Genomic DNA, 109,314 nt, shown 5'->3' on the forward strand with positions numbered 1-109,314 from the left:
GAGCATCCGCTGGTGGGCGAGGTGCGCGGTGTCGGCATGCTCGGCGCCATCGAGTTGGTGCGGGGCAAGGTGACGCGCACGCGCACGCGCTTCGCCGGCGAGGTGGGCGTGGGCATGGTCTGCCGCGGTCATTGCTTCGACAATGGTCTGATCATGCGCGCCGTGGGCGACACCATGATCATCGCGCCGCCGCTGGTGATCAGCCGTGCGGAGATCGACGAACTGGTGGAAAAAGCACGCAAGTGCCTGGACCTGACCTGGGAACAGGTTCGTAGCTCTGTGTGAGCAGTCGCGAAGGACGATGAGCAAAACCAAACCCCGCCACCGGTAACGGTGGCGGGGTTAGTTTTTTCAGCCGCTTACTCGAGGCCGTTCTTCAGTGCCTGGGCGGCCTGATCCATGGCGTTGCGCACCGCCGGCACCCCGGCCAGCACGTTGAGCAGGCCATAGTCGTGGATCATGCCGTTGTAGCGCACGGCGGTCACCGCCACGCCGGCGGCGTTGAGGCGGCGGGCGTAGGCTTCGCCTTCGTCGCGCAGCACGTCCATCTCGGCGGTCTGCACCAGTGCCGGCGGCAGGCCTTTGAGCTGCTCCAGGCTGGCCCGCAGCGGCGAGGCATGGATCTCGTTGCGCTGCTTCGGGTCGGTGGTGTAGTTGTCCCAGAACCATTCCATCATGCCGCGGGTCAGGAAGTGGCCTTCGGCGAACTGGTTGTAGGAGGCGTTGTTGAAGTTGGCGTCGGTCACCGGCCACAGCAGCAGCTGGAAGCGCAGCTTCGGCGTGCCAGCCTCCTTGGCCTTGAGCGCCACCACCGCCGCCATGTTGCCGCCGACGCTGTTGCCGGCCACGGCCAGACGGGAGCCGTCGACGCCGATCTGGCTGCCGTTGTCGGCGACCCACTGGGTGGCGGCGTAGGCCTGGTTGATCGCGGTCGGGTACTTGGCTTCCGGCGACGGGGTGTAGTCGACATAGACCGCCGCAGCGCCGGAGCCTACCACCAGGTCGCGGATCAGGCGCTCATGGGTCGGGTAGTCGCCCAGCACCCAGCCGCCGCCGTGAAAGAACATGAAGCCCGGCAGCACGCCGCGAGCACCTTCGGGACGCACCACCTTGAGGGTGATCGACTGGCCGTTGGCCTGGATCACCTTGGTGTCCACCACGATGCCGGACAGGTCCACCTTGGCACTGGCCTGGGCGCCCACCAGCACGGCGCGGGCATCCTTCGGCGAGAGGGTTTCCAGCGGTTGGCCGCCGCCGGCAGCCAGGGCCTCGAGGAAGCCCTGAGTGTTGTGTTCCACACCGGGGCTGCCGGCGGCGAAGCTACTGCTAACGGCCAGGGCAAGCAGCCCGGCGGTCAGGGTACGCGAGATGTTCATGGTCAAACTCCTGTCGATAGGGGCTGCAAGGATCAGTTCTGGTTGCTGCAAATGCTGGACAGCTGCTCGTAGGTGAGCACTTCCACTTCACCGGCGCTGTTGCGGTAAGTCATCTTCGCGGTGACCACTTCGCACCAGGGGCTGGCGGGTACGCCGATGGCAATCGGCATGGCGATATTCAGTGGCAAGCCGCAGCGATACGGGGTGGCTGCGGTGTTTCCTCTTGGGCCCGCTGACGGCCAGGCCGTCAGCGTTCGCCTCAGTGTGTCAGACGATGGTCAAGGTGACGTCGATGTTGCCGCGGGTGGCATTGGAGTAGGGGCAGACGATGTGCGCGCGGTCCACCAGGGTCTGCGCCGCTTCGCGGTCCAGGCCCGGCAGGCTGATGCGCAGCTCCACCTCGATGCCGAAGCCGGTGGGGATCGGGCCGATGCCCACGGTGCCTTCGATAAAGGAGTCGGCCGGGATGCTCAGCTTGTCGCGGGCGGCGACGAACTTCAGGGCGCCGAGGAAGCAGGCCGAATAGCCGGCGGCGAACAGTTGTTCCGGGTTGGTGCCGTTGCCGCCGGCGCCGCCGAGTTCCTTCGGCGTGGTCAGGGCGATGTCCAGTACGCCGTCGGAGGAGACGGCGCGGCCTTCACGGCCGCCGAAGGCTTCAGCGGTAGCACGGTAGAGAACGTTTTCGATGGTCATGGCGGTATTCCTCTTGAGATGCGATGGGGGGGTGCGTAGGTATTCGTCGATCAGCCTTCGTGGCTGACCAGCCATTCGGGGTACAGGCCCTTGCCGTTCTGGCTGGCTTGACCATTGTCGGCCAGAACCGGGGCGGAAAGAATCAGCGTGGCGGTCAGTGCGATCAGGGTTTTCATCGGTTTCTCCAGGGCTTCGGTGGGTAGCGGGTGGAGACGACAGCGAAGTCTCCGTGGAATATTTCGCGCTAATGTTTTGTGCGCAAGTCATTTCCATGGAGCGAACTGTAGTCCGCATACATTTTGCGCGCAAGATAATTTTTTGAGTATTTCGCTATAACCCTGGAACTTCAGAGCATAAGCAGGCGTGACGGGGGATAGAGCCGATGGAAGGGCTCGGGCGGGGGCGTGCGGACCTCGGATGGACCTTGAGGTGGCGGCCGCTCAATCGCTGCCGGTGCGATGGGCGGCATGAGCGCCTGGTTTAGAGCGATTGCTGCAGGTGACTGCGCAGTTCCACCAGATCCGCTTTGAGCGAGGCGAGCTTCTCCAGGCTCAGGCCGGAGGCCTTGAGGATGCAGGCCGGCAGCGCCTTGGCCTGCTCGTGCAGGGCGCGGCCCCGGTCGGTGAGGTAGAGCTGCACCACGCGTTCGTCCTGGCTGCTGCGTACCCGCTGCAGCAGGCCCTCGCTTTCCAGGCGCTTGAGCAGGGGGGTGAGCGAGCCGGGGTCGGTGAGCATGCGTGCGCTGATCTCGCCGACGGTGATGCCGTCGTTCTCCCACAGCACCAGCATGGCCAGGTACTGCGGGTAGGTCAGTCCCAGTGCCTGCAGCAGCGGCTTGTAGGTCTTGGTCATCAGCAGCGAGGTGGAATAGAGGGCGAAGCACAGCTGGTTGTCCAGCAGCAGCTCGGCGCAGGGCTGCACTTGGGTGGTCATGGCGGTGGCCTGTGAGGGGGTAAGTGTGCTTAAAGCTAGCGCGCCAATGATCTTTGCGCCAGAGGAAGGTGCGGGCGTCACCCGCACCTCGACCAGGCTAGCCGCAGGATACGCGGGTGATGACGCGCTGGTCGTCGACGTTGAGATTGAGGCGCTGGCCGTTGTATTCCAGGGTCACCACGCTGCCGGGGGTGAGCACGCGGGCGGTGCTGGCGCCGGCCTGCTGGCGGGCCTGTTCGAGCAGTTCGGGGGTGGCCACCTGGCCCTGCAGGTGTTCCACTGCCGAAGAGGTGCAGCCCTGGCTGGGGTCGGCGGGCTTGGCCGGCGGTTTGTCGGCGGTGCTGCAGCCGGCGGCGAGCAGGGCGGTGGCGAGAATCAGGCTGAAACGGGTTTTGAGAGTCAACGCTGTGGGCTCCTTTTCCATAGGGATTATTGCGCGCCTTCGAGGCGCGCCAGACGTTCTTCGAGGGCGGCGATGCGCGCTTCCAGTTCGACCAGGCGTTCGTCGTTAGGTGCCGAGGTCTCGCTACGCGAACTGGGGCGGCTGGCCAGCAGGCTTTCCAGGTCGGTCGGCTCGCCCAGCAGGTGCATATAGCGATCCTCGCGCTGGCCGCTCTGACGCGGCAGCAGCACCACCAGGCCGCGGCCGATCAGGCGCTCCAGCTGGTGCTGGACTTCGGCGACGTCGTCGAAGTCGTGCATGCGGTTGCTGCGTGTCAGCAGTTCGCTCAGGGTCTGCGGGCCGCGCAGCAGCAGCAGGCCGAGCAGCACGGTCTGCGGCTTGACCAGCTCCAGCTGCTTGTCGCAGCGCTGCTCCCAGCGGTCGGCGCGGCTGCCCATGACCAGGCGCACCAGCTCGCGGCCTTCCAGGCTGCGCAGGTAACGGCCGACTTCGCCGGTTTCCAGGTTCATCAGCGGCTCGCGGCTGGTCTTCTGGTTGCAGGCCAGTTGCAGGGCATTGAGGGTCAGCGGGTAGCTTTCCGGGGTGGTCAGCTGCTTTTCGATCAGGCAGCCGAGCAGGCGCACTTCGATGGCGTGCAACGGGGTGTCGCCGACCAGGGGGGAGGGGGTATGGGACATGGGTGGATCCTGCCGCGGGGAAATAGCCTCTAGCCTAGCGGTATCCGCCCTCAGCCGACAGGCTCCAGTGTGCCTTGCAGCAGATTCAGGCTGGCGTCCAGCACCTGCTGGCGGGCTTCGCCGCCGGCCAGCATGCGCGCCAGCAGCACGGCGCCGAGGCATTGGGCGAGGATGGCCCAGGCCAGTTGCGGGTCGCCTAAGATCTCGGCCCAGGCCTGCTGCAGTTGCACTATCCAGTCCTGGACGCGTTGGCGTACGGCCAGGTCGGCGCGGGCGATCTCGGCGCCGAGGGCGGGCAGGGCGCAGCCCTGCTGCGGCTGTTCGACGTGGGCCAGGCTGAGGTAGGCGGCCAGGCAGCGCTTGAGCTTGTCGCGCCCGCCATCGCCGGCGCCGAGGCGGGCCAGGCTGTTGCTCAGCTCGCGTTCGAGCAGCGCGGCGAACAGGGCGTCCTTGGAGTCGAAATGGCTGTAGAAGGCCGCGCCGCTGAGGCCGATGGCCTTCATCAGGGCGTCCACGCCGGTGGTGGCGAAGCCGCCCTGCTTGGCGATGGCGCCGCTGCTGGCGAGCAGTTTCTCGCGGGTTTCGGCCTTGTGTTCGGCGGAGTAGCGCATGGGAGCTCCGGAGGAATGTCGCTTGACCTGGCGCGAAGCCTAGCATAACGTCCGTTCACCTAACGACCGTTTAGTTAGCGAGGTAGGCCATGAGTGACGTACACAACAAGAAAGTCGCACTGGTTATCGGCGCCGGCGATGCCACCGGCGGCGCCATCGCCCGGCGTTTCGCCCGTGAAGGCTATGTCGCCTGCGTCACCCGGCGCAGCCTGGACAAGTTGCAGCCGCTGCTCGAGCAGATTCGCGCCGAGGGCGGCCAGGCCCATGGTTTCGCCTCCGATGCGCGCCAGGAAGAGCAGGTGGCCGAACTGGTCGAGCACATCGAACGGGAGATCGGCCCGATCGAGGCGATGGTCTTCAACATCGGCGCCAACGTGCCCTGCAGCATCCTCGAGGAGACCGCGCGCAAGTACTTCAAGATCTGGGAAATGGCCTGCTTCGCCGGGTTCCTCACCAGCCAGGCGGTGGCCAAGCGCATGGTCGCCCGCGGCCGCGGCACCATCCTGTTCACCGGCGCCACCGCCGGTCTGCGCGGCGCCGCCGGGTTTGCCGCCTTCGCCGGCGCCAAGCACGGCATCCGCGCCCTGGCGCAGAGCATGGCGCGCGAGCTGGGGCCGCTGAACGTGCATGTCGCCCATGTGGTGGTGGACGGCGCGATCGACACCGCCTTTATCCGCGACAGCTTCCCCGAGCTCTATGCCAAGAAGGACCAGGACGGCATCCTCGATCCCGAGCATATCGCCGACAGCTACTGGTACCTGCACAGCCAGCCGCGCGACGCCTGGACCTTCGAGCTGGACCTGCGGCCCTGGATCGAGCGCTGGTAATTGCCCCATAACCACAAGCGAGTGACCGCCATGAGCAAGAGCGTGGAATTCTTCTTCGACCTGGGCAGCCCGGCCTCCTACCTGGCCCATACCCAACTGCCCGCCATCTGCCGCGACAGCGGCGCCGCGCTGGTCTACCGGCCGATGCTGCTGGGCGGCGTGTTCCAGGCCACCGGCAACGCCTCGCCGGCGCTGATCCCGGCCAAGGGCTGCTACATGCTGCGCGACCTGGCGCGCTTCGCCGAGCGCTACGGCGTGGCGATGCGCTTCAACCCGCATTTCCCGCTCAATACCCTGAGCCTGATGCGCCTGGTCGTCGCCATCCAGCTGTATCAGCCCGAGCGCTTGGCGGCGGGCCTGCAGGCGCTGTTCCAGGCGATCTGGGTGGATGGCGCGAACCTCGGCGATCCGGCGAAGGTGGCCGAAGTACTGACCGCGGCCGGCTTCGACGCCGAGGCGCTGCAGGCGCAGATCGCCGAACAAGAGGTGAAGGACGCGCTCAAGGCGACCACCGAGGAGGCGGTCAAGCGCGGCGTGTTCGGCGCGCCGACCTGCTTCGTCGGCGGCGAGATGTTCTTCGGCCAGGATCGCCTGGATTTCGTGCGCGAGGCGCTCGCGCGCTGAGGCTCTGGCACAATGGCCGGCGTTACCGCCGATCATTGTGCGAGACCCCGATGAACCCCGAAGCGCTGAAACTCCTGGTGACCCGCCGCATGCCCTACGGCAAGTACAAGGATCGGCTGATCGCCGACCTGCCCGGGCACTACCTCAACTGGTTCGCCCGCGCCGGCTTTCCCAAGGGCGAACTGGGCCAGCTGCTGGCGCTGATGCAGGAGATCGACCACAACGGCCTCAAGCCGCTGCTCGATCCGCTGCGGCGGGATGCATAGCCCGGATGCCACCGGGGAAAGCCTTGCGCTCTGCCGCGGATTTCATCCGGGCTACGGGCTGCGGTGCACCCAGGGTCAATGCCAGCTGCGGCCGTGGTCGAGCTTCTGGTCCACCAGCCATTTGCCGTGGGCGATGGAGGCGCGCTGCGCCTTATTCAGGTCGTCCATGAAGGCATAGTCCACCGGCAGGGTCTGGCGCTTGCTGGTGTGGCCGTCGGGGTCGGTGATCTGGCAGCCGCCGGCCCAGGGCGTGGGCAGGCCTGGGTGTTCCATCACCGTGGCGCGAATGATGTGGTCGCGGTGGGTGCAGGTCATGGTGCTCATGGGCTTATCCTCATGGCGAGGCGCCGCCCCGGGCGTCGACGCTGGCCCGAGGGTTCCAGCCGGGGGCCGGAATCGGCGCCGCGTGGATGAGTGTTGCGTCGGTTTCCCCACCATAGCCCAGATGGCGCAGCGCCGGGCGTTACCCGACAAAACGCACGGGGCCGGCATGGGCCGGCCCCGCGGTGGCGCTTTTTACTCGGTCGCCTCGCGCACCTTGGCTGCCCCCTTGGGCTTGGGCGCGAAGCGCGCGGCCAGGCGCATCGAGACGGTCACCAGGCGTTGGTACAGCGCCGGCATGCTGCGCTGCATCCAGTCCAGCACATGGGCGTCGGCGCCGATCAGGATGCGCCGCTTGTTGGCCAGCACGCCGCCCACTATGACCTTGGCCGCCTGTTCCGGCGTGGTGCGCAGCAACTGATCGTTGAACTGCTGGCGCGCCTGCTCGGCGGCTTGCCCTGTTACCTTGGTCAGGCTGTCGTTCATCCGCGCGGTCTTGGCGATATTGGTGCGAATGCCGCCGGGGTGCACGCAGCTGGCGGACACGCCGCAAGCGTCCATGTCCAGCTCCTGGCGCAGGGATTCGGTGAAGCCGCGCACGGCGAACTTGCTGGCGTTGTAGGCGCTCATGCCGGGCTGGGAGAACAGGCCGAACACGCTGGAGACGTTGACCACATGGCCGGCGCCGCTCGCCTTGAGGTGGGGCAGGAAGGCCTTGGTGCCGTTGACCACGCCCCAGAAGTTGATGTTCATGATCCACTCGTAGTCTGCGTAATCGTTGCCTTCCACGGTGCCGCCCTGCGCCACGCCGGCGTTGTTGAAGATGGCATTGACCCGGCCGAACTCGGCCACCACCTGCTCGGCCCAGGCCTGCATGGCGGCGCGGTCGGCCACGTCCAGGCGGGCTGCGCTGACGGTGACGCCAAGCTTGCGCGCCTGCTCCGCGGTTTCCGTGAGGCCCTCGAGATTGACGTCGGACAGCGCCAGGTGGCAGCCCTGGCGGGCCAGGTGGTAGGCGAGGGCGCGGCCGATGCCGGAGCCGGCGCCGGTGATGGCGGCTACTTTGTTTTCGAAGGATTTCATGCGGTGGCCTCCTGCACGTCGAGGATGAGGGCGTTGCTCTGCGCCGGGTGTACGGCGTCCTTGCGGCTGAAGTGGTAGGCCGCCGAGTCGAAGTGGCGCGTCAGCATGCGAAAGCGCCAGGTGAAACCGGGCCATACCGTGCAGTTGCGCCCGCTGACCGGGTGCAGGTACCAGCTCATGCAGCCGCCGGCGTTCCACACCGTGCCGCCGAGGGTGCCCTGGATCCTCCGGTTGAAGGCATCCTGCGCCTCGCGCTTGGGTTCCAGGCTCTGCAGGCGGCCGTCCTCGACCTGCTTGAGGGCGCCGAGCACGTAGGCGATCTGCGACTCGATCATATAGACCATGGAGTTGTGGCCCAGCCCGGTGTTCGGTCCCATGAGGAAGAACAGGTTGGGGAAGCCGGCGGTCATGGTGCCCTTGTAGGCTTCCGGGCCCATCGGCCAGGTGTCGAGCAGGTCGACGCCGCCGCGGCCGAACACCGTGCCGCGCGGCAGCGGGTCGCTGGGGGTGAAGCCGGTGCCGAAGATGATGGCGTCGACCTCGCGTTCCTGGCCATCGGCGGTGCGCACGCCGTGCGGCAGGATTTCGGCGATGCCGTCGGTGATCACCGCGACGTTCGGCTGCACCAGCGCCGGGTAGTAGTCGTTGGAGATCAGCACGCGCTTGCAGCCCATGGTGTAGTCCGGGGTGACCTTGGCGCGCAGCACCGGGTCCTTGATCTGCCTGTTGATGTACAGCTTGGCGATGCCCTGGGCCAGGCGCAGCAGGCGCGGGGCGAAGGCGAAGGCGATCACCCGGCTTTCGAGGATGCCGTACAGGGCGCCGCGCCAGAGCTTCTGCGCCAGCGGGAAACGCCGGAAGCGGGCGCGCTCGCCGTCGCGAATGGCGCGGTCGGGCTTGGGCATGATCCAGGGCGCGGTGCGCTGATAAAGGTCGAGGCGCTCGACCTGCTTCTGGATCTGCGGCACGAACTGGATGGCCGAGGCGCCGGTGCCGATCACCGCCACGCGTTTGCCGGTGAGGTCGTAGTCGTGGTTCCACTGCTGCGAGTGAAAGACCTCGCCGGTGAAGTGCTCCAGGCCCTTGAGCTTGGGAATCGACGGCGTCGACAGCGCGCCCATGCCGGAGACCACGAACTGCGCGCTGTAACGGTTGCCGGCGCGGTCCTGCAGGTGCCACAGCTCGGCCTGTTCGTCCCAGCGGATCTGCACCACCTCGGTGCCGAGCAGGGTCTTGTCCTGCAGGCGGTACTTCTCCCAGCAGCCTTCCAGGTATTGCTTGATCTCCGGCTGCTTGGCGAACATCCGCGTCCAGTTCGGATTGGGCTCGAAGGAGAAGGAGTACAGGTGCGATTGCACGTCGCAGCCGCAGCCCGGGTAGTTGTTGACCCGCCAGGTGCCGCCGACGCCCGCCTCTTTCTCGAACAGGAGGAAATCCTGCTCGCCCTTTTGCTTGAGGCGGATCGCCATGCCGAGGCCGGAGAAGCCGCTGCCGAGGATGGCGATCTTGCACTGGCGGGCAGCGGTAGGGGGTGACACGGGCGCATTCATGGGCGAACTCCTGCTTGTCGTTCTTGTTGAGGTCTACAGCTGTATACCTGGGTAGACAGATGTATACTCGCGGCGCGCCAGCGGACCAACAAGCCAACTTTCGGTAGGGGTGAGGATGCACAGCGACGAAACGCAGCTACGCGACAAGGTCGGCGAAGCCCCCGGCAAGCGCCTGCTGATGGAGGCGGCGTTACGTCTCACCTCAACCAGCCGCAGCCTCAGCAGCCTGGGCCTGCGCGAGCTGGCGCGCGAGGCCGGGCTCAACCCCAATACCTTCTACCGGCATTTTCGCGACATCGACGATCTCGGCCTGAGCGTGATCGGCGAGATCACCCAGCTGCTGCGCCAGCCATTGCGCGACCTGCGCCGCGAGGCCGCGCAGCGCGCGGTCAAGGACGAGGGGCCGGTGCTGCCCAAGCTGCTGGGCATCGACCTCGGCCGCGGTCGGCGCGTCTGCCACGAGACGGTGCAGCTGTTCTTCAACTTCGTCGCCGAGCACCCCGAGGCCTTCATCATCGGCGTGCGCGAACTGCACGGCGCTTCGCCCGTATTGCGCGAGGCACTGCGCCAGGTGATGGACGATTTCGCCGACGATATGGCCGAGGACATCCTCGAGTTCAAGCTGTTGCCGGGTATCGTCAGCGCGGCAGCGGTGCGCCAGGTGTCCGGACTGATAAGCCGCAGCCTGTTCGAGCAGTCGCTGGACTATATCGGCCAGCCGCAGCGGCGTGCGGCGATCCGCGCGCTGGCCGAGGAGCAGATCGTCATGCTGTTCACCGGCGCCAGCGTGCTGCAGAGCCTGGGGCAGCTGCGTCTGGGCTGAGGGTCGTCCGAGGCGCTTGGCCAGGACCGGATTTATCCGCGAATTTCGCGGCTCAAGCCGCTCCCACAGTGCCTGCTCCGGGGCGCACAGGCGAATGAAAAAGGGCGGCCAGGGCCGCCCGAGGGGACATCAGTTGGCGAAGCCGAGGCGCTGGCGCCAGCGGCTTTCCAGTTGCGCGGTGTCGTGATCCTTGGGGTGGAAGCCGGGGCGGTAGTAGTCCAGGTAGGGGCCGATCAGCTTGGTGAAGAAGCCGTTGCGCGGGCCGAACAGCGTCTTCAGGCCGAAACCCCAGCTGCGCCAATTGAACAGCTGGCCGTCCTTGCGCAGCAGGTGCACCTGGAACCAGCCGATCACGCCGAGGAAGATCAGGGTGGTCAGCATCATCACCAGGGTGCGGGTGAAATAGCCGCCGTAGACCTTCTGGTACACGTCGTAGCAGACCGCCTTGTGCTCGTTCTCCTCGATGGCGTGCCACATCCACAGCTGGTACAGCTTGGGGTCGTTCATCTGGGTGGTGAGGTCTTCGCGCTTGAGCAGCTGCTCGGCCATGGTCGCGGTGAAGTGCTCCAGGGCGCAGGTGGCGGCCAGACGCTGCTTCTTGGTGCTGACCTTGGTGACCCACTCCAGCAGCACCTTGATGCGCAGCTCCAGGCGCTCCAGGTCGATATCGTGCTCATTGGCGTAGTCGTTGTAGGCCGCGTGCTCCTTGGAGTGCATGGCCTCCTGGCCGATGAAGGCGCTGATGTCCTTCTTCAACTGCGGTTCGCTGACCTGGTCGCGCACCGCCCGCACGCTGTCGACGAAGAACTTCTCGCCGTAGGGGAACAGCGACGACAGGTTGTTCATGAACTGGCTCATGAAGGGATCGTCGTAGAACCAGTACTTGGGCGTCTCGGAGAAGCTGAAGTCCATGCGGCGAACCGGGAAGCTGGATTTCGGCTGGGGCAGGGTGGCGCTGGCGCTCATCGTTCGAGTCCTCTTCTGGGGAGCCGGTGCTCCCGGTTGTTGTGCGGCTCTGGGCGACACGAGCAATCGTGTCATTGAACGATGTAACTATCGGGCGCAGGCGCGCCGGACGCCGCCAACTTAAGGCGGGTCGTGTCGGACAAGCGCGAGGGACTGAAGGGGCCAGGGCGGGGCAATCCGCCCTGGTCGAGGCGAGCGAGGGGTTAGCGGCTCTGGCGGCGCAGCTCGGCGATTTCGCCGCGTAGCGCCCTGAGCTCGTCGAGGATGGCCTGCTCGCGGGCCTCCGCGGCCTGTTCCTCGGCGCTGGGCTCGTGGGTGCTCTGCATGGCGTTGACGATCACCGCGATGAACAGGTTGAGCATCATGAAGGTGGCGATGAGGATGTAGGGCACGAAGAACAGCCAGGCCAGCGGATAGGCCTCCATCACCGGACGCACGATGCCCATCGACCAGCTCTCCAGGGTCATCACCTGGAACAGGGTGTAGAGGCTGGCGCCGATGTTACCGAACCACTCGGGGAAGCTCTGGCCGAACAGCTGGGTGGCCATTACCGCGGCGACGTAGAAGATCAGCCCCATCAGCATGACGATGCTGCCCATGCCCGGCAGCGAGGCGAGCAGCGCCTGCACCACCTTGCGCATGCTCGGGTTGATCGAGATCAGGCGCAGCACGCGCAACACGCGCAGGGCGCGCAGCACGGCGAAGGGGCCGCTGGCCGGTACCAGGGCGATGCCCACCACCAGGCAGTCGAACACCGCCCAGGGATCGCGCAGCAGGCCGGGGCCGCGGGCGGCGAAGCGCAGCGCCAGCTCGATGACGAAGCAGGCGAGGATGATGGCGTCCAGGGTCAGCAGCGGCCGGCCCCAGTCGGCCATGATCGCCGGCGAGGTCTGCAGGCCGAGAATGGCGGCGTTGATCACGATCAGCAGGGTGACCAGGCGCTGCACGGCCAGGCCGTCCATCAGCTGGCCCAGGCGCTGGCGCCAGTCGGCGGGGGATTGCTTCAGTTCGAGTTCGTTCATGATTACTTCAGTGGATATCGGTGGTCCGGATGCCGTCCGGGATGGGGCGCACGCCTGTCCCGGATGGCATCCGGGCTACGCGGCAACTGCTCAACGATCGTCGAGGGCGAAGGCGGTCAGGCAGAAGGTGGGGATGCCGATGTCCTGCAGCTTCTGCGAGCCGCCCAGTTCCGGCAGGTCGATGATCGCCGCGGCTTCATGGATGCTGGCGCCCATGCGTCGCACCAGCTTGGCGGCGGCCAGCAGGGTGCCGCCGGTGGCGATCAGGTCATCGAAGATCAGCACCGAGTCGCCCTCGCAGAGGCTGTCGGCATGCACCTCGAGGAAGGCTTCGCCGTATTCGGTCTGGTAGCCCTCGCTGAGCACGTCGGCCGGCAGCTTGCCCTGCTTGCGGAACAGCACCAGCGGCTTGTTCAGTTCGTAGGCGATGATCGAGCCGATCAGGAAGCCGCGCGCGTCCATGGCGCCGATATGGCTGAACTCGGCCTCCACGTAACGCTGGATGAAACTGTCGGCGACCATGCGCAGGGCGCGCGGCGACTGGAACAGCGGGGTGATGTCGCGGAAGATCACCCCCGGCTTGGGAAAGTCCGGCACCGGGCGGATCAGGGTCTTGATGCTGAATTCGTCGAAAATCATCGCGGGTTCCTGAAAGGCGCTGCGCCCACGACTCGCGGGCGAGCTCAGACGTCGAGGTTGCCGCCGGCCAGGGCGCACAGCTCGATGGGGTCGAGAATATGCACTTCCTTGCCTTCGGCTTCGAGCAGCTTGTTCTGTTGGAAGCGGGTAAATACGCGAGACACCGTCTCCACCGCAAGGCCCAAATAGTTACCAATTTCGTTGCGCGACATGGCCAGGCGGAACTGGTTGGCGGAGAAGCCGCGGGCACGGAAACGCGCGGAGAGGTTGACCAGGAAGGTGGCGATGCGTTCGTCGGCGGTCTTCTTCGACAGCAACAGCATCATCTGCTGATCGTCGCGGATCTCCCGGCTCATGACGCGCATCAGCTGGCGGCGCAGCTGCGGCAGCTGCAGGGCCAGGTCGTCGAGGCGCTCGAAGGGGATCTCGCACACCGAGGTGGTCTCCAGCGCCTGGGCCGAGACCGGGTAGCGCTCGCCGTCGACGCCGGACAGGCCGACCAGCTCGCTGGGCAGGTGAAAACCGGTGATCTGCTCCTCGCCGGCGTCGCTCAGGCTGAAGGTCTTCAGCGCGCCGGAGCGCACGGCGAATACCGAGCCGAAGGCGTCGCCCTGGCGGAACAGGAATTCGCCCTTCTTCAGCGGGCGGCCGCGCTTGACGATCTCGTCCAGCGCGTCCATGTCTTCCAGGTTAAGCGAGATCGGCAGGCACAGGCTGGCCAGGCTGCAATCCTTGCAATGGGCTTGATGCTGCGCACGCAGCTTGATGCTCTCGGACATCGTTGGGCTTCCCGGGTAAACACGCAATGTTCGTAAGGGTACAGCAGGGGGCGGATGCCGGCCAGTCGTAGCAAGGTCTGACCATCCGCTCAAGTTCGTCGCCAGGCGGCCGACCCAGACAGTGGAACCTTAGTTCAACGCAGGGAGCAGCGCGATGCGCATCGAATCCGGCGCTCCGCTGGCCAATCTGGTCCGCGGCGTGCAGCGACAAAATAGCGCAGGCGAGCGCAGTCCCGAGGAGGTGCGCGAGGGCCTGCGCATCAGTCTCTCCGAGCTGGGCAGGAGCCTGTCGGCCAAGGCCGGCAAGAACCAGGACATCGACGACAGCGGGCTGCCCGACAGCATCAAGCAGCTGCTGAAGATGATCCGCGAGCTGAAGGCGCAGATCGCCGAGAAGCAGGCGCAGATCGAGGCGATCATGAGCGATCAGAGTCTCGATGCGGAAACCAAGCGCCAGCAGCTTGAAGGGCTGCAGACCGAGCTGGCGTCGCTCAACAGCGCCTTGACTGCGGCCAATGCCAACCTGATCAAGCTGATGCGCGACAACGGCCTCAGCGACGAGCAGATGATGACCGCCGCCAGCCTGGCGATGGCCGAGCCCTGATCGCCGGCAAGCCGGCTGCTAACCGGTCAGATCACCCGTGAAAAGCGCTGGCGCACCTGGTCGTTGAGGTAGCGGTCGAACAGCATGCACAGCGAACGTACCAGCAGGCGGCCGGCGGGCAACACTTCGAGGCGTTCGGCGTCGAGTCGGATCAGGCCGTCGCGGGCCAGTTGCTGCAGCTCGGGCCAGAGCGCGGCGAAGTAGTCGCGAAAGACCAGGCCGTGGGCCTGCTCGATGGCGGCAAAATCCAGCTGGAAATGACAGATCAGCTGCTGGATCACCGCGCGGCGCACGCGGTCGTCGGCGTTGCAGTGCAGGCCGCGGCTGGTGGCCAGTTGGCCGTTGCCGAGGCTCTGCTGGTAGCTGGCGATGTCGCTGTCGTTCTGGCTGTAAAGGTCGCCGATCTGGCTGATGGCCGACACCCCCAGGCCGATCAGGTCGCAATGACCGTGGGTGGTGTAGCCCTGGAAGTTGCGCTGCAGGGTGCCTTCCTCCTGGGCCACGGCCAGCTCGTCGTCGGGCAGGGCGAAGTGGTCCATGCCGATGTACCGATACCCGGCGCGGGTCAGCTGCTCGATGCTGGCCTGCAGCATCTCCAGTTTCTGCGCCGGGCTGGGCAGGTCGTCGGCGCTGATGCGCCGCTGCGGCATGAAGCGCTCGGGTAGATGGGCGTAGTTGAACAGCGACAGGCGGTCGGGCTGCAGGGCGATCACCTCGGCGACGGTACGGGCGAAGCGCTCGGGGGTCTGCTTGGGCAGGCCGTAGATCAGGTCGATGTTCACCGAGCGGAACTGCAGGGTGCGCGCCGCCTCGACTATGGCGCGGGTCTCCTCCAGGGTCTGCAGGCGGTTGACCGCGCGCTGCACCTCGGGGTCGAGGTCCTGCACGCCGAGGCTGACGCGGTTGAAGCCCAGCTCGCGCAGCAGACCCATGGTCGACCAGTCGGCCTCGCGCGGGTCGATCTCGATGCTGTAGTCGCCGGAGTCGTCGTCGAGCAGATTGAAGTGCTGACGCAGGTGCTGCATCAGCCGGCGCAGTTCGTCGTGATTGAGGAAGGTCGGGGTGCCGCCGCCGAAGTGCAGCTGCTCGATCACCTGGCCCCGGTCCAGGTAGCGGCTGATGATCTCGATCTCGCGTTCAAGCTTCTCCAGATAGGGCAGGGCGCGACCGCGGTCCTTGGTGATCACCTTGTTGCAGGCGCAGTAGTAGCAGATGTGCGCGCAGAACGGGATGTGCAGGTACAGCGACAGCGGGCGCTTGCCCTTGCGGCTGTCGCGCAGGGCGTGCAGCAGGTCGAAGGGGCCGATGTCGTCGTGGAACTGCACGGCGGTCGGATAGGAGGTGTAGCGCGGGCCGGCCAGATCGTAGCGGCGGATCAGGTCGGCGTCCCACTGGATGGCGTCGAGCATGGAAAAAATCCTGGAAAGGCAGTGGGGCCAGTCTAGGGAGTGCGGCGGCGGCGGCTGTTGATCTGAGTCAGGTCGCGGTGCGTTTGCCTGGCGCGCGCGTTACATGTGCCGGCGCAGCTGTAGGTTGGCGCTGAGCGCAGCGAAGCCCAACGGGGGGCAGCGGGCGGCGGCGTTGGATATGGCGTCTCAGTGCCCCATCAGCCAGTGCTGGTGCGGGCCGGGCAGGGTCCAGAGGCCGAACAGTATGACCAGCAGGCCGCCGGCCATGCGAATGCCGCGCTGGCGCAGCAGGGCGGTGACGCGTTCGGCGGCGAGGCCAGTGGCCAGCAGCACCGGCCAGGTGCCCAGGCCGAAAGCCAGCATCAGCACGGCACTGTCGACCGCGTTGCCCTGGCTGGAGGCCCACAGCAGGGTGCTGTAGACCAGCCCGCAGGGCAGCCAGCCCCACAGCCCGCCCAGCACCAGGGCGCGCGGCAGGCTGGTAACCGGCATAAAGCGCCGGGTCAGCGGTTGAATGTGGCGCCACAGGCCGCGGCCGAGCGCCTCGATACGGGTCAGGCCGCTCCACCAGCCGGCCAGGTACAGGCCCATGGCGATCAGCAGCAAGGCCGCCAGGGTGCGCATCACCACTTCGCCGGCGCTGCCGGCAATGGCCCAGCCGGCCAGACCGAGGAGCAGGCCGGCGGCGGCATAACTGAGGATGCGACCGAGGTTGTAGGCCAGCAGCAGGCGCAGGCGGCGGCCGCGCTGCTCGGCCGGGATGGCCAGGGTCAGCGCGCCCATCAGGCCGCCGCACATGCCCAGGCAGTGACCGCCACCGAGCAGGCCGAGAATCAGCGCGGACACCAGCAGCGGCGCCAGCTCAAGCATCGGGCTTGTCCTGCTTGCTCTGCTCTTCGGCCTGTTCGACCCCCGCCTTGTGCAGCGGGTCTTCGTCGTCGAACAGAATGCTGTGCGCCGGGCCGTCGAGGTCGTCGTACTGGCCGCTGTCCACCGCCCAGAAGAACAGCCAGATGGCGAAGCCGACCAGGGCGATGGCGACGGGAATCAGGATGTAGAGGGCGGACATGCTGTCTCCATGGTGGGCATCTGGGTAGGCGCGAGCGCTGCTCGCGAACCGCTTGGTCGCGAGTAGCGCTCGCACCTAGGTGTTCGGGGGGCGGCTCAGGCGCAGCGCATTGAGCACCACCAGCAGCGAGCTGAGCGACATGCCCACCGCGGCCCAGATCGGCGTGATCCAGCCGAGGGCGGCGAAGGGCAGGACCAGGCCATTGTACAGGGTGGCCCAGGTTAGGTTCTCGACGATGATGCGCCGCGTGCGCTTGGCCAGGGTCAGGCCCTGCACCAGGCTGCCCAGGCGGTTGGACAGCAGCACCGCATCGGCGCTGGTCTTGGCCAGGTCCGAGGCCGAGCCCATGGCCACGCTGATGTCGGCGGCGGCCAGCACCGGCACGTCGTTGACCCCGTCGCCGAGCATCAGCACGCGGCGACCGGCGCCGTGCAGCTGCTTGAGCACCGCCAGCTTGGCATCCGGGGTCAGGCCGCCGCGGGCATCCTCGATGCCCAGCTGGCGAGCCACCTCGCCAACCATCGGCGAGCTGTCGCCGGACAGCAGGTGGATCTGCCAGCCACGGGTGCGAGCGGCGGCGATCAGCTCGGGCGCATCCTCGCGCAGGCGGTCGTCGAGCACGAACCAGGCCAGCGGCCCTTGTTCATCGCCTAGCAGCAGCCATTGGCCGTGCTCGCCGGCAATCGACGGCACGGTTTGGCCGCTCAGGGCGCAGACGAAGCTGGCCTCGCCGATGCGCAGCAGACGGCCGTCGACGCGGCCCTGCAGGCCCTGGCCAGGATGGCTGTCGACCGACTCGGCGGCGCGCGGTGCCTGGCCGAAGGCGCGGGCGATGGGGTGCTCGGAGCGGTTCTCCAGGGCCGCGGCCAGCGCCAGGCAGGCGTCCTGGTCCAGCTCGCGCAGCGGCTGGATGGCCCTGAGCGTCAGACGGCCCTCGGTCAGGGTGCCGGTCTTGTCGAGCACCAGGGTGTCGATCTGGTTCAGGCCTTCTAGCACATGGCCGCGCGTCAGCAGCATGCCCAGCTTGTGCAGGGTGCCGGTGGCGGTGGTCAGCGCAGTCGGGGTGGCCAGGGCCAGGGCGCAGGGGCAGGTGGCCACGAGCAGGGCGAGCACGACCCAGAAGGCGCGGCTGGAGTCGATCTCCCACCAGGCGAAACCGACCACGGCGGCAGCGATCAGGATGAACAGCAGGAACCATTGCGACACGCGGTCGGCGATTTCCGCCAGGCGTGGTTTTTCGCTCTGAGCCCTATCCAGCAAACGCACGATGGCCGAAAGGCGCGTGGCATCGCCCAGCGCCTGCACTTCGACGGTCAGCGGGCCTTCGACGTTCAGCGTGCCAGCGGTAACGCTGTCGCCGATGCCGCGTGGCAGCGGCAGGTACTCGCCGGTGAGCAGCGATTCGTCGACACTGGATTGGCCGGCGAGGATGCGCCCGTCGGCGGGAATCAGCGAGCCGGGTTGCACCAGCACCTGCTCACCTTCGCGCAGCTCGCTGAGCAGGATGCGCTGGCTCTGGCCGTCGTCGCTCAGGCGCAGGCAGGAGGCCGGCAGCAGCTTGACCAACTGCGCCGTAGCGGCGGCTGTGCGTTCTCGTGCACGGCGCTCCAGGTAGCGTCCGGCGAGCAAGAACAGGGCGAACATGCCCACGGCGTCGAAATACAGTTCGCCCTGGCCGGTGATGGTTGACCAGATGCCGGCCACGTAGGCACCGCCGATGGCCAGCGAGACCGACACGTCCATGGTCAGATGGCGGGTACGCAGGTCGCGCAGGGCACCGCGGAAGAACTGACCGCAGCAGTAGAAGACGATGGGCGTGGTGAGAAACAGGCTGGTCCAGCGCAGTATCTTGTCCAGCTCCGGCGACAGGTCGATGTTGAATTCCGGCCAGGTGGCCATGGTCGCCATCATCACCTGCATCCACAGCAACCCGGCCACGCCCAGCTCGCGCATGCGTCGACGGTTTTCCGCGGCCATGCGCTCGGCGGCCTCGTCGGCGCGCCAGGGGTGGGCGGCGTAACCGATGCGGCGCAGTTCGGCGAGCAGCTTGCTCAGCGCGATCTGGCTGTCCTGCCAGCGCACCTGCAAGCGGTGATTGGACAGATTCAGGTGCGCTTCGGCGACACCCGGCACGCCGCGCAGATGCTTCTCGATCAGCCAGCCACAGGCGGCGCAACTGATGCCTTCGATCAGCAGCTGGGTTTCGCTCAGTTCGCCCTCGTGCTGGACGAAGGGCTGCTGCACATCGCTGCGGTCATACAGCGCCAGTTCATCCGGCAGGGCGGCGGGTAGTGCCTGCGGGTTGGCCGCGTTCTCGCTGCGATGGCTGTAGTAATGCTCCAGGCCGCCAGCGACGATGGCTTCGGCCACGGCCTGGCAGCCGGGGCAACACATTTCGCGGGTCTGGCCGAGTACGTCGGCACGGAACTGGCTGCCGGTAGGCACCGGCAGGCCACAGTGATAGCAGGGAGTGGGGGTGGGCATCGGCTGGGTCAGTAGGAGGGGTTGTCACCGATCATGATGGTCTGGCCGCCGCTGATGTTCTCTTCCTCGAACAGACGCCAGTTCTGGCTGCCTTCCTGGCCGAGCAACTCGACGAAGCGGCGACCGCTGACTTCATCGACCATCTGCCCACGGTACTGGCCGTCAGCGGCCGGCTGCAGGATCACGCGGCGGTCGCGCTCCGGCTGGGTCGGCGAGATCAGGTTGAGCACGATCTGCTGCGGTCTGCTGTTGCCCTCCAACGACAGGGTGGCGACGCCGGTGGTGTTGTCCAGCACCAGCTCGCCATGCAATTGCAGGCGCTCGGCCAATTTTTCGCGCTCCAGCGACTGGTTGATGCCCTTGCCGACATCGTAATAGTCGTCGGAGATCAGCCCTGGCGGATTCTTCGTGGCGATGGTGAGCAGGGTCAGGCCCTGCACTACCGAGTAGCCCAGCAGGAACAGGATGAACCAGGGCCAGAACTGCTTGTACCAGGGTTTGACTGGCGATGGGGTTTGCTCGGTCATGCGTTTTCCGTTGTCAGCGGACGCTTGGGCCGATGAAGCGGCTGTCGGCGTCGTTCTTGATACTGGGGTCGTCTGCCGATTGTACGTGGAAGACGATGTTGTTGGCGCTCGACGGCAGCTTCTCCGGTGCGATGGACAGCTCGACCGGGAAGGAATACACCTCGCCAGCCAGGGCCCGCACTTCGCGCTTGCCTTCGTAGACCAGGCCGTCGAGGCCGTCGGCAGTGATCACGTAGGTCATGTCGCGCTGCGCCTTGTTCATGATCTTCAGGGTGTAGACGTTCTCGATATGGCCGCGCTCGTTCTCACGGAACAGCACGCGGTCCTTGAGTACATCCAGCTCCACCAGCGGGCGATTGGCCACGGCCCAGGCGAACAGGCCGATCATCGCCAGCAGCGCGACGGCGTAGCCTATCAGCCGCGGGCGCAGCAGGTGGGTCTTGTGCCCGGAAAGATTGTGTTCGGTTGTGTAGCTGATCAGCCCCTTGGGGTAGTTCATCTTCTCCATGATGCTGTCGCAGGCGTCGATGCAGGCGGCGCAGCCGATGCACTCGATCTGCAGGCCGTCGCGGATGTCGATGCCGGTGGGGCAGACCTGCACGCACATCTTGCAGTCGATGCAGTCGCCCAGGCCCTGGGCCTTGTAGTCGGCGTCCTTCTTGCGCGGGCCGCGGCTCTCGCCGCGGCGCGGGTCGTAGGAAACGATCAGGGTGTCCTGGTCGAACATCACGCTCTGGAAGCGCGCATAGGGGCACATGTAGATGCACACCTGCTCGCGCAGGTAGCCAGCGTTGCCGTAGGTGGCGAGGGTGAAGAAGCCGGTCCAGAAATAGGCCCAGCCGCTGGCTTCACCGGTGAAGATCTCGATCACCAGTTCGCGAATCGGCGTGAAATAGCCGACGAAGGTGATCGCGGTGAGCAGCGAGACGCCAACCCAGATACCGTGCTTGGCCGCCTTGCGCCCGAGTTTCGCGCCGCTCATGGGCTGCTTGTCCAGCTTCATGCGCTGGTTGCGGTCACCCTCGGTGACCTTCTCGGCCCACATGAATACCCAGGTGAACACGCTCTGCGGGCAGGTGTAGCCGCACCAGACGCGACCGGCGAACACGGTGATGAAGAACAGGCCGAAGGCGCAGATGATCAGCAGCCAGGACAGCAGCATGAAGTCCTGCGGCCAGTAAGTGGCGCCGAAGATGTGGAACTTGCGCTCCGGCAGATTCCACCACACGGCCTGGCGACCTTCCCAGTTCAGCCACACGGTGCCGAAGAACAGCAGGAAGAGCAGGGCGCCGCCAGCGAGTCGCAGATTACGAAACAGGCCAGTGAACGCGCGGGTGTAGATCTTCTCGCGGCTGGCGTAGAGATCGACGCTGGCATTCTTGGCAGAAGGAGGGGTGACGTCCTGGACGGGAATCTGTTCGCTCATCAATGCATACCAAAGCGGTTGGTTGGCAGCCCGGGCCGATACATGCCGGTCAGGGTCAATTCACGGTAGCTATATGGTACGCCTGAAAGACAACGCCCGGGTGCGACCAGCGGTCGCGACCCGGGCGTTCATTGACCCTTGTCAAAAGAGTCGTGCTGCGATTACTGCTCTTGTGCCTTGTGCGACAGGCTGTACACGTAGGCAGCCAGCAGGTGCACCTTGTCATTGCCGAGGAATTCTTCCTGGGCCGGCATGTTGCCGTGACGGCCGTAGCGAATGCTCTGCTGCAGTTGCGCGTAGCTGCTGCCGTAGATGAAGGCTGCCGGGTTGGTCAGGTTGGGCGCGCCCATGGCTGCGGTACCCTTGCCGTCTGCACCATGGCAGGCGAAGCAGGTACCGGCGAAGACCTTCTGGCCCGCTTCGATATCGGCTTCCACGCCTTCCGGCAGCTCACGACCGGCCAGCTCGGTGAGGACGTAGGCGGCAACGTTGCGCACGCCGTCTTCGCCGATGGCCGGGCCCTGGGCCGGCATGGCGCCCTGGCGGCCAGCGAGGATGGTGGTCTTGATGGTTTCCGGCTCGCCGCCCCAGCGCCATTCGCTGTCGGTCAGGTTGGGGAAACCGTAGCTGCCCTTGGCGTCGGAGCCGTGGCAGACCGAGCAGTTGGAGGCGAACAGGCGACCGCCCATTTTCAGGGCTTGTTCGTCCTTGGCCACTTCCTCGATCGGCATGGCGGCGTATTTGGCGAACAGCGGGCCGTATTGCTCGTCGGCACGCGCCATTTCCTTTTCCCACTGGTGCACGCCGGTCCAGCCAGTGTGACGCATGGAGCCGTCGGCGATCTGTACGCCAGCAGCGAAGGGGGTCTGCTTGTCGCTGTCGACGTAGTCGTAGCCCGGCAGCACGCCTTTCCAGTTGCCCAGGCCCGGATACAGGGCCAGGTAGCCCAGGGCGAAGACGATGGTGGCGACGAACAGCATGAACCACCACTTGGGCAGCGGGTTGTCATACTCCTCGATGCCGTCGAAGGCATGGCCGACGGTTTCCTCGGTGGTCTCCTGGCGCTGGCCCTTGCGGGTGCCGAAGATCAGCCAGGTCAGGGCGAAGATGGTGCCCAGAGACAGAATGGTTACGTACCAACTCCAGAACGTGGTCATTGGTTATTGCTCCTGGAAGAGTCTTGGTCGCGCTTGGACTCGGGCTCGTCGGCGAAGGGCAGGTTGGCAGCCTCGTCGAAGCTGGACTTGCGCTTGCTGCTGTAGGCCCAGAGCACCACGCCGATGAAGGCGATGAACACCACCGCCGTGCCGATGCCGCGAATCATCCCGATGTCCATAGCGTTTTACCGTTTGTTCTTGATGGAAGTGCCGAGAACCTGCAGGTACGAGACCAGCGCGTCCATTTCGGTCTTGCCTTTCACCGCATCCTTGGCGCCGGCGATGTCCTCGTCGCTGTAGGGGATGCCGAAGCCACGCATGACTTCCATCTTCTTCGCGGTGTCGCGGCCGTCGAGCTTGTTCTCCACCAGCCAGGGGTAGGCGGGCATCTTCGACTCGGGCACGACGTTGCGCGGGTTGTACAGGTGGGCGCGGTGCCACTCGTCCGAGTAGCGGCCGCCGACGCGGGCCAGGTCCGGGCCGGTACGCTTGGAGCCCCACAGGAAGGGGTGATCCCAAACGCTTTCGCCAGCGACGGAGTAGTGGCCGTAGCGCTCGGTCTCGGCGCGGAACGGACGGATCATCTGCGAGTGGCAGCCGACGCAGCCTTCCTTGATGTAGATATCGCGACCTTCCAGCTGCAGCGCGGTGTAGGGCTTGAGGCCCTCCACCGGCTCGTTGGTGACGTCCTGGAAGAACAGCGGGACGATCTGGGTCAGGCCGCCGATGCTGACGGCGATCACCATCAGCAGCGCCATCAGGCCGATATTCTTCTCGATGATTTCGTGTTTCATCAGTGAGCGCTCCCCGCGGTGAACTGCGCAGCCGCTTCGTATTCAGCCGGCTTGGCGGCACGCACGGTGCGGTAGGTGTTGTAGGCCATCAACAGCATGCCGGTGACGAAGAAGGCGCCGCCGATCATGCGCACGATGTAGCCGGGGTGGCTGGCTTCCAGCGCTTCGACGAAGGAGTAGGTGAGGGTGCCGTCCTCGTTCACCGCGCGCCACATCAGGCCCTGGGTGATGCCGTTGACCCACATCGAGGCGATGTACAGCACGGTGCCGATGGTGGCGAGCCAGAAGTGGGCGTTGATCAGGCCGACGCTGTGCATCTGCTCGCGGCCGAACACCTTCGGGATCAGGTGATAGAGCGAGCCGATGGAGATCATCGCGACCCAGCCGAGCGCGCCGGCGTGGACGTGGCCGATGGTCCAGTCGGTGTAGTGCGACAGGGCGTTGACGGTCTTGATCGCCATCATCGGGCCTTCGAAGGTCGACATGCCGTAGAACGCCAGGGAAACGACCAGGAAGCGCAGGATCGGGTCGGTGCGCAGCTTATGCCAGGCGCCGGACAGGCTCATCATGCCGTTGATCATGCCGCCCCAGCTCGGTGCTAGCAGAATCACCGACATGGCCATGCCCAGGGACTGGGCCCAGTCCGGCAGCGCGGTGTAGTGCAGGTGGTGCGGACCGGCCCAGATGTACAGGGTGATCAGCGCCCAGAAGTGCACGATGGACAGGCGGTAGGAGTAGATCGGACGCTCGGCCTGCTTGGGTACGAAGTAGTACATCATGCCGAGGAAGCCGGTGGTCAGGAAGAAGCCCACGGCGTTGTGGCCGTACCACCACTGGATCATCGCGTCGGTGGCGCCGGCGTACATGGAGTACGACTTGAACAGGCTGACCGGCATTTCCATGCTGTTGACGATGTGCAGCATGGCGGTGACCAGGATGAAGGCGCCGAAGAACCAGTTGCCCACATAGATGTGCTTGGTCCGACGCTTGACGATGGTGCCGAAGAACACCACCAGGTAGGTCACCCAGACCACGCCCAGGAGGATGTCGATCGGCCACTCCAGCTCGGCGTATTCCTTGGAGCTGGTGTAGCCCATGGGCAGGGTGATCACGGCGAGCACGATCACCGCTTGCCAACCCCAGAAGGTGAAGGCAGCCAGACCGTCGGAGATCAGGCGCGCCTGGCAGGTGCGCTGAACCACGTAGTACGAGGTGGCGAACAGTGCGCATCCGCCGAAGGCGAAGATCACCGCGTTGGTGTGCAGCGGGCGCAGACGGCCGAAGCTGGTCCACGGAAGGTTCAGGTTGAGTTCCGGCCACACGAGTTGTGCGGCGATGAACACACCTAGACCCATCCCAATGACCCCCCAGATCACCGTCATAATGGCGAACTGGCGGACCACCTTATAGTTATAAGCAGTCTGACTGATTGCTGTGCTCATGCTAGGGGTTCCACGGTTAATGGAGTTTTATGGGGCAAAAATCGGCGGCAAGTATGGAGAAAGCAGGTAGCCATTGCAACGCAACATACCGACGCGATTAGGGTTTCAGAGCCTTTCGCGTGCCTTGGCCGGGGCCTCGGTAGTGGCGTTGGCAGACTTTTGCGCAACCAGTTTGCGCGGCGCTAAGAAGGGATCGCCTTGGAGTTGTGGCAGATGGCGACTGAAAGGCAGCTTAGCCCAGTTCAAGGGAATTGCCGGGCTATTGGTCGGCGGGTGCGACACTGGGTCGCAGACATATAAAGGAAGGGCCGGCGACCCGCTTGCGGTCGCCGGCAGGCTGAGGGTTACTCGGCGTCGCCCTGGCTCAGCTTGAGCACGTAGGCGGCCAGCAGGTGGGCCTTGTCGTTGCCGAGGAAGTCTTCCTGGGCGGGCATGTTGCCGCTGCGGCCGTAGCGGATGGTCTGCTGCAGTTGGGCGAAGCTGCTGCCGTAGATAAAGGCGCCGGGCTGACGCAGGTTGGGCGCGCCCATCAGCGCCATGCCGCTGCCGTCCTGGCCATGGCACGCCGAGCAGGTGCTGGCGAAGATCTGCTGGCCGGCGGCGATGTCGGCCTGCGCATCGTCCGGCAGCTCGCGGCCGCCCAGCTCGCTGAGGACGTAGGCGGCGACGTTGCGCACGCCGTCCTCGCCGATGGCCGGACCTTGCGCCGGCATCATGCCGATGCGGCCCTTGAGGATGCTGGTCTTGATCGTCTCCGCCGCGCCGCCCCAGCGCCAGCTGCCGTCGGCCAGGTTGGGGAAGCCGTAGCTGCCCTTGGCGTCGGAGCCGTGGCAGACCGAGCAGTTGGAGGCGAACAGGCGGCCGCCCATCTTCAGCGCCTGCTCGTCCTTGGCTACTTCCTCGATGGGCATGGAGGCGAACTTGGCGAAGATCGGCCCGTACTCCTCGTCGGCGCGGTCCATCTCGCGCTGCCACTGGGCGACCTGGGTCCAGCCGCCTTCGTAGCCCGGCAGCCAGCCCCTGAAGTTGCCCAGGCCGGGGTAGAGCAGCAGGTAGGCGATGGAGAACAGCAGGGTGCCGAGGAACAGCATGAACCACCACTTGGGCAGCGGGTTGTCGTACTCCTCGATGCCGTCGAAGGCATGGCCCATGGTATGCTCGGTGGGGTTCTTGTGCACCTCGCTCTTGCGGGTGGCGAAGATCAGCCAGAACAGGGCGACCAGGGTGCCGATGGTCAGCAGGGTGATGTACCAGCTCCAGAAGGGGGTCATGCGTCAGTCCTCGAAACGGCGGGCTTGGCTTCGTCGGCGAAGGGCAGGTTGGCCGCAGCGGCGAAGGCGTCGCGGCGTTTGCCGCTGTAGGCCCAGAGGGTCACGGCGGTGAAGGCGATCAGTACCAGGGCGGTGCCCAGACCGCGCAGGGTGCCGACATCGATCAGCTCGAACATGGCGCTCACCTCTTGTTCTTCACGGCGGTGCCGAGCACCTGGAGATAGGCGACCAGGGCGTCCATCTCGCTCTTGCCCTTCACTGCCTCGCCAGCGCCGGCGATATCCGCGTCGCTGTAGGGCACGCCGAGGGTGCGCAGGGCGCTCATCTTCTTGGCGGTGTCCTGGCCGTCGAGCTTGTTCTCCACCAGCCAGGGGTAGGACGGCATCTTCGACTCGGGCACGACGTTGCGCGGGTTGTACAGGTGCGCGCGGTGCCACTCGTCCGAGTAGCGGCCGCCGACCCGTGCCAGATCCGGGCCGGTGCGCTTGGAGCCCCACAGGAAGGGGTGGTCCCAGGCGCTTTCGCCAGCGACGGAGTAGTGGCCGTAGCGCTCGGTCTCGGCGCGGAACGGACGGATCATCTGCGAGTGGCAGCCGACGCAGCCTTCCTTGATGTAGATATCGCGACCTTCCAGCTGCAGCGCGGTGTAGGGCTTGAGGCCCTCCACCGGCTCGTTGGTGACGTCCTGGAAGAACAGCGGGACGATCTGCGTCAGGCCGCCGATGCTCACCGCGAGGATCATCACCAGGGCCATCAGGCCGATGTTTTTCTCGAGAATCTCGTGTTTCATCAGTGCGCTCCTTCAACCGAGAACTGCGCGGCGGCTTGCACCTCGGCCGGTTTTGCCGCGCGTACGGTCAGCCAGGTGTTCCAGGCCATCAGCAGCATGCCGACGAAGAAGATGGCGCCGCCGATCACCCGCACCACGAAGCCGGGGTGGCTGGCTTCCAGTGCCTCGACGAAGGAGTAGGTGAGGGTGCCGTCCTCGTTCACCGCGCGCCACATCAGGCCCTGGGTGATGCCGTTGACCCACATCGAGGCGATGTACAGCACGGTGCCGATGGTGGCCAGCCAGAAGTGGGCGTTGATCAGGGCGACGCTGTGCATCTGCTCGCGGCCGAACACCTTGGGAATCAGGTGATAGAGCGAGCCGATCGACACCATGGCGACCCAGCCGAGCGCGCCGGCGTGGACGTGGCCGATGGTCCAGTCGGTGTAGTGCGACAGGGCGTTGACGGTCTTGATCGCCATCATCGGGCCCTCGAAGGTGCTCATGCCGTAGAACGCCAGCGACACCACCAGAAAGCGCAGGATCGGGTCGGTGCGCAGCTTATGCCAGGCCCCGGAGAGGGTCATCATGCCGTTGATCATGCCGCCCCAGCTCGGCGCCAGGAGGATCAGCGACATCACCATGCCGAGGCTCTGCGCCCAGTCCGGCAGGGCGGTGTAGTGCAGGTGGTGCGGGCCGGCCCAGATGTACACCGCGATCAGCGCCCAGAAGTGGACGATGGACAGGCGGTAGGAGTAGACCGGGCGTTCGGCCTGCTTGGGCACGAAGTAGTACATCATCCCGAGGAAGCCGGCAGTGAGGAAGAAGCCCACGGCATTGTGGCCGTACCACCACTGGATCATCGCGTCGGTGGCGCCGGCGTACAGCGAGTAGGACTTGGTCAGGGTCACCGGGATCTCCAGGTTGTTGACCACGTGCAGGATCGCCACGGTGAGGATGAAACCGCCGAAGAACCAGTTGCCCACGTAGATGTGGCTGACCTTGCGCTTGACGATGGTGCCGAAGAAGACGATGGCGTAGGCGACCCAGACCACCGTGATGAGGAGGTCGATCGGCCATTCCAGTTCGGCGTATTCCTTGGAGCTGGTCCAGCCCAGCGGCAGGCTGATGGCGGCCAGGACGATCACCAGTTGCCAGCCCCAGAAGGTGAAGGCGGCCAGCTTGGGCGCGAACAGCGCGGCCTGGCTGGTGCGCTGTACCGCGTAGTAGCTGGTGGCGAACAGCGCGCAGCCGCCGAAGGCGAAGATCACCGCGTTGGTGTGCAGCGGCCGCAGGCGGCCGAAGCTGGTCCACGGCAGGTTCAGGTTGAGGTCGGGCCAGGCCAGCTGGGCGGCGATGAAAACGCCGAGTCCCATGCCGACGATGCCCCAAACCACCGTCATAATGGCGAACTGGCGAACCACCCTGTAGTTGTAGGCGGAACGGGTTGTTGTGTTCATGTCTGGGTTTCCATCCACGGTTATGGCAGAGCGGCCGATAACCCTGGCGTGCGCAGGCATGAGCAAGCCACGACCGCCACGGATATCGACGCGAGGCAAGCATGAGCAAAGGGCCATCCGGGTTTATTGACGCCGATCAATGCGCGCAGGGGCTGCCCTGGCTGTGGGACAGGCCGGCGGGCGAGGCGCGCGCGACGCTGATCCTCGCCCACGGCGCCGGGGCACCGATGGACAGCGAGTTCATGCAGCAGATGGCCAGAGGCCTTGTCGCGCGCGGCATTGCAGTAGTGCGCTTCGAGTTCGCCTACATGGCCGCGCGGCGTGTGGACGGCAAGCAACGCCCGCCCAATCCACAGGCGCAACTGCTGCAGCAATGGCGCGATGTGCATGCCCGGGTGCGCCAACAGGTCGCAGGGCCGCTGGCCATCGGCGGTAAGTCGATGGGCGGGCGCATGGCCAGTCTGCTGGCCGACGAACTGGGCGCTGACGCCCTGGTCTGCCTGGGCTATCCCTTCTACGCCGCCGGCAAGCCGGAAAAACCGCGGGTCGCGCACCTGGCCGAGCTGCGCACCAAGACGCTGATCGTGCAGGGCGAGCGCGACGCCCTGGGCAATCGTGAGGCGGTGGCCGGCTATGCCCTGGCGCCGGCGATCCGCCTGCACTGGCTGACGGCAGCCGACCACGACCTCAAGCCGCTGAAAAGCTCGGGCTGCAGTCATGAGCAGCACCTGGCCGACGCGGCGCAGGCGGTGGCGGACTTTCTTGCCGGGGCGTCGCAGCCGCGGCTTTAGTTGCGAAAGAGGCGGCCTGGTGGAGCGCCGCGCGTACCAGCCATAGCGGCTACCCGGGCAAAAAAAACCGCCCATACGGGCGGTGCAGAACATCGGTCGAAGACTTCGACCAGGAGAGAGGGCGTGCGCTGCTGGCCTTGCGTGGCCTGGCGCAAGTCGCCTGGGCCGAACCGCCGCAGTCAATCGGCTCCGGCTCGGCGGCGACAACTGCCGGCGAGTATGGGCAGTGCGCCGGCTGCGGGGAAATCGCTTCTGCCTATCTGCCTCATAGACAAGGCAGCTGCCACCTAACGGGGCGGCGTGCGACCCGTGGGTCACGGCGTTGCACCTCGTTGGTGCGCGGGGCTCGGGTTTTTTTGTCAAGCCATTGAAATAAAAGGAATTACTTCGCTGGCTCGGGCCTTGCAAAGCTCCCTGCAAGTCCGGGTGACAAGGAGTACGGCATGGCCCGCACCTTTTATGACGAGATGTACGACGCGAGCGGCGCAGTCCGCCCGCACTACCGTGAATTTGCCCGCTGGCTGGCAGAGACGCCGGACGAACTGCTGGCCCAGCGCCGCCGCGAAGCCGACCTGCTGTTCCACCGCGCCGGCATCACCTTCACCCTCTATGGCGACGATCAGGGCACCGAGCGCCTGATCCCCTTCGACATCGTCCCGCGCAGCATTCCGATGAGCGAATGGCGCATGGTCGAGCGCGGCTGCATCCAGCGCGTGCAGGCGCTCAACCTGTTCCTCGCCGACCTCTACCACGACCAGCGCATCATCAAGGCCGGCATCATCCCGGCCGAGCAGGTGCTGGCCAACGAGGGCTATCAGATGGCCATGCAGGGCCTCGACCTGCACCGCGACATCTACGCGCACATCGCCGGGGTCGACCTGGTGCGCGACGGCGACGGCAGCTACTACGTGCTGGAAGACAACCTGCGCACCCCCAGCGGCGTCAGCTACATGCTCGAAGACCGCAAGATGATGATGCGCCTGTTCCCCGAGCTGTTCGCCGCGCAGCGCGTGGCGCCGGTGGACCACTACCCGAACCTGCTGCTCGACACCCTGAAGAGCTCCAGTGCGCTGGACAACCCCACGGTGGTGGTGCTGACCCCGGGGCGCTTCAACAGCGCCTACTTCGAGCACGCCTTCCTCGCCCGCGAGATGGGCGTGGAGTTGGTGGAGGGCGCCGACCTGTTCGTCCGCGACGACAAGGTGTACATGCGCACCACCGCCGGTGCCCGCCAGGTCGACGTGATCTACCGCCGCCTCGACGACGCCTTCCTCGACCCGCTGGCCTTCAACCCCGACTCCATGCTCGGCGTGCCCGGCCTGCTGGCCGCCTACCGCTCGCGCAACGTGGTGCTGGCCAACGCCATCGGCACCGGGGTGGCGGACGACAAGTCGGTCTACCCCTTCGTCGGCGACATGATCCGCTTCTACCTGGACGAGGAGCCCATCCTGAACAACGTGCCGACCTGGCAGTGCCGCAAGCCGGAGGAACTGTCCCACGTGCTGGCCCACCTGCCCGAGCTGGTGGTCAAGGAAACCCAGGGCTCCGGCGGCTACGGCATGCTGGTCGGGCCGGCGGCGAGCAAGGCCGAGATCGAGGCCTTCCGCGCGCGGCTGATGGCCAAGCCCGAGGCCTATATCGCCCAGCCGACGCTGAGCCTGTCGACCTGCCCGACCTTCGTCGAGCGCGGCATCGCCCCGCGCCATATCGACCTGCGCCCCTTCGTCCTGTCCGGGCGCGAAACCCGTCTGGTGCCCGGTGGCCTGACCCGCGTGGCGCTGCGCGAAGGCTCGCTGGTGGTCAACTCGTCGCAGGGCGGCGGGACCAAGGACACCTGGGTGGTGGAGGACTGAACATGCTGTCGAGAACTGCCTCCGATCTGTACTGGATGTCGCGCTACCTGGAGCGCGCCGAGAACCTCGCGCGCATGCTCGACGTCAGCTACTCGCTGTCGCTGATGCCGCAGGACGGCCGCGGCGACGGCCTCGATGAACTGGCCATGCCGCTGCTGATCACCGGCACCCTGGACGCCTACCTGGAATGTCACGGCCCGCTGCACGCCGAGCGCATGCTGCACTTCTTCGCCCTCGACGCGAGCAACCCGGCGAGCATCTACTGCTGCCTGCAGGCCGCGCGGGCCAACGCCCACGCGGTGCGCGGGCGGATCACCGCGGACATGTGGGAGAACATCAACGCCACCTGGCTGGAGGTGCGCGGCATCGCCGAGCAGGGCCTGGGCCGCTACGGCATCAGCCGCTTCTGCGAGTGGGTCAAGGAGCGCTCGCACCTGTTCCGCGGCGCCACCTTCGGCACCATCATGCGCGGCGAGGCCTACCGCTTCATCCGCCTGGGCACCTTCATCGAACGCGCCGACAACACCCTGCGCCTGCTCGATGCGCGCTACGAGATGCTCGGCGAGGAGATCGACGAGCTGGAAGAACGCACCGCGCGCAGCTACTACCAGTGGAATGCGCTGCTGCGTGCGCTGTCGTCGTCCGAGGCCTTCGCCGAGATCTACCGCGGCTCGCCGCGCACGCGCAAGGTCGCCGAACTGCTGCTGCTGCGCCCCGAGGTGCCGCGGTCGCTGCGCGCCTGCATGGAGGAACTCAACCTGATGCTCGCCGGCCTGCCCGGCGACAACGGCCGCTCGGCGCAGCGCCTGGCCGCCGAGCTGGATGCGCGGCTGCGCTACACCGGCATCGACGAAGTGCTCGGCGAAGGCCTGCACGCCTGGCTCACCGACTTCATCCTGTTGGTGCGCCAGCTGGGCAACACCATCCACACGTCCTACCTGGAGGTCGCATGAGACTCTCGATCAGCCACGACACCACCTACCGCTACGACGACCAGGTGCGCGCGAGCATCCAGTACCTGCGCCTGACCCCGCACGACAGCGAGCGCCAGCAGGTGCTCAGCTGGCAGCTCGACCTGCCGCGCCCGGTGCGTGCGCAGCTCGACCCCTACGGCAATATCCTCCATGTGCTGACCCTCGACGAGCCGCACGAGGCCATCGTCATCGGCGCCCGTGGCCAGGTCGATATCGACGAGGCGCGCGAGGCCGAACACGAACGCCAGTCGGCGCTGCCGTTCCTGCGTTTCACTCGCCTGACCGAGGCCGACGACGCCCTGCGCGAGTTCGCCAGCCAGCAGAGCAAGGCGCGCAGCGACCGCAACGCGCTGATCGAGCTGATGCACGCGCTCAACGCCCATATCGCCTACCAGCCGGGGATCACCGCGGTCGACACCAGCGCCGCCGAAGCCTTCGCCGGGCGCCGCGGCGTGTGCCAGGACCACACCCACGCCTTCCTCGCCTGCGCGCGCAGCCTGGGCGTGCCGGCGCGCTACGTGTCCGGCTACCTGTACACCGACAACGCCGCGCACCTGGCCAGCCACGCCTGGGCCGAAGCCTGGCTGGACGGCGCCTGGTACAGCTTCGACGTGACCAACTGCCTGGCCAAGCCGGAGCGCCACCTCAAGCTGGCGGTCGGCCTGGATTACCTCGACGCCTGCCCGGTACGCGGCATGCGCCGCGGCGGTGGCGGCGAGCAGATGCACGCCCTGGTGCAGGTGGCGCCGCTGCTGCAGGTGCAGCAGCAGTAGCCGCGTTGCGCGCTGGCTCGCCCCTACGACCAAAGTGCCGGTCGGGCCGGGCGAAAGCAGCATTGCCGGCGCCTCGCGCCGGGGCGACTCTGGGCGCGGACTGCCCCGAGTAGCTGCGATGCATGGCGTTTCACCTTCTTTCTCCGCCGGCCGCCACCGCCTGCGCCTGCGCAATGGCGCCACGCTGGACGTGGCGCAGCAGCCCTGGGCCGAGCGGGCCGGCATCTGCCTGCGGGTGGCGGCGGGCAGTCACGACGAGCCGGTCGCCTATCCGGGGCTGGCGCATTTTCTCGAGCACCTGCTGTTTCTCGGCAGCCGCGACTACGGCCCCGAACAGGGGCTGATGGCCTATGCCCAGGGCTGCGGCGGCCAGGTCAACGCCTCGACCCAGGCGCGCCATACCGATTTCCTCTGCGAGCTGCCGGCCGAGCGCCTGCAGCCGGCGCTGGCGCGCCTGTTCGACATGCTGTGCCGGCCGCTGCTGGACAGCGCCGCGCAGCTGCGCGAGCGCGAAGTGCTGCAGGCCGAATACCAGGCGCGCAGCACCGACGCCGACAGCCGCATCGAGCACGCCCTGGGCCAGGCGCTGGCGGCGGGGCACCGCTGCGGCGACTTCCTCGCCGGTGATCGCGCCAGCCTGGCTGTCGAGCAGGCCGCCTTTCAGCAGGCGCTGCACGGCTATCACCGGCGTCATTACCAGGCCGGCAACATGCGCCTGACGCTGGTCGGGCCGCAGTCGCCGGAAGACTTGCTGGCCATCGGTGAGGCCCTGCTGGCGCAGTTGCCCGCTGCCGACTCGCCGACCATCGGCGAATCCCCGCCGCCCATGCTGCCGCTGCGGGCGCCGCGCCTGGGTCTGCAGCAGCGCGCCGCAGCGCTGCACCTGGGCTTTGCCGTGCAACTGAGCGAACCCGGCCTGGCGTCGGCGCTGGCGCTGCTGCTGGACGTGCTGCAGGACCCGGCGCCTGGCGGGCTGCTCGCCGGCCTGCGCCAGGCGCGGCTGTGCCGGCAGTTGCGGGCGCGAGTGCTGTACTGCCACGCCGGGCAGTGCCTGCTGCGCCTGGACTGCACCGCAGCGGAGCGGGGCGCCGCGCTGATCGCCGAACTGCTGGGCTGGCTGCGCCAGGTGCGGGGCGACCCCGCCTGGCCGGTGCGTCTGGCCGACTGGCGTCAGGCCCAGGCCTTGCGCCAGTTCGGCATGGGGCCGCTGGCCTTGGCGCGCAGCCTGCAGGACGCCGAAGCGGAGCTGGACGACGCCCGCCTGCTGCACACCCTGAGCGCCTTGCTCGCCCAGCTGGCCGGCGGCACTGGGCTGATCGAGCTGGCGTGCGACAACCAGGCGCGACCGCCGTGGCCGGCCACCGGCCTGGCGTTGCCGCTGGCCGCATTGCCGGCGCGCGAGCTGCCTGCAGCGCAGCTGAGCGTGGGGCTGGCACCGGTCGAATCGCTGCTGGCGCTGCCCGAGGCGGCCTCGCCCAGCCTGCCGCTCGCGCGCTTGCGTCACCATCCCGGCGCGGCCGCTGGCGGGCCGGCGGCGCTGCATTGGTGCGGCGAGGTGGCCGGGCAGCATGGGCCTGGCGAGCTGCAGGCCCTGCTGCAGGCACGCATCGCCGATCTGCAACGTGGCTGCGAACGCCTGGGCATCGCCCTGCAGCTTGAGGTACAGCCAGGCGGCTGGAGCCTGGCGCTGCAGGGCGCCGCGGCCTTGCTGCCGGCTTGCAGCGCGCGGCTGTTGCCGCTGTTGCTGGCGCCGCCAACCGAGGCGGCCGAACCGGCCACCAGCGGCCTGCTGCTGCGCCAGTTGCTGCAGCGCTTGCCGCAGCTGGGCGGCGGCGACAGTGACGGCGGTCTGCAGGGGCTGAGCGTGGGCCTGGGGCCGGGCGAGCGGGCGCAGCTCGACGCGCTGTTCGCCGTGGTCGAACCCTTGCCCGCCGGGCAACCGCTAGCAGCGCGAAACCACGAGCTGCTGTGGCGCGAGGTGGAGCAGCCGGGCAGCGAGGCGGCGCTGGTGCTGCTGTGCCCATTGCCGGATGCCGATGCCGGCCGCGAGGCGGCCTGGCGCCTGCTCGGGCAGCTGTTGCAGGGGGCCTTCTACCGCCGCCTGCGCGGCGAGCTGCAACTGGGCTATGCGCTGTTTGCCGGCTATCGCCAGGTGCAGGGCGAGCGCGCGCTGCTGTTCGCCCTGCAGTCGCCGGTGTGCGAGGCGGCCGGCATCTTTGAGCATATCCACGCCTTTCTCGATCAGCAGCGCCAGCGTCTCGCCGCGCTGTCGGTGGCGGAGTTCGCCCGCTGCCGCGACGAGCTGGCGCAGGCCCTGCGCCCGCCCAAGAGCAACCTGGCCCGCGCCGAACAGTTGTGGCAGCTGCAGCTGGCCGGGCTGAGCGAGGCGCACCCGCAACGGGTGCGCCAGGCGCTGGCCGAGTTGACGCCGGACGAGCTGCAGGCGGCTTATGCGCAGTTGTTGCAAAGCGGCCACTGGCGCGTACTGGCCAGTGGACCAGGGCCGCACGTCTAAGCGTGCATTTCTTGGCTATGCCCCTGCTAGCCGTTACTAGGGCTCCAAGGAAGGCTCGGGGGCCTGTGGGCCGGGCGGCGATCCGCTTTAGCCCACGCCAACCACCGGTGGTGGGCTAAAGCCCACCCTACGGGCCTTTGCACCCACTCCCAACACTTAACGCAGAAATAGCCTTTTTCTTTCCCCTTCTTTTCGATGGTCTTCGCGGCGCGCGGCGCACCTTAGGGTTTGCCGCCGGTAGTCGGTGCGCCTCGCGCTTCTACGCCCAAGGATTGTCCCGGTACTACGACCTTTCGCCCGCTACCGGTAGCGGGTCGGTCGCGGGCCGCCCGGGGCAAGTCGGGCAGGGCGCGCCAAAGCAGCGGGCAAACGCTGCCAAGGCAGCGTATGGCCGCTCCCGGCGCCTTTCGATAATCGCCTCCGACCTGACTGCCCTGGCGGTCGCCACTCAAGCGGAGAGCGTTATGCACAACAAGAAGATCGCCAACCCCCGGTTTCTGCCCCTTGCCTTGACTGCGGCCGTCGCCCTGGCCGGTGCCCAGCAGGCCGCCGCCGAGATCGTCCTGTACGACCAGGACGACACCACCTTCTCCACCGACGGCTACATCAACGCCTTCTACGTCAACAGCGACGTGGATCGCGAAGGCGAGCAGTTCGACCGCCGCCAGTCGCGGGTGAAGATGGGCTTTCTGCCCAACTGGATCGGCTTCAACTTCGGCAAGCAGATCGACGATCTCAAGCTCGGCGGGCGTTCCTCGTTCTGGGTGACCATCAACGACAGCGAGCAGAACGGCACCGACACCGCCATCGACGTGCGCCAGTTCTACGGCACCGTGGCCAACCCGGAGTGGGGCGAGGTGCTGGTGGGCAAGGACTTCGGCCTGTTCTCGCGCTCCAACATCTTCCTCGACGAACTGCTGGCCGGTTACGGCAACGTCTCCGATACCCTCGGCCTGGTCGACGGCACCGGGGTGTCCTTCGGCAACATTGGTACCGGCTATCCGTACCCGTTCCCCACCTCGCAGATCACCTACCGCAACAACCACCTGGCCGAGGGCCTGCGCCTGGCGGTCGGCATCATGGACCCGGTGGACACCAACGACGACAGCGCCGTGGGCAAGGCCTACCAGGAAGAGCCGCGTTTCGAATCGGAGGTCAGCTACCAGTTCGACCTGGGTGGTTCGACCATCTACACCTGGGTCAACGGCGCCTACCAGACCTCGGAAAACACCGACGACAGCGTCGATACCGTGACCTCCAAGGGCCTCGGCTACGGCGTGCAGGCCAAGTTCGGCGGCCTCTCGCTGACCGGCTCGGGCTTCCAGGCCAAGGGCATCAACCCCTTCTTCACCAACAACCTGGGCGAGCCGACCCTGCGCGACATCGACAGCGACGGCTACCTGCTGCAGGGCTCCTACACCTGGGGCAAGAACCGCGTGGCACTGTCCTACGGCAAGACCGAGGACGACGGCAACGGCCTGGGCGTGGCGGCCGACTACGAGACCCGCGGTCTGGCCTACTTCCGCACCATCAACGACAACCTCAAGCTGGTCGCCGAGTACAACCAGTACGAGATCGATGCCGCCGAGGGCAGCGGTCTGAACGAGGACACCGACACCTTCGCCGTGGGCGCCGTGCTCAGCTGGTAAACACCGTTGCACAGGGCCGGGCAGGGGGCGACCGCTGCCCGGTCTTTTTTTGCCTGCGCTTCGTAAGATGCGCCGTGCGCACCAGGTTCCCGGTTACCGCTGCTGCGCCCGGCCTGGCGGCCCCGCGACACCCTACCTAGGAAGGCCCGACCCAGTACTCAAGTAGCATGGGGCAGCCATCCTCCGCTTCGTAGAATTTCCCCCTATCCAGCAGGTGTATTGGGGCGTCTTATGGCCTTGGAACAGTCGGAAGGCGTGCTCAGCGCCGTTTCCAGCGCAAAGGATGTGGAGCAGGCCGCCCAGGAGCTGGCGCGCCAGCTGATCCATCCCTACCTCGGCTTCGTGCTGTTCTTCTGCTCGGCCGAGTACGACCTCGAAGCCCTCGGCCGGGCCCTGGAGCAGCACTTCGGCGGTGTCAGCCTGGTCGGCTGCACCAGCGCCGGCGAGATCACCCCGCAGGGCTACGGCCGCGGCTGCGTGGTGGCGCTGGGCTTCGACCTGCGCTGCTTCTCCATCGCCAGCGCGCTGATCGACGAGATGGAGCGCTTCAACCTGCTCGATGCGCAGCAGCTGGTCGACGGCCTGGTGCGCGACTGCCGAAGCAACGAGCTGGCCTCGATCAAGGGCCACAGCTTCGCCCTGACCCTGCTCGACGGTCTGTCCAGCCGCGAGGAGCTGGTGCTCGGCGCGCTCAGTGCGGCGCTGGGCAGCATCCCGCACTTCGGCGGCTCGGCCGGCGACGACAACCACCTGACCCACACCCACGTCTACCACGGTGGGCGCTTTCACAGCGGCGCCGCGGTGGTGGTGCTGTTCAACACCTGGCTCGACTTCGAGGTGTTCAGCACCCACCACATCCAGCCCAGCGGCGAGAAACTGGTGGTGACCCGCGCCGACAGCGCCAGCCGGCGGGTCTACGAGCTCAACGCCGCGCCGGCAGCGCAGGAATACGCCGAGCTGATCGGCGTGCCGCTCGACGCCCTGGACCACCGGGTGTTCGCCGCCTATCCGCTGGCGGTGCGCATCAGCGATCACTACTACGTGCGCTCGATCCAGCAGGTGCACGACGACCTCAGCCTGAGCTTCTACTGCGCGGTGGAGAACGGCATCGTCCTCACCGCCATGCGCCCCGGGCCGCTGCTGCCGAATCTCGAGCAGCTGTTCGCCGGCCTCGAGCAGCGCCTCGGTCCGCTGCTGCTGACCATCGGCTGCGACTGTTTCCTGCGCCGCCTGGAGATCGAGAACGACGGCGGCAGCCTGCCGGTGTCGGCCTTTCTGCGTCGGCAGCGGGTGATCGGCTTCAACTCCTACGGAGAGCAGTTCAATGGCATGCACATCAATCAGACCTTCACCGGAGTCGCCATTGGCCGCCCTGGTCGCGGCTGATGGCGCCGAGCTGCAGGTGCGCCTGGCCGCGCTGGAAGGCGAGAACGCCAAGCTCAGGCGGATCAACGCCGCGCTGATCGAGCGGGTGGAGTCGATCCACTCGCGTGGTGACGATGCCTACGCCGCCTTCCAGCACTCGGTGGTACTGGCCGAGCAGGTGCGCGAGCGCACCGACGCGCTGAACCAGGCGATGGCCGAACTGAAATCCAGCAACCAGCTGCTCAGCGACGCGCGGCTGCGCGCCGAGACCGCCCACCAGCACCTGATCGACGCCATCGAGAGCATCTCCGACGCCTTCGTGCTGTTCGACGACCGCCAGCGCATCGTGCTGTTCAACAGCCGCTTCAAGGCGCTATGGGCGCGCAGCCGGGCGCGCATCGGCACCGGTACTCGGCTGGAGGAGATCAGGCGCCTGAGTCGCAGCACCGGCCTGGTGGTGGAGGCGCAGCTGGGCAAGGAGGGCGAGCCGAGCCTGTTCCGCCTGCAGGATGGGCGCTGGGTGCAGGTCAGCGAGCGGCCGACCCGCGAGGGCGGGCTGGTGATCCTCTACACCGACATCACCGAGGTCAAGCAGAGCGAGGCGCTGCGCCGCGAACAGGCCCTGGCGCAGAAATCGCGGCTGCTGCAGCGCGCGGTGGACAACCTGTCCCAGGGCATGGCCATGGTCAACGCCGAGGGCGCGCTGGAGCTGTGGAACCACCGCTTCCTCGAACTCTGCGGCCTGGCGCCGATCAGCGCGCATCGGCCCTTCGCCGAGGTGATGGCCGAAAGCGAGCTGGAGCCGCTGACCCCGGCCAGCCGCGATATCGCCGGCAAGCCGCTGCGCCAGGTGGAGGTGCGTCTGTTCGACGGGCGCATGCTCGAGGTGCGCACCCATCCGCTGCCCACCGGCGGCTTCGTCAACACCTTCACCGACATCACCGAGCGCCACCGCCAGGCCCAGGCGCTGAGCGACAGCGAGCGCTGGATCCGCCTGATCACCGACCACGTGCCGGCGCTGATCGCCTACCTGTCGGCCGACCTGGTCTACGAGTTCACCAACAAGGTCTACGAGGAGTGGTACTGCTGGCCGCGCGGCGCCATGCTCGGCCAGAGCCTGCGCGAGGTGCACAGCGAGGAACATTGCCGGCGCCTGGAACCCTACGTCGAGCGGGCGCTGTCCGGCGAGAGCGTGACCTTCGAGTTCGCCGAAACCAACCACAGCGGCCAGGAGCGCTACATGCTGCGTTCCTACGTGCCCAACCGCCAGGCCAGCGGCGAGGTGGTGGGGATCTTCGTGCTGATCCGCGACATCACCGAGCGCCGGCGCACCGCCGAGGCGCTGCACCAGGCCTACCAGCACCTGGAGCAGCGCGTGCGCGAGCGCACCGCCGAGCTGACCACGGTCAACGAGCAGCTGCGCCGCGAGATCGACGAACGCACGCAGATGGCGGCGCGCCTGCGCGAGGCCAAGGGCGAGGCCGAACAGGCCAACCTGTCCAAGACCAAGTTCCTCGCCGCGGTCAGCCACGACCTGCTGCAGCCGCTCAACGCCGCGCGGCTGTTCACCAGCGCGCTGCTGGAGAAGGACGACCTGTCCGGCTGCGCGCCGCTGGTGCGCAACGTCAGCAACTCGCTGGAGGACGTCGAGAGCCTGCTCGGCACCCTGGTGGACATTTCCAAGCTCGACGCCGGGGTGATCAAGCCGGACATCGCGCCGTTCGCCGTCAGCGAGCTGCTGGAGAACCTCGCCGCCGAATACCACCAGATCGCCCGCAGCGAGGGCCTGCGCCTGGACTACCTGCCCAGCTCGGCGCTGGTACGCAGCGACGTGCAGTTGCTGGCGCGGATTCTGCGCAATTTCCTCAGCAACGCCATCCGCTACACCGCCAGCGGGCGCATCCTGCTCGGCTGCCGGCGGCGCGGCAACAGCCTGTCGATCGAGGTCTGGGACAGTGGCATCGGCATCGCACCGGACAAGCTCGGCGAGATCTTCCAGGAGTTCAAGCGCGGCGACACGGTGCAGCGCAAGCAGGACCGCGGCCTCGGCCTGGGCCTGGCCATAGTCGACAAGATCGCGCGCATGCTCGGCCACCGCATCCGCGTGGCCTCGCAGCCGGGCAGGGGCTCGATGTTCGCCGTCGAGGTGCCGCTGACTCGCCTGGCGCCCAAGGCGCGGGCGCTGCACGACAGCCCGGACCAGCTGCTCGAGCGCCTCTCCGGAGCGCGGGTGTGGGTGCTGGATAACGACGCGGCGATCTGCGCCGGCATGCGCACCCTGCTCGAAGGCTGGGGCTGCCGGGTGGTCACGGCGTTGTCGGAGGAAGACCTGGCGCGCCAGGTGGACAACTACCACGCCGAGGCCGACCTGCTGATCGCCGACTACCACCTCGACGACGAACGCAATGGCGTCGACGCGGTGGCGCAGATCAACGCCCGGCGCAGCGCTGCGCTACCGGCGCTGATGATCACCGCCAACTACAGCAACGAGCTCAAGCAGCAGATGCGCGAGCTGGGCCACAGCCTGCTGCACAAGCCGGTACGGCCGATGAAGCTGAAGGCGGCGATGAGTCATCTGCTCGAACGCGGCGGCTTGGGCGCCTAGGAGCAGGCGCTTCGCCCGTGGCCCGGATGCAATCCGGGGATACACTCAAGTCAGGCCAGCCGTCCCGGATTGCATCCGGGCTGCTGATAGAGAAAGACAATGTCGCCAGCCCCTGTAGGAGCGGATTCATCCGCGAAATTCGCGGCTGAAACGGTGCGCCCCCGGCCGCGCCATAAAAACGCCGGATCGGAGCATCGACACATAGCGGGGCATAGCCAACAAAAAGCCCGGCATCAGGCCGGGCTCGGATAAAGCGGGACGGCCTCAGATCAGATGCTGCTTGTCCAGCTCGATGGCCGCGTCCAAGGTCTCCAGCAGCGCCTTGCGCACTTTCAGCTTGGTGTTGCGGTGCGCGGTCATGTTGATCTTCTTCATCTGCTGCGCCACGGCGTTGGCAACGGCCATCAGCTCGCCGACCGGCACCACCTTGTCGAGGAAACCGGCGTCCACCGCGCCCTGCGGATCGAACATCTCGCCGTTGATCACCGAGCGGTGGAAAGCCGACTTGCGCAGGCGGTCGCGCGCCAGTTCGATGCCGACGTGGTGCATGGTCATGCCGATCTGTACCTCGTTCAGGCCGATATTGAACGGCCCCTCGACGCCGATGCGGTAGTCGGCCGACAGCAGGATGAAGGCGCCCTTGGCCACCGCATGGCCCGGGCAGGCGACGATGATCGGGTAGGGGTGGGCGAGCATGCGCCGCGCCAGGGTCGAGCCGGCCGCCACCAGGTTGATCGCGTTCTGCGGGCCGGAGGTCATCACCTTGAGGTCGTAGCCACCGGAGAGGATGCCCGGCTGGCCGGTGACGATGACGATGGCGCGATCCTGCTCGGCGCGGTCCAGCGCGGCATTGAAGGCGGCGATCACGTCGGGGGAGATGGCGTTGACCTTGCCGTTGCTCAGGGTCAGGGTGGCGATGCCGTCTTCGAGTTGGTAGCTGATCAGGTCGCTCATGGCAGTTTCCTTATTAAGGCCGCGGGGCTGAATGTGGGCAGAAGGTACTCAGCCGCACCGCTGCGGTAAAGCGCCGCGGCTGACCGGCGGGTCAGCGATTTCGCCTATTGCCGCGATGGCCGATGGCAATTGGTCGAGGGTTAGGGGCGGTAACTAGAGTGGGCGGCGAATCGAAGGAGTCACCCATGAATCTGTTGTCGTCCATCCTCTGCGTCGCCGCGGCGCTCGTCCTGCTGCTGGTCTCGGTGCTGATCGGCGAGCGCCCGCAGCTGCACAACCCGCTCGGCGTGCTGGCCCTGTTCTCCGTCGGCCTGTTCATCTCCCTGGGTTTTCTGCTGTTCGGCCACATGCGCTTCGACGAGCTGCTCGGCGAGCGCCGCGGCGAAGACCCGTCCTGCTCTTAAGCGCATGAATCTTCTGAAAAAAAATTTGCCATCGAGAAAACATTCGACTACATTAGCGCGCCTCGACGGGCTACACGCAAAAACGTCGAGATCCGGTGAAGTGTCCGAGTGGTTGAAGGAGCACGCCTGGAAAGTGTGTATACGGGAAACCGTATCAAGAGTTCGAATCTCTTCTTCACCGCCACTTTCAAAAAGCCCAGCCTTGCGCTGGGCTTTTTCGTTTTCGCCTGGTCAGCCTTTACGGCGCCTGCGCTCGGCAGGCGCCGCTCGCTAGCGGCTTCGGGCGTGCTGGCCTGCGCATCGCGAGCGCTCCCGAGGCCGGTCAAATCCAGAGCGCCGCAGTCTCTCTATTTCCGGTACTCCGCCGTCTATCCGCGTGCCAGAGTGGTGCGTGTGACGCGGGGCAATTTGTATGGTTTGTAAATACGCTTAACTGGCAAATAACAGTAAATATCATGAACTGCGATTCCGGCTGGCGGCAGCGGAGCGCTGTCGAGGTTCCCGGCGTTCGTGGCACCTGCTGGGCGGTCCTTTCTCTTTTGCGGAGAGATACGCCCAGGCAGCCGTGCTTCAAACTCAGCCCGTTGACTCTGGCCATGCTGATGGCCGGCGCCCCCTACGCCCTGGCCGCGGATGCGCCCGTCGTGCTGGCTCTCTATCAAGCGGACATCTGAGCGGCCGGCCGCGATCCATTGGCAATAACCATGGTGACTATCGAAAGCACTGATTTCCGCGCGGCCGGCCAGGCGCCTAAGGTGGACTCAACGCAGATTCAGTTGGAGGTCGTTATGTCCCGTATCGATGTGGTGTCCCTGGTCGGCAGCGCCGTACCCGCCGAACTCAGGTCCGACGGCCATATGGCGTGCTGGCTGCTGATGGTCGACGGCCAGCCCAAGGCCGGCCCCTTCGCCTCGCGCGAGGCCGCGCTGGCCTGCCAGGCGGTGTGGCTGCTGAGCACCGCCGCGCGCGACGAGGGCGCCGCGCTGCTGGCCTGATCCCATGGTTTTCCTGCGCGTGCTCCCGCGCTCCCCTTGGCCCGCCTCTGGCGGGCTTTTTCTTGTTCGCGAGGTACACTGGCGGCCTTTTTCCGAGGGGCGCATGCGTGGCGAAGTGGGACATTTTCTGCAGCGTGGTGGATAACTACGGCGATATCGGGGTGACCTGGCGTCTGGCGCGTCAGCTGGCCGCCGAGCACGGCCATGCGGTGCGCCTGTGGGTGGACGAGCTGGCCGCCTTCGCGCGCCTGTGCCCCGAGGCCAGCACCACGGCCGCCCGCCAGCAGCTGGCCGGCGTCGAGCTGTGTCACTGGAGTGCGCCCTGGCCCGTGGTGGAGCCGGCCGAGGTGGTGATCGAGGCCTTCGCCTGCCACCTGCCGCCCACCTATATAGAGGCGATGGCCGCCAGCGGGGCGCGGCGGCTGTGGCTGAACCTGGAATACCTCAGCGCCGAGGACTGGGTGGCCGGCTGCCATGGCTTGCCGTCGCCGCAGCCGGGCGGCTTGCAGAAATTCTTCTTCTTTCCCGGCTTCGTCGCTGGCACCGGCGGCCTGCTGCGCGAGGGCGATCTGCTGGCGCGGCGGCGCGCCTTCCAGGCTGATGCAGCGGCGCAGCAGGTCTTTCTCCAGCGTCTCGGCGTGACGCGCCAGGCCGGCGCGCGGCTGATCTCGCTGTTCGCCTACGAGAACCCGGGGCTGGCGGACTGGCTGCAGGCGCTGGCGGACGAGCGCCAGGCCAGTCAGCTGCTGGTGCCGCAGGGCAAGATCCTCGGCGACCTGCAGGCCTGGCTCGGCGAGGACGGGCTGGTCCCCGGCGACCGCCGGCAGCGCGGCAGCCTGCAGATCCAGGTGTTGCCGTTCATGGCGCAGGACGACTACGACCGCTTGCTCTGGTGCTGCGACCTCAATGCGGTGCGCGGCGAGGATTCCTTCGTCCGCGCGCAGTGGGCCGGGCGACCGCTGCTCTGGCACATCTATCAGCAGGAGGAGGGCGCCCACTGGGACAAGCTGGAAGCTTTTCTGGCGCTGTACGGCGCCGAACTGTCGCCCGCGGCGGCCGCAGCCCTGGGCGAATTGTGCCGCGCCTGGAACGCCGGCAAGGGCATGGGCGAGGCCTGGGACAGGCTGTTGCCGGTCTGGCCGGAGCTGGCGGCGCACGCCGAGCGCTGGTGCGTTGAGCAGGCCGCTCGGCCGGACCTTGCCACGGCGCTGGAACAGTTTTACCGAAATTGGCTATCATACGCGGCCTAGATTTCTGTACCTCCCGCATATTTCGGATATTCGTATGAAAACCGCACAAGAAATGAAGCCCAACAGCGTGGCCCTGATCGACGGCCAGCCGTGGCTGATCCAGAAGGCCGAGTTCACCAAGTCCGGCCGTAACAGCGCCATCGTCAAGATGAAGCTGAAGAACCTGCTCAACGGCTCCAAGACCGAGACCGTGTACAAGGCCGACGACAAGATGGAGCCGGTGATCCTCGAGCGCAAGGAAGTGACCCTGTCCTACATCAGCGGTGAGGACTACGTGTTCATGGATCCGGAGTACAACTCCTACGAATTGCGCGCCGAAGACCTGGAAAGCGTCCTGCCGTTCATCGAAGAAGGTATGACCGACGTCTGCGAAGCCGTGTTCTTCGAAGGCAAGGTGATCTCCGTCGACCTGCCGACCACCATCGTGCGTCAGGTGGTGTACACCGAGAACGCCGCCCGTGGCGACACCTCCGGCAAGGTGATGAAGCCGGCCAAGCTGCGCAACGGCACCGAGATCAAGGTCGCCGAGTTCGTCGGCATCGACGACTGGATCGAGATCGACACCCGTGACGGTTCCTACAAGGGCCGCACCCAGGCGCCGCAAGCCTAAGCCTGCGCGTCAGACAAAACCCGGCCTTGCGCCGGGTTTTTTGTGCCCGGGATTCGGGCTCTGCCGCCGGCAAGGCTCCTCCCACGTATTCCCCGTGCTATTGCTGCGGCGTCGCCAGGCCGGCCTGCAGGGCCTGGTCCCAGGGCGGCGGGAAGCCGAAGCGCTGCTTGAGAAAGCTCAGCAGCAGGCGCGTGCGCGGGCTGGCTTCGCGTTCCAGGCGCAGGGCGTAGATGCTCACCGGCTCTGCCGGCGGCAGGCCGGTCTCGCAGAACAGCGGCAGCAGTTCGCCGCGCTGCAGGTGCTCGCTGCTCAGCCAGGTCGGCAGGTGGGCGATGCCCAGGCCGGCGAGGGCGCTGAACAGCAGGGTTTCGGCGTTGTTGGTGGTCAGGCGCAGGCGCTTGGGCTTGCACAGCTGCAGCTTGCCGTCCGCCTCGAAGCGCCAGGCGTAGGGCGGCGCCAGGCTGTCCCAGTCGAGGCCGTCGTGCTGCTCCAGCTCCAGCGGGCTGCGCGGAATGCCGCGGCGGCGCAGGTAGTCCGGGCTGGCGCAGAGGATGCGGGTCATCGAGGCCAGCGGCGTGGCGACCAGGCGACTGTCCGGCAGCGGGCCGATGCGCACGACTATGTCCACTTCGCCGAGGTGTTCGCCGTGCAGGTCGGTGAAGCTGTCGATCAGGCGCAGCTGCACGTCCAGCCCGGGGTTGGCGCCGAGAAACTCGGCGATGGCCGGGGCCAGGTGGCGGCGGCCGAAGGGCGAGGGCGCGTCGATGCGGATCAGCCCCTCCGGCGCGCTGCTCAGCGACACCGCCTCGGCGCGCGCCAGGTGCAGTTCGGCGAGGATGCGCCGGGCGCGTTCGGCGAAGGCCAGGCCGGCCGGAGTGACGCGTACCGCGTGGGTGCTGCGGCTGAACAGGCTGCTGCCGAGGCCGCGCTCCAGGGCGTCGATGCGCCGCGCCACCGCCGAGGGCGTCAGCGGGTGGCGGCGCGCGGCGGCGGAGAAGCTGCCGGCCTCCAGCACGTCGAGAAAGAGTTGCAGCTGGTCGGTCAGGGCATCGGGGTTCATGGCGACTCTGTTGTGCGTGATAAGCGCAGCCATTGTGCGCGGCTATGCGTTTCCGCGCCAGCCGCCCCTGATTAGCATGCGCCCATTGCCTGGAGGTGCCATGAATCTGCTCGATCTATCGCTGAATCTGTTGCTGGGCCTGAGTCTGGGCACCCTGGGCGGGCTGTTCGGCATCGGCGGCGGGCTGATCGCCATTCCGGTGCTCGGCGTGCTGTTCGGCCTGGATCAGCAACTGGCCCAGGGCACAGCCCTGGTGATGGTGGTGCCCAACGTGATGCTGGCGCTGTGGCGCTACCACCAGCGCAACCGCATCGATCCGCGCCACGCACTGCTGCTCGGCGGCTCCAGCCTGCTCTGCGCCTGGCTGGCTTCGCTCTACGCGGTGGGGCTGGAGGCGCGCACCATGCGCTGGGCCTTCGTCGGCTTCCTGCTGGCCCTGGCCGGCTACAACCTGCTGCGCATGTCGATGCGCCAGGCGCCGGCCAGCGCCGAGCTGCGTCATCCCTGGGGCTGGTTCGGCGCGCTGGGCGGAGTCTCCGGCGCCATGGGCGGGCTGTTCGGCGTCGGTGGTGCGGTGGTGGCCACGCCGGTGCTGACCAGCCTGTTCGGCACCAGCCAGGTGGTGGCCCAGGGGCTATCGCTGTCGCTGGCGCTGCCCAGCACCGGGGTGACCCTGCTGACCTACGCGCTGCACCAGCACGTCAACTGGTGGATGGGCGTGCCCCTGGCGGTGGGCGGGCTGCTCAGCATCAGCTGGGGCGTGCGCATGGCCCACGCGTTGCCGGAGCGCCTGTTGCGCAGCCTGTTCTGCGGTTTTCTGCTGGTCTGTGCGGCGCTGCTGGCCCTGGAGTAGCAGCGGCGGGCGCTGCTGGATTGCCTCCGGCTACAGGCGAAAGCCCTCGACTATATGCTCGGCCAGGCACTCGGTGACCGGCGACTGGCTGGCCTCGTTGCGCAGCAGCACGATGCTCGCCGAGGGCATGGCCGGCAGCCCCTCGGCCTCGCCGATGATGCGCATGTCCGGGGTGATCAGGCTCTGCAGCTGCGCGGTGATCGCCAAGCCGGCGCTGACCACCGCCATGATCGCCGACAGGCTGGGGCTGGTGTAGGCGATGCGGTACTCGCGCTCCATGGCGTCCAGCGCATTGCACGCCCAGGAGCGGCAGAAGCATTGCGAGTTGAACATCGCCAGCGGCAGCGGCTCCTGTTCGTGCGGGCTGAAGCCCTGGGCCTCGGCCCAGACGATGCGCTCCTGGCGCAGCAACTGGCCGATTTCCTTGCCCGGTTCGCGAGTGACGATGGTCAGGTCCAGATCCTGGCGCTGCAGCAGCTGGAACGAGGGTTCGCAGTGCAGCTCGACCTGCACCATGGGGTAGGCCTGGGCGAAGCGCGAGAGGATGCCGGGCATGAAGCGCATCACGTAGTCGTCCGGCGTGCCGATGCGCACGGTGCCGACCATGTGCGGCTCGCGCAGGGTGGTCAGCAGCTCGCCGTGCAGCTTGAGGATGCGTCGGGCGTAACCGAGCAGCAGCTGGCCCTCGGCGGTCAGGCTGACCTGGCGGCCGTCGCGCTGGAACAGCGGGCGCTGCATCACGTCTTCCTCGAGGCGCTTCATCTGCATGCTCACCGCCGATTGGGTGCGGTTGACCGCCTCGGCGGCGCGGGTGAAGCCGCCCTGGTCGACGATGGCGACGAAGGTACGCAGCAGTTCGCTGTCGATGCTTGGGTACAGGGCCATCCATCAATCTCCCAGATGCAGTGCATAAGAAACATTCGTTGGATTGATCTTAAGCCCGGCGCGAGACTGGCGCCAACCCCACAGGGAGGGCAAAGAGATGAAAGGTCAAAAAGGTTATGCCGTCGCTCAGCCGCTGCACTTCGCCGCTCCGCGCCTGGGCGCCCGCTTGCTGTCGATGGCGCGTCAGTTGCGCCGCTGGTGGCAGCTGGCCGAGCAGCGCCGCCGTCTGGGCATGCTCGACGATGCCGCGCTCAAGGACATCGGCCTGAGCCGCGCCGATGCGCTGCAGGAGAGCGAGCGGCCGTTCTGGGACGATCCGCTCAAGCGCTGAGAGCCTGTTCAAAGGCTCGCGAGCTAGAGCAATGCAAGGCAAAAACAGGCGAGGGCGCGGAGTTTACGAGCTGTAAATGAGCAGCCCGAGCCTGTTTTTAACGCAGCAGTGCCGACGCACAGCAGACTTTGAAGCGGTTCTGAGGCCGTGGCGCTGTGGGGCTCGCCGGCTCGGCAGCGCAGCCCAATAACCGCATCATGTAATGGATAGACAAGGAGTGCCCATGCCCGGTTACCACCTGGCCCAGCTGAACATCGCCAACCTGGCGGCGCCGCTGGATTCGCCGCCGCTGGCCGATTTCGTCGCCAATCTGCAGCGCATCAACGCCCTGGCCGAGGCCTCGCCGGGCTTCGTCTGGCGCCTCGCGGACGAGGGGGGCGACGCCACCGCGTTGAGCCCGTTCGGTGAGGACGTGCTGGTCAATCTGTCGCTCTGGCGCGACGTCGAGAGCCTGAGCGACTACGTCTACAAATCGGCCCACACCGAGATGCTCAAGCGCCGCCGCGAATGGTTCGAGCCGGTGGCGCAGGCGCATCTGGTGCTCTGGTGGGTGGCGGCCGGACAGCGGCCGAGCCTCGAGGAGGCGGCCGAACGTCTGCAGCGCCTGCGCCGCGAGGGGCCGACGCCTGCGGCCTTCAGCTTTCGCCAGCGCTTCCTGGCGCCCGACGCGCAGCCGTCGTTGCCACTGGAGCTGGCGCGCGACTAGTCTGGGCGCACCGCCACTCCAGGGACGGCCCCATGCCCGATTCACTTTCCCTCGCCGAAGCCCGGCGCCTGGTACTGGCTGCCCAGGGCTTCGGTCGTGCCCCGCGCGGCGCCGTCGGCCGGCATCAGTTGCTGAGCCAGGTCGAGCGCCTCGGCGTGCTGCAGCTCGATTCGGTCAACGCGCTGGTGCGCTCGCACTACCTGCCGGCCTTTTCCCGTCTCGGCCACTACGCGCCCGAGCTGCTCGACCAGTTGGCCTGGGGCAAGCCGCGTCAGCGCGCGCTGTTCGAGTACTGGGGCCACGAGGCCTCGCTGTTGCCGCTGGAGATCCATCCCCTGCTGCGCTGGCGCATGCGCCGCGCGGCGCAGGGACGCGGCATCTACCGGCAATTGGCGGAATTCGGCGCACAACGCGGCGAGGTGATCGCCCGGGTGCTGCAGGCGGTGCGCGAGCAGGGCGCGCTGGGCGCCGGCAGCCTGTCGAGCCGCCAGCAGCGCGCCGGCCCCTGGTGGGACTGGAGCGAGGAGAAGCACGCGCTGGAATGGCTGTTCGCCGCAGGCGAAGTGACGGTGGCCGGACGCCGCGGTTTCGAGCGCCTGTACGACCTGCCCGAGCGGGTGATTCCCGCCGCCATCCTCGCGCAGGCGGAGCCGGACGAGGCCGAGGCGCAGCGCCACCTGCTGTTGCGCTCGGCCGCGGCGCTGGGACTGGCCACGGAACAGGATCTGCGCGACTACTACCGGCTCGACGCCGCCGACTGCAAGGCGCGCCTGGCCGAGCTGGTCGAGGCCGGCGCACTGCGGCCGCTGCGCGTCGAGGGCTGGAAGGCGCCGGGCTACTGCCTCGGCGAGCCGAGCATCCCGCGCAGGATCGAGGCCAGCGCGCTGCTGTCGCCGTTCGACTCGCTGATCTGGGCCCGCGAGCGCACCGAGCGCCTGTTCGGCTTTCGTTATCGCCTGGAACTCTACACCCCGGCGCACAAGCGCGTGCACGGCTACTACGTGCTGCCGTTCCTGTACCAGGAGCGCCTGCTGGCACGTGTCGACCTGCGCAGCGAACGGGCGCAGGGTCGTCTGGCGGTGCATGCCGTGCATCTGGAGGCGGCGTGGCCGAGCGAGGACGCGCTGCCGGCGCTGGCCGGCGCGCTGCGAGCGCTGGCGCAGTGGCTGGGGCTGGACGGGGTGGCGCTGCACTGCCGCTCGCAGCCGGCGCAGCGCTTGCGCGGGGCCTTGCTCGAAACCTAGCCCGGATTGCCGCCGGGCTAGGGCGCTGGCGTCTCCTAGCGGCGCACCTGCTTCAGCGTCTCGGCGATCATAAAGGCCAGTTCCAGCGACTGGTCGGCGTTCATCCGTGGGTCGCAGTGGGTGTGATAACGGTCCGACAGGCTGTCCTCGGTGACCGGGCGGGCGCCGCCGATGCATTCGGTGACGTTCTGCCCGGTCATCTCGATATGGATGCCGCCGGCGTGGCTGCCTTCGGCCTGGTGCACGGCGAAGAACTGTTTGACCTCGGCGAGGATCTGCGCGAAGTCGCGGGTCTTGTAGCCGCTCGAGGCCTTGATGGTGTTGCCGTGCATCGGGTCGGAGCTCCACAGCACCTGGCGGCCTTCGCCCTGCACCTTGCGCAGCAGGCGCGGGAAGTGCTGCTCGACCTTGTCGGCGCCCATGCGCACGATCAGGTTGAGGCGGCCCGGGTCGTTGTCCGGGTTGAGCACGTCGATCAGGCGGATCAGCTCGTCCGGGTCCATGCTCGGGCCGACCTTGACCCCGATGGGGTTCTCGATGCCGCGCATGAACTCGACGTGGGCACCGTCCAGCTGGCGGGTGCGGTCGCCGATCCACAGCATGTGCGCCGAACAGTCGTACCAGCGCCCGGTGAGGCTGTCCTGGCGCACGAAGGCCTGCTCGTAGTTCAGCAGCAGCGCCTCGTGGGCGGTGAAGAAGCTGGCTTCGCGCAGCTGCGGCGCGCTGTCCATGCCGACCGCGCGCATGAAGGCCAGGGTCTCGTCGATGCGGTTGGCCAACTGGTGGTACTTCTCGGAGAGGGCCGAGTTGGCGATGAAGTCCAGGTTCCACTGGTGCACCTGGTGCAGGTCGGCGAAGCCGCCCTGGGCGAAGGCGCGCAGCAGGTTGAGGCTGGCGGTAGCCTGGTGGTAGGCCTGCAGCAGGCGCTCCGGATCCGGCACGCGGCTGGCGGCGTCGAACTCGATGGCGTTGACGATATCGCCGCGGTAGGCCGGCAGGGTGACGCCGTCGATGGTCTCGCTGCCGGACGAGCGCGGCTTGGCGAACTGGCCGGCCATGCGCCCGACTTTCACCACCGGGCAGCCGGCGGCGAAGGTCATGACGATGGCCATCTGCAGCAGCACCTTGAAGGTGTCGCGAATCTTCGCCGCGGAAAACTCGGCGAAGCTCTCGGCGCAGTCGCCGCCCTGCAGGAGGAAGGCGCGGCCCTGGGTGACCTCGGCGAACTGCCGGCGCAGCTCGCGGGCCTCACCGGCGAACACCAGCGGCGGGTAGCCGGCCAGGGTCTGCTCGACCCGGGCGAGGTGGGCGGCATCGGGGTATTCGGGTTGCTGCTGGATGGGTTTGGCTCTCCAGCTTGCGGGGCTCCAGGCGTGCGACATGCGGCGTCTCTATCGGCTAATCGGACAGACCTGCATGGTAACCGATAAGCCTGCTGGCCGTAGGGTGTGTGGGCCCGCCAGGCCGTGCGCACCGAGGGCCGGGTGCGGTGCGCGCGCAGCCTAGGCGGTGGTCGGCTGCAGGTCCGCCGCCGGCTGGCGGCGCGGCAGCACCTCGCGGCTCGGCAGGAAGCGCCCGTAATCCTGCGTCTTGCCCAGCTCCTCGGGGTATTCCAGGCCGCGGCGGTAGGCGATGCGGCCGTTGATCAGGGTGGCCTCCACCGCCGCATCGTTGCGCTTGACCACCCGCGTCAGGCCGAGCACTTCCATCGGCGCCTCGGCGATGGCGTCCAGCTCCTCGGTGAGCCCCTCGGGGTTGATGATCACCAGGTCGGCGCGGTCGCCGACGCGGATATAGCCGGCGTCCACGCCGATGAAGTCGGCCAGCTCGCCGCTGCAGCGGCGCACCGCCTGGCCCAGTTCCATGAAGGGCGTGCCGGCCAACTGCGCATCGCGCACATACTTGAGAAAGCGCAGCGGGAAGTTGTACTGGGCGATGGAACGCAAGTGCGCGCCGGAATCGGCGAAGCCGGGGTGGGTCCAGGGGCTGGCCAGCAGCTTGCGCATGATCGGCTCGCGATCGTTGCCGTAGCAGGTGCTCCACTTCAGCGCTTCACGGTACTGGCAGGCCAGCTCGAAGTAGGCGTCCACCGCGTCCAGGCCGCGAGCCTCGCCGAGCTGCCTGAAGTTCTGGCCGACCAGGCTGGCATCCGGGCACTCGGTCACCCAGCAGTCGGAGAAGTCGCGGTGCCACAGGCCCTTGGTCAGCACCGCCTTGACCTGCTGCTTGAACAGGGCGCGGAACGCCGGTTCCTTGACCTTGGCGTAGAGCTCGTCCGGGTCCTTGATGTTGCGCAGGATCTCGCCGGCGCCGAACTCCTCGAAGGCGTTCACGTTGAGCCCTTCCAGGCGCAGGGTGAAGGGCGCGGGCAGGGTCTGCCAGCGGAAGTGGCCGCGCAGCACGCGGTTGGCCAGCCAGCCGGAGAGGCGGGTGAAGCGGTGCAGCAGCGGCTGCGACTTGAGGTCCAGCGCCGTGAGCATGGTGCACTTGAGCGGCTGTCTGAACCAGCCGTGGGCCTGCCAGAGGAAGGCGAACACATTGACCTTGGTCACCGCGTTCGGCGCGCCCTGCAGCACCGCGCCGCGGCGGCGCAGCACGGCGAACAGGCGCGAGAACTCCTTCCAGTTGGCGAAAGTCGAGGGCAGCGGGCTGGACCAGGCGCGCTCGCCGTCCATCTTGTCCAGGCGCGTGGTCATCACCGACAGGCCGATGCAGCCGGCGTCCAGCGCCTCCTCCAGCAACTGCTCCATGCGCTGCAGCTCGGCCTCGCTCGGCGCCACCTTGCTGGTGGCGCGCGTGAGGCCCATTACCGCTACGCGCAGTTCGGAGTGGCCGAGAAAGGAGCTGACGTTCGGGCCCAGTGCATGCTGGTCGTAGAAGGCGCGGTAGCCGGCGGCGTCGCGCCAGCTCTTCTTCTCCTGGAGGATCGGCAGCACGTATTCGCGCGGCACCGCCTCGACGCGGGTGAACAGGTCCGAGCAGTCCTCGGCGTCGGCCAGCACCATGCTGATCGAGCAGGAGCCGATGGTCACGCTGGTCACGCCGTGGCGCACCGACTCCTTGAGCGCCGGCGCGGCGATCACTTCGGCGTCGTAGTGCGAGTGGATTTCCAGAAAGCCCGGGGTGACCCACTTGCCGGCGGCGTCGATCACCTCGGCGCCGCGCTCATCCAGCGGGCTGAGGCTGAGGGTGTCGATGCGGCCGTGCTTGATGCCGATATGGCGCAGCGCGCCGGGTGCGCCGCTACCGTCGAAGTACAGGCCGTTGTTGATGACGATGTCGAAACTCATGCGAGGCTCCAGGGGGCCAGCAGCAGAACGCCGGTGACCAGCAGCAGGCAGTAGATGGCGAGGCGGAAATGGCGCTCGTCGAAGCGCCGGTGCAGGCGTTCGCCCAGCCACAGGCCGAGCAGCAGCAGCGGGGCGTAGGCGAGCACCTGGGGCAGGGCCGGCTGCAGGCGGCCGTCGAGCAGGAAGGCGGCGGTCAGCAGGCTGTTGAGGCTGAACCAGACCGTCACCAGGGTGGCGCGAAAGCGTGCCTTGTCCAGCGTCGTGCCGGCCAGGCCGTAGACCAGCAGCGGCCCGCCGGAGGCGAACAGGCCGTGGCTGAGGCCGGCGCCGAGGGTAATAGCGCGGGTCAGCCAGGCCGGGCGCAGCGGTAGCGCTGCGGCATGGCGCAGGCGCCACAGCTCGCGCCCGGCGAACCACAGGATCAGCAGGCCGAAGCCGCGCTTGAGCAGCGCCGCGTCGAGATAGGGCAGCAGCCAGTAGCCGAGCAGGGTGCCGGCGAGCATGCCCGGCAGTATGGTGCCGAGCAGCAGCGGGCGGTCGATCTGCGCGCGGTGGCGCCACACCAGGTAGCCGGTCATGCCGATGTTCAGCGGCACCAGCACCGGCAGCAGCTGGTCGATGGGCAGCAGCAATGCACCCAGCGACAGGGCGATCACTATGCTGCCGAAACCGGTGACCGCCTCCAGGGTGTAGGCCAGCAGGATAAAGGCGCCGAGGGCGTAGGGGGCGAAGGCCATCAACCCAGCTCCCCGGCGAAGCGCCGGCTCATCTGCCGGTAGTAGAGGGCCGGGGCGACGCGCCAGAGCAGGCTGGCCAGCCAGCTGCCGCGATCCGGAAACAGGCGCTCGCGGCGCTGCTCCAGGGCCTCGAGGATTTCCCCGGCCATCCAGTCGGCGCCGCGAATGCGGCCTACGGTCGAGCGCGCATGGCCGGCCGGCTGGCCGTCGCCGCCCAGGGCGTTGCGCTCGATGGGGGTGTCGAGAAAGCTCGGGTAGACCATCAGCAGGCCGATGCCGTCGCGGCCGATCTCCGCACGCAGCACCTCGAAGGCCTGGCCCAGGGCGCTTTTCGCCGCGCAGTAGCCGGCGCGGCCGAGCACCGGCATCCAACCGGCCATGGAGCCGATGGCGACGACCTGGCCGCGGCTCTGGCGCAGCAGCGGCAGGGCGGCGAGGGTCAGCTCCAGCGGCGCATGGTAGTCCACCGCCATGACCTTGCGCAGCACCGCCGGGGCGGTGTGCACGGTGGGCGAGCGGTGGGTGATGCCGGCGTTGTTGAGCAGCACGTCGAGGCGGCCGAAGTGCGTGCGGCAAGTCGCCAGCAGCTGCTGGTGCAGCGCCGGATCGGTGATATCGCCGGCCACGCCGAGCACGCGCGCTTGGCCCAGCTCCCCGACGCGCGCGGCCAGGCCGCTCGCGTCGATATCGGTGAGCAGCAGGGCGTCGCCGCGGGCGTGGCAGGCGCGCGCCAGTTGCCAGCCGAGGCCGCTGGCGGCGCCGGTGATCAGGACGACTCGCATCATTTTTCTCCGAGAGCGATCAGCGGGGCTGTGAGTGGCGGCGGCGGGCGGCGCGACCAGAACCAGGCCAGGGCCAGGCCCGAGACCAGGTGCCAGCAGCCCCAGAAGGCGGCGATCAGCAGCATGCCGCCGGCCTGGGGGAAGAAGGTGAAGATGATCACCAGGCCCAGCGCCGAGTTCTGGATGCCCACCTCCAGGGTGATGGCGCGACGTTCGGCGACCGCCAGACCGCTCAGCCGCGCGCTGAGGTAGCCGATGCTCAGGGCCAGGGCGTTGTGCGCCACCACCAGCCAGAAGAACAGGTGGAAGTGCGTGGTGAACTGCTCGAGGTTGCGGCTGAAGGCCAGGGCGACGAAACCGAGCATCACCAGCAGGGCGAACAGGCGCAGCGGTTTTTCCACCTTGAGGGTCAGCTGCGGAAAGCGCCGGCCGACCCACATGCCGGCCACCAATGGCAGACCCAGCACCAGCAGCACCAGCAGGAGCAGGCCGAGCGGGTCGAGGGCGATCTGCGTCAGCAGCGGTCGGGTGTACGGGTTGAGCCAGGCGTACAGGGCGAAGTTCAGCGGCGTCAGCAGGCTGGCGGCGAGGCTGGACACCGCGGTCATGCTTACCGACACGGCGACGCTGCCGCGCGCCATCCAGGTCATGATGTTGGAGAAGCTGCCGCCGGGGCAGGCGGCGATCAGCGCCATGCCCAGGGCCAGTTCCGGCTGGATGCGCAGCGCCCAGCAGGCCAGGCAGGTCAGCGCCGGCAGCAGCACGAACTGCGCCAGCAGGCCGATCAGCGGCGCCTTGGGCGCTCGGGCGATGCGGCGGAAGTCCTCGGCGCGCAGGTCGAGCGACACGCCGAACATCATCAGGGCGACGATCAGGTTGATCAGTACCAGGTTGCTGGGGTCGAAGGCGATAGTGACGGCTTCCACGTTCAGGCTCCCTGGGCGGCCGGCATGGCGCCGGCGGCCAGCTCGCGGCGCAGCGCCGCGCTATGGGTGGCGATGCGCTGACGATAGCTGTCCTTGTGCACGTAGTAGGCCATGCGCTCCAGGTCCAGGTACCGGTAGCCGCCGTCCAGGCGCTGCCCGGCGCGTTCGCGCTTGAGCCGGCGCAAGGCCTCGGCCGCCGGACTGCCGGCCTGCAGCTGGCGGATGTACAGGGCCACCAGCTCGGCTTGCTCGTCGCGGCCCTGCCAGCCGAGACCGGAGGCCTCGACCATGCCGAGCATGAACAGGTCGTCCCGTTCGGGGTGGAAGACGTTGAGGTACAGCTGCGGCGCGCCGGCGCCCTGCGGCCAGTTCAGCTCGCCGCGTTCGATAAAGGGATAGTCGAGCTTGTAGCCGGTGGCCATCAGGATCAGGTCGTACTCGCCCTGTTCGCCGTTGGCGAAGTGCACGCTGTGGCCGTCCACCGCGACGATATCGCCGCGGGCGCGGATATCGCCGTGGCCGAGGTGGTGCAGCACCAGCGAGTTCATCACCGGGTGCGACTCGTACAGGCGGTAGTCCGGATCCGGCAGGCCGTACTGCGACGGCTTGCCGACCAGGGCGCGCACCAGCAGGCCGTCGACCAGCTGCTTGAGCCGGCGCGGCAGCCTGATCGCGCCGCCGAAGGTGTCGGTGGGCTTGCCGAGAATGAACTTGGGCAGGAAGTAGTAGCCGCGGCGCACCGACAGGTCCACCGAGGCGGCGCGGTGCACGGCATCCACCGCGATGTCGCAGGCCGAATTGCCGCAGCCGACCACCAGCACGCGCTTGCCGGTGAAGAGCTCGGCGCTCTTGTAGGCGCAAGAATGCAGCAGCTCGCCGCTGAACTCGCCCGGCAGCGCCGCCAGGTTCGGCGTATGCAGGGTGCCATTGGCGATCAGCACGCCGTCGAAGCGCCATTCGCGGCGCTCGCCATGGCGCTCGCTGATCAGCTGCCAGCCTTGGTCCAGGCGCTGCAGCTGCACCACCCGGGTGTCGAACTGGTAGTGCGGGTACAGGCCGAACTGCCGCGCGTAGTCGCGGAAATAGCGGCGCATCTCGCTGTGGTGCGGGTAGGGCGCCACCTCGGCGCGCATGGGGAATTCGCTGAACTCGGTGGTGCCCTTGGAGGAAATCAGGTGGGCCGAGTGGTACATGGTGCTGTGCGGGTTGTCGATGTCCCACAGGCCGCCGACATCGCTGTGCAGCTCGAAACCGACGAAGTCGATGCCGTGCTTCTTCAATTGCCGGGCCGTGCACAGGCCCATGGGACCGGCGCCGATGATGGCGTACATGGCGAACCTCGTTATTGTTATGAGTGAGCAGCGCAAGTGCTGGAATTATCGCGTGACCGGGGGCGGCCGCTTCAATGACAATCGGCGCCTTTGCCCCGTCGCTTCTGGTGCGGGATGTCACTGCTGGAGGGAGAGCCATGCCGGGATTGCCGCCGAGCGACGAGTTGCAGATGCAGGACGAGGTGCTGCTGGCCGAGGTGCGCGACGCCTTCGGGGTGATCCGCGTGGTGCAGATCGGCGCCTACCGCTTCCTCGAGTTCGGCGAGGCCATCGAGCAGAGCTGCGTGTTCGCCGGCGACCCGAGCTGGCTGGAGTACGACTACACCCGCGCCATGCTGCTCGGCGCGTTGTGCCACGATGCGCCGGAGACCGCGCTGTTTCTCGGTCTGGGCGCCGGCAACCTGACCCAGGCCTGCCTCAGGTTTCTACCCTTGGAGGATGTCGAGGCCATCGAGCTACGCCCCGACGTGCCGCGTCTGGCCATGGAGTTTCTCGGCCTGGACGACGACCCGCGGCTGACCATCCGCATCGGCGACGCCACCGAGCTGCTGGGCAGCGCCGAGACCGCCGACCTGATCTTCCTCGACCTCTACACCGACCAGGGGCCGGGCGCCGGCCACCTGGCCTGGCGCTTTCTCGAGCGTTGCCGGGAAAAGCTCAACCCCGGCGGCTGGCTGATCATCAACCAGTGGGCCGGCAACGACGGCAAGCCGCTCGGCGCCGCGCTGCTGCGCGGGCTCTACCACCGCCACTACTGGGAATGCCCGGTGAAGGAGGGCAACGTGGTGCTGCTGATCCCCGCCGACCTCGACCAGCAACTGGATCGCGGCCGCCTGCAGGCGCGCGCCGGCGAGCTGGCGCCGCGCCTGGGCTACTCGCTGCAGCCCTTGATCGAGGCGTTGCGCCCGGCCACCTGAGGCGCAGGGCAGGGTGGATGTCGCTGTCTGCAGCCACCAGAAGCGGTGGATCGGTGACGCGCGATCCACCCTACGCAAGCCTGGCTTGCAGGCAGTCATGCATCGGCTGGTTCCGCTCAGCGCCCCTGAAAATTCCCCGGACGCCGTTCGAGCATGGCGCGCACGCCCTCGGCGGCGTCCTCGCTGGCCATCAGCTGCTTGACCGTGCCGTGCAGCGCGGCCGCCGCCGCGGCCTCGCCCTCGCGCACCGCCTGGCGCGCCGAGGCCAGGGTGGCGCGCACGCCCAGCGGCGCCTGCGCGGCGATGCGTTCGGCCAGGCGCAACGCTTTGGGCAGCAGTTCCTCGCTGGCCAGCACCTCCTGCACCAGCCCCAGGCGATAGGCCTCGTGAGCGTCGAACTCGTCGCCGGTGAGCAGCCAGCGCATGGCGTTGCCCCAGCCGGCCTGCTGGTGCAGGCGCAGGGTGGCGCCGCCGAAGGGGAAGATGCCGCGCTGCACCTCCATCTGGGCGAAACGGGTGTTGCTGGCGCACAGGTTGATGTCCGCGGCCAGCATCAGCTCGATGCCGATGGTGTAGCAGTAGCCCTGCACCGCGAGCAGCACCGGCTTGCTCACCCGCGGTCCGCCGAACACGCCCCAGGGGTCGCAGCCGCCCGCGGGAATCTGCCAGCCGGCGGCGAACTGGGCGGCCACCTTGGCCAGGTCGAGGCCGGCGGTGAAGTGCTCGCCATGGGCGAACACCAGCGCCACGCGCGCCTCGTCGTCGCGCTCGAACTCGCCGTAGGCCCGGCACAGGTCGTCGAGCATGTCGAGGTCGAAGGCATTGCGCTTGGCCACCCGGTCGAGGCCGAGCAGCAGGATGTGGCCGCGTTTTTCGCGGCTGACGCGGCCGCGGTCGGAGGAGGTCATGAGGATGATCCTTGGCTCGTGGAGGAGGTCGCAGGGATATAGCCGGCCGCCGCGCGCTTGTCCATGGCGGCGACCGTTTGGCAGCGCACGGCCGGGAAAACTGCAAAAACCGCCACCCGCGTCAGGAATTTCCGGTATAGTGCGCGCCGGCCAATTCTCTGGCCACGTTCAGGTAGCGCAATTCGCCCGAAGCCCGACTTCGGCAGCCAGTCCCGCAGCGGACTATCCTTGACGATTCACTTTTCATCACGTCTTCGCAAATCCCCGCCGAACCAGGCTGCCAGGGTGACCCACAAGGTCTTACACGGCATGCGCAGCTTTGGAACATGGGTCTTTGCGGATGCACTAGAGGCAGACCCATGACCCAGGAAATCGGCGGCTTCGCCGCGCTCGGACTTCACCCCAATATTCTCGCCGCTCTGACCGCCGTCGGTTACGAAGAGCCCTCGCCGATCCAGGCGCAGGCGATTCCGGTGATCCTCGCCGGCCACGACATGATCGGCCAGGCGCAGACCGGCACCGGCAAGACCGCCGCCTTCGCCCTCCCGCTGCTGTCGAAGGTCGACCCGGCCAAGCGCGAGCCGCAGGTGCTGATCCTCGCCCCGACCCGCGAGCTGGCCCTGCAGGTGGCCACCGCCTTCGAAACCTACTCCAAGCAGATGCCCGGCCTGAACGTGGTCGCCGTCTACGGCGGCGCGCCCATGGGCCCGCAGCTCAAGGCCATCCGCCAGGGCGCGCAGGTCATCGTGGCCACCCCGGGCCGTCTGGTCGACCACCTGCGTCGCGACGAGAAAGTGCTGTCGACCATCCAGTACCTGGTGCTCGACGAGGCTGACGAGATGCTCAAGCTGGGCTTTATGGACGACCTCGAAGTGATCTTCGAGGCCATGCCGGAAAGCCGCCAGAGCGTGCTGTTCTCCGCGACCCTGCCGCACTCGATCCGCGCCATTGCCGAGAAGCACCTGCGTAACCCGCAGCACATCAAGATCGCCTCCAAGACCCAGACCGTGACTGCCATCGAGCAGGCGCACCTGATGGTCCACGCCGACCAGAAGCACGCCGCCGTACTGCGCCTGCTGGAAGTCGAGGAGTTCGATGCGCTGATCGGTTTCGTGCGTACCAAGCAGGCCACCCTGGACCTCGCCGCCGCGCTGGAAGCCAAGGGCTACAAGGCCGCCGCGCTGAACGGTGACATCGCCCAGAACCAGCGTGAGCGGGTGATCGACTCGCTCAAGGACGGCCGCCTGGATATCGTCATCGCCACCGACGTGGCCGCCCGCGGCCTCGACGTGCCGCGCATCACTCACGTGATGAACGTCGACATGCCCTATGACCCGGAATCCTACGTGCACCGTATCGGCCGCACCGGTCGTGCCGGCCGTACCGGTCGCGCGCTGCTGCTGGTGACTCCGCGCGAGCGCCGCATGTTGCAGGTGATCGAGCGCGTCACCGGGCAGAAGGTCGGCGAAGTCAAGCTGCCGAACGCCCAGCAGGTGCTGGATGCGCGGATCAAGAAGCTCACCAGCAGCCTGGCGCCGCTGGTGGCCGATGCCGAAGCCAGTCATGGCGAACTGCTCGACCGCCTGACCGCCGAAATCGGCTGCAGCCCGCGCGCGCTGGCCGCCGCCCTGTTGCGCAAGGCGACCAACGGCCAGGCCCTGGATCTGGCCAGCGTCGAGCGCGAGCAGCCGCTGGTGCCGGGCGCCGGTGGTGCGCCGCGCGAGCGTCGTGAGCGCGATGGCGAGCGCAGCGCTGAGCGCGGTGAGTACCGCGAACGTCGCGCGCCGCTGCCGCTGACCGAAGGTCGCGTGCGCTGCCGTACCGCGCTGGGCACGCGCGACGGTATCGCCGCGAAGAACCTGCTCGGCGCCATCCTCAACGAGGGCGGCCTGGCTCGCGAAGCCATCGGCCGCATCCAGATCCGCGAGACCTTCAGCCTGGTCGAGCTGCCGGAAGACGGCCTGGATCGCCTGCTCGGCAAGCTCAAGGACACCCGCGTTGCCGGCAAGGCCCTGAAGCTGCGCCGCTACCGCGAGGATTGATCGCGCAGCGATAAACGAAAAGCCCCGCCAAGTGCGGGGCTTTTTCGTTTCTGGCCTGTAGCCGGATGCAGTCCGGGGCCGATGGGCTTGCCAGGCGCGTAGCCCGGGTTGAGCGCGCCGATACCCGGGCAAGGCCCTGCGCGCCGGTTCAGCCGAAGCGGTAGATATCCATGCCCAGCGCCCCATAGGTGAAGCCGGCATGCTCCAGCTTGAAGGCGCCACCGGCACCGCGGGCGAAGAACAGCGGCAGCAGGTGCTCGTCCGTGGGGTGGTTGCGCGCCGCGTGCGGCGCCAGCTGGCGGTAGCGGTGCAGGGCGTCTTCGTCGTCGGCTTCGAGTTGGGCCACCATCCAGTCGCGAAACTCCCTGGCCCAGGGGGTGACGACCTCGGGGCCGGCGCGCCAGTCGAGTTCACCGAGGTTGTGGGTGATGCTGCCGGAGCCGATCAGCAGCACGCCCTCGGCGCGCAAACCGGCCAGGGCGCGGCCGACGCGGGTCTGCAGCTCGGGGCCGAGCTGGCTGGGTAGCGACAGTTGCAGCACGGGGATGTCGGCGGCCGGGTACAGCAACGACAGCGGCACCCAGGCGCCGTGATCGAAGGGGCGCTGCGGGTCGAGCGCGGCGGGCAAGCCGGCATCGCTCAGGCGCTGGGCAATCTCTGCTGCCAGCGCAGGCGCGCCGGGGGCCGGGTACTGCACGGCATACAGGGCGGGCGGAAAGCCGCCGAAGTCGTGCCAGGTTTGCGGGCGCTCGGCACTGGTCAGTTGCAGGCGATCGCTTTCCCAGTGCGCCGAGACCACCAGCACGGCGCGCGGGCGCGGCAACTCGGCCGCCAGGCGGGCCAGGGCCGGGCCGCTGGCGCCCGGTTCGAGGGCGAGCATGGGGGAGCCGTGGGAGATGAACAGCGAAGGCAGCATGGTGCTAACTCCTGGAGTAGGATGCGGCCATCTTGGTGGCTGGACCTATCCGATACCAGCATAAATTCTTGAGCCTTATCATCGATTTACCTGGAGGTTTTGCGTGCACGAAAGTTTTTGGCAGGAGCGCTGGGCGCGCGATCAGATCGGTTTTCACCTGGATCAGGTCAATCCCTACCTGCAACGGCACTGGCCGGCGCTGGCGGTGCCTGTGGGCGCGCGAGTGCTGGTGCCGCTGTGCGGCAAGAGCCTGGACCTGGCCTGGTTGGCCGGCCAGGGCTATCGCGTGCTGGGCGTGGAGCTGGCGGAAAAGGCCGTGCAGGACTTCTTCGCCGAGCAGGGCCTGCAGGCCGAGGTCGTCCGGCACGGGGCGTTCAAGCTCTACCGCGCCGGCGCGCTGGAGCTGTGGTGCGGCGATTTCTTCGCCCTGCGCGCCGAGGATGTCGCCGATTGCCAGGCGCTGTTCGATCGCGCCGCGCTGATCGCCCTGCCGCCGCAGATGCGCGAGCGCTATGCGGCGCACCTGACGGCGATTTTGCCGCGCGGTTGCCGCGGCCTGCTGATCACCCTGGATTACGCCCAGAGCCAGATGGACGGGCCGCCCTTCGCCGTCGGCGACGACGAGGTGCAACGGCACGCCGCCGCCGCCTGGCAGGTGCAGGAGCTGCAGCGCGAGGACGTGCTGGCGGGCAACTGGAAGTTCATCCGTCATGAGCTCAAGGCGCTGGACGAGGTGGTCTATCGGCTGGAGAAGCTTGTGTAGGCTTCGCCACGCGCGCCGCCAGGGATGCTGCACGCGGCCCTACGAAACAAAAAAGGCGACCCGCAGGTCGCCTTTTCATTGTTGCTTGCGATCAACCCAGGCGGCGCAGCGCCTCGATGCGATCTTCCAGCGGCGGGTGGCTCATCAGTAGGCCGGCCAGGCCGTTCTTCAGGCCGCCGTTGATGCCGAAGGCAGTCAGGCTGTCCGGCATGTTCACCGGTACGCCCTGTTCGGCGCGCAGGCGCTGCAGCGCGGCGATCATGGCGCCGGTGCCGGCCAGGCGGGCGCCGGCTTCGTCGGCCTTAAACTCGCGTTTGCGCGAGAACCACATGACGATGATGCTGGCCAGGATGCCCAGTACCAGTTCGGCAAAGATGGTCGCGACGAAGTAGCCGATGCCATGGCCGTCCTCGTTCTTGAGGATGGCCTTGTCGACGAAGTTGCCGAAGATGCGCGCGAAGAACATCACGAAGGTGTTCACCACGCCCTGGATCAGCGCCAGGGTGACCATGTCGCCGTTGGCCACGTGGCCGATCTCGTGGGCCAGCACCGCGCGCACTTCATCCGGGGAGAAGCGCTCGAGCAGGCCCTGGCTGACGGCGACCAGCGCGTCGTTCTTGTTCCAGCCGGTGGCGAAGGCATTGGACTCGTAGGCGGGGAAGATACCGACTTCCGGCATCTTGATCCCGGCTTCGCGCGACAGCTCCTCGACGGTCTGCAGCAGCCACTGTTCGTGGCGGGTGCGCGGCTGGGTGATGATCTGGGTGCCGGTGCTCATCTTCGCCATCCACTTGGAGATGAACAGCGACACCAGCGAGCCGGCGAAACCGAACACGGCGCAGAAGATCAGCAGGCTGCCATGGTTCTGGCCGGTGAAGCGATCGACCCCCAGCAGTTTGAGGGTGATGCTGGCGATGATCAGCACCGCCAGGTTGGTGGCCAGGAACAACATAATGCGCATCATGGTGTGAACGGACTCCTCACGGGGAAAGACGTACGAGTAATGCGGGCTATATAAGGGCGCGCCCCCCAGGGTTTCAACCAGCGACTATTTCAAACTATGTCGCCTGAACCCTGCAGGTTGCTCTCGAACAGCAGGCGGGTCAGGCGCGCGGTACGTTCGCCGTGTTGCTGGGCCAGCGCCTCGCGCAGTTGGAAGGCCAGGGTAGCATGCACCCGGCGCACGCTGGGCGGTAGCGCCTGGCTCTCGCCCACGGCGTGGGGAATGGCCCGCGACAGGCGCAGGAAACCCTTCTCGGTCAGCACCGCCTGGTCCAGCGCGTCGTAGGCGATGGTCGACTCGAAGCGCAGATAGCCTTCCTCGGCCAGCCACAGCAGGGCGCCGAGACAGGCCTGGTGGCGCTTGCTCGGCAGGCCGAACTCGTCGGGCTCCTCGCGGCCGATCAGGTCCTCGACGTACAGCGCCAGCTTGCGCGGGAAGGCCTGATAGAGCAGCAGCAGGCCGCCGGCGGCGTCCTTGTAGAAGTCGTCGATCTGCAGATCCATGCCGGCCTACTGGCTGTAGCCCTTGAGGAAGTTGCCGATGCGGCCGATGGCCTGCTCCAGGTCGTCGACCCTTGGTAAGGTGACCACGCGGAAGTGATCCGGCCAGGGCCAGTTGAAGGCGGTGCCCTGGACGATCAAGAGTTTCTCCGACAGCAGCAGGTCGAGGACGAACTTCTCGTCGTTGTGGATCGGGCAGACCTTGGGGTCGATCCGCGGGAAGGCGTACAGCGCGCCCATCGGCTTGACGCAGCTGACCCCGGGAATGTCGTTGAGCAGTTCCCAGGCGCGGTTGCGCTGCTCGAGCAGGCGGCCGTTGGGCAGCACCAGGTCGTTGATGCTCTGGTAGCCGCCGAGCGCGGTCTGGATCGCATGCTGGCTCGGCACGTTGGCGCACAGGCGCATATTGGCCAGGATGTCCAGGCCCTCGATATAGCTCTGCGCCTTGTGCTTGGGCCCGGAGATGGCCACCCAGCCGGAACGGAAACCCGCCACCCGGTAGCTCTTGGACAGGCCGTTGAAGGTCAGGCACAGCACGTCCGGCGCCAGCGAGGCGGTGCTGATGTGCACGGCCTCGTCGTAGAGGATCTTGTCGTAGATCTCGTCGGAGAACAGCACCAGGTTGTGCTGGCGCGCCAGCTCGACGATATCCAGCAGCACCTCGCGCGAATACACCGCGCCGGTGGGGTTGTTCGGGTTGATCAGCACCAGGGCCTTGGTGTTGGGGGTGATCTTGGCGCGCATGTCGGCGACATCGGGGAACCAGCCGGCCTGCTCGTCGCACAGGTAGTGCACCGGCTTGCCGCCGGACAGCGCCACTGCCGCGGTCCACAGCGGGTAGTCGGGGGCCGGGATCAGCACCTCGTCACCGTTGTTGAGCAGCGCCTGCATGGCCATCACGATCAGCTCGGAGACGCCGTTGCCGAGGTAGATGTCCTCGATGCCGACGCCTTCGACCTGTTTCTGCTGGTAGTACTGCATCACCGCCTTGCGCGCGCTGAACAGGCCCTTGGAGTCGCTGTAGCCCTGGGCGGTGGGCAGGTTGCGGATGACGTCCTGGAGGATTTCCTCCGGCGCCTCGAAACCGAACGGCGCCGGGTTGCCGATATTCAGCTTGAGGATGCGCTGGCCTTCCTCTTCCAGACGTTTGGCGTGCTTGAGCACCGGCCCGCGGATGTCGTAGCAGACGTTGGCGAGCTTGTTCGATTTGCTGACCTGCATGTAAGGGATCCCGAGCGATGGATAACCCGCCGAAGCACGCTGCAAAAGTCTCGCGACGGAGAATCTTGGCAGCCTGTAACGCGGGTGACAGACTGGCGTCGAATCATACGTGGCGGCCTGAGCGCGGCAAAGGTGCCAGTCCGGCTTTTTTAAGCGAGGATGCGCCCAGGTAGCGGCCAGGTAGCAGCGGCTTCCGCCGCGAACTCAACGCGCCCCGCGTACAACCAAGGCCAGCGCTGTCACGCATCGCCTGGCTTTTATCGAGGAGGAACCCTGCCCGTGGACAAACTCGACAAACCCCTGGAGGCCTGGCGCGAGGAACTGTCGCAGGAGCAGTTTCATGTCTGTCGCCTGGGCGGCACGGAGCGGCCCTTTACCGGCGAGTATCACGACAGCAAGACGCCGGGGGTCTATCACTGCGCCTGCTGCGGCGAGGCGCTGTTCGACTCCGACGCCAAGTACGACTCTGGCAGCGGCTGGCCGAGCTACTTCCAGCCGGTCAGCGACGAGGCGATCGCCCGGCTCGACGACTTCAGCCATGGCATGCACCGCATCGAGGTGAAATGCGCCAAGTGCGACGCCCACCTCGGCCACGTGTTCCCCGACGGGCCACGGCCGACCGGGCTGCGCTACTGCATCAATTCGCTGTCGCTGAAACTGCTGCCGCGCGCTTGAGGGGGAGCGCCAGGCGCCTGATCTGCCAGGCGCCTGGCCGCCTCAGCCTTGCCGCCGGGACTGCTGCTGAGTCTTTTCCAGCTCGGCGCAGGCCTGCTGGATCATGCCTTCGGTAATCGGCACTTCGCGGCCCTGGCCATCGATGATAAAACCGCCCACCGGCATCTGCGGATGCTTGACCGGGGTGGCGGGGCGTTGGGCGGCAGTGTCGTGCAAGCTCATGGCCTGTCTCCTCATCAGTGATGCGCGCCAGTCTAGAGCGGCTAGATGAAGGCGCGGTGACAATTGCGACGGTGCCGCTCCGTCACAAAACACATAGCAAAGGTCGTATTGCAGGCGGCGTGCCAGCCTGTGTCGAACGAGGAATTCATGTCGCGTTTCCATATAGGTCTGATCATCAATCCGCTGGCCGGCCTGGGCGGCCCGGCGGCGCTCAAGGGCAGCGACGGCGTGGCCGGACAGGCGCTGGCCCTGGGTATCGAGCCGAAGGCGGCGCAGCGCACCCGCACCGCGTTGGAGCAGTTGCTGGGATTGCGCGAACGCATCGAGTTCGTCAGTTACCCGGGCGCCATGGGCGGCGATCTATTGGCACAGCTGGGCTTCGCCCATCGCCTGCTGGGCGAGTTGGGCGCAGGCGCCACCACCGCCGAAGACACCCGCCGCGCCGTGCGGCAGCTGCAGGACGCGGGGGTGGCGTTGATCCTGTTCGCCGGTGGCGATGGCACGGCGCGGGACGTCTGCGCCGTGGTCAGGGAAGGGCAACCGGTGCTGGGCATTCCGGCCGGGGTGAAGATCCAGTCCGGCGTCTACGCCATCAGCCCGCGTGCCGCCGGCGAGCTGACCGCGCGCCTGGTCGAGGGCGGCCTGGTGCGCCTGACCAGCGGCGAGGTGCGCGATATCGACGAAAATGCCCTGCGCGAGGGCCGGGTCACCGCGCGCTGGTACGGCGAACTGTGCGTGCCGCAGGAAGGCGGCTATGTGCAGGCGGTCAAGCAGGGCGGGGTGGAGTCCGAGGAGCTGGTGCTGGCCGATCTCGCCGCCTGGCTGGAGGCGCAGTGGGAGTCGGGCGTGCGCTATGTGTTCGGCCCCGGCTCGACCCTGCACGGCCTGGCGCAGAACCTGGGGCTGGACACCACGCTGCTGGGCGTCGATGTGATCGAAGACGGGCGGGTGATCGCCCGTGACGTCAACGAGGCCGAGCTGCTGGCCCTGGTCGACGGACATCCGGCCTATCTGCTGGTCACCGCCATCGGCGGCCAGGGCCATATCCTCGGCCGCGGCAACCAGCAGATCAGCCCGCGCGTGCTGCGCGCCATCGGCCTGGAGCGCCTGCGCGTGGTGGCCACCAAGCGCAAGCTGGCCACGCTGGAAGGCCGCCCGCTGCTGGTGGACAGCGGCGAGGTGACCCTGGACGACGCCTTTCCCGATGCCGTGCGGGTCTGGGCCGGGTATAAGGAAGAACTGCTGTATCCCTTGGCTCGATAGGAGATCGCAATGCGCATGCTGGTTCTACTGCTGGCCTGGGCGCTGGCGCTGGCCGCGCAGGCCATCGAGGCTGACAGGTTGGTGCTGGATGCGCGCCAGCAGGTCGGCGTGACCCTGAGCTATGACCCAGCTTACCGCCAGTTGAACTATCCGGGCGGCGACGTGCCCATGGCGACCGGGGTGTGCACCGACGTGGTGATCCGCGCGCTGCGCCAGCAGGGGCTGGATCTGCAGGAGGCGGTGCACCGCGACATGCGCGGCAATTTCGCCGTCTATCCGAAGAACTGGGGGTTGAGCCGGCCGGATCGCAATATCGACCACCGCCGCGTGCCCAACCTGATGACCTGGTTCAAGCGCCAGGGTTGGTCGTTGCCGGTCAGTCAGGACGCTGCCACCTACCGGGCTGGCGATATCGTCACCTGGGATCTGGGGCGCGGCCTCACCCATATCGGCATCGTCAGCGATCGCCAGGCTCCCACGGGGACGCCGCTGATCCTGCACAACATCGGCCGTGGCGCTCAGGAGGAGGATATCCTCTTCGCCTTCCGCATTACCGGCCACTACCGCCCGCTCGCTCGACAGGCGAGTGCCGCACCATGACTGAACCTGTACTGCCGCCCGGTCTCGTCGCTGGTGAGCGCGTCGTGCTGTTCGACGGCGTCTGCAAGCTGTGCAACGGCTGGGCGAAATTCCTCATCCGCCACGACCGTGCGCGGCAATTTCGCCTGGCCTCGGTGCAGTCCGCCCAGGGGCAGGCATTGCTGGCCTGGTACGGGTTGCCCAGCGAGCGTTTCGACAGCATGGCGCTGATCGAAAATGGTCGCCTGCTGCTGCGTTCCGACGCCGTGCTGGGCATCCTCGCCCAATTGCCCTGGCCCTGGCGGGGGCTGGCCGGATTGCGGCTGATCCCGCGACCGCTGCGCGACTGGTGCTACGACCGCATCGCGCTGAACCGCTACCGCCTGTTCGGGCGGCATGACGTATGCCTGCTGCCCAGCGCCGACCACGCCGAGCGCTTTCTGCATGACTGAGCGGCCGCTGGTGCGGACGGCCTGGCTGGCGCTGGTTTCTATCTATTGCTGAGGCGACCCGAAACCCCATGACATCGCTGCTTTCCTCCCGTCAGCGCGGCGCCTTGCGCCTGGCCTGGCGCTTTATCGCGCCCTATCGCGGGCGGGTGCTGGGCGCCTTGCTGGCGCTGCTGTTCACTGCGGCGATCACCCTGTCCATGGGCCAGGGCATCAAGCTGCTGGTGGATCAGGGGCTGGCCACCCAGTCGCCGGCGGCGTTGCGCCAGTCGCTGGGGCTGTTCTTCGTCCTGGTGCTGGCCCTGGCGCTGGGCACCTACACGCGCTTCTACCTGGTGTCCTGGCTGGGCGAACGGGTGGTCGCCGATATTCGCCGGCGCGTGTTCGATCACCTGATCGAGCTGCACCCGGGCTTCTATGAGAGCAACCGCAGCTCGGAGATCCAGTCGCGCCTGACCGCCGACACCACCTTGCTGCAATCGGTGATCGGCTCGTCGCTGTCGATGGCGCTGCGCAACCTGATCATGCTGGTCGGCGGCAGCGTGCTGCTGGTGGTGACCAACCCCAAGCTCAGCGGCATCGTGCTGGCGGCGCTGCCGCTGGTGGTGGCGCCGATCCTGATCTTCGGCCGTCGCGTGCGCGCGCTGTCGCGCCTGTCGCAGGACCGCGTGGCCGACGTCGGCAGCTACGTCGGCGAGGTGCTGGGGCAGATCAAGACGGTACAGGCCTACAACCACCAGGACGAGGACAAACGCCGCTTCGGCCTGTCCGCCGAGGCGGCGTTCGCGGTGGCGCGCAAGCGCATCGCCCAGCGCGCCTGGCTGATCACCCTGGTCATCGTGCTGGTGCTCGGCGCCGTCGGGGTGATGCTCTGGGTCGGCGGCATGGACGTGATCGCCGGGCGCATTTCCGGCGGCGAGCTGGCGGCCTTCGTGTTCTACAGCCTGATCGTCGGCTCCTCGTTCGGCACCCTGAGCGAGGTGATCGGCGAGCTGCAGCGCGCCGCCGGTGCGGCCGAACGCATCGCCGAACTGCTGCGTGCGCGCAACGAGATCGCTGCGCCGCAACAGGGGCTGCAGCACCTGGCGCAGCCGGTGCGCGGCGAGATTGAGCTGCAGCATCTGCGCTTCGCCTATCCGGGGCGTCCGGAGCACTACGCGGTCGATGGCATCAGCCTGCAGGTGCGCGCCGGCGAGACCCTGGCGCTGGTCGGGCCGTCCGGCGCCGGCAAGTCGACCCTGTTCGACCTGCTGCTGCGCTTCTTCGACCCGCAGGGCGGGCGCATCCTGATCGACGGCGTGCCGATCGAGCGGCTCGACCCGCGCGAGCTACGCGCCTGCTTCGCCCTGGTGTCGCAGAATCCGGCGCTGTTCTACGGCACGGTGGAGGACAACATCCGCTACGGCCGCCTCGATGCCAGCCAGGCCGAGGTGGAGGCAGCCGCGCGCGCGGCGCATGCCCACGAGTTCATCCAGCGCCTGCCGCAGGGCTACCAGACCCACCTGGGCGACGCCGGCCGGGGGCTTTCCGGCGGTCAGCGCCAGCGCCTGGCCATCGCCCGCGCCTTGCTCGCCGATGCGCCGATCCTGCTGCTCGACGAGGCCACCAGCGCACTGGACGCCGAGAGCGAGCACCTGATCCAGCAGGCCCTGCCGCGCCTGATGGCCGGGCGCACCACCCTGGTGATCGCGCACCGCCTGGCCACGGTGAAGCAGGCCGAACGCATCGCGGTGATCGAGCAGGGGCGCCTGGCGGCCATCGGCAGCCACGCGCAACTGCTGGCCGGCAGCCCGCTCTATGCGCGCCTGGCCGAGTTGCAGTTCGGTGAGGCCGGCTAGCTCTTGGGTTTGATCGTCGCGGCCGCGCCGGCCGAGGCGAGGATGATGGCGCCAATCGCCAGCCACTGGTTCCAGCTCAGCTGCTCGCTGAGGAACAGCAGCCCGGAAAGCGCGGCGATGGCCGGTTCCAGGCTCATCAGGATGCTGAAGGTGCGCGCCGGCAGGCGGGTCAGGGCGACCATCTCCAGGCTGTAGGGCAGCGCCGAGGACAGCACCGCCACACCCAGGGCGATGGGCAGCAGATCCACCGAGAACAGGCTGCCGCCGGCCTGCCACAGGCCGATGGGCAGCACCAGCAGGGCGGCGACCCAGGTGCCCAGGGCCACGGTCTGGCGGCCGTGGGCAGCGCCGGCCTTCTGCCCGAAGACGATGTACAGCGCCCAGCACAGCCCGGCGCCGAGGGCCAGGGCCATACCCAGCGGGTCGAGCTGGGTCTGCGCCAGATCGCTGGGCAGCAGCAGCCACAGGCCGAAGACGGCCAGGGCGATCCAGGCGAAATCCAGCAAGCGCCGCGACGACAGCAGCGCCAGGCCCAGCGGCCCGGTGAACTCCAGGGCCACGGCGACGCCCAGCGGAATGCTCTGCAGCGACATGTAGAACAGCAGGTTCATCCCGCCCAGGGCCAGGCCATAGGCCAGCAGCGGGCGGTAGGCGGCCAGGTTCGGGCGGGTGCGCCAGGGCTGCATCACCAGCGACAGGATGATCGCGCCGAGCACCAGGCGCAGCGCCGTGGTGCCCTCGGCGCCGACCAGCGGGAACAGGCTCTTGGCCAGCGAGGCACCGCTCTGGATCGAGATCATCGCCACCAGCAGCAGGCCGATGGGCGCGAGAAGGGCGGTGCGGGGCATGGGGCGGTCCTTGGCGGGTTAATCGGCTTTCAGGTGCATCTGAGCGTAGGGTGCGCCGTGCGCACCGAGGGCCCCGAGCTTCTGCGGGAGCAAGAAAAAACCGGCCGCGAGGGCCGGTTCTTCGAGGCGCTGCGGCAGCTTAGCGGTATTCGCAGAGGTAGGCGGTGTCCACTGCCACCTTCAGCTGGAACTTGCTGTTGGCCGGTACGGTGAAGTTGCTGCCAGCCTCGAAGGTGCTCCAGCTGTCGCTGCCCGGTAGCTTCACGGTCAGGGCGCCGGCGACTACGTGCATCACTTCCAGCTGGCTGGTGCCGAATTCGTACTCGCCCGGGGCCATCACGCCTATGGTGGCAGGACCTTCGGCCATGGCGAAACCGATGGATTTGACGGTGCCGTCGAAGTACTCGTTGACCTTGAACATCTGCGATTCCTCGGGAGGGTTTAAAAAGGGGCCGCCAGTATGCCCAAGCGCCTTTTCTTCGTCATCAGTCTTTGAGCGGCAGCACCAGCGGCAACAGGCGAGCGGTATTGCGCGCGTCGGTCAGCGCGCGATGCTGCGCCCCCTGGAACTGCAGGCCGGCCAGTTGCAGGGCGCTGTGCAGGCCGATCGGCCGCGGCAGCTGACGGGCCTTGGCGAAGGCCTGCTTGAGGTTCAGGTGCGGCACCGCGGCGAGCAGGCTGGCGAGCTGGTGCCGGCGCCATTCCTGCTCCAGCTGGCGGCGGTCGTAGTCGCCCCAGCTGCTCCAGCCCACCAGCCGCGGCGCGTGTTGGCCGAGCCAGCGCTCGAACTGCGCCCAGACCTGCGGCAGGGGCGCCGCGGCGTCGACCTCGGCCTGGGCGATATGGGTCAGCTCGCGGCAGAAGGCGGTCAGGCAGGGGCGTCGTTGCGGTTTGACGAAACGCTGGAAGTGATCGCGCTCATGACCGTCGGCGCCGACCAGGCTGGCGCCGATCTCGATGATTTCCATTTCCTCGACTGGCCAGCCGCCCTCGTCGGTGGTGGCTTCCAGGTCGATGATCAACCAATGTCCCATAGGCCCTCCCTTGCGTGCGCAGGCAGTATGGAAGGGCTTTCCGGCCAGGGCAAACCCCGTGTTAGGCTCTGCCGTCTATGTCTGGAGGAGGTAGCTATGGCGAAGGTCGCGTTTATCGGCTTGGGGGTGATGGGCTATCCGATGGCCGGGCACCTGGCCCGCAACGGCCATCAGGTGACGGTGTACAACCGCTCGCCGGGCAAGGCCGAACAATGGATGGCCGAATACGCCGGTAGCAGCGCGCCGACGCCGCGCGAGGCGGCCCAGGGCGCCGAGCTGGTGATGTGCTGCGTGGGCAACGACGATGACCTGCGCGGTGTGGTGCTGGGCGAGCAGGGCGCCTTCGCCGGCATGGCGCCGGGCGCCATCCTGGTCGATCACACCACCGCGTCGTCCGATGTCGCCCGCGAGCTGGCGGCGCTCGCCGCCGAGCGCGGCCTGGGCTTTCTCGATGCGCCGGTGTCCGGCGGCCAGGCCGGCGCGGTCAACGGCGTGCTGACGGTGATGGTCGGCGGCGAGGCCGAGGCCTATGCCAGCGCCGAGCCGGTGATCCAGAGCTACGCGCGGATGATCCGTCTGATGGGCGCTGCCGGCAGCGGCCAGCTGACCAAGATGGTCAACCAGATCTGCATCGCCGGCCTAGTGCAGGGGCTGTCCGAGGCGCTGCATTTCGCCCAGCGCGCCGGTCTCGACGCGCACGGCGCGATGGAGGTGATCAGCAAGGGCGCGGCGCAGTCCTGGCAGCTGGAAAATCGCCACAAGACCATGCTGGCCGGCGAATTCGACTTCGGCTTCGCCGTGGACTGGATGCGCAAGGACCTGTCGATCCTGCTCGACGAGGCGCGGCGCAATGGCGCGCAGCTGCCGGTGACCGCACTGGTCGACCAGTTCTACGCCGAGGTGCAGGCCATGGGCGGCGGACGCTGGGATACGTCCAGCCTGCTGGCGCGCTTGCAGCGCGGCCGCTGATCGCGAAAGGCCTCGACTGGCGGCGCGCGCGAAATTAGCATCGCCGCCGTTCTATCCGCATGTCGAGGTTTGTCATGGACTGTCGTGCAGGCTGCGGTGCCTGTTGCATCGCGCCTTCCATCAGCTCGCCGATTCCCGGAATGCCCCAGGGCAAGCCGGCCGGCGAGCGTTGCATCCATCTGTCCGCCGAGCATCTCTGTGCCCTGTTCGGACGCCCGGAGCGGCCGGCGGTGTGCGTCGGCTTCAGCGCCGACGAACAGGTCTGCGGCGATAGCCGCGAGGCCGCCATCCGTCTGCTGGGGTGGCTGGAACAGGCCACGGCGGTGGCCTGAACGCTGGGAGTGTCGATGAAAGGAGGCGTGCGAGGCGCTCTGCTGGGCCTGCTGCTGTTGGCCGCGAGCGCGCCGGCCGTGGAGCTGCAATGGCGGCTGGCCCGGGAGGAGGGTGGTGTGCGCGTGTACCTGGCCGAGGTGCCGGGTTCGCGCTATCAGGCCTATCGCGGCGTGGTCGTCCTGCGCGCCGATATGCCGACCCTGCTCGCCCTGCAGGAGGACGTCGCCGCCTCCTGCGCCTGGACTACGCCTGCAGCGAGCAGCGCCTGCTCGGCAGCGAAGGCGCGCTGAGCTGGATCTACAGCCGTTACGCCACGCCCTGGCCGGTGACGCCGCGCGATTCGGTGCTGCAGGTCGCCACCGAGGTCGGCGCCGACGGCAGCGTCACTCGTCGGCTCACGGCGGCGCCGACGCGCCTGCCGGAGCAGCGCGGCTATGTGCGGCTGCGCAAGCTGGAGGGCATCTGGCGCTTGCGGCCGCTGGGCGAGGGCCAGGTGGAGGTGGTCTACCAGGCGCATACCGAGCCGGGCGGCAGCGTGCCGTCCTGGCTGGCCAACAGCTTCGTCGTCGATGCGCCGCTGCAGACGCTGAAAGCGCTCAAGGCGCTGGTCGAGGGTTCTGGGCGGAAGTAGGGGTTATCCGCGAAGTTCGCGGATAAAACCACCCTGCTGCAGAAAGATCGCCGCATGTACTGCGAGCCAATAAAAAAGGCTGCCATCGGGCAGCCTTTTTCGCGTCGCGCTGGCGATCAGTCGCGGCCGCTCGGCAGGTCGCGCTGCTCGTAGCCGGTGTACAGCTGGCGCGGACGGCCGATCTTGTACGGGCTGGAGAGCATTTCCTTCCAGTGCGAGATCCAGCCGACGGTACGCGCCAGGGCGAAGATCACGGTGAACATGGAAGTCGGGATGCCGATGGCCTTGAGGATGATGCCCGAGTAGAAGTCGACGTTCGGGTAGAGGTTGCGTTCCTTGAAGTACGGATCGTTGCGCGCGATCTCGTCGAGCTTCATCGCCAGTTCCAGCTGCGGGTCGTTGATGCCCAGCTCGGCCAGCACTTCGTCGCAGGTCTGCTTCATCACCTTGGCGCGCGGGTCGAAGTTCTTGTACACGCGGTGACCGAAGCCCATCAGCTTGAACGGGTCGTTCTTGTCCTTGGCCTTGGCGATGAACTTGTCGATGTTCTCGACGCTGCCGATCTCGTCCAGCATGCTCAGCACCGCCTCGTTGGCGCCGCCGTGCGCCGGGCCCCACAGCGCGGCGATGCCGGCGGCGATACAGGCGAAGGGGTTGGCGCCGGAAGAGCCGGCCAGGCGTACGGTGGAGGTGGAGGCGTTCTGCTCGTGGTCGGCGTGGAGGATGAAGATCTTGTCCATCGCCTTGGCCAGTACCGGGCTGATCGGTTTGATCTCGCACGGGGTGTTGAACATCATGTGCAGGAAGTTTTCCGCGTAGTTCAGGTCGTTACGCGGGTACATCATGGGCTGGCCCATGGAGTACTTGTAGGTCATGGCGGCGATGGTCGGCATCTTGGCCACCAGGCGCATGGCCGAGACTTCGCGGTGCTGCGGGTTATTGATGTCCAGCGAGTCGTGGTAGAAGGCGGAGAGGGCGCCGACCACGCCGCACATGATGGCCATCGGGTGGGCATCGCGGCGGAAACCGTTGAAGAAGCTCTTCAGCTGCTCGTGAACCATGGTGTGGTTCTTGATGGTGCCGACGAACTTGGCCTTCTCTTCCTTGCTCGGCAGTTCGCCGTTGAGCAGCAGGTAGCAGGTTTCCAGGTAGTCCGATTGCTCGGCGAGCTGTTCGATGGGGTAGCCGCGGTGCAGCAGGATGCCCTTGTCGCCGTCGATGTAGGTGATCTTCGACTCGCAAGAGGCGGTCGACATAAAGCCAGGATCAAAGGTGAACCGACCCGTGGCGGTCAGGCTCCGCACATCGATTACATCGGGACCCATGGTGCCGGTCAGAACGGGCAGTTCGACGGGGGCATTGCCCTCGATGATCAACTGCGCTTTTTTGTCAGCCATATGTGGCCTCCTAGTTATGCTTGAAATCATCAGACAGCCCCCCACGCAGGGCCCGCACCACTATAGTGGGATAAATCCGAAAGTCAATTTGCGAAAACCCAGGCGGCAGAAGGGTTTCGGCGGGTTTTTCCGCGAAAAAAGGCCGCTATTTACGCCATTTGTTTAGCGCCTGCAATGCGCTTTTTGGGGTAGGCCATTGCATTGTCATTAGTCTGCTAACTGTCTATACTCTGCGCCCGACCGCCAGGGGCTTTGCGGCCATAATCATGGCGGTCGTCACTCCTTGGGTGATGGGTACCTGACCAGTGCACTTCCCAACAACTTTGCCCTGATAGTTAGGGGCTCTCAGTGTGATAAAAGCCGTGAATAGCCAACGACCTGTAAACCTAGACCTTAGGACTATCAAGCTCCCAATCACCGCTTACACGTCCATTCTGCACCGCATCTCCGGTGTCATCCTCTTTGTCGGTATCGCCATCCTGCTGTTCGGCCTCGACAAGTCGCTGACCTCCGAAGAGGGCTTCGCCCAGGTGAAAGAATGTCTGGCCAGCCCGCTGGCCAAGTTCGTGATCTGGGGTCTGCTGTCCGCTCTGCTGTACCACCTGGTGGCCGGTGTACGCCACTTGATCATGGATATGGGCATCGGCGAGACGCTGGAAGGCGGCAAGCTGGGCTCGCAAATCGTCATCGCCGTCTCGGCGGTCGTGATCGTGCTGCTGGGGGTGTGGATATGGTAACTAATGTCACAAATTTCTCGCGTTCGGGCCTCTATGACTGGATGGCGCAACGCGTGTCTGCGGTCGTTCTCGCGGCTTACACGCTGTTTCTGCTGGGCTATGTGATCTGCAATCCGGGCATGGGCTACGCCGAATGGCACGGCCTGTTCTCGCATACCGCAATGCGCATCTTCAGCCTGCTGGCCCTGGTTGCACTGAGCGTGCATGCCTGGGTCGGCATGTGGACCATCTCCACCGACTACCTGACGCCGATGGCGCTGGGCAAGTGGGCGACCGGTGTGCGTTTCCTGTTCCAGGCCGTGTGCGGCATCGCCATGTTCGCGATGTTCGTCTGGGGCGTGCAGATTCTGTGGGGTTTCTGATTCATGGCTAGCATCCGTACTCTCTCCTATGACGCCATCATCGTGGGTGGCGGCGGCGCCGGCATGCGTGCTGCGCTGCAACTGGCCCAGGGCGGTCACAAGACTGCCGTGGTCACCAAGGTGTTCCCGACCCGTTCGCACACCGTGTCCGCCCAGGGCGGTATCACCTGCGCCATCGCCTCGGCCGACCCGAACGACGACTGGCGCTGGCACATGTACGACACCGTCAAGGGCTCCGACTACATCGGTGACCAGGACGCCATCGAATACATGTGCTCCGTCGGCCCGGAAGCCGTGTTCGAACTCGAGCACATGGGCCTGCCGTTCTCCCGTACCGAGCAGGGCCGCATCTATCAGCGTCCGTTCGGTGGCCAGTCCAAGGGGCCGGACAATCCGACCCAGGCGGCCCGTACCTGCGCCGCGGCCGACCGTACCGGTCACGCCCTGCTGCACACCCTGTACCAGGCCAACCTGAAGGCCGGCACCTCGTTCCTCAACGAGTGGTACGCCGTCGACCTGGTGAAGAACCAGGACGGCGCCATCGTCGGCATCATTGCCATCTGCATCGAGACCGGCGAGACCGTCTACATCCGTTCCAAGGCCGTGGTCCTGGCCACTGGCGGTGCCGGCCGTATCTACGCCTCCACCACCAATGCCCTGATCAACACCGGCGACGGCGTGGGCATGGCCCTGCGTGCCGGCGTGCCGGTGCAGGACATCGAGATGTGGCAGTTCCACCCGACCGGCATCGCCGGCGCCGGTGTACTGGTCACCGAGGGCTGCCGTGGCGAGGGTGGTTACCTGATCAACGCCCATGGCGAGCGTTTCATGGAGCGCTACGCGCCGAACGCCAAGGACTTGGCCGGTCGCGACGTGGTCGCCCGTTCCATGGTCAAGGAAGTGATCGCCGGCAACGGCTGTGGCCCGGACAAGGACCACGTGCTGCTGAAGCTCGATCACCTCGGCGAAGAAGTGCTGCACAGCCGTCTGCCGGGCATCTGCGAACTGTCCAAGACCTTCGCTCACGTCGATCCGGTGGTCGCGCCGGTTCCGGTGATTCCAACCTGCCACTACATGATGGGCGGCGTGGCCACCAACATCCATGGCCAGGCCATCACCCAGGACGCCAACGGCAACGACAAGATCATCGAAGGTCTGTTCGCCGTGGGCGAAGTGGCCTGCGTATCGGTGCACGGTGCCAATCGTCTGGGCGGCAACTCGCTGCTCGACCTGGTGGTATTCGGCCGTGCCGCCGGCCTGCACCTGGAAAAAGCGCTGAAAGAAGGCGTGGAAGTCCGCGGTGCCAGCGAGACCGACATCGAGCAGTCGCTGGCGCGCCTGTCCGGCGTCAACCAGCGCAGCACCGGCGAAGACGTCGCCCCGCTGCGCAAAGAGCTGCAACAGTGCATGCAGAACTACTTCGGTGTATTCCGTACCGGCGAATACATGCAGAAGGGCATCCAACAACTGGCCGACCTGCGTGAGCGCATCGCGAACGTCAAGATCGCGGACAAGAGCCAGGCGTTCAACACTGCGCGTATCGAAGCGCTGGAACTGCAAAACCTGCTCGAAGTCGCCGAAGCGACCGCGGTGGCGGCCGAGGCTCGCAAAGAGTCCCGTGGCGCCCACGCCCGCGAAGACTTCGAGGAGCGCGATGACCAGAACTGGCTGTGCCACTCCCTGTACTTCCCGGGTGAGAAGCGCGTGGCCAAGCGTGCGGTCAACTTCGCGCCGAAGACCGTTCCGGCATTTGAACCCAAGGTTCGGACTTATTAAGGGTGACTGATATGTTGCAAGTCAGTGTTTATCGCTACAACCCGGAGAAGGACGCCGCTCCGTTCATGCAGGACTTCCAGGTCGACACCGGCGGCAAGGACGTCATGGTTCTCGACGTGCTGGCGCTGATCAAGGAGCAGGACGAAGGCTTCTCCTACCGTCGCTCCTGCCGTGAAGGCGTATGCGGTTCCGACGGCATGAACATCAACGGCAAGAACGGTCTGGCCTGCATCACCCCGTTGTCCGCGGCGGGGCTCAAAGGTGGCAAGCTGGTGATTCGTCCGCTGCCGGGTCTGCCGGTCATTCGTGACCTGGTCGTCGACATGAGCATCTTCTACAAGCAGTACGAGAAGGTGCAGCCGTTCCTGCAGAACGATACCCCGGCTCCGGCCATCGAGCGTCTGCAGAGCCCGGAAGAGCGCGAGAAGCTGGATGGCCTGTACGAGTGCATCCTGTGCGCCTGCTGCTCGACCAGCTGCCCGTCGTTCTGGTGGAACCCGGACAAGTTCCTCGGTCCGGCCGCGCTGCTGCAGGCCTATCGCTTCCTGGCCGACAGCCGCGACACCAAGACCGCCGAGCGTCTGGCCTCGCTGGATGATCCGTTCAGCGTGTTCCGCTGCCGCGGCATCATGAACTGCGTGAACGTGTGCCCCAAGGGTCTGAACCCGACCAAGGCCATCGGTCACGTACGCAACATGCTGCTGCAGAGCGGTACCTGATTCGCAAGTTGCTGTACCCGTAACACCTGCGAGCCCGGCTTCGGCCGGTCTCGCAGTAAAGCTAGAACCGCAGCCCACAAAGCCGCGGTTCCTACTCGAAAAATATGACGACCAGCAGGGGCATCCGGGCTGGTACCCGGACTATCTGCGGGAACCGAAGTGGCTTTATCCGAGTCGCAGCACCAGGGCTCGGGTACGACCATGCGGTGTCCACGCCGGTGGTGTCCCCTTACCGAGGGTGACCAAGCATGCAAGAAAGCGTGATGCAGCGCATGTGGGACAGTGCCCACCTATCCGGTGGCAACGCTGCCTACGTGGAAGAGCTCTACGAGCTCTACCTGCACGATCCCAACGCTGTGCCAGAAGAGTGGCGCACTTACTTCCAGAAGTTGCCGACCGACGGCAGCGCCGCAACGGACGTGTCGCATTCGACCATCCGCGACCACTTCGTCCTGCTCGCCAAGAATTCGCGTCGTGCCCAGCCGGTTTCCGCGGGAACCGTGAGCAGCGAGCACGAGAAGAAGCAGGTGGAAGTGCTGCGTCTGATCCAGGCCTATCGCGTGCGTGGCCATCAGGCCGCCCAGCTCGACCCGCTGGGGCTGTGGGTGCGCACTGCGCCGTCCGACTTGTCGATCACCCACTACGGTCTGACCGACGCCGATCTGGACACCACCTTCCGCACCGGCGAACTGTACATCGGCAAAGAGGAGGCAACGCTACGCGAAATTCGCGATGCGCTGCAGCAGACATATTGTCGCACCATCGGCGCCGAGTTCATGCACATCGTCGACTCCGGTCAGCGCCACTGGTTCGCCCAGCGCCTGGAAAGCGTGCGCGGTCGTCCGCAGTTCTCTGCCGAGGTGCGGGCACACGTGCTCGAGCGCGTCACCGCTGCCGAAGGCCTGGAAAAATACCTGGGCACCAAATACCCGGGCACCAAGCGTTTCGGCCTGGAAGGCGGCGAAAGCCTGATCCCCATGCTGGACGAGATCATCCAGCGCTCGGGTTCCTACGGCACTAAGGAAATCGTCATCGGCATGGCCCACCGCGGCCGCCTCAACGTGCTGGTCAACACCTTCGGCAAGAACCCGCGCGACCTGTTCGACGAGTTCGAGGGCAAGAAGACCGAAGGCCTGTCGTCCGGCGACGTGAAGTACCACCAGGGCTTCTCCTCCAACGTCATGACCGCCGGCGGTGAAGTGCACCTGGCGCTGGCGTTCAACCCCTCGCACCTGGAGATCGTCTCCCCGGTGGTCGAGGGTTCGGTGCGTGCCCGCCAGGATCGTCGCAACGACGCCGCTGGCGACAAGGTGCTGCCGATCTCCATCCACGGCGACGCGGCCTTCGCCGGCCAGGGCGTGGTCATGGAAACCTTCCAGATGTCGCAGACCCGTGGCTACAAGACGGGCGGCACCATCCACATCGTGATCAACAACCAGGTCGGTTTCACCACCAGCCGTCCGGAAGACTCGCGCTCGACCGAATACGCCACTGACGTGGCGAAGATGATCCAGGCGCCGATCTTCCACGTGAACGGCGACGATCCGGAAGCCGTGCTGTTCGTCACCCAGCTGGCCGTCGACTACCGCATGCAGTACAAGCGCGACGTGGTCATCGACCTGGTCTGCTACCGTCGTCGTGGCCACAACGAGGCCGACGAGCCGAACGGCACCCAGCCGCTGATGTACCAGCAGATCGCCAAGCAGCGCACCACCCGCGAACTCTACGCCGACGCCCTGGTTGCTGCCGGCGTGCAGAGCAGCGACGAGGTGCAGGCCAAGATCGACGAGTACCGCACTGCGCTGGACAACGGCCAGCACGTGGTCAAGAGCCTGGTCAAGGAGCCGAACAAGGAGCTGTTCGTCGACTGGCGTCCGTACCTGGGCCATGCCTGGACCGCTCGTCACGACACCCGCTTCGATCTGAAGACCCTGCAGGATCTGTCCGCCAAGCTGCTGGAAATCCCCGAGGGTTTCCTGGTTCAGCGCCAGGTGGCGAAGATTCTCGAGGATCGCCAGAAGATGGGCGCAGGTGGTCTGCCGATCAACTGGGGCTACGCCGAAACCATGGCCTACGCCACCCTGTTGTTCGAAGGCCACCCGATCCGCATGACCGGCCAGGACATCGGCCGTGGCACCTTCTCGCACCGTCACGCGGTGCTGCACAACCAGAAGGACGCCAGCACCTATGTGGCGCTGAAGAACCTCTACGAAGGGCAGCCGAAGTTCGAGCTGTACGACTCCTTCCTCTCCGAGGAAGCGGTACTGGCCTTCGAATACGGCTACTCGACCACCGTGCCGAACGCGCTGGTGATCTGGGAAGCCCAGTTCGGCGACTTCGCCAACGGTGCCCAGGTGGTGTTCGACCAGTTCATCTCCAGCGGCGAGCACAAATGGGGGCGCCTCTGCGGCCTGACCATGCTGCTGCCGCACGGCTACGAAGGGCAGGGCCCCGAGCACAGCTCGGCGCGTCTGGAGCGTTACCTGCAGCTGTGCGCCGAGCACAACATGCAGGTCTGCGTACCGACCACTCCGGCGCAGGTCTACCACATGCTGCGTCGCCAGGTGATCCGCCCGCTGCGCAAGCCGCTGGTGGTGCTGACGCCGAAGTCGCTGCTGCGCCACAAGCTGGCCATCTCGACCCTGGAAGACCTGGCCGAAGGCTCGTTCCAGACCGTGATCGGCGAGATCGATGCACTCGATCCGAAGAAGGTCGAGCGTCTGATCCTGTGCAGCGGCAAGGTCTACTACGACCTGCTGGAGAAGCGTCGTGCCGAGGGGCGCGAGGACATCGCCATCGTCCGTATCGAACAGCTCTACCCGTTCCCGGAAGAGGATCTGGCCGAGGTGATGGCGCCGTACAAGAACCTCAAGCACATCGTCTGGTGCCAGGAAGAGCCGATGAACCAGGGCGCCTGGTACTGCAGCCAGCACCACATGCGCCGGGTTGCCAGTGCGCACAAGAAGGCCCTGTTCCTCGAGTACGCCGGTCGCGAGGCCTCGGCCGCACCGGCTTGCGGTTACGCCTCGATGCACGCCGAACAGCAGGAAAAACTGCTGCAGGACGCCTTTACTGTTTAACGCCTTCACCCAGGGGGCGGCGGGTGTCGCCTCCTGGTAAAAACCGAATTTAAGGAAACACACACAATGGCTATCGAGATCAAAGCCCCAACCTTCCCGGAATCGGTTGCCGACGGCACCGTGGCCACCTGGCACAAGAAGCCGGGCGATGCGGTCAAGCGCGACGAGCTGATCGTCGACATCGAGACCGACAAGGTGGTGATCGAAGTGCTGGCCGAGGCCGATGGCGTCCTGGCCGAGATCGTCAAGAACGAAGGCGACACCGTGCTCTCCAACGAGCTGCTGGGCAAACTGAGCGAAGGCGGTGCCGCCACCGCTGCTCCGGCTGCCGCTCCGGCCGCCGCTGCTGCTGCTCCGGCTCAGGCCGCCGCCCCGGCTGCCGCTGGCGACGACGCCATCCTCTCGCCGGCCGCGCGCAAGCTGGCCGAAGAGAACGGCATCGACCCGAACAGCATTGCCGGCACCGGCAAGGGTGGCCGCGTGACCAAGGAAGACGTGGTCGCCGCCGTCGAAGCCAAGAAGAACGCCCCGGCCGCGCAGGCGCCCAAGCCTGCCGCCGCTCCGGCCGCTGCCGCTCCGGTCTTCGCCGCTGGCGACCGCACCGAGAAGCGCGTGCCGATGACCCGCCTGCGCGCCAAGATCGCCGAGCGTCTGGTCGAGGCGCAGTCCTCCATGGCCATGCTGACCACCTTCAACGAAGTCGACATGACCGAAGTCATGGCGCTGCGCGCGAAGTACAAGGAGCTGTTCGAGAAGACCCACAACGGCGTGCGCCTGGGCTTCATGTCGTTCTTCGTCAAGGCCGCTGTCGAGGCCCTCAAGCGCCTGCCGGCGGTCAATGCCTCGATCGATGGCAACGACATCGTCTACCACGGCTACCAGGATATCGGCGTCGCCGTATCCAGCGACCGCGGCCTGGTGGTGCCGGTGCTGCGCAACGCCGAGCTGATGAGCCTGGCCGAGATCGAGAGCGGCATCGCCACCTTCGGCAAGAAGGCCAAAGACGGCAAGCTGTCGATCGAGGAGATGACCGGCGGTACCTTCACCATCACCAATGGCGGTACCTTTGGCTCGATGATGTCGACCCCGATCGTCAACCCGCCGCAAGCGGCCATCCTGGGGATGCACAACATCATCCAGCGTCCGATGGCGATCAACGGTCAGGTGGTGATCCGCCCGATGATGTACCTGGCGCTGTCTTACGACCACCGCCTGATCGATGGTAAGGAAGCCGTGACCTTCCTGGTGACCATCAAGAACTTGCTGGAAGACCCGGCGCGTCTGCTGCTGGATATCTAAAAGCCAGTCTCTCCCACGGCGGCCCTGTTCACAGGGCCGTCCGGTTTATTCGAGAAGGAATACGTTATGACCCAGAAATTCGACGTGGTAGTCATCGGTGCCGGCCCTGGTGGCTACGTAGCGGCCATCAAAGCAGCGCAGCTCGGTCTGAAGACCGCCTGCATCGAGAAGTACCAGGACAAGGAGGGTAAGGTCGCCCTCGGCGGTACTTGCCTGAACGTCGGCTGCATCCCGTCCAAGGCGCTGCTGGACAGCTCCTGGAAATACCACGAAGCCAAAGACGGCTTCGCCGTGCACGGCATCGAAGCCAAGGGCGTGACCATCGACGTCCCGGCCATGGTGGCGCGCAAGAACAGCATCATCAAGAACCTCACCGGTGGCGTCGCCGGCCTGTTCAAGGCCAACGGCGTGACCCTGCTCGAAGGCCACGGCAAGCTGCTGGCGAACAAGCAGGTCGAAGTCACCGACAAGGACGGCAAGACCCAGGTCATCGAAGCCGGCAACGTGATCCTGGCTTCCGGCTCGCGTCCGGTGGATATCCCCCCGGCCCCGGTCGATCAGGACGTGATCGTCGATTCCACCGGCGCCCTGGAATTCCAGAGCGTACCGAAGAAGCTGGGCGTGATCGGCGCCGGCGTCATTGGCCTGGAGCTGGGTTCGGTGTGGTCGCGCCTGGGCGCGGAAGTCACCGTGATCGAGGCGCTGGACAAGTTCCTTCCGGCTGCCGACGAGCAGATCGCCAAGGAAGCCCTGAAGACCCTGACCAAGCAGGGCCTGCAGATTCGCCTGGGCGCCCGCGTGACCGGTTCGGAAGTGAAGAAGAAGCAGGTCACCGTGAGCTTCACCGACGCCGAAGGCGAGCAGAAGCTGACCTTCGACAAGCTGATCGTGGCGGTGGGCCGCCGCCCGGTGACCACCGATCTGCTGGCCGCCGACAGCGGCGTGACCCTGGACGAGCGTGGCTTCATCTATGTCGACGACCAGTGCGCCACCAGCGTGCCGGGCGTCTACGCCATCGGTGACGTGGTGCGTGGCGCGATGCTGGCGCACAAGGCGTCGGAAGAGGGCGTGATGGTTGCCGAGCGCATCGCCGGCCACAAGGCGCAGATGAACTACGACCTGATCCCATCGGTGATCTACACCCACCCGGAAATCGCATGGGTCGGCAAGACCGAGCAGCAGCTGAAGGCCGAAGGCGTTGCCGTCAACGTCGGCACCTTCCCGTTCGCCGCCAGCGGTCGTGCCATGGCCGCCAACGATACCGGTGGTCTGGTCAAGGTCATCGCCGATGCCAAGACCGACCGCGTGCTGGGCGTTCACGTGATCGGCCCGAGCGCGGCCGAGCTGGTGCAGCAGGGCGCGATCGGCATGGAATTCGGCACCAGCGCCGAAGACCTGGGCATGATGGTGTTCTCGCATCCGACGCTGTCCGAGGCGCTGCACGAAGCAGCCCTGGCGGTGAATGGCGGCGCCATTCACATCGCCAACCGCAAGAAGCGCTAAGCGGCAGAGGTGGCCGGCCCGTCCGGCCACGCAAGTTGTTGTAAGCCGCCGTGGTAGGCGAGGCGTCGCGTAATCGCCTCATCGCCACGGCGGTGTTTGCAAGCAGAACCACGGCGGGTGGCCCGCGTCGAGTGCTCGACACGCGCCGCGGAAAGCCCGGCGGACTGCTCAGGCAGTCACAGGTGGCGCGGTATCACAAGTACAGCGCCGAATGCGCAATACCTAAACGAAGACGGTAGACAAGCATGAATCTCCACGAGTATCAGGGTAAGCAGCTGTTCGCTGAATACGGCCTGCCCGTATCCAAGGGCTTCGCGGTAGACACCCCGGAAGAAGCCGCAGCAGCCTGCGAAAAAATCGGTGGCACCGAGTGGGTCGTCAAGGCTCAGGTCCACGCTGGCGGCCGCGGTAAAGCGGGCGGCGTCAAACTGGTGAAGAGCAAGGAAGACGCCAAGGCCTTCGCCGCCAACTGGCTGGGTAAGCGTCTGGTGACCTACCAGACCGACGCCAACGGTCAGCCGGTCAGCAAAATCCTGGTCGAATCCTGCACCGACATCGCCAAGGAACTGTACCTGGGCGCGGTAGTCGATCGTTCCAGCCGTCGCATCGTGTTCATGGCGTCCACCGAAGGTGGTGTGGACATCGAGAAAGTGGCCCACGAAACCCCTGAGAAGATCCTCAAGGCCACCATCGATCCGCTGGTCGGCGCGCAGCCGTACCAGGGCCGCGAGCTGGCGTTCCAGCTGGGCCTGGAGGGCGATCAGATCAAGCAGTTCACCCACATCTTCGTTGGCCTGGCCAAGCTGTTCCAGGACTACGACCTGGCCCTGCTGGAAGTCAACCCGCTGGTGATCAAGGCCGATGGCAACCTGCACTGCCTGGACGCCAAGATCAACATCGACTCCAACGCCATGTACCGTCAGCCCAAGCTGCGCGCCATGCACGACCCGTCCCAGGACGATCCGCGTGAAGCCCATGCGCAGAAGTGGGAACTGAACTACGTCGCGCTGGAAGGCAACATCGGCTGCATGGTCAACGGCGCTGGCCTGGCCATGGGCACCATGGACATCGTCAACCTGCACGGCGGCAAGCCGGCCAACTTCCTCGACGTAGGCGGTGGCGCGACCAAGGAACGCGTGACCGAAGCGTTCAAGATCATCCTCTCCGACAGCAACGTGAAGGCCGTTCTGGTCAACATCTTCGGCGGCATCGTGCGCTGCGACATGATTGCCGAAGGCATCATCGGCGCGGTCAAAGAAGTCGGCGTGAAGATTCCGGTGGTCGTCCGTCTGGAAGGCAACAACGCCGACCTGGGCGCCAAGGTCCTGGCCGACAGCGGTCTGAACATCATCGCGGCAACCAGCCTGACCGACGCTGCCCAGCAGGTCGTCAAGGCCGCGGAGGGTAAGTAATGAGCATCCTGATCAACAAAGACACCAAGGTCATCTGCCAGGGCTTCACCGGCTCGCAGGGCACCTTCCACTCCGAACAGGCCATCGCCTACGGCACCAAGATGGTCGGCGGCGTGACCCCGGGCAAGGGTGGCAGCACTCACCTGGGCCTGCCGGTGTTCAACACCGTTAAGGAAGCCGTGGAAGCCACCGGTGCCGAAGCGTCGGTGATCTACGTGCCGGCGCCGTTCTGCAAGGACTCGATCCTGGAAGCGGCCAACGGCGGCATCAAGCTGATCGTCTGCATCACCGAAGGCATCCCGACCATCGACATGCTGGAAGCCAAGGTCAAGTGCGACGAGCTGGGCGTACGCCTGATCGGCCCGAACTGCCCGGGCGTGATCACTCCCGGCGAGTGCAAGATCGGCATCATGCCGGGTCACATCCACCTGCCAGGCAAAGTCGGCATCGTGTCCCGTTCGGGCACCCTGACCTACGAAGCCGTGAAGCAGACCACCGACGCCGGCTTCGGCCAGTCCACCTGCGTGGGCATCGGCGGCGACCCCATCCCAGGCTCCAACTTCATCGATATCCTCAAGCTGTTCCAGGACGATCCGAAGACCGAAGCGATCGTCATGATCGGTGAGATCGGCGGTTCGGCCGAGGAAGAAGCGGCGGCCTTCATCAAGGCCAACGTCACCAAGCCGGTGGTTTCCTACATCGCTGGTGTGACCGCTCCGCCCGGCAAGCGCATGGGCCACGCTGGCGCCATCATCTCCGGCGGCAAGGGCACTGCAGACGAGAAATTCGCTGCGCTGCAGGACGCCGGTGTGAAGACCGTGCGCTCCCTGGCCGACATCGGCAAGGCCCTGGCCGAGCTGACCGGTTGGGAAGTCAAGAAGGCCTAAGCCTTGGTTGACTCTGCGCAAAAAGGCCACCTTCGGGTGGCCTTTTTGTTTGCGTCCGTTCCTGCTGCCTGTCGATGCTGCGCAGGTCCGGGTCGTGGCGGATTCATCCGCAAAGCTCGCAGCGAAATCGCGAATACAGCGGAACGTCGCCCTTCGCTCCTGCAGGAAGGCAGGCGGGCAGGGCAGTTGTCGCTGGAGCCGTGCAACTGTCGGGCATGCGACAGTCAGTTACGCCAGTTCGACAGCTCGTCCGGCGACTGTGCTGCTATCGCGTAAATTTCGTTAGTATCGCAACTATCCGGTGTCCGCGGCGCCACAAGCGCCTGGCGATGCCTGCAGTGGTTCGAGCCAAACGCTCGGGCGACGTTTCCCCGATCCCTGAAGGAAACCCCCGCAACTCTTCGATTTCCTGCTTGTGGTATTCCCCTTTATGACTCGTTTGCAAGGCTCGGACCTCCTGGCCCTCGGCTTCATGACATTCGCGCTGTTTCTCGGCGCCGGCAACATCATCTTTCCGCCCAGCGCCGGTCTGGCGGCGGGCGAGAACCTGCTGCCAGCGGCGCTGGGCTTTCTGCTCACCGGCGTCGGCCTGCCGCTGCTCACCGTGGTAGCCCTGGCCCGCGTCGGCGGCGGCATGGAGCGCCTGACCGCGCCCATCGGCAAGCTCGCCGGCGCCGTTCTGGCGGTGGCGGTGTACCTGGCCATCGGCCCGCTGTTCGCCACTCCGCGCACCGCCGTGGTGTCCTTCGAGATGGGCGTGGCGCCCTTCACCGGCAACGAGGGCCTGCCGCTGCTGCTCTATACCCTGGCCTATTTCGCCGCCGTGCTGTTCCTCTCGCTCAACCCCGGGCAACTGGTCGACCGCATCGGCAAGTACATCACCCCGGTGCTGCTGGCGGCATTGCTGGTGCTGGGCGGCGCGGCGCTGTTCGCGCCGGCCGGCGAGATCGGCACGGTGGCCGACAGCTACCGCGAGGCGCCGCTGGTGCAGGGCTTCCTGCAGGGCTACCTGACCATGGACACCCTCGGCGCGCTGGTGTTCGGCATCGTCATCGCCAGCGCCATCCGCGACCGCGGCGTCAGCGACGCCGGCCTGATCACCCGTTACTCGGTGATCGCCGGGGTGGTCGCCGCCATCGGCCTGTCGCTGGTCTATCTGGCGCTGTTCTACCTCGGTGCCACCAGCCAGGGCATTGCCGGCGATGCGCAGAACGGCGTGCAGGTGCTGACCTCCTACGTGCAGCACACCTTCGGCACCCCCGGCAGCCTGCTGCTGGCGGTGGTCATCACCCTGGCCTGCCTGACCACCGCGGTGGGCCTGCTGACCGCCTGCGGCGAGTTCTTCAGCAACCTGCTGCCGGTGTCCTACCGCAGCGTGGTGATCGTCTTCGGTCTGTTCAGCCTGGGCGTGGCCAACCAGGGCCTGACCCAGTTGATCAGCGTCTCGGTGCCGGTGCTGGTGGGCCTCTATCCGCTGGCCATCGTGCTGGTGGCGCTGAGCCTGGCCAATCGCCTGTGGGTCTCGCAGTCGCTGGTGTTCGTGCCGGTGATGGCGGTGACCCTGGTGTTCGGCCTGGCCGACGGCATCGCCGCGGCGGGCTGGGGCGAGCAGGTACCGGCCTGGTTCGGCCAACTGCCGCTGGCCGATCAGAGCCTGGGCTGGCTGCTGCCGGTGCTGGTGACCCTGGTGCTGGCCGCGGCGCTCGACCGGCTGCTGGCCCTGCGCCAGCCGGCTGCGGCCTGAGTCGTCAGCGCCATCAGAGGCCGCCCATGAGGCGGCCTTTTTCTTGGGCAACCGCCGGGGTGCCCTGGCTATAATCGCCGCCAGTCCTACAAGGAGTTGGCATGCCCATCAGCGATTATTACTTGCCCCATCTACTGGCTGCGCTCTGGTTCGTCGTCTGCTGGGCCGGCTACACCCGCTATGCGTTGTGGAAGGGCCGCGCCACGCCCTGTCTGGCCAGTGTGTTGCACCTGTACCGGGAAGACTGGATGCGCCGCATGCTGTTGCGCGACAACCGCATCGCCGACGCCAACGTGATCGGTAACCTGGAGCGCAACGCCTCCTTCTTCGCCTCCAGCACCCTGATCATCCTCGCCGGCATCCTCACCGTGCTCGGCGCCTCCGACCGCGCGCTGTCGCTGCTGGCCGACCTGCCGTTCGTGCAACCGGCCAGCCGCGAGCTGTCGGAGGTCAAGCTGCTGTGCCTGGGGGTGGTGTTCGTCTACGCCTTCTTCACCTTCAGCTGGTGCATGCGCCAGTACAACTTCGCCGCGGTGCTGGTCGGTTCGGCGCCCATGGTCGGCGAACGGCACGTCACCGAGCAGGAGCGCAAGGCCTTCGCCGAGCGCACCGCGCGGGTCATCTCGATGGCCGCCAACCAGTTCAACCAGGGGCTGCGCGCCTACTACTTCGGCATGGCGACCCTGGCCTGGTTCATCAATCCCTGGTTCTTCATGCTGGTCAGCGCCGGCGTGGTGCTGGTGCTGTATCGCCGCGAATTCCACTCGGATGTGCTGGAAGTGATGGTCTACACCCCAACGCCGGCCGCCGAAGTGGCCAAGGAGAAGAGCGAATGAGTCTGCCGTTCTGGTGCGTCTTCATCAGCGCCCTGCTGATTTTCATCGCCAAGGCCCCGGTGGCCAAGGCGATGGCCGAGGAGGGTAGCGGGCGCTACGACAACCGTCATCCACGTACCCAGCAGAACCGCCTGACGGGCTTCGGCGCGCGCGCCCTGGCTGCCCACCAGAACAGCTTCGAGGCCTTCCCGCTGTTCGCCGTCGGCGTGTTGATGGCCCACGTGACCCAGACCTACGGGGTGCTGGTGGATGTGCTGGCGGTGACCTTCGTGGTCAGTCGGGTGCTGTACCTGCTGTGCTACTGGTACGACCTGCACTGGCAGCGCAGCCTGATCTGGGTGGTCGGCTTGCTGTGCAGTCTGTTGTTGATGCTCAGCCCGGCGCTGTAAAAGAAAAAGGCCCGCATTGGCGGGCCTTTTTCGTTGCTCGGGCCTTACTGGCCTTCGACGGCGTCCTTGGCTTCGTCGCCGGCCTCTTCGATGGCATCGGCGGCGTCTTCGGCGGCGTCCTGAATTTTTTCGCCAGTGGTCGGCTCGGTGCCCATCACTTCGTCAGCTTTCTGTTCGATGGCTTCACCGGTTTCCTTGGCGGCGTCGCCCAGGTTTTCCATGGCTTCAGAGGCTGACTCCTTGGCCGACTCCATCTTGTCTTCCGGGGTCTTCTCGCAGGCGGCGAGACCCAGGGTAGCGGCAAGCAGCAGGGCATAAGTCAGGGGTTTGTTCACGGTCGGCACTCCATGTGTGGAAGTTATAGGCGGCTGGGGTGATCCCATGCGCACCCCGTTGGAGCGAGCGGATGCGCTTAAGTTCCCGGTGCGCCTCGCCGGCCTTGGCCGGGCGGGGCCACGAGGCGTTATCATGCGCGGCCTTTTCCCGTGAAGCAGTAGGGTCGTAGTGATGAGCGAGCAGTCGATTCAGGCGCGTGCGCAGCGGTTTCTCGCCGCCTTGCGTCATTGTCAGGTGCTGGGCATGCGCGTGGAGGCGGCCGACAGCCAGGGACTGACCCTGCGTCTGCCGTACAGCGCGTATATAGTCGGCAACCCGGACAGCGGCGTGATCCATGGCGGCGCCATCACCACGCTGATGGACACCACCTGCGGCATCTCCACCGTCTGCGTGCTGCCGGAGTTCGAGATCTGCCCGACTCTGGACCTGCGCATCGACTACATGCATCCGGCCGAGCCCGGCAAGGACGTGTTCGGTTTCGCCGAGTGCTACCGGGTCACCCCCAACGTCATCTTCACCCGCGGTTACGCCTACCAGGACGATCCCGAGCAGCCCATCGCCCACGTCGTCGGCGCCTTCATGCGTATGGGCAAGGCCGTACAGGGTGGCGGCGAGCTGAAGCAGAACATCCAGCAGGGCGGTGCGGCATGAGCGAACTGAACCTGGAGCAACTGGTGGCCCGCGCCCACCAGCAGAACGACTACGACCCGCTGATCAACCTGATCCCCTACGCCAAGCTGCTCGGCATCGAGTGCCTGCGCCTGGGCGAGGACATGGTGTTTCGCCTGCCGGCCAACCGCGACTGCATCGGCAACCCGGTGCTGCCGGCGCTGCACGGCGGGGTGATCGCCGGCTTCATGGAACATGCCGCCATGCTCCATCTGCTGATGTTCATGGGCATTCCACATTTGCCGAAAATCATCGACTTCTCGATAGATTACCTGCGCGCCGGTCATTATCGTGACACCTACGCGCAGTGCCAGGTCTGGCGCCAGGGCCGGCGGGTCGCCAACGTGGCGATCACCGCTTGGCAGACCACCCAGACCGAGCCGATCGCCACCGCCCGCGCCCATTTCAAGGTCGACGAGCCTTAACGCAGCGCGCCGCAATAACGACAAGGAACCTGTGGATGGATGCGTTGCTGATAATCGGTGGCCTGCTGTTGATGCTGGCCGGTCTGGTCTGGCTGGTGATGCGGGCGTTCGCCACCAGCCTGCTGTGGGGCTGGGGCAGCCTGATCCCGCCGCTGACCCTGATCTACCTGCTACGCCACTGGTCGCGGGCGCGCAGCGCCGTGGCGCTGATCGGCCTGGGGGTGATTCCCCTGGTGGTCGGCCTGACCCTGCTGGCGGCCAAGGATGCCGAGCGCCTGGCGGCGATCATGCGCCTGGACTGGCTCAAGCCCGAGGTACAGGTGCCGGCCGAGCTGGCCATCGAGCTGCGCGGCGAGCTCAACGGCCAGCCGTTCCGCCCGCAACAGGGCGAGCTGATCGACGGCGTGCTCAGCCTGCGCGAGGGCCTGGATTTCTTCGCCCAGCGTGAGCTGAACATCCGCCTGCCCCAGCCGGTCAGCGGCGCGCTGCGCCTCGACGTACTGCCGCAGGACGGCGGCAACCTGCCGGAGGTGGAGCTGAGTTGGCTGCTGCCGGAGCAGGACCTGCCCGAGGCGCGGCGCCTGAGCCGCGGCTATACCCTGCACCTGGATCTGCAACCGCAGGCGCCGAACCGCCTGGTCGGCGATTTCCACCTGGTGCTGCCGCCGCGTTTCAAGACCAGCCTGAGCGGCCGCGTGGAGCTGTACAGCGACCGCCTGCGTTATGAGGACGGCGAAGTCGACCGCCGTTTCGACTCGCGCGACACCATCGCCTATGTGCTGCACGACTACCTGCAGCGGCGTTTCGCCAGCCGCGACGTGCGCGAGCTGAAACTGCCGCCCTTTACCTTCGACGGCGACGAGCTGGAGTTGCCGGTCGAAGCCGTGATCGACGGGCGTGCCGAGCGTCTGCCGATCCGCCTGAGCAAGCGCGACCAGCAGGGCTGGGCAGTGCTTGGCGATCGCTTTCCGCCGCTGCCGACGCTGGCTGCGGCGCCGCCGGCCGCGCAGCCCGAGGCGCAGCCGGTGGAGGAGCGCCTCAGCCGACCGCTCGACCGCCGCCAGCGCTTCAGCCTGGCGCGCCTGCAGCGCAACCCCGAGCAGTACCGCAACCTCAGCATGCGCCTGAGCAAGGCCAGCGGCGGCACGGTGGAGGGGCGCTTCGTCGGCATCGACGCCGACGGCAGCATCCGCCTCAACCAGCAGCTGGGCAGCGGCGCCGGCCAGGCCAGCTTCAGCTTCAAGCCGCAGGAAATCGGCCGCCTCGAATTGCTCGAGCCCTGATTCAGCCAAGCCCTTGAAATCCATCGCACTGCCCCCACCTGTAGGACATCCGCCGCGTTAGTGGCTTAGTCCTGCATGTGGAGTTAGACGACCATGAGTGTGGAAACTCAAAAAGAAACCCTGGGCTTCCAGACCGAGGTGAAGCAGCTGCTGCACCTGATGATCCATTCGCTGTACTCGAACAAGGAAATCTTCCTGCGCGAGCTGATTTCCAACGCCTCCGATGCCGCCGACAAGCTGCGCTTCGAGGCGCTGGCCAAGCCCGAGCTGCTCGAAGGCGGCGATCCGCTGAAGATCCGCCTGTCCTTCGACAAGGACGCCAAGACCGTCACCCTCGAAGACAACGGCATCGGCATGAGCCGCGAGGAAGTCATCGCGCACCTGGGCACCATCGCCAAGTCCGGCACCGCCGACTTCCTCAAGAACCTCTCCGGCGACCAGAAGAAGGACTCGCACCTGATCGGTCAGTTCGGCGTGGGCTTCTATTCGGCCTTCATCGTCGCCGACAAGGTGGATGTGTTCAGCCGCCGTGCCGGCGCCCCGGCTAGCGAGGGCGTGCACTGGTCGAGCAAGGGCGAGGGCGAGTTCGAGGTCGCCACCATCGACAAGGCCGAGCGCGGTACCCGCATCGTCCTGCACCTGAAAAGCGGCGAGGAGGAGTTCGCCGACGGCTGGCGCCTGCGCAATATCGTCAAGAAGTACTCCGACCATATCGCCCTGCCCATCGAGCTGCCGAAAGAGCATTACGGCGAAGACAAGGACAAGCCGGCCGAGCCGGAGTGGGAAACCGTCAACCGCGCCAGCGCGCTGTGGACCCGCCCGCGCAGCGAGGTCAAGGATGAGGAATACCAGGAGTTCTACAAGCACGTCGCCCACGACTTCGAGAACCCGCTGAGCTGGAGCCACAACAAGGTCGAGGGCAAGCTGGAATACAGCTCGCTGCTCTACGTGCCGGGCCGCGCGCCGTTCGACCTGTACCACCGAGAAGCGCCCAAGGGCCTCAAGCTCTACGTGCAGCGCGTGTTCATCATGGACCAGGCCGACGAGTTCCTGCCGCTGTACCTGCGTTTCATCAAGGGCGTGGTGGACTCCAACGACCTGTCGCTGAACGTGTCGCGCGAGATCCTGCAGAAGGATCCGGTGATCGACTCGATGAAGTCGGCGCTGACCAAGCGCGTGCTGGACATGCTGGAGAAGCTGGCCAAGGACAAGCCGGAGGACTACAAGACCTTCTGGAAGGCCTTCGGCCAGGTGCTCAAGGAAGGCCCGGCGGAAGACTTCGCCAACAAGGAGAAGATCGCCGGTCTGTTGCGCTTCGCCTCCACCGCAGGCGAGGGCGACGAGCAGTCGGTGTCGCTGGCCGACTACCTGGGTCGGGTCAAGGAAGGTCAGGACAAGATCTACTACCTGACCGGCGAATCCTACGCGCAGATCAAGAACAGCCCGCACCTGGAGGTGTTCCGCAAGAAGGGCATCGAGGTGCTGCTGCTCACCGACCGCATCGACGAGTGGCTGATGAGCTACCTGACCGAGTTCGACGGCAAGCAGTTCGTCGACGTGGCCCGTGGCGACCTGGACCTGGGCAAGCTGGACTCGGAAGAGGACAAGAAGGCCCAGGAAGAAGTGGCCAAGGCCAAGGAAGGGCTGATCGAGCGTCTGAAAGGCGCGCTGGGCGAGCAGGTCAAGGAGGTGCGCGTGTCGCATCGCCTGACCGACTCGCCGGCGATCCTCGCCATCGGCGAGCAGGACCTAGGTCTGCAGATGCGCCAGATCCTCGAGGCCAGCGGGCAGAAGGTGCCGGAATCCAAGCCGATCTTCGAGTTCAACCCCGGCCATCCGCTGATCGAGCGTCTGGATGCCGAGGCCGACGAGGACCGCTTCGTCGACCTGTCGCACATCCTCTTCGACCAGGCCGCGCTGGCCGCCGGCGACAGCCTCAAGGATCCGGCCGCCTACGTGCAGCGCCTGAACAAGCTGCTGGTGGAGCTGTCCGCCTGACTGGCCAAGCAGTAGAAAAGCCCGCTTCGGCGGGCTTTTTTTATGGTTCTGCGCATTCTTGCAGGACAAACAAGCCAGTGCCGCAGATGGCGCAAGCGCTCGCCAGGCGCTTGCCCTGGCTACTGCGGAAGGCACACTGGACCGGGCTGGGGGTACTCTGACATGTCCTGTGTCAAACCCGTGCACCCGCGGCTTGGTCATCGCCGGTTGCAGGACTATGTTTAGGGGCCAACCCTTGCGAAGGAAGGCCTCGCCATGCAGAAGAAGACACTGGTTCCCCTGTTGTGCGCCGCATTCGCCGGTCTTGCCGACGCGGCTGTCGTGACCAAGACGATTGCCTACGAGATCGAAGGCGAAGCCTTCGAAGGCGTGCTGGTATACGACGACTCGGTGACCACGCCGCGTCCGGGGCTGCTCGCCGTGCCCAACTGGATGGGAGTGAACGAGGACACCGTGGCCAAGGCCGCCCGTGCGGCGGGCGACAAGTACGTGGTGTTCGTCGCCGACATGTACGGCAAGTCGATTCGTCCGAGCAACGCCGAAGAAGCGGGTGCCGCGGCCACTGCCGTGCGCGCCGATCGCCCGCTGATGCGCAAGCGCGCCCAGGCGGCGGTCGAGGTGCTCAAGGCGCAGAGCGGTGAGGTGGCGCTGGATCTCGACAAGCTCGGCGCCATCGGCTTCTGCTTCGGTGGCGGCACGGTGCTGGAGCTCGCGCGTTCGGGCGCGCCGCTCAAGGGTTTCGTGTCCTTCCACGGCAACCTGGACACGCCCAACCCGAGTGATGCGCAGAATATCCAGGCGCCGGTGCTGGTGCTGCACGGTGCCGATGATCCGGCCGTGCCGCAGGCTCAGGTCGACGGCTTCATCGCCGAAATGAAGGCGGCAAAGACCGACTGGCAACTGGTCAGCTACGGTGGTGCGGTGCACTCGTTCACCAATCCCAAGGCCAACGTGCCGGGACGCAACGAATATCATCCGGTGGTGGCTGCGCGGGCCTTCAAGGCGATGAACGATCTGTTCGACGAGGTCTTCGCCGAGCAGTGACCGCGGGTATACCACGCGTTGAACGAAAGGCTGCGCCCAGTGGGCGCAGCCTTTTTTCATCTTACTTCGCAGGCAGCACGGCGATATCGATGATGCCGTCCGGCAGATCGGCGATGTCGCCCAGGGTGGTCGGCTTGCCGCTGGCCAGATCGAGCTGATGCAGGGTCTTGCCGGTCAGCACGAAGGCCGTGTTGCCACCCTTGCCATCGCTGGCGATGTCCATGGCGGCCGCCGCGAGGCCATCGGCGACCTTGCCGACCAGTTGCTGCACGCCGTCGTTCGGCGGGTTCTGCAGCATCAGGCTGGCGCTGGCCAGGTCGATGTTGTACAGCGCGGTGCTCTGCGTGCCGGCATAGGCGTTGGTGTAGGCACCGGCGACCACCTTGGGCTGCTGGCCGGCGTAGGGGCCGTCGGTGGCATAGGCGAGCTTGCCGTCCACGGCCACTTCACCGGTATCGACATTCACCCGCAGGCTGGTGCCGTCCGGGCCGAGCAGGCGCAGGCGGTCGGCCACCGGGTTGAAGTCGACCACGGCCTGGCCGCTGCCAGCCAGCGCGGTTTGCAGTTTGCTGCCCGCAGTCGCCTGACCGCTGGCGGCGTCGAGGGTGTAGAGCCGATCGGCGCCGCTCAAGGCATAGACCTGGCCGCTGGCCGGGCGCACATCCAGGCCGCGCAGGTCGCTGGCGCCGCTGACCGCCATGCTGCCGCTGACCTTGAGGCTGGCGACATCGACCTTGTACAGCGTGCCATCGGCGCTCAGTGCGAGCAGTTCGGTAGCGCTGGCGGCAACTGTGCCCAGGGTCAGCAGGCCGGCGGTGCAGAGGGTAGTGATGCGTTTCATGTGGGTTCCTCGTGAAGGTTTCAGCATCGAGACGAAACCGGCTGGCCGGTTTCGCAGGTGCCTCGACGAAACACCTGAGAGCTATACCCGCGAGGAATGGAGCTGGATGTCGGCGGCGGAAATTTTTTTCAAGCGGCTTGCCGACCGAGCGGCCGGCAAGGCCTATCAGTTGGCGCTGGCCAGCACGGCTCGACCGATATAGAGCACCGGGCCGCTAGGGCGGTCGTAGGGCGAGCCACCGGCCGGTTCCAGCGTCAGCTCGAACAGCTGGCCGGCCTGCACGGCGCCGATCTGTTCGGCGGGCAGGCGCAGCGGCTTGCCGGCCTCGACCAGGCCCAGCGAGCGCGGGCCTTCGGCCGGATCGATCAGCGTCCAGAACTGCAGGGCGCGGCCTTCCGGCACCTGGTCGGCGACCAGCGGATCGAGCAGCAGCGTGCCATCGCTGCCGACCTGGATGACCCAACCCGGCTTGGCCGCTTCACCCGGTTGCTGCAGCACCACGGTGTAGCGTTCGCCGGCGATGTCCGGACTGCGCAGGATCGGCAGCAGCACGGCGACCAGCAGGGCAGCGGCCAGTGTGGCGGCGGTCAGGCGCCAGGTCAGCAGGCTGTTCCACCAGTTGGCCAGGGCGCTCGGGCGTGGCTCATCATGCAGGCCCAGGCTGCGGCGGATACGCACCCAGAGTGCCGGCGAGGGGGCCTGGCTGGGCAGCCGGTCGCTCAGTTCGAGAAAGTGCCGCTCCCAGTCCAGGGCCATGCGCGCAGCGTCTTCGTCGTGCTCCAGCAGTTGGCGCACCTCGTCGGCCTCGGCGCCGTCGAGCAGGCCGAGCAGGTACTCGCCGATCAGGGCGCGACGTTCTTCGGGGTCGTGCGGAATCATGCTTGCAGACACTCCTGCAGCGCGCGCAGGCCGGCGCGGATACGGCCCTTGATGGTGCCCAGCGGTGTGCTCAGGCGGCTGGCGATCTGCTCGTGGGTCAGGCCACGGTAGAAGGCCAGCAGAATCGGATGGCGGCGTGGCCTTTCCAGGCGTTGCAGGCAACTGCGCAGCAGGCGCCGCTCGGATTGCTGCAGCGCCTGCGCCTCGGCCTGCGGGCTGTCGTCCAGCACGCGCTCGATGAAGTCATCGTCCACCTCGACCTGTCGCCCGCCGCTGCGCAGGGCGTTGAGCACGCGGTAGCGCAGGATGCTGTGCACCCAGGCGCGACCGCTGCCCAGTTCGCGTCGATAACGCGCGGCGTGTTGCCAGATGCGCACGAAGGCATCATGTAGGCAATCCTCGGCTATATCGCGGCGGCCCAGCATGCTGATAGCCAGGCCGAGCAGTTGCCCGGCCTCCTGTCGGTAGAGCGCCTGGAAGGCGCGCTCGTCGCCGCGCGCGCAGGCTTCCAGGGTGCTGTCGTAGTCGAAGTCGCGATCCGCCATGGGTCATCCGTTGGCCTGGTTCAATCCGCCCGAAGCTTATACCCGCCGGCGGCGTCAGCGGATCACGCGAGTGCAACAAAAAGCTGCTCAGCGCGGCAGTTCGATGCGCCGGGTCTCGCCAGGCACCTGCGGCCAGTCGCCCGCGGCCCAGCGCTGGCGGGCCTGGTCGATCAGCTCGGGGGTGCTGGCGACGAAGTTCCAGTTCATTCGCCGCGGCCCCAGCGGTTCGCCGCCGATCAGCGCCAGGTGGCACTCGCTGCAGGCGCTGAGGGTCGGGCTGGCGCCTTCCTCCAGCACGGCCAGGCTATGAAGGGGCAGGGCCGTGCCGTCCAGGTCGGCTTCGCCGTCGATCAGGTACAGCGCCCGCTCGCGGTGCTCGGCCGTTATCGCCAGGCTGGCGCCGGCGGCCAGCTTGAGTTCGGCGTAGAGGGTCGGCGAACGCACCGGCACCGGCGACTCGAGGCAGAAGCCGCTGCCGGCGATCAGGGTGATCTGCACGCCCAGGCTGTCGCTGCGCGGCAGCGTGCTGGCCGGGTGGTGGCTGTAGGCCGGCTCGCCGTTCTCCTCGGCTGTCGGCAGCGCCAGCCACACCTGCAGGCCGTGCAGGCGCTTGGCCTGCCCAAGCAGCTGCGGCGGGGTGCGCTCGACGTGGGCGACGCCGCGGCCGGCGGTCATCCAGCTGACGTCGCCGGGGCCGACCAGCTGATCCGAACCGAGGCTGTCCTTGTGCTGCAACTGGCCCTCGAACAGGTAGGTGAGGGTGGACAGGCCGATATGCGGGTGCTGGGCGATGTCCATGCCGCTGCCGGCCGGGTAGGGCTGCGCCAGTATATGGTCGAAGAACACGAAGGGGCCGACGCTGCGGCACTGCGCCGAGGGCAGCGGGCGCAGGATCGGCTGGCCGGCGATATCCTCGGCGCGCGGGCGGATCAGCAGCAGGTCGCTCATGGCCGTGCTCCGCTCAGGCGTGTGTCGACCTGGATTTCGGTGCCGGTCATCAGCTTGTGCACCGGGCACTTGTCGGCGATGCGCAGCAGTTGCTGGCGCTGGCTGTCATCCAGCGCACCGCGCAATTCCAGTTCCACCGCCAGGCGGTAACGTCCCTGGCGCTCCTCGCTGTCGTCGCGCTCCACCTTCACGTCCAGCCCCTCCAGCGGCAAGCCGCGCTGGCGGGCGTAGAGCATCAGGGTCAGGGCCTTGCAAGCGCCGAGGGCGGCGTCGAACAGGTCGTGCGGCTCCGGCCCGGCACCGTCGCCGCCCAGCTCCGCTGGTACGTCGCTGTCGAGTCGATGCGGGCCGATGTCGATGTGATGCAACAGGCCTTTGGCGGTGCTTACGCGAATCATGGCGGGTGTCCCGGCGAGTGATGGTGCTGCCAGCCTAGCGCAGGCCGGGTCGGTCAGACCAGCGCCGACAGCCGCACGTCGGCGCCCAGCACGCGCAGCAGACGGCCCTGGGCGTCGAGGATGGGCACCGAGACGGTGAAGCAGAAAGCGTCGGTGGCCGAGGAGCGGTAGACCTGGGTGATATGGCTGCGCAGGCCGTCGGCGACGGCGCGGAACCAGGGTCGCTGGCTCCAGTCGCGGCCGCGGCAGCTGGCGCTGTCGTGGTGCGGCACGTCGGCGGCGAAGACGTTCTCCGACAGCTGCACGCCGCGGCTGTCGACCAGATAGAACAGCTCGAAGCGGCTGTCGCGGGCCAGGGTTTCGCGCAGCAGGCGCTCGGCGGCGAGCGGCTCGCCAGCCAGCGCCGGTTCGCCGGCCAGGCGCTCGACGCCGGCGCGCACCGCGCTGTGGATCTCCAGGCGGAAATCGCCGAGCCCGGCCAGCAGGCGGTCGCCGTCCTCGCGCACCGCCTGGCTGTGGTGCAGCACCTGGCCGGCCTTGCCGAGCAGCTCGCCGGCGACCTGGGCGATGGCTTGCACGTCGCCGTTGATCGAGCGCAGCGCCTGGCCGATCTGCTCGGTGCCGGCGGCGATCTGGCCGACCTGGGCGTCCAGGCGGTCCATGGCCTGGCGCGTGCTGTCCAGGCCGGCGCCGACTTCGCGCATGCCGTCGCGGCCGTCGGCCACCGCCTGGTGCATATGGCCGCCGGCGTCGCCGAGCTGGCGCATGCCGTCGCGAAAGCGCTCGATGATGCCGCTGACCTGGTCGGTGGCCGCGGTGGTATGCCCGGCCAGGCGTCGCACCTCTTCGGCCACCACGGCGAAGCCGCGGCCGTGCTCGCCGGCGCGGGCAGCCTCGATGGCGGCGTTGAGCGCCAGCAGATTGGTCTGCTGGGAGATGCTGGCGATCACCCCGATGACCTTGCTCACTTCGTCCAGCTGGCCGGCCAGTTGCTCGATCACCTGACCCAGCTGCGCCTCGCTGGCGCCGATCGCCTCGACCTGGCGCAGCACCGTCTGGCCACTCTGCTGGCATTGGCGCAGGGTCGCCGAGACCTCGGCCGACAGCCGCGCCACCGCGCCGGCGCCCGGCACCAGTTCGGCGTCGAGGGTGGTGGTGACCTGTTCGCTGGCGCTGGCGATCAGCTCCGAGGACTGCGCCAGGGCCTGGCCGCTCTGCTCGTTGGCGGCGGCGATGCGCGCCAGCTGCGGGGCATGGGCGGCGATGCCGACGGCGGCGCCGAGGCTGGCGCGGATGCGCTGCTGCAGGCCGGCGCTGAAGCCGTTGAGGCGCGCCATCCACTGCCGATGTTCGGGCAGGCGGGTGGTCAGGTCGTGGTGCTGGAACAGGGCGTCGAGGGCGGCTTCGTCCTGAGCCTGGCGGTTCGGTTTGCGCAGCAACTGCAGCATGGTGAGTCCCCTTGATGGTCTGCACGTGGCGTTGCAAGCCAAGTGCCAGCATTGGCGCGGCACCGCGCCCTGGCGGCGAGCGCCAGGCGCCCGGGGCGACGCTGGCGCGCTGCCGGCCGCTGCTGCACCAGCGCGGTGCGGCGAACTCGCCGGGCCGGCCCGGGGTCTATGCTGCTCGAACCTGTCAGGAGGACGCGTCTTGCCCATTTTCCGTGTTATCGCGCTGGCGCTCGCCGGCCTGCTCGCCTGCAATGCCCAGGCGCGCGACTACCGCTACAGCGACGCCCATCTGCACTACGTGGATTTCTTCCAGGAAAGCGCCGGGATGGACGAGCTGCTGGAGCAGATGGCCGCCAGCGGCATCGACCATGTGATGCTGTCCGGCATCCCGGTGGCGAAGAAATGGGACGAGGACGAGCCCAAGCGGCCGCGCTACTACGCCGGCGACGACGCCAATGCCTACTGGTACAGCGCCACCGATGTGTTCGTCGCCGCCGCCTACAAGCGCCTGCCGGCTGAGCAGCGCCAGCGCTTCCACCCCTTCCTGTCCGGCTTCAACCCCAATGACAAGAACGCCGACGCCCATATCCGCCGCATGCTCGAGCTGGACCCCGGGCTGTGGCAGGGCATCGGCGAGATCTTCACCCGCCACGACGACCTCACCGCGCTGATCCACGGCAGCGCCCCGCGGGCCAACAACGAGGCGCTGACGCGGGTCTTCCATCTAGCCGCCGAGTACGATCTGCCGGTGATGCTGCACTCCAACATCACCTCCAAGCGCGAGCGCAACCCGCTCTACCTGCAGGAGATCGAAGACCCGCTGCGCAACCACCCGCACGTGCGCTTCATCTGGGCGCATGCCGGCACCAGCATGGAAATTCACCGGCATCAGGACAAGCTGGATTTTCTCCTGCCTACCCTCGAGCGCATGCTCGGCGAGTACCCCAATCTGTACATCGACCTGTCCTGGACCATGCTGCGCCCCTACTTGCTGGACGAGAACGGCAAGGCGGATGCGGACTGGGTGCACCTGGTCAGCAGCTATCCGCAGCGTTTCATGCTCGGCTCCGACGTGGTCGGCCGCTTTGGCAGCCTGGGCGAGTACATGAGGGGGTTCGTCCCCTTCCTCGATGCGTTGCCGCCGGACGTGGCGCAGCAGGTGGCGCGCGACAACTTTCTCGCCGTGCTGCCGCGCAAGGTGCAGGCCGAGCTGAACCGCTAGCGCGGCCGTCATCAGGCTGTCATCTGGGCGTCATAGGCTCGCGCCGATCTCAACAAGGAGCGCGACATGCACCCAATTCAAGTGGCCGCCGTGGCTGGTCTGTTCGCTTGCGCCGCCGCCGTTCAGGCCGAGGTGCGGGTGGAGGGGCCGGTGGAATACGGCATCTTCACCAGCCAGTATCAGGACTTCGAGGCCGGCGAGAGGGTGCTGACCCGCAGCAACCAGGACATCCAGCGCACCGAGCAGGTGCCCGCCAAGCTCGGCACCAAGTTCGGCCTGCGCTACCGCCTGGTGGGCAAGCGCGAGGGCGACGAGCCGCTGACCTTGCTGTATTTCACCCCCGGCGTGGTCACCCCGGACGGCCAGCGCCACGACAAGTTCGAGGTGCGGCAGCAGCTGGTGACAGGTGCGCCGCAGGACGTGATGGCCTTCGAGTTCAGCGAACATCACGAGGTGGTGCCCGGCGAATGGCACTTCATGGTGTTCCAGGGCGACCGCAAGCTGGCCGAACAGCGCTTTCAGGTACGTTGATCCGCCGTCCCGGCCTATGCTGTGAAAGGAGCGGAGCAGGGCAGGGCGATGGCGGACGGGCAGCGGGTACTGGTGGTGGACGACGACGGCGAGGTGCGGCAGCTGCTGCAGGACTACCTCGGCGGTCACGGCTATGCGGTGCACGGCTGCGCCGACAGCGCGGCGCTGCGCCAGGCGCTGCAGGACGGCCTGCCGGACCTGGTCCTGCTCGACGTCGGCCTGCCCGGCGAGGACGGCCTGAGCCTGGCGCGCTTTCTGCGCGAACGCCACGACCTGCCGGTGATCATGATTTCCGGCGCCGGCAGCCCGGTCGACCGCATCATTGGCCTGGAAGTGGGCGCCGACGACTACCTGGCCAAGCCCTTCGACCCGCGCGAGCTGCTGGCGCGGGTCAAGAGCGTGCTGCGCCGCTACCGACACGCCGGCGAGGAGGCGCCAACCTCGGACGGCGGCGTGTGCCTAGGCCGCTTCCGCCTCGACCTGCAGCGCCGCCAGCTGCTCGACGAGCAGGGCGGCGAGATCGAGCTGACCGCCATGGAGTTCGACCTGCTGCAGGCCTTCGCCCAGCGCCCCAACCGGCCGCTGTCGCGCGACCAGTTGCTCAACCTGACGCAGAACCGCGACTGGAACCCCTTCGACCGCTCCATCGACATCCGTATCGCCCGCCTGCGGCGCAAGCTCGAGGACGACCCGGAGAAGCCGCAGATCATCCGCACCCTGCGCGGTGTCGGCTATATGCTGGTGACCCGCTGAACCGACGCTGCCGTGGCGGCTTTTAGCGGCTAAAGCCGCTGCGCAATGTTTCAATTGTTTCACTGTGCCTGCCGGCGGCCAGGGACGTCGCGCGCCTTCCTATACTGGCGCCATAGCCCCTGTGCGGAGGTCCGCCATGCACCCGCTCCCGGCCCTGGTGACCAGCGATCTCGACCACCCGCTGCGGCAGATCGTCGACAACAGCAGTGCGGTCATCTACATCAAGGACCTCGACGGCCGCTACCGCCTGGTCAATCCGGCCTTCGAGCGCTTCTTCCAGCTCAGCGCCGCGCAGGTGCTCGGGCGCAGCGACCACGAGCTGTTCCCGGTGCAGGTGGCCGACGCCCTGCGCAGCAACGACCTCAGCGTGGCCAGCCTCGGCCATTCCATCGAGTTCGAGGAGCAGCTGCTGCTGCGCGAGCGCAGCTGGGTCTACCTGTCGAGCAAGTTCCCGCTGTTCGACGAGCGCCACCGGGTCATCGCGGTATGCGGCATCTCCACCGACATCAGCGAGCGCAAGCGGGTCGAGGAGGCCCTGCGCCACGTCGCCCTCGGCGTCTCGGCGGCCACCGGCGAGGCGGTGTTCGAGGCCATCGCCCGCTACCTGGCGCGCTCGCTGCAGGCCGATTTCGCCTTCGTCAGCCGCGTCTGCGACCCCGATGCCCGGCGCCTGAGCACCCTGGCGCTGTACTTCGACGGCCAGCTGCTGCCCAACCTGACCTACAGCATCGCCGGCACGCCCTGCGAGGAGGTGTTCGGTCAGGCCTTCCACCTGGTCGAGTGCAACCTGGCGCACTGCTACCCGGGCGACGACAGCCTGAGCCACCTGGGCCTCGACAGCTACGCCGGCTACCCGCTGTTCGCCAGCGACGGCCGGCCGCTGGGGCTGATCGCCGTCGGCCATCGCCACGCGCTGCCCGAGCGCAGCCGGGTCGAGTCGGTGCTGCGGATCTTCTCGGTGCGCGCCGCCGCCGAGCTGCAGCGGCTGGACGCCGAGGCCAGCTACCGGGCGATCTTCGAGGCCTCGGAGGACGCCATCTTCGTCCACGAACTGGACAGCGGCGCGCTGCTCGACATCAACCCGCGCGCCTGTGCCCTGTATGGCTACAGCCACGCGCAGATGCTCAGCCTGCCGCTCGACGCCTTCTGCGCCGGCTATCCGCCCTACACCGGGGTCGAGGCCCTGGGTTGGCTGGCGCGGGCCCGCGATGAGGGCCCGCAGCGCTTCGAGTGGCACCGGCGCAACCGCGACGGCAGCCTGCACTGGGACGAGGTGTGTCTGAAGCGGGCCAATATCGGCGGTGTCGAGCGCATCCTCGCCTTCACCCGCGAGATCAGCCAGCGCAAGGAGGCCGAATGCGCGCTGCGCGCCAGCGAGCAGCAGTACCGCACCATAGTCGCCAGCGCCCTGGACTGCATCATCGGCATGGACGCCGAGGGCCGCGTGACCACCTTCAACCCGGCCGCCGAGCAGTGTTTCGGCTATCGCCGCGAGCAGGCGCTGGGCCGCGAGCTGGCCGAGCTGATCATCCCGCTGCCGCATCGCGCTGCCCACAACCAGGGCTTCCGCCGCTATCTGGCGACCGGCGAGGGCGCCTTCCTGGGGCGTCGGGTCGAGGTCCAGGCGATGCGCGCCGACGGTCAGGAGTTTCCCGCCGAGCTGGCCATCACGGTGGTGCAGGGCGCCCAGGGCAGCCAGTTCATCGGCTTTCTGCGCGACATCACCGAGCGTCGCCAGGCCGAGCAGCAGCGCGCCGATCTGGAGCAGCAGCTGCGCCAGGCCCAGCGCATGGAGGCCATCGGCCATCTGACCGGCGGCATCGCCCACGACTTCAACAACCTGCTGACCAGCATGCTCGGCTACACGGTGATGGCCGAGGAGCTGGCCGAGCGCCAGGGCGACGAACGTCTGAGCCACTACCTGACGCGGGTGCAGCATTCGGCGGAGAAGGCCCGCGACCTGATCCAGCAGATGCTCACCTTCAGCCGCGGCGGGCGCGGCCAGGCGCAGGCGGTGGCGCTCGACCAGCTGATCGGCGAGTTCCGCCAGCTGTTGCAGTCGACCCTGCCGAGCAGCATCGAAATCGACCTGCAACTGGCCCAGGCGCTGCCGCTGGCGCGGGTCGATCCGCTGCAGCTGGAGCAGGTGCTGATGAACCTGTGCATCAACGCCCGCGACGCCATGGCCGGCAGTGGCCGCCTGCGCATCGAACTGCAGCGCGGCCTGCAGCCGCACGGCATCTGTGCCTCCTGTCAGCAGGCGTTTGCCGGCGACTACCTGGTGCTGCGGGTCAGCGACTCCGGGCCGGGTATCGCCGAGGCGGTGCAGCTGCACATGTTCGAGCCGTTCTTCAGCACCAAGGCGCCGGGGCAGGGCAGTGGCATGGGCCTGTCGATGGCCCACGGCATCGTTCACGAGTACGGCGGGCATATCCGCGTGCACAGCCGCCCGGGCCAGGGCAGCAGCTTCGAGATCTGTCTGCCGCCGCAGGCAGAGGCCGGTGCGCCGGCGCGCGCGGTGACGGCGCAGGTGGCCGCCGCGCATGCCTGGCCGGCGCTGTGTGGGCGGGTGGCGGTGATCGACGACGAGCGCCTGGTCGGCGAGTTCGTCTGCGAGCGCCTGGCCGGCTGGGGGCTGCACACGCGCCTGTGGTGCGACGCCGAGCAGGCCAGCGCGGAGCTGCTGGCCGATCCCTACGCCTGGGACCTGGCGATCATCGACCAGTGCATGCCGCGCCTGACCGGCCTGCAACTGGCGCGGCGCCTGCTGGCCGCCCGCGCCGATCTGCCGATCGCCCTCTACACCGGCTTCAGCGAGCGTCTCGAGGAGGCCGAGGTGCTGGCCCAGGGCGTGCGCGCGCTGCTGCACAAGCCGCTGGACCAGGGCCGCCTGTACGCCTGGCTGAGCGCCCAGCTGGCGGCTGATACCCGCTGATACTCAAGGCATACAAAGGCGCAGCACGGCGCCATCGTGGCGATACAGGGGCGCGGCAAGCTGGCCTCAGGGCTCGGCAACAGCCTGCAGCCCCCAACCACCACGAGGCAACATCCCATGAAACTCCCATTCTTCACCCCCGGGCGCATGAGCCCGAGCCAGGCCGCCGGCGAGACAGCGCCGCGCCAGCACGGCGCCGCGCGCCGCCGCAAGGCGTCCGCCGCCGGCGACCGCATGCTGTGCATCTACCTGGCGCAGAACCCCGGACTGACGCGCCGCTACATGGACCTGAGCTGATTGCCTAGACGAACATCAGGTGCGCGCCCGCGCATCGAGGACTCCTCATGAAACGCCTTGCCATCTTTATCTACGGCCTTGCCTGCTACGCCCTGTTCCTGGCCACCTTTCTCTACGCCATGGCCTTCGTCGGCAACCTGCCGGCGGCGCCGCGCACCATCGACGGCGCACCGCTGTTGCCCCTGGCCGACGCCCTGGCGATCGACCTGTTGCTGCTGACCCTGTTCGCCGTGCAGCACAGTGTGATGGCGCGCCCGGCCTTCAAGGCCCTGTGGACGCGAATCATCCCGGTCGAAGCGGAGCGCAGCACCTATGTGCTGTTTTCCAGCCTGGCGCTGATCGCCCTGTTCTACTTCTGGCAGCCGCTGGGCGGGATGATCTGGGAGATCGACAACCGCAGTGGGCGCCTGCTGCTCAACGCCGGCTTCGGCTTCGGTTGGGCGCTGGTGCTGTACAGCACCTTCCTGATCAACCATTTCGACCTGTTCGGCCTGCGCCAGGTGTGGCTGCAACTACTCGGCCGGCCCTACACCGCGCTGCCGTTCCAGACCCCAGGGGCCTACAAGCTGGTGCGCCATCCGCTGTACCTGGGCTGGTTCTTCGCTTTCTGGTGCACGCCGCAGATGAGCGCCACCCACCTGCTGTTCGCCCTGGCCACCAGCGCCTACATCCTGCTGGCCATCGTCTTCGAGGAGCGCGACCTGCTGCGGGCGTATCCGCAGTACCGCAGCTATCGTCAACGGGTGCCGATGCTGCTGCCGCGCCTGCGCGGCAAGCGCAAGGTAGAGGAGCTGGAGGAGGCGGCCTGAAGCATCCGCTCGCCAACCGAAGGCGCCCCGCGGGGCGCCTTTTGCATGTGTGCAGAAAAATTTCGTGCACCCCATCAAGCGCCCAAGGCACAAGCCGATACAAGGGAAATTAAGTAGTTAGCTGAATATCTTCAGACCTGCGGTCAGGAATGGCGGTGGGTTGCCGACAACAGGAGCATCATCAATGTCGCTGCGTAATCTTGCCATCGCCCCGCGGGCGGCCCTGGGTTTTGGACTGGTGGCACTGCTGGTGCTGCTGCTCGGCGCCTTCTCTCTGCTGCAGATGGCGGAGATGCGCAAGCAGTCCACCGAGGTCGACGAAAACTGGCTGCCCAGCGTGCTGGCGCTGGCCGAGTTGAGTCAGGACGTGCTGCGCCTGCGCGCCATTACCCTGCGCCTGATGCTCAACCGCGAACCCGAGCAGGTGCAGCGCAACCTGCGCCTGGCCGAGGAGCTGCGCGCCATGCTCGCCAAGGCGCAAACGGCTTACGCGCAGCGCATCACCACCGCCGAGGAACGTCGCCTCTACGACGACTTCAAGCGGGCCGAGACGGCCTACCTGCAGGAACAGGGGCGGATAGTCGAGGCGGTGCGCCGCGGCGATTTCGATGCCGCGATCGCAGTCGCCGGCGGCGTGCTCAACCAGCACGCCGACGCCATGGCCCGCGGCCTGCGCGAGCTCTCGGAACTCAACCGCAACGCCGTTTCGGCCGCGGCGCAGCGCGCCGGCGTGGTGTTCGAGTCGGCGCGCGCCTGGGTCATCGGCATGCTGCTGCTGGCGGCCCTGGCCACCGTGGTGCTGGCGCTGCTGCTGACCCGCAGCATCGTCGCGCCGCTGACCGAAGCGGTGCGGGTAGCCGAGGTGGTGGCTTCGGGCGATCTGACCCAGTCGATCCAGGTGCTCGGCAACGACGAGCCGGCGCGCCTGCTGGCGGCGCTGAAAAGCATGCAGCAGAGCCTGCGCAGCACCATCCAGAGCATCGCCGACTCCTCCAACCAGCTGGCCTCGGCGTCCGAGGAGCTGCACGCGGTGACCGAGGACTCGAGCCGCGGCCTGCACCAGCAGAACACCGAGATCGAACAGGCCGCCACCGCGGTCAACCAGATGACCGCGGCGGTGGAGGAGGTGGCGCGCAACGCGGTGAGCACTTCGGAGGCCTCGCGCGAGTCCAACCAGACCGCCCAGCAGGGCCGCGAGCAGGTGCGCCAGACCGTCAGCTCGATCAGTCAACTGGCCGAGGACGTGAACAGCACCTCCGGGCAGGTCGAGCAGCTGGCCGAGCGGGTGCGCGAGATCAGCAAGGTGCTCGACGTGATCCGCTCCATCGCCGAGCAGACCAACCTGCTGGCGCTCAACGCCGCCATCGAGGCCGCGCGGGCCGGCGACGCTGGCCGCGGCTTCGCCGTGGTCGCCGACGAGGTGCGGGCGCTGGCCCATCGCACCCAGCAGTCGACCCAGGAAATCGAGCAGATGATCGGCGGCATCCAGAGCGGCACCGACCAGGCCGTGGGGGCGATGCACAGCAGCAACGGCCGCGCCCGTTCCACCCTGGAGGTGGCGCAGGCCGCCGGCACGGCGCTGGAGCAGATCGCCCAGGCGATCGCCTCGATCAACGAGCGCAATCTGGTGATCGCCAGCGCCTCGGAAGAGCAGGCGCAGGTGGCGCGCGAGGTGGACCGCAACCTGGTCAACATCCGCGACCTGTCGCTGCAGAGCTCGGCCGGTGCCAACCAGACCAGCGCCGCCAGCCAGGAGCTGTCGCGCCTGGCGGTGGATCTGAACAACCTGGTGGCGCGCTTCAAGGTCTGAGGC

At 67.0% G+C, this 109,314-nt stretch carries 109 protein-coding genes, 1 tRNA gene and 3 pseudogenes; 58 read left to right on the forward strand and 55 right to left on the reverse strand.

Annotated features, from left to right (window positions below):
- Positions 1–285, forward strand: a pseudogene (locus EA796_RS04380) (aminotransferase class III-fold pyridoxal phosphate-dependent enzyme); the annotation flags it as partial.
- A gap of 74 nt (positions 286–359) precedes the next feature.
- Here the strand turns inward: EA796_RS04380 and EA796_RS04385 are convergent.
- The 8 genes from EA796_RS04385 to EA796_RS04415 form a co-directional block, all read right to left on the reverse strand.
- Positions 360–1,376, reverse strand: a complete 1,017-nt coding sequence (locus EA796_RS04385) for an alpha/beta hydrolase (protein WP_122107686.1) — start codon at positions 1,374–1,376, stop codon at positions 360–362.
- A 32-nt stretch (positions 1,377–1,408) separates the two neighbouring features.
- The gene (locus EA796_RS23400; protein ID WP_305955984.1) at positions 1,409–1,639 is read right to left on the reverse strand and encodes a DUF2790 domain-containing protein; all 231 of its coding nucleotides are present in this window, start codon (positions 1,637–1,639) and stop codon (positions 1,409–1,411) included.
- Positions 1,640–1,643: 4 nt separating this feature from the next.
- Positions 1,644–2,069 carry an organic hydroperoxide resistance protein gene (locus tag EA796_RS04395; RefSeq protein WP_021445631.1) on the reverse strand — a complete coding sequence of 142 codons (426 nt, stop codon included), beginning with the start codon at positions 2,067–2,069 and terminating at the stop codon, positions 1,644–1,646.
- Between the two features lie 50 nt (positions 2,070–2,119).
- Complete coding sequence (locus EA796_RS23405) at positions 2,120–2,245, reverse strand: hypothetical protein (protein WP_021445630.1); 126 nt, start codon at positions 2,243–2,245, stop codon at positions 2,120–2,122.
- A gap of 304 nt (positions 2,246–2,549) precedes the next feature.
- Complete coding sequence (locus EA796_RS04400) at positions 2,550–3,002, reverse strand: MarR family winged helix-turn-helix transcriptional regulator (protein WP_021445629.1); 453 nt, start codon at positions 3,000–3,002, stop codon at positions 2,550–2,552.
- Between the two features lie 97 nt (positions 3,003–3,099).
- On the reverse strand, positions 3,100–3,405 hold the full coding sequence (locus EA796_RS04405; protein WP_021445628.1) for an I78 family peptidase inhibitor: 306 nt from the start codon (positions 3,403–3,405) through the stop codon (positions 3,100–3,102).
- 26 nt (positions 3,406–3,431) lie between these two features.
- Complete coding sequence (locus EA796_RS04410) at positions 3,432–4,082, reverse strand: YceH family protein (RefSeq protein WP_122107687.1); 651 nt, start codon at positions 4,080–4,082, stop codon at positions 3,432–3,434.
- Between the two features lie 50 nt (positions 4,083–4,132).
- On the reverse strand, positions 4,133–4,693 hold the full coding sequence (locus EA796_RS04415) for a TetR/AcrR family transcriptional regulator (protein WP_122107688.1): 561 nt from the start codon (positions 4,691–4,693) through the stop codon (positions 4,133–4,135).
- A gap of 89 nt (positions 4,694–4,782) precedes the next feature.
- On the opposite strand from EA796_RS04415, the gene EA796_RS04420 reads away from it, so the two are divergent.
- From EA796_RS04420 to EA796_RS04430, 3 genes are read left to right on the forward strand one after another with little or no spacing between them, the layout of a single operon-like run.
- Positions 4,783–5,520, forward strand: coding sequence for an SDR family oxidoreductase (locus EA796_RS04420; RefSeq protein WP_122107689.1), 738 nt, complete (start codon positions 4,783–4,785; stop codon positions 5,518–5,520).
- A 30-nt stretch (positions 5,521–5,550) separates the two neighbouring features.
- Complete coding sequence (locus EA796_RS04425; RefSeq protein WP_122107690.1) at positions 5,551–6,144, forward strand: 2-hydroxychromene-2-carboxylate isomerase; 594 nt, start codon at positions 5,551–5,553, stop codon at positions 6,142–6,144.
- 50 nt (positions 6,145–6,194) lie between these two features.
- Positions 6,195–6,410 carry a DUF3820 family protein gene (locus EA796_RS04430; RefSeq protein ID WP_021442876.1) on the forward strand — a complete coding sequence of 72 codons (216 nt, stop codon included), beginning with the start codon at positions 6,195–6,197 and terminating at the stop codon, positions 6,408–6,410.
- A gap of 75 nt (positions 6,411–6,485) precedes the next feature.
- On the opposite strand, the gene EA796_RS04435 is transcribed toward EA796_RS04430, so the two are convergent.
- The 3 genes from EA796_RS04435 to EA796_RS04445 form a co-directional block, all read right to left on the reverse strand.
- The gene (locus EA796_RS04435) at positions 6,486–6,734 is read right to left on the reverse strand and encodes a hypothetical protein (RefSeq protein WP_021442875.1); all 249 of its coding nucleotides are present in this window, start codon (positions 6,732–6,734) and stop codon (positions 6,486–6,488) included.
- A gap of 192 nt (positions 6,735–6,926) precedes the next feature.
- Complete coding sequence (locus EA796_RS04440) at positions 6,927–7,814, reverse strand: SDR family oxidoreductase (RefSeq protein ID WP_122107691.1); 888 nt, start codon at positions 7,812–7,814, stop codon at positions 6,927–6,929.
- Positions 7,811–9,364: an NAD(P)/FAD-dependent oxidoreductase gene (locus tag EA796_RS04445; RefSeq protein ID WP_122107692.1), complete on the reverse strand. Its 1,554-nt coding sequence runs from the start codon at positions 9,362–9,364 to the stop codon at positions 7,811–7,813. Before EA796_RS04445 ends, EA796_RS04440 begins: the two co-directional genes overlap by 4 nt.
- Positions 9,365–9,479: 115 nt before the next feature.
- On the opposite strand from EA796_RS04445, the gene EA796_RS04450 reads away from it, so the two are divergent.
- On the forward strand, positions 9,480–10,187 hold the full coding sequence (locus EA796_RS04450; RefSeq protein ID WP_122107693.1) for a TetR family transcriptional regulator: 708 nt from the start codon (positions 9,480–9,482) through the stop codon (positions 10,185–10,187).
- A gap of 129 nt (positions 10,188–10,316) precedes the next feature.
- Here EA796_RS04450 and EA796_RS04455 read toward each other — a convergent pair whose 3' ends face one another.
- The 4 genes from EA796_RS04455 to fnr all read right to left on the reverse strand — a co-directional run bounded on the left by EA796_RS04455 (position 10,317) and on the right by fnr (position 13,593).
- Positions 10,317–11,153, reverse strand: a complete 837-nt coding sequence (locus tag EA796_RS04455) for a metal-dependent hydrolase (protein ID WP_021442871.1) — start codon at positions 11,151–11,153, stop codon at positions 10,317–10,319.
- A 203-nt stretch (positions 11,154–11,356) separates the two neighbouring features.
- Positions 11,357–12,175 carry an ion transporter gene (locus EA796_RS04460; RefSeq protein ID WP_122107694.1) on the reverse strand — a complete coding sequence of 273 codons (819 nt, stop codon included), beginning with the start codon at positions 12,173–12,175 and terminating at the stop codon, positions 11,357–11,359.
- Between the two features lie 90 nt (positions 12,176–12,265).
- The gene (locus tag EA796_RS04465) at positions 12,266–12,814 is read right to left on the reverse strand and encodes an adenine phosphoribosyltransferase (RefSeq protein ID WP_021442869.1); all 549 of its coding nucleotides are present in this window, start codon (positions 12,812–12,814) and stop codon (positions 12,266–12,268) included.
- Between the two features lie 44 nt (positions 12,815–12,858).
- Complete coding sequence (fnr, locus tag EA796_RS04470; RefSeq protein ID WP_021442868.1) at positions 12,859–13,593, reverse strand: fumarate/nitrate reduction transcriptional regulator Fnr; 735 nt, start codon at positions 13,591–13,593, stop codon at positions 12,859–12,861.
- Positions 13,594–13,747: 154 nt separating this feature from the next.
- Between fnr and EA796_RS04475 the strand changes: the two genes are divergently transcribed.
- Positions 13,748–14,197 carry a hypothetical protein gene (locus tag EA796_RS04475; RefSeq protein ID WP_122107695.1) on the forward strand — a complete coding sequence of 150 codons (450 nt, stop codon included), beginning with the start codon at positions 13,748–13,750 and terminating at the stop codon, positions 14,195–14,197.
- Positions 14,198–14,223: 26 nt separating this feature from the next.
- Here the strand turns inward: EA796_RS04475 and hemN are convergent, their stop codons facing one another.
- From hemN to ccoN (EA796_RS04545), 14 genes are all read right to left on the reverse strand, one after another.
- Positions 14,224–15,606, reverse strand: a complete 1,383-nt coding sequence (gene hemN / locus EA796_RS04480; protein ID WP_122107696.1) for an oxygen-independent coproporphyrinogen III oxidase — start codon at positions 15,604–15,606, stop codon at positions 14,224–14,226.
- A 186-nt stretch (positions 15,607–15,792) separates the two neighbouring features.
- A complete protein-coding gene (locus EA796_RS04485) occupies positions 15,793–16,476 on the reverse strand; it encodes a sulfite exporter TauE/SafE family protein (RefSeq protein ID WP_122107697.1) in 684 nt (227 codons plus the stop codon).
- The gene (gene ccoS / locus EA796_RS04490) at positions 16,469–16,675 is read right to left on the reverse strand and encodes a cbb3-type cytochrome oxidase assembly protein CcoS (RefSeq protein ID WP_096826649.1); all 207 of its coding nucleotides are present in this window, start codon (positions 16,673–16,675) and stop codon (positions 16,469–16,471) included. The genes EA796_RS04485 and ccoS overlap by 8 nt, the downstream gene beginning before the upstream one ends.
- A 75-nt stretch (positions 16,676–16,750) precedes the next feature.
- Positions 16,751–19,159, reverse strand: a complete 2,409-nt coding sequence (locus EA796_RS04495) for a heavy metal translocating P-type ATPase (protein WP_122107698.1) — start codon at positions 19,157–19,159, stop codon at positions 16,751–16,753.
- A gap of 8 nt (positions 19,160–19,167) precedes the next feature.
- Positions 19,168–19,686 (reverse strand): FixH family protein, encoded by a 519-nt coding sequence (locus tag EA796_RS04500; protein ID WP_064494669.1) that lies wholly within the window; start codon positions 19,684–19,686, stop codon positions 19,168–19,170.
- 13 nt (positions 19,687–19,699) lie between these two features.
- A complete protein-coding gene (gene ccoG / locus EA796_RS04505) occupies positions 19,700–21,112 on the reverse strand; it encodes a cytochrome c oxidase accessory protein CcoG (protein ID WP_122107699.1) in 1,413 nt (470 codons plus the stop codon).
- A gap of 161 nt (positions 21,113–21,273) precedes the next feature.
- Positions 21,274–22,269, reverse strand: a complete 996-nt coding sequence (gene ccoP, locus EA796_RS04510; RefSeq protein WP_122107700.1) for a cytochrome-c oxidase, cbb3-type subunit III — start codon at positions 22,267–22,269, stop codon at positions 21,274–21,276.
- Positions 22,266–22,448 (reverse strand): CcoQ/FixQ family Cbb3-type cytochrome c oxidase assembly chaperone, encoded by a 183-nt coding sequence (locus EA796_RS04515; RefSeq protein ID WP_021442859.1) that lies wholly within the window; start codon positions 22,446–22,448, stop codon positions 22,266–22,268. Before EA796_RS04515 ends, ccoP (EA796_RS04510) begins: the two co-directional genes overlap by 4 nt.
- A 6-nt stretch (positions 22,449–22,454) precedes the next feature.
- The gene (ccoO, locus tag EA796_RS04520) at positions 22,455–23,063 is read right to left on the reverse strand and encodes a cytochrome-c oxidase, cbb3-type subunit II (RefSeq protein WP_122107701.1); all 609 of its coding nucleotides are present in this window, start codon (positions 23,061–23,063) and stop codon (positions 22,455–22,457) included.
- A complete protein-coding gene (gene ccoN / locus EA796_RS04525) occupies positions 23,063–24,505 on the reverse strand; it encodes a cytochrome-c oxidase, cbb3-type subunit I (protein WP_031302835.1) in 1,443 nt (480 codons plus the stop codon). The genes ccoO (EA796_RS04520) and ccoN (EA796_RS04525) overlap by 1 nt, the downstream gene beginning before the upstream one ends.
- A gap of 344 nt (positions 24,506–24,849) precedes the next feature.
- Entirely contained in the window at positions 24,850–25,776 is a 927-nt protein-coding gene (gene ccoP, locus EA796_RS04530; RefSeq protein ID WP_122107702.1) for a cytochrome-c oxidase, cbb3-type subunit III, read from the reverse strand.
- Positions 25,773–25,952 (reverse strand): CcoQ/FixQ family Cbb3-type cytochrome c oxidase assembly chaperone, encoded by a 180-nt coding sequence (locus EA796_RS04535; protein ID WP_021442855.1) that lies wholly within the window; start codon positions 25,950–25,952, stop codon positions 25,773–25,775. Before EA796_RS04535 ends, ccoP (EA796_RS04530) begins: the two co-directional genes overlap by 4 nt.
- Before the next feature lie 5 nt (positions 25,953–25,957).
- Positions 25,958–26,566: a cytochrome-c oxidase, cbb3-type subunit II gene (gene ccoO, locus EA796_RS04540; protein ID WP_122107703.1), complete on the reverse strand. Its 609-nt coding sequence runs from the start codon at positions 26,564–26,566 to the stop codon at positions 25,958–25,960.
- Positions 26,566–28,005 (reverse strand): cytochrome-c oxidase, cbb3-type subunit I, encoded by a 1,440-nt coding sequence (gene ccoN / locus EA796_RS04545; RefSeq protein WP_122107704.1) that lies wholly within the window; start codon positions 28,003–28,005, stop codon positions 26,566–26,568. The genes ccoO (EA796_RS04540) and ccoN (EA796_RS04545) overlap by 1 nt, the downstream gene beginning before the upstream one ends.
- 101 nt (positions 28,006–28,106) lie before the next feature.
- Between ccoN (EA796_RS04545) and EA796_RS04550 the strand changes: the two genes are divergently transcribed.
- The 8 genes from EA796_RS04550 to nahK all read left to right on the forward strand — a co-directional run bounded on the left by EA796_RS04550 (position 28,107) and on the right by nahK (position 40,530).
- A complete protein-coding gene (locus EA796_RS04550; RefSeq protein ID WP_371921456.1) occupies positions 28,107–28,796 on the forward strand; it encodes an alpha/beta family hydrolase in 690 nt (229 codons plus the stop codon).
- A 443-nt stretch (positions 28,797–29,239) separates the two neighbouring features.
- Positions 29,240–30,649: a circularly permuted type 2 ATP-grasp protein gene (locus tag EA796_RS04555; protein WP_021442851.1), complete on the forward strand. Its 1,410-nt coding sequence runs from the start codon at positions 29,240–29,242 to the stop codon at positions 30,647–30,649.
- Between the two features lie 2 nt (positions 30,650–30,651).
- Positions 30,652–31,602, forward strand: a complete 951-nt coding sequence (locus EA796_RS04560) for an alpha-E domain-containing protein (RefSeq protein ID WP_122107705.1) — start codon at positions 30,652–30,654, stop codon at positions 31,600–31,602.
- Complete coding sequence (locus EA796_RS04565) at positions 31,599–32,396, forward strand: transglutaminase family protein (protein ID WP_021442849.1); 798 nt, start codon at positions 31,599–31,601, stop codon at positions 32,394–32,396. The genes EA796_RS04560 and EA796_RS04565 overlap by 4 nt, the downstream gene beginning before the upstream one ends.
- A gap of 118 nt (positions 32,397–32,514) precedes the next feature.
- The gene (gene pqqF / locus EA796_RS04570; RefSeq protein ID WP_122107706.1) at positions 32,515–34,911 is read left to right on the forward strand and encodes a pyrroloquinoline quinone biosynthesis protein PqqF; all 2,397 of its coding nucleotides are present in this window, start codon (positions 32,515–32,517) and stop codon (positions 34,909–34,911) included.
- Between the two features lie 464 nt (positions 34,912–35,375).
- Positions 35,376–36,560, forward strand: a complete 1,185-nt coding sequence (locus EA796_RS04575) for a porin (protein WP_021444928.1) — start codon at positions 35,376–35,378, stop codon at positions 36,558–36,560.
- Between the two features lie 231 nt (positions 36,561–36,791).
- Positions 36,792–37,946 carry a nitric oxide-sensing protein NosP gene (gene nosP, locus EA796_RS04580; RefSeq protein WP_122107707.1) on the forward strand — a complete coding sequence of 385 codons (1,155 nt, stop codon included), beginning with the start codon at positions 36,792–36,794 and terminating at the stop codon, positions 37,944–37,946.
- Positions 37,885–40,530 (forward strand): hybrid sensor histidine kinase/response regulator NahK/ErcS', encoded by a 2,646-nt coding sequence (gene nahK / locus EA796_RS04585; protein WP_178082532.1) that lies wholly within the window; start codon positions 37,885–37,887, stop codon positions 40,528–40,530. Before nosP ends, nahK begins: the two co-directional genes overlap by 62 nt.
- 264 nt (positions 40,531–40,794) lie before the next feature.
- Here nahK and EA796_RS04590 read toward each other — a convergent pair whose 3' ends face one another.
- On the reverse strand, positions 40,795–41,484 hold the full coding sequence (locus EA796_RS04590; RefSeq protein ID WP_122107709.1) for a crotonase/enoyl-CoA hydratase family protein: 690 nt from the start codon (positions 41,482–41,484) through the stop codon (positions 40,795–40,797).
- A 185-nt stretch (positions 41,485–41,669) separates the two neighbouring features.
- On the opposite strand from EA796_RS04590, the gene EA796_RS04595 reads away from it, so the two are divergent.
- From EA796_RS04595 to efp, 5 genes are all read left to right on the forward strand, one after another.
- The gene (locus EA796_RS04595; RefSeq protein ID WP_122107710.1) at positions 41,670–41,888 is read left to right on the forward strand and encodes a hypothetical protein; all 219 of its coding nucleotides are present in this window, start codon (positions 41,670–41,672) and stop codon (positions 41,886–41,888) included.
- A 94-nt stretch (positions 41,889–41,982) separates the two neighbouring features.
- Positions 41,983–42,072, forward strand: a tRNA-Ser gene (locus EA796_RS04600).
- A 604-nt stretch (positions 42,073–42,676) separates the two neighbouring features.
- On the forward strand, positions 42,677–42,883 hold the full coding sequence (locus EA796_RS04610) for a hypothetical protein (protein ID WP_122107712.1): 207 nt from the start codon (positions 42,677–42,679) through the stop codon (positions 42,881–42,883).
- 107 nt (positions 42,884–42,990) lie between these two features.
- Entirely contained in the window at positions 42,991–44,133 is a 1,143-nt protein-coding gene (gene earP, locus EA796_RS04615) for an elongation factor P maturation arginine rhamnosyltransferase EarP (protein ID WP_122107713.1), read from the forward strand.
- 34 nt (positions 44,134–44,167) lie between these two features.
- Positions 44,168–44,743, forward strand: coding sequence for an elongation factor P (gene efp, locus EA796_RS04620; protein ID WP_031303472.1), 576 nt, complete (start codon positions 44,168–44,170; stop codon positions 44,741–44,743).
- Between the two features lie 97 nt (positions 44,744–44,840).
- On the opposite strand, the gene EA796_RS04625 is transcribed toward efp, so the two are convergent.
- A complete protein-coding gene (locus tag EA796_RS04625) occupies positions 44,841–45,803 on the reverse strand; it encodes a LysR family transcriptional regulator (RefSeq protein ID WP_122107714.1) in 963 nt (320 codons plus the stop codon).
- A 100-nt stretch (positions 45,804–45,903) separates the two neighbouring features.
- On the opposite strand from EA796_RS04625, the gene EA796_RS04630 reads away from it, so the two are divergent.
- A complete protein-coding gene (locus tag EA796_RS04630; RefSeq protein ID WP_122107715.1) occupies positions 45,904–46,656 on the forward strand; it encodes a sulfite exporter TauE/SafE family protein in 753 nt (250 codons plus the stop codon).
- 30 nt (positions 46,657–46,686) lie between these two features.
- On the opposite strand, the gene EA796_RS04635 is transcribed toward EA796_RS04630, so the two are convergent.
- Positions 46,687–47,541: a LysR substrate-binding domain-containing protein gene (locus EA796_RS04635; RefSeq protein ID WP_021444561.1), complete on the reverse strand. Its 855-nt coding sequence runs from the start codon at positions 47,539–47,541 to the stop codon at positions 46,687–46,689.
- A gap of 97 nt (positions 47,542–47,638) precedes the next feature.
- Between EA796_RS04635 and EA796_RS04640 the strand changes: the two genes are divergently transcribed.
- The 3 genes from EA796_RS04640 to EA796_RS04650 all read left to right on the forward strand — a co-directional run bounded on the left by EA796_RS04640 (position 47,639) and on the right by EA796_RS04650 (position 49,822).
- A complete protein-coding gene (locus EA796_RS04640) occupies positions 47,639–47,872 on the forward strand; it encodes a DUF1127 domain-containing protein (RefSeq protein ID WP_122107716.1) in 234 nt (77 codons plus the stop codon).
- Positions 47,873–48,095: 223 nt separating this feature from the next.
- Positions 48,096–48,578 (forward strand): DUF3291 domain-containing protein, encoded by a 483-nt coding sequence (locus EA796_RS04645; protein WP_122107717.1) that lies wholly within the window; start codon positions 48,096–48,098, stop codon positions 48,576–48,578.
- 32 nt (positions 48,579–48,610) lie between these two features.
- Positions 48,611–49,822, forward strand: coding sequence for a winged helix-turn-helix domain-containing protein (locus EA796_RS04650; protein ID WP_122107718.1), 1,212 nt, complete (start codon positions 48,611–48,613; stop codon positions 49,820–49,822).
- A 35-nt stretch (positions 49,823–49,857) separates the two neighbouring features.
- On the opposite strand, the gene EA796_RS04655 is transcribed toward EA796_RS04650, so the two are convergent.
- From EA796_RS04655 to EA796_RS04680, 6 genes are all read right to left on the reverse strand, one after another.
- Positions 49,858–51,204, reverse strand: a complete 1,347-nt coding sequence (locus EA796_RS04655; protein WP_122107719.1) for a class II 3-deoxy-7-phosphoheptulonate synthase — start codon at positions 51,202–51,204, stop codon at positions 49,858–49,860.
- A gap of 120 nt (positions 51,205–51,324) precedes the next feature.
- The gene (locus EA796_RS04660) at positions 51,325–53,112 is read right to left on the reverse strand and encodes an amidohydrolase family protein (RefSeq protein WP_122107720.1); all 1,788 of its coding nucleotides are present in this window, start codon (positions 53,110–53,112) and stop codon (positions 51,325–51,327) included.
- The gene (locus tag EA796_RS04665; protein WP_122107721.1) at positions 53,109–53,849 is read right to left on the reverse strand and encodes a sulfite exporter TauE/SafE family protein; all 741 of its coding nucleotides are present in this window, start codon (positions 53,847–53,849) and stop codon (positions 53,109–53,111) included. The genes EA796_RS04660 and EA796_RS04665 overlap by 4 nt, the downstream gene beginning before the upstream one ends.
- The gene (locus tag EA796_RS04670) at positions 53,849–54,631 is read right to left on the reverse strand and encodes an SDR family NAD(P)-dependent oxidoreductase (RefSeq protein WP_122107722.1); all 783 of its coding nucleotides are present in this window, start codon (positions 54,629–54,631) and stop codon (positions 53,849–53,851) included. The genes EA796_RS04665 and EA796_RS04670 overlap by 1 nt, the downstream gene beginning before the upstream one ends.
- Complete coding sequence (locus EA796_RS04675; RefSeq protein WP_178082533.1) at positions 54,631–55,557, reverse strand: bile acid:sodium symporter family protein; 927 nt, start codon at positions 55,555–55,557, stop codon at positions 54,631–54,633. The genes EA796_RS04670 and EA796_RS04675 overlap by 1 nt, the downstream gene beginning before the upstream one ends.
- Before the next feature lie 2 nt (positions 55,558–55,559).
- The gene (locus EA796_RS04680) at positions 55,560–56,888 is read right to left on the reverse strand and encodes an NAD(P)/FAD-dependent oxidoreductase (RefSeq protein ID WP_122107724.1); all 1,329 of its coding nucleotides are present in this window, start codon (positions 56,886–56,888) and stop codon (positions 55,560–55,562) included.
- Between the two features lie 137 nt (positions 56,889–57,025).
- Between EA796_RS04680 and EA796_RS04685 the strand changes: the two genes are divergently transcribed.
- Positions 57,026–57,805, forward strand: coding sequence for a spermidine synthase (locus EA796_RS04685; RefSeq protein WP_122107725.1), 780 nt, complete (start codon positions 57,026–57,028; stop codon positions 57,803–57,805).
- Between the two features lie 116 nt (positions 57,806–57,921).
- On the opposite strand, the gene EA796_RS04690 is transcribed toward EA796_RS04685, so the two are convergent.
- A complete protein-coding gene (locus tag EA796_RS04690) occupies positions 57,922–58,713 on the reverse strand; it encodes a crotonase/enoyl-CoA hydratase family protein (protein WP_122107726.1) in 792 nt (263 codons plus the stop codon).
- Positions 58,714–59,039: 326 nt separating this feature from the next.
- Here EA796_RS04690 and EA796_RS04700 point away from each other — a divergent pair, with 326 nt between their 5' ends.
- On the forward strand, positions 59,040–60,755 hold the full coding sequence (locus tag EA796_RS04700) for a DEAD/DEAH box helicase (protein WP_178082534.1): 1,716 nt from the start codon (positions 59,040–59,042) through the stop codon (positions 60,753–60,755).
- A gap of 148 nt (positions 60,756–60,903) precedes the next feature.
- Here the strand turns inward: EA796_RS04700 and EA796_RS04705 are convergent, their stop codons facing one another.
- Complete coding sequence (locus tag EA796_RS04705) at positions 60,904–61,671, reverse strand: class III extradiol ring-cleavage dioxygenase (protein WP_122107728.1); 768 nt, start codon at positions 61,669–61,671, stop codon at positions 60,904–60,906.
- A gap of 103 nt (positions 61,672–61,774) precedes the next feature.
- On the opposite strand from EA796_RS04705, the gene EA796_RS04710 reads away from it, so the two are divergent.
- Complete coding sequence (locus EA796_RS04710; protein WP_122107729.1) at positions 61,775–62,434, forward strand: thiopurine S-methyltransferase; 660 nt, start codon at positions 61,775–61,777, stop codon at positions 62,432–62,434.
- Positions 62,435–62,525: 91 nt separating this feature from the next.
- Here the strand turns inward: EA796_RS04710 and htpX are convergent, their stop codons facing one another.
- The 3 genes from htpX to EA796_RS04725 all read right to left on the reverse strand — a co-directional run bounded on the left by htpX (position 62,526) and on the right by EA796_RS04725 (position 65,158).
- Positions 62,526–63,398 carry a protease HtpX gene (htpX, locus tag EA796_RS04715; RefSeq protein WP_021442895.1) on the reverse strand — a complete coding sequence of 291 codons (873 nt, stop codon included), beginning with the start codon at positions 63,396–63,398 and terminating at the stop codon, positions 62,526–62,528.
- 89 nt (positions 63,399–63,487) lie between these two features.
- Positions 63,488–63,940: a hypothetical protein gene (locus EA796_RS04720; protein ID WP_122107730.1), complete on the reverse strand. Its 453-nt coding sequence runs from the start codon at positions 63,938–63,940 to the stop codon at positions 63,488–63,490.
- A gap of 6 nt (positions 63,941–63,946) precedes the next feature.
- Entirely contained in the window at positions 63,947–65,158 is a 1,212-nt protein-coding gene (locus tag EA796_RS04725) for a pyridoxal phosphate-dependent aminotransferase (RefSeq protein ID WP_021442893.1), read from the reverse strand.
- 279 nt (positions 65,159–65,437) lie between these two features.
- Here EA796_RS04725 and msrB point away from each other — a divergent pair, with 279 nt between their 5' ends.
- A complete protein-coding gene (gene msrB / locus EA796_RS04730) occupies positions 65,438–65,833 on the forward strand; it encodes a peptide-methionine (R)-S-oxide reductase MsrB (protein ID WP_021442892.1) in 396 nt (131 codons plus the stop codon).
- A gap of 42 nt (positions 65,834–65,875) precedes the next feature.
- On the opposite strand, the gene EA796_RS04735 is transcribed toward msrB, so the two are convergent.
- On the reverse strand, positions 65,876–66,055 hold the full coding sequence (locus EA796_RS04735) for a PA1571 family protein (RefSeq protein ID WP_122107731.1): 180 nt from the start codon (positions 66,053–66,055) through the stop codon (positions 65,876–65,878).
- Positions 66,056–66,202: 147 nt separating this feature from the next.
- Between EA796_RS04735 and EA796_RS04740 the strand changes: the two genes are divergently transcribed.
- The 4 genes from EA796_RS04740 to EA796_RS04755 all read left to right on the forward strand — a co-directional run bounded on the left by EA796_RS04740 (position 66,203) and on the right by EA796_RS04755 (position 70,184).
- A complete protein-coding gene (locus EA796_RS04740; protein WP_122107732.1) occupies positions 66,203–67,318 on the forward strand; it encodes an ATP-NAD kinase family protein in 1,116 nt (371 codons plus the stop codon).
- A 9-nt stretch (positions 67,319–67,327) separates the two neighbouring features.
- A complete protein-coding gene (locus EA796_RS04745; protein WP_122107733.1) occupies positions 67,328–67,918 on the forward strand; it encodes a DUF1287 domain-containing protein in 591 nt (196 codons plus the stop codon).
- Positions 67,915–68,349, forward strand: a complete 435-nt coding sequence (locus EA796_RS04750; protein WP_122107734.1) for a thiol-disulfide oxidoreductase DCC family protein — start codon at positions 67,915–67,917, stop codon at positions 68,347–68,349. Before EA796_RS04745 ends, EA796_RS04750 begins: the two co-directional genes overlap by 4 nt.
- Before the next feature lie 68 nt (positions 68,350–68,417).
- Positions 68,418–70,184 (forward strand): ABC transporter transmembrane domain-containing protein, encoded by a 1,767-nt coding sequence (locus tag EA796_RS04755; RefSeq protein WP_122107735.1) that lies wholly within the window; start codon positions 68,418–68,420, stop codon positions 70,182–70,184.
- On the opposite strand, the gene rhtA is transcribed toward EA796_RS04755, so the two are convergent.
- The 3 genes from rhtA to EA796_RS04770 all read right to left on the reverse strand — a co-directional run bounded on the left by rhtA (position 70,181) and on the right by EA796_RS04770 (position 72,066).
- On the reverse strand, positions 70,181–71,032 hold the full coding sequence (rhtA, locus tag EA796_RS04760; protein WP_122107736.1) for a threonine/homoserine exporter RhtA: 852 nt from the start codon (positions 71,030–71,032) through the stop codon (positions 70,181–70,183). The genes EA796_RS04755 and rhtA overlap by 4 nt on opposite strands.
- A gap of 139 nt (positions 71,033–71,171) precedes the next feature.
- On the reverse strand, positions 71,172–71,453 hold the full coding sequence (locus EA796_RS04765) for a pyrimidine/purine nucleoside phosphorylase (RefSeq protein ID WP_003240864.1): 282 nt from the start codon (positions 71,451–71,453) through the stop codon (positions 71,172–71,174).
- A 64-nt stretch (positions 71,454–71,517) separates the two neighbouring features.
- A complete protein-coding gene (locus tag EA796_RS04770; RefSeq protein ID WP_021444866.1) occupies positions 71,518–72,066 on the reverse strand; it encodes an exonuclease domain-containing protein in 549 nt (182 codons plus the stop codon).
- Positions 72,067–72,162: 96 nt separating this feature from the next.
- Here EA796_RS04770 and EA796_RS04775 point away from each other — a divergent pair, with 96 nt between their 5' ends.
- From EA796_RS04775 to EA796_RS04785, 3 genes and pseudogenes are all read left to right on the forward strand, one after another.
- Positions 72,163–73,035, forward strand: coding sequence for an NAD(P)-dependent oxidoreductase (locus tag EA796_RS04775; RefSeq protein WP_122107737.1), 873 nt, complete (start codon positions 72,163–72,165; stop codon positions 73,033–73,035).
- Between the two features lie 74 nt (positions 73,036–73,109).
- Positions 73,110–73,367, forward strand: coding sequence for a YkgJ family cysteine cluster protein (locus EA796_RS04780; RefSeq protein ID WP_122107738.1), 258 nt, complete (start codon positions 73,110–73,112; stop codon positions 73,365–73,367).
- Between the two features lie 15 nt (positions 73,368–73,382).
- A pseudogene (locus EA796_RS04785) lies at positions 73,383–73,999 on the forward strand (START domain-containing protein).
- Positions 74,000–74,115: 116 nt separating this feature from the next.
- Here EA796_RS04785 and gltA read toward each other — a convergent pair.
- Entirely contained in the window at positions 74,116–75,396 is a 1,281-nt protein-coding gene (gltA, locus tag EA796_RS04790; RefSeq protein WP_021442749.1) for a citrate synthase, read from the reverse strand.
- 350 nt (positions 75,397–75,746) lie between these two features.
- On the opposite strand from gltA, the gene sdhC reads away from it, so the two are divergent.
- From sdhC to EA796_RS04850, 12 genes are all read left to right on the forward strand, one after another.
- The gene (sdhC, locus tag EA796_RS04795) at positions 75,747–76,133 is read left to right on the forward strand and encodes a succinate dehydrogenase, cytochrome b556 subunit (RefSeq protein WP_177342876.1); all 387 of its coding nucleotides are present in this window, start codon (positions 75,747–75,749) and stop codon (positions 76,131–76,133) included.
- Complete coding sequence (gene sdhD, locus EA796_RS04800; RefSeq protein WP_024308045.1) at positions 76,127–76,495, forward strand: succinate dehydrogenase, hydrophobic membrane anchor protein; 369 nt, start codon at positions 76,127–76,129, stop codon at positions 76,493–76,495. The genes sdhC and sdhD overlap by 7 nt, the downstream gene beginning before the upstream one ends.
- 3 nt (positions 76,496–76,498) lie before the next feature.
- Positions 76,499–78,271 carry a succinate dehydrogenase flavoprotein subunit gene (gene sdhA, locus EA796_RS04805; protein WP_021442751.1) on the forward strand — a complete coding sequence of 591 codons (1,773 nt, stop codon included), beginning with the start codon at positions 76,499–76,501 and terminating at the stop codon, positions 78,269–78,271.
- Positions 78,272–78,282: 11 nt separating this feature from the next.
- Positions 78,283–78,990 (forward strand): succinate dehydrogenase iron-sulfur subunit, encoded by a 708-nt coding sequence (locus EA796_RS04810; RefSeq protein ID WP_021442752.1) that lies wholly within the window; start codon positions 78,283–78,285, stop codon positions 78,988–78,990.
- 248 nt (positions 78,991–79,238) lie between these two features.
- Positions 79,239–82,070 carry a 2-oxoglutarate dehydrogenase E1 component gene (locus EA796_RS04815; RefSeq protein WP_122107739.1) on the forward strand — a complete coding sequence of 944 codons (2,832 nt, stop codon included), beginning with the start codon at positions 79,239–79,241 and terminating at the stop codon, positions 82,068–82,070.
- A 66-nt stretch (positions 82,071–82,136) separates the two neighbouring features.
- Positions 82,137–83,369: a 2-oxoglutarate dehydrogenase complex dihydrolipoyllysine-residue succinyltransferase gene (gene odhB, locus EA796_RS04820; protein WP_122107740.1), complete on the forward strand. Its 1,233-nt coding sequence runs from the start codon at positions 82,137–82,139 to the stop codon at positions 83,367–83,369.
- 66 nt (positions 83,370–83,435) lie between these two features.
- Positions 83,436–84,872, forward strand: coding sequence for a dihydrolipoyl dehydrogenase (gene lpdA / locus EA796_RS04825; protein WP_021442501.1), 1,437 nt, complete (start codon positions 83,436–83,438; stop codon positions 84,870–84,872).
- A gap of 245 nt (positions 84,873–85,117) precedes the next feature.
- Positions 85,118–86,284 carry an ADP-forming succinate--CoA ligase subunit beta gene (sucC, locus tag EA796_RS04830; protein ID WP_122107741.1) on the forward strand — a complete coding sequence of 389 codons (1,167 nt, stop codon included), beginning with the start codon at positions 85,118–85,120 and terminating at the stop codon, positions 86,282–86,284.
- The gene (sucD, locus tag EA796_RS04835; RefSeq protein WP_021442499.1) at positions 86,284–87,171 is read left to right on the forward strand and encodes a succinate--CoA ligase subunit alpha; all 888 of its coding nucleotides are present in this window, start codon (positions 86,284–86,286) and stop codon (positions 87,169–87,171) included. Before sucC ends, sucD begins: the two co-directional genes overlap by 1 nt.
- A 430-nt stretch (positions 87,172–87,601) precedes the next feature.
- Positions 87,602–88,915: a branched-chain amino acid transport system II carrier protein gene (brnQ, locus tag EA796_RS04840; protein ID WP_122108000.1), complete on the forward strand. Its 1,314-nt coding sequence runs from the start codon at positions 87,602–87,604 to the stop codon at positions 88,913–88,915.
- Between the two features lie 101 nt (positions 88,916–89,016).
- Positions 89,017–89,751, forward strand: a complete 735-nt coding sequence (locus tag EA796_RS04845; RefSeq protein WP_122107742.1) for a DUF599 domain-containing protein — start codon at positions 89,017–89,019, stop codon at positions 89,749–89,751.
- Entirely contained in the window at positions 89,748–90,140 is a 393-nt protein-coding gene (locus EA796_RS04850) for an MAPEG family protein (RefSeq protein WP_021442496.1), read from the forward strand. The genes EA796_RS04845 and EA796_RS04850 overlap by 4 nt, the downstream gene beginning before the upstream one ends.
- Before the next feature lie 44 nt (positions 90,141–90,184).
- Here the strand turns inward: EA796_RS04850 and EA796_RS04855 are convergent, their stop codons facing one another.
- Positions 90,185–90,475, reverse strand: coding sequence for a hypothetical protein (locus tag EA796_RS04855; RefSeq protein WP_178082535.1), 291 nt, complete (start codon positions 90,473–90,475; stop codon positions 90,185–90,187).
- Positions 90,476–90,647: 172 nt separating this feature from the next.
- On the opposite strand from EA796_RS04855, the gene EA796_RS04860 reads away from it, so the two are divergent.
- From EA796_RS04860 to EA796_RS04880, 5 genes are all read left to right on the forward strand, one after another.
- Positions 90,648–91,127: a PaaI family thioesterase gene (locus EA796_RS04860; RefSeq protein ID WP_122107744.1), complete on the forward strand. Its 480-nt coding sequence runs from the start codon at positions 90,648–90,650 to the stop codon at positions 91,125–91,127.
- A complete protein-coding gene (locus tag EA796_RS04865; protein WP_021442493.1) occupies positions 91,124–91,570 on the forward strand; it encodes a PaaI family thioesterase in 447 nt (148 codons plus the stop codon). Before EA796_RS04860 ends, EA796_RS04865 begins: the two co-directional genes overlap by 4 nt.
- 35 nt (positions 91,571–91,605) lie before the next feature.
- Positions 91,606–92,853 (forward strand): MFS transporter, encoded by a 1,248-nt coding sequence (locus tag EA796_RS04870; RefSeq protein WP_122107745.1) that lies wholly within the window; start codon positions 91,606–91,608, stop codon positions 92,851–92,853.
- 93 nt (positions 92,854–92,946) lie between these two features.
- Positions 92,947–94,851, forward strand: coding sequence for a molecular chaperone HtpG (htpG, locus tag EA796_RS04875; RefSeq protein ID WP_122107746.1), 1,905 nt, complete (start codon positions 92,947–92,949; stop codon positions 94,849–94,851).
- A 255-nt stretch (positions 94,852–95,106) separates the two neighbouring features.
- A complete protein-coding gene (locus tag EA796_RS04880) occupies positions 95,107–95,895 on the forward strand; it encodes a dienelactone hydrolase family protein (protein WP_122107747.1) in 789 nt (262 codons plus the stop codon).
- Positions 95,896–95,956: 61 nt separating this feature from the next.
- On the opposite strand, the gene EA796_RS04885 is transcribed toward EA796_RS04880, so the two are convergent.
- From EA796_RS04885 to EA796_RS23625, 6 genes and pseudogenes are all read right to left on the reverse strand, one after another.
- Positions 95,957–96,736, reverse strand: coding sequence for a DUF4394 domain-containing protein (locus EA796_RS04885; protein ID WP_122107748.1), 780 nt, complete (start codon positions 96,734–96,736; stop codon positions 95,957–95,959).
- Between the two features lie 165 nt (positions 96,737–96,901).
- Positions 96,902–97,615 (reverse strand): anti-sigma factor domain-containing protein, encoded by a 714-nt coding sequence (locus tag EA796_RS04890; protein WP_122107749.1) that lies wholly within the window; start codon positions 97,613–97,615, stop codon positions 96,902–96,904.
- Positions 97,612–98,160, reverse strand: coding sequence for a sigma-70 family RNA polymerase sigma factor (locus tag EA796_RS04895; RefSeq protein ID WP_122107750.1), 549 nt, complete (start codon positions 98,158–98,160; stop codon positions 97,612–97,614). The genes EA796_RS04890 and EA796_RS04895 overlap by 4 nt, the downstream gene beginning before the upstream one ends.
- An 87-nt stretch (positions 98,161–98,247) precedes the next feature.
- Positions 98,248–99,108, reverse strand: coding sequence for a pirin family protein (locus EA796_RS04900; RefSeq protein ID WP_122107751.1), 861 nt, complete (start codon positions 99,106–99,108; stop codon positions 98,248–98,250).
- Positions 99,105–99,506: an OsmC family protein gene (locus EA796_RS04905; RefSeq protein WP_122107752.1), complete on the reverse strand. Its 402-nt coding sequence runs from the start codon at positions 99,504–99,506 to the stop codon at positions 99,105–99,107. Before EA796_RS04905 ends, EA796_RS04900 begins: the two co-directional genes overlap by 4 nt.
- Positions 99,507–99,559: 53 nt before the next feature.
- Positions 99,560–100,465, reverse strand: a pseudogene (locus tag EA796_RS23625) (methyl-accepting chemotaxis protein); the annotation flags it as partial.
- Positions 100,466–101,135: 670 nt separating this feature from the next.
- Here EA796_RS23625 and EA796_RS04915 point away from each other — a divergent pair.
- From EA796_RS04915 to EA796_RS04940, 7 genes are all read left to right on the forward strand, one after another.
- On the forward strand, positions 101,136–102,176 hold the full coding sequence (locus EA796_RS04915) for an amidohydrolase family protein (RefSeq protein WP_122108001.1): 1,041 nt from the start codon (positions 101,136–101,138) through the stop codon (positions 102,174–102,176).
- Between the two features lie 66 nt (positions 102,177–102,242).
- Positions 102,243–102,707: a DUF3859 domain-containing protein gene (locus EA796_RS04920; protein WP_122107754.1), complete on the forward strand. Its 465-nt coding sequence runs from the start codon at positions 102,243–102,245 to the stop codon at positions 102,705–102,707.
- A gap of 48 nt (positions 102,708–102,755) precedes the next feature.
- Positions 102,756–103,460, forward strand: a complete 705-nt coding sequence (locus EA796_RS04925; protein ID WP_021444021.1) for a response regulator — start codon at positions 102,756–102,758, stop codon at positions 103,458–103,460.
- Between the two features lie 136 nt (positions 103,461–103,596).
- Complete coding sequence (locus EA796_RS04930; RefSeq protein ID WP_122107755.1) at positions 103,597–106,395, forward strand: PAS domain S-box protein; 2,799 nt, start codon at positions 103,597–103,599, stop codon at positions 106,393–106,395.
- Positions 106,396–106,512: 117 nt separating this feature from the next.
- Positions 106,513–106,692 carry a hypothetical protein gene (locus EA796_RS23030; protein WP_147459029.1) on the forward strand — a complete coding sequence of 60 codons (180 nt, stop codon included), beginning with the start codon at positions 106,513–106,515 and terminating at the stop codon, positions 106,690–106,692.
- Positions 106,693–106,739: 47 nt separating this feature from the next.
- Entirely contained in the window at positions 106,740–107,501 is a 762-nt protein-coding gene (mddA, locus tag EA796_RS04935) for a methanethiol S-methyltransferase (protein ID WP_122107756.1), read from the forward strand.
- Positions 107,502–107,685: 184 nt separating this feature from the next.
- Positions 107,686–109,311, forward strand: a complete 1,626-nt coding sequence (locus EA796_RS04940) for a methyl-accepting chemotaxis protein (protein WP_122107757.1) — start codon at positions 107,686–107,688, stop codon at positions 109,309–109,311.
- The last annotated feature ends 3 nt before the right edge of the window (positions 109,312–109,314 follow it).

The organism is Pseudomonas sp. AOB-7, assembly GCF_003696305.1.
Classification (GTDB): domain Bacteria; phylum Pseudomonadota; class Gammaproteobacteria; order Pseudomonadales; family Pseudomonadaceae; genus Aquipseudomonas.

Excerpts from the sequence above, each read along its gene's own strand:
- EA796_RS04885 (WP_122107748.1), bottom strand. The coding sequence starts at position 96,736 with ATGAAACGCATCACTACCCTCTGCACCGCCGGCCTGCTGACCCTGGGC.
- EA796_RS04870 (WP_122107745.1), top strand. The coding sequence starts at position 91,606 with ATGGATGCGTTGCTGATAATCGGTGGCCTGCTGTTGATGCTGGCCGGT.
- EA796_RS04645 (WP_122107717.1), top strand. The coding sequence starts at position 48,096 with ATGCCCGGTTACCACCTGGCCCAGCTGAACATCGCCAACCTGGCGGCG.
- brnQ (WP_122108000.1), top strand. The coding sequence starts at position 87,602 with ATGACTCGTTTGCAAGGCTCGGACCTCCTGGCCCTCGGCTTCATGACA.
- EA796_RS04460 (WP_122107694.1), bottom strand. The coding sequence starts at position 12,175 with ATGAACGAACTCGAACTGAAGCAATCCCCCGCCGACTGGCGCCAGCGC.
- EA796_RS04660 (WP_122107720.1), bottom strand. The coding sequence starts at position 53,112 with ATGAGTTTCGACATCGTCATCAACAACGGCCTGTACTTCGACGGTAGC.
- EA796_RS04630 (WP_122107715.1), top strand. The coding sequence starts at position 45,904 with ATGAATCTGCTCGATCTATCGCTGAATCTGTTGCTGGGCCTGAGTCTG.
- mddA (WP_122107756.1), top strand. The coding sequence starts at position 106,740 with ATGAAACGCCTTGCCATCTTTATCTACGGCCTTGCCTGCTACGCCCTG.
- EA796_RS04555 (WP_021442851.1), top strand. The coding sequence starts at position 29,240 with ATGGCCCGCACCTTTTATGACGAGATGTACGACGCGAGCGGCGCAGTC.
- EA796_RS04905 (WP_122107752.1), bottom strand. The coding sequence starts at position 99,506 with ATGATTCGCGTAAGCACCGCCAAAGGCCTGTTGCATCACATCGACATC.
- ccoP (WP_122107702.1), bottom strand. The coding sequence starts at position 25,776 with ATGACCCCCTTCTGGAGCTGGTACATCACCCTGCTGACCATCGGCACC.
- EA796_RS04755 (WP_122107735.1), top strand. The coding sequence starts at position 68,418 with ATGACATCGCTGCTTTCCTCCCGTCAGCGCGGCGCCTTGCGCCTGGCC.
- EA796_RS04455 (WP_021442871.1), bottom strand. The coding sequence starts at position 11,153 with ATGAGCGCCAGCGCCACCCTGCCCCAGCCGAAATCCAGCTTCCCGGTT.
- odhB (WP_122107740.1), top strand. The coding sequence starts at position 82,137 with ATGGCTATCGAGATCAAAGCCCCAACCTTCCCGGAATCGGTTGCCGAC.
- EA796_RS04725 (WP_021442893.1), bottom strand. The coding sequence starts at position 65,158 with ATGCAGGTCAGCAAATCGAACAAGCTCGCCAACGTCTGCTACGACATC.
- fnr (WP_021442868.1), bottom strand. The coding sequence starts at position 13,593 with ATGTCCGAGAGCATCAAGCTGCGTGCGCAGCATCAAGCCCATTGCAAG.
- ccoS (WP_096826649.1), bottom strand. The coding sequence starts at position 16,675 with ATGTCCGCCCTCTACATCCTGATTCCCGTCGCCATCGCCCTGGTCGGC.
- ccoN (WP_031302835.1), bottom strand. The coding sequence starts at position 24,505 with ATGAGCACAGCAATCAGTCAGACTGCTTATAACTATAAGGTGGTCCGC.
- EA796_RS04400 (WP_021445629.1), bottom strand. The coding sequence starts at position 3,002 with ATGACCACCCAAGTGCAGCCCTGCGCCGAGCTGCTGCTGGACAACCAG.
- EA796_RS04770 (WP_021444866.1), bottom strand. The coding sequence starts at position 72,066 with ATGGGACATTGGTTGATCATCGACCTGGAAGCCACCACCGACGAGGGC.
- lpdA (WP_021442501.1), top strand. The coding sequence starts at position 83,436 with ATGACCCAGAAATTCGACGTGGTAGTCATCGGTGCCGGCCCTGGTGGC.
- EA796_RS04575 (WP_021444928.1), top strand. The coding sequence starts at position 35,376 with ATGCACAACAAGAAGATCGCCAACCCCCGGTTTCTGCCCCTTGCCTTG.
- EA796_RS04635 (WP_021444561.1), bottom strand. The coding sequence starts at position 47,541 with ATGGCCCTGTACCCAAGCATCGACAGCGAACTGCTGCGTACCTTCGTC.
- EA796_RS04685 (WP_122107725.1), top strand. The coding sequence starts at position 57,026 with ATGCCGGGATTGCCGCCGAGCGACGAGTTGCAGATGCAGGACGAGGTG.
- EA796_RS04655 (WP_122107719.1), bottom strand. The coding sequence starts at position 51,204 with ATGTCGCACGCCTGGAGCCCCGCAAGCTGGAGAGCCAAACCCATCCAG.
- ccoO (WP_122107703.1), bottom strand. The coding sequence starts at position 26,566 with ATGAAACACGAGATTCTCGAGAAAAACATCGGCCTGATGGCCCTGGTG.
- nosP (WP_122107707.1), top strand. The coding sequence starts at position 36,792 with ATGGCCTTGGAACAGTCGGAAGGCGTGCTCAGCGCCGTTTCCAGCGCA.
- EA796_RS04415 (WP_122107688.1), bottom strand. The coding sequence starts at position 4,693 with ATGCGCTACTCCGCCGAACACAAGGCCGAAACCCGCGAGAAACTGCTC.
- EA796_RS23405 (WP_021445630.1), bottom strand. The coding sequence starts at position 2,245 with ATGAAAACCCTGATCGCACTGACCGCCACGCTGATTCTTTCCGCCCCG.
- EA796_RS04535 (WP_021442855.1), bottom strand. The coding sequence starts at position 25,952 with ATGTTCGAGCTGATCGATGTCGGCACCCTGCGCGGTCTGGGCACCGCC.
- EA796_RS04385 (WP_122107686.1), bottom strand. The coding sequence starts at position 1,376 with ATGAACATCTCGCGTACCCTGACCGCCGGGCTGCTTGCCCTGGCCGTT.
- EA796_RS04590 (WP_122107709.1), bottom strand. The coding sequence starts at position 41,484 with ATGAGCGACCTGATCAGCTACCAACTCGAAGACGGCATCGCCACCCTG.
- EA796_RS04880 (WP_122107747.1), top strand. The coding sequence starts at position 95,107 with ATGCAGAAGAAGACACTGGTTCCCCTGTTGTGCGCCGCATTCGCCGGT.
- efp (WP_031303472.1), top strand. The coding sequence starts at position 44,168 with ATGAAAACCGCACAAGAAATGAAGCCCAACAGCGTGGCCCTGATCGAC.
- EA796_RS04465 (WP_021442869.1), bottom strand. The coding sequence starts at position 12,814 with ATGATTTTCGACGAATTCAGCATCAAGACCCTGATCCGCCCGGTGCCG.
- EA796_RS04700 (WP_178082534.1), top strand. The coding sequence starts at position 59,040 with ATGGGTCTTTGCGGATGCACTAGAGGCAGACCCATGACCCAGGAAATC.
- EA796_RS04680 (WP_122107724.1), bottom strand. The coding sequence starts at position 56,888 with ATGTACGCCATCATCGGCGCCGGTCCCATGGGCCTGTGCACGGCCCGG.
- EA796_RS04845 (WP_122107742.1), top strand. The coding sequence starts at position 89,017 with ATGCCCATCAGCGATTATTACTTGCCCCATCTACTGGCTGCGCTCTGG.
- EA796_RS04735 (WP_122107731.1), bottom strand. The coding sequence starts at position 66,055 with ATGAGCTTGCACGACACTGCCGCCCAACGCCCCGCCACCCCGGTCAAG.
- ccoN (WP_122107704.1), bottom strand. The coding sequence starts at position 28,005 with ATGAACACAACAACCCGTTCCGCCTACAACTACAGGGTGGTTCGCCAG.
- EA796_RS04765 (WP_003240864.1), bottom strand. The coding sequence starts at position 71,453 with ATGTTCAAGGTCAACGAGTACTTCGACGGCACCGTCAAATCCATCGGT.
- EA796_RS04440 (WP_122107691.1), bottom strand. The coding sequence starts at position 7,814 with ATGAAATCCTTCGAAAACAAAGTAGCCGCCATCACCGGCGCCGGCTCC.
- EA796_RS04860 (WP_122107744.1), top strand. The coding sequence starts at position 90,648 with ATGAGCGAGCAGTCGATTCAGGCGCGTGCGCAGCGGTTTCTCGCCGCC.
- sucD (WP_021442499.1), top strand. The coding sequence starts at position 86,284 with ATGAGCATCCTGATCAACAAAGACACCAAGGTCATCTGCCAGGGCTTC.
- EA796_RS04670 (WP_122107722.1), bottom strand. The coding sequence starts at position 54,631 with ATGCGAGTCGTCCTGATCACCGGCGCCGCCAGCGGCCTCGGCTGGCAA.
- EA796_RS04550 (WP_371921456.1), top strand. The coding sequence starts at position 28,107 with ATGAGCAAAGGGCCATCCGGGTTTATTGACGCCGATCAATGCGCGCAG.
- EA796_RS04920 (WP_122107754.1), top strand. The coding sequence starts at position 102,243 with ATGCACCCAATTCAAGTGGCCGCCGTGGCTGGTCTGTTCGCTTGCGCC.
- EA796_RS04425 (WP_122107690.1), top strand. The coding sequence starts at position 5,551 with ATGAGCAAGAGCGTGGAATTCTTCTTCGACCTGGGCAGCCCGGCCTCC.
- EA796_RS04665 (WP_122107721.1), bottom strand. The coding sequence starts at position 53,849 with ATGGCCTTCGCCCCCTACGCCCTCGGCGCCTTTATCCTGCTGGCCTAC.
- EA796_RS04720 (WP_122107730.1), bottom strand. The coding sequence starts at position 63,940 with ATGGATCTGCAGATCGACGACTTCTACAAGGACGCCGCCGGCGGCCTG.
- htpG (WP_122107746.1), top strand. The coding sequence starts at position 92,947 with ATGAGTGTGGAAACTCAAAAAGAAACCCTGGGCTTCCAGACCGAGGTG.
- nahK (WP_178082532.1), top strand. The coding sequence starts at position 37,885 with ATGGCATGCACATCAATCAGACCTTCACCGGAGTCGCCATTGGCCGCC.
- EA796_RS04925 (WP_021444021.1), top strand. The coding sequence starts at position 102,756 with ATGGCGGACGGGCAGCGGGTACTGGTGGTGGACGACGACGGCGAGGTG.
- rhtA (WP_122107736.1), bottom strand. The coding sequence starts at position 71,032 with ATGCCCCGCACCGCCCTTCTCGCGCCCATCGGCCTGCTGCTGGTGGCG.
- EA796_RS04395 (WP_021445631.1), bottom strand. The coding sequence starts at position 2,069 with ATGACCATCGAAAACGTTCTCTACCGTGCTACCGCTGAAGCCTTCGGC.
- sucC (WP_122107741.1), top strand. The coding sequence starts at position 85,118 with ATGAATCTCCACGAGTATCAGGGTAAGCAGCTGTTCGCTGAATACGGC.
- EA796_RS04640 (WP_122107716.1), top strand. The coding sequence starts at position 47,639 with ATGAAAGGTCAAAAAGGTTATGCCGTCGCTCAGCCGCTGCACTTCGCC.
- EA796_RS04750 (WP_122107734.1), top strand. The coding sequence starts at position 67,915 with ATGACTGAACCTGTACTGCCGCCCGGTCTCGTCGCTGGTGAGCGCGTC.
- EA796_RS04745 (WP_122107733.1), top strand. The coding sequence starts at position 67,328 with ATGCGCATGCTGGTTCTACTGCTGGCCTGGGCGCTGGCGCTGGCCGCG.
- EA796_RS04895 (WP_122107750.1), bottom strand. The coding sequence starts at position 98,160 with ATGGCGGATCGCGACTTCGACTACGACAGCACCCTGGAAGCCTGCGCG.
- EA796_RS04430 (WP_021442876.1), top strand. The coding sequence starts at position 6,195 with ATGAACCCCGAAGCGCTGAAACTCCTGGTGACCCGCCGCATGCCCTAC.
- ccoP (WP_122107700.1), bottom strand. The coding sequence starts at position 22,269 with ATGACCACGTTCTGGAGTTGGTACGTAACCATTCTGTCTCTGGGCACC.
- EA796_RS04445 (WP_122107692.1), bottom strand. The coding sequence starts at position 9,364 with ATGAATGCGCCCGTGTCACCCCCTACCGCTGCCCGCCAGTGCAAGATC.
- EA796_RS04435 (WP_021442875.1), bottom strand. The coding sequence starts at position 6,734 with ATGAGCACCATGACCTGCACCCACCGCGACCACATCATTCGCGCCACG.
- EA796_RS04565 (WP_021442849.1), top strand. The coding sequence starts at position 31,599 with ATGAGACTCTCGATCAGCCACGACACCACCTACCGCTACGACGACCAG.
- EA796_RS04500 (WP_064494669.1), bottom strand. The coding sequence starts at position 19,686 with ATGACCGAGCAAACCCCATCGCCAGTCAAACCCTGGTACAAGCAGTTC.
- EA796_RS04815 (WP_122107739.1), top strand. The coding sequence starts at position 79,239 with ATGCAAGAAAGCGTGATGCAGCGCATGTGGGACAGTGCCCACCTATCC.
- EA796_RS04485 (WP_122107697.1), bottom strand. The coding sequence starts at position 16,476 with ATGCTTGAGCTGGCGCCGCTGCTGGTGTCCGCGCTGATTCTCGGCCTG.
- gltA (WP_021442749.1), bottom strand. The coding sequence starts at position 75,396 with ATGGCTGACAAAAAAGCGCAGTTGATCATCGAGGGCAATGCCCCCGTC.
- EA796_RS04410 (WP_122107687.1), bottom strand. The coding sequence starts at position 4,082 with ATGTCCCATACCCCCTCCCCCCTGGTCGGCGACACCCCGTTGCACGCC.
- EA796_RS04560 (WP_122107705.1), top strand. The coding sequence starts at position 30,652 with ATGCTGTCGAGAACTGCCTCCGATCTGTACTGGATGTCGCGCTACCTG.
- hemN (WP_122107696.1), bottom strand. The coding sequence starts at position 15,606 with ATGCTCGACGCCATCCAGTGGGACGCCGACCTGATCCGCCGCTACGAT.
- EA796_RS04810 (WP_021442752.1), top strand. The coding sequence starts at position 78,283 with ATGTTGCAAGTCAGTGTTTATCGCTACAACCCGGAGAAGGACGCCGCT.
- EA796_RS04420 (WP_122107689.1), top strand. The coding sequence starts at position 4,783 with ATGAGTGACGTACACAACAAGAAAGTCGCACTGGTTATCGGCGCCGGC.
- EA796_RS04650 (WP_122107718.1), top strand. The coding sequence starts at position 48,611 with ATGCCCGATTCACTTTCCCTCGCCGAAGCCCGGCGCCTGGTACTGGCT.
- EA796_RS04705 (WP_122107728.1), bottom strand. The coding sequence starts at position 61,671 with ATGCTGCCTTCGCTGTTCATCTCCCACGGCTCCCCCATGCTCGCCCTC.
- EA796_RS04595 (WP_122107710.1), top strand. The coding sequence starts at position 41,670 with ATGAATCTGTTGTCGTCCATCCTCTGCGTCGCCGCGGCGCTCGTCCTG.
- ccoG (WP_122107699.1), bottom strand. The coding sequence starts at position 21,112 with ATGAGCGAACAGATTCCCGTCCAGGACGTCACCCCTCCTTCTGCCAAG.
- EA796_RS04940 (WP_122107757.1), top strand. The coding sequence starts at position 107,686 with ATGTCGCTGCGTAATCTTGCCATCGCCCCGCGGGCGGCCCTGGGTTTT.
- EA796_RS04930 (WP_122107755.1), top strand. The coding sequence starts at position 103,597 with ATGCACCCGCTCCCGGCCCTGGTGACCAGCGATCTCGACCACCCGCTG.
- EA796_RS04865 (WP_021442493.1), top strand. The coding sequence starts at position 91,124 with ATGAGCGAACTGAACCTGGAGCAACTGGTGGCCCGCGCCCACCAGCAG.
- sdhA (WP_021442751.1), top strand. The coding sequence starts at position 76,499 with ATGGCTAGCATCCGTACTCTCTCCTATGACGCCATCATCGTGGGTGGC.
- EA796_RS04495 (WP_122107698.1), bottom strand. The coding sequence starts at position 19,159 with ATGCCCACCCCCACTCCCTGCTATCACTGTGGCCTGCCGGTGCCTACC.
- EA796_RS04625 (WP_122107714.1), bottom strand. The coding sequence starts at position 45,803 with ATGAACCCCGATGCCCTGACCGACCAGCTGCAACTCTTTCTCGACGTG.
- EA796_RS04475 (WP_122107695.1), top strand. The coding sequence starts at position 13,748 with ATGCGCATCGAATCCGGCGCTCCGCTGGCCAATCTGGTCCGCGGCGTG.
- EA796_RS04610 (WP_122107712.1), top strand. The coding sequence starts at position 42,677 with ATGTCCCGTATCGATGTGGTGTCCCTGGTCGGCAGCGCCGTACCCGCC.
- EA796_RS04740 (WP_122107732.1), top strand. The coding sequence starts at position 66,203 with ATGTCGCGTTTCCATATAGGTCTGATCATCAATCCGCTGGCCGGCCTG.
- EA796_RS04450 (WP_122107693.1), top strand. The coding sequence starts at position 9,480 with ATGCACAGCGACGAAACGCAGCTACGCGACAAGGTCGGCGAAGCCCCC.
- EA796_RS04775 (WP_122107737.1), top strand. The coding sequence starts at position 72,163 with ATGGCGAAGGTCGCGTTTATCGGCTTGGGGGTGATGGGCTATCCGATG.
- EA796_RS04780 (WP_122107738.1), top strand. The coding sequence starts at position 73,110 with ATGGACTGTCGTGCAGGCTGCGGTGCCTGTTGCATCGCGCCTTCCATC.
- pqqF (WP_122107706.1), top strand. The coding sequence starts at position 32,515 with ATGCATGGCGTTTCACCTTCTTTCTCCGCCGGCCGCCACCGCCTGCGC.
- EA796_RS04890 (WP_122107749.1), bottom strand. The coding sequence starts at position 97,615 with ATGATTCCGCACGACCCCGAAGAACGTCGCGCCCTGATCGGCGAGTAC.
- EA796_RS04515 (WP_021442859.1), bottom strand. The coding sequence starts at position 22,448 with ATGGACATCGGGATGATTCGCGGCATCGGCACGGCGGTGGTGTTCATC.
- EA796_RS04900 (WP_122107751.1), bottom strand. The coding sequence starts at position 99,108 with ATGAGCGACCTGCTGCTGATCCGCCCGCGCGCCGAGGATATCGCCGGC.
- EA796_RS04850 (WP_021442496.1), top strand. The coding sequence starts at position 89,748 with ATGAGTCTGCCGTTCTGGTGCGTCTTCATCAGCGCCCTGCTGATTTTC.
- EA796_RS04690 (WP_122107726.1), bottom strand. The coding sequence starts at position 58,713 with ATGACCTCCTCCGACCGCGGCCGCGTCAGCCGCGAAAAACGCGGCCAC.
- EA796_RS23030 (WP_147459029.1), top strand. The coding sequence starts at position 106,513 with ATGAAACTCCCATTCTTCACCCCCGGGCGCATGAGCCCGAGCCAGGCC.
- htpX (WP_021442895.1), bottom strand. The coding sequence starts at position 63,398 with ATGATGCGCATTATGTTGTTCCTGGCCACCAACCTGGCGGTGCTGATC.
- sdhD (WP_024308045.1), top strand. The coding sequence starts at position 76,127 with ATGGTAACTAATGTCACAAATTTCTCGCGTTCGGGCCTCTATGACTGG.
- ccoO (WP_122107701.1), bottom strand. The coding sequence starts at position 23,063 with ATGAAACACGAAATCATCGAGAAGAATATCGGCCTGATGGCGCTGCTG.